At 67.4% G+C, this 109,256-nt stretch carries 116 protein-coding genes and 1 tRNA gene (1 of these 117 cut by a window edge); 67 read left to right on the top strand and 50 right to left on the bottom strand.

Going from position 1 to position 109,256, the window contains the following annotated elements:
* Window positions 1-53 precede the first annotated feature (53 nt).
* Genes LHP98_RS04570 through glmU form a run of 3 tightly spaced genes read right to left on the bottom strand, consistent with a single transcriptional unit; the run spans window position 54 to window position 3,914 of the window.
* Window positions 54-740: a DNA alkylation repair protein gene (locus tag LHP98_RS04570; RefSeq protein ID WP_227251288.1), complete on the bottom strand. Its 687-nt coding sequence runs from the start codon at window positions 738-740 to the stop codon at window positions 54-56.
* Entirely contained in the window at window positions 737-2,560 is a 1,824-nt protein-coding gene (gene glmS / locus LHP98_RS04565; protein WP_227251287.1) for a glutamine--fructose-6-phosphate transaminase (isomerizing), read from the bottom strand. The genes LHP98_RS04570 and glmS overlap by 4 nt, the downstream gene beginning before the upstream one ends.
* Window positions 2,561-2,564: 4 nt before the next feature.
* The gene (gene glmU, locus LHP98_RS04560) at window positions 2,565-3,914 is read right to left on the bottom strand and encodes a bifunctional UDP-N-acetylglucosamine diphosphorylase/glucosamine-1-phosphate N-acetyltransferase GlmU (protein ID WP_227251286.1); all 1,350 of its coding nucleotides are present in this window, start codon (window positions 3,912-3,914) and stop codon (window positions 2,565-2,567) included.
* A gap of 85 nt (window positions 3,915-3,999) precedes the next feature.
* Here glmU and LHP98_RS04555 point away from each other — a divergent pair, with 85 nt between their 5' ends.
* Entirely contained in the window at window positions 4,000-4,671 is a 672-nt protein-coding gene (locus LHP98_RS04555; RefSeq protein ID WP_227251285.1) for an HAD-IA family hydrolase, read from the top strand.
* A 45-nt stretch (window positions 4,672-4,716) separates the two neighbouring features.
* Here LHP98_RS04555 and LHP98_RS04550 read toward each other — a convergent pair whose 3' ends face one another.
* Together LHP98_RS04550 and LHP98_RS04545 are read right to left on the bottom strand one after the other, a co-directional pair.
* Complete coding sequence (locus LHP98_RS04550; protein ID WP_227251284.1) at window positions 4,717-5,079, bottom strand: hypothetical protein; 363 nt, start codon at window positions 5,077-5,079, stop codon at window positions 4,717-4,719.
* Window positions 5,080-5,109: 30 nt separating this feature from the next.
* Window positions 5,110-5,259: a hypothetical protein gene (locus LHP98_RS04545; protein WP_227251283.1), complete on the bottom strand. Its 150-nt coding sequence runs from the start codon at window positions 5,257-5,259 to the stop codon at window positions 5,110-5,112.
* A 185-nt stretch (window positions 5,260-5,444) separates the two neighbouring features.
* Between LHP98_RS04545 and LHP98_RS04540 the strand changes: the two genes are divergently transcribed.
* The 3 genes from LHP98_RS04540 (at window position 5,445) to LHP98_RS04530 (ending at window position 8,464) form a co-directional block, all read left to right on the top strand.
* Window positions 5,445-6,725 (top strand): TCR/Tet family MFS transporter, encoded by a 1,281-nt coding sequence (locus tag LHP98_RS04540; RefSeq protein WP_227251282.1) that lies wholly within the window; start codon window positions 5,445-5,447, stop codon window positions 6,723-6,725.
* Window positions 6,712-7,941, top strand: a complete 1,230-nt coding sequence (locus LHP98_RS04535; protein ID WP_227251281.1) for a DegT/DnrJ/EryC1/StrS family aminotransferase — start codon at window positions 6,712-6,714, stop codon at window positions 7,939-7,941. The genes LHP98_RS04540 and LHP98_RS04535 overlap by 14 nt, the downstream gene beginning before the upstream one ends.
* Before the next feature lie 94 nt (window positions 7,942-8,035).
* A complete protein-coding gene (locus LHP98_RS04530; RefSeq protein WP_227251280.1) occupies window positions 8,036-8,464 on the top strand; it encodes a thermonuclease family protein in 429 nt (142 codons plus the stop codon).
* Window positions 8,465-8,548: 84 nt separating this feature from the next.
* Here the strand turns inward: LHP98_RS04530 and LHP98_RS04525 are convergent, their stop codons facing one another.
* Window positions 8,549-8,965, bottom strand: a complete 417-nt coding sequence (locus LHP98_RS04525; protein WP_227251279.1) for a hypothetical protein — start codon at window positions 8,963-8,965, stop codon at window positions 8,549-8,551.
* A gap of 313 nt (window positions 8,966-9,278) precedes the next feature.
* On the opposite strand from LHP98_RS04525, the gene LHP98_RS04520 reads away from it, so the two are divergent.
* From LHP98_RS04520 to LHP98_RS04390, 27 genes are all read left to right on the top strand, one after another.
* On the top strand, window positions 9,279-9,644 hold the full coding sequence (locus LHP98_RS04520; protein ID WP_227251278.1) for an NADH-quinone oxidoreductase subunit A: 366 nt from the start codon (window positions 9,279-9,281) through the stop codon (window positions 9,642-9,644).
* Window positions 9,635-10,168 (top strand): NuoB/complex I 20 kDa subunit family protein, encoded by a 534-nt coding sequence (locus tag LHP98_RS04515; RefSeq protein ID WP_319638910.1) that lies wholly within the window; start codon window positions 9,635-9,637, stop codon window positions 10,166-10,168. The genes LHP98_RS04520 and LHP98_RS04515 overlap by 10 nt, the downstream gene beginning before the upstream one ends.
* Window positions 10,169-10,171: 3 nt before the next feature.
* Complete coding sequence (locus LHP98_RS04510; protein WP_227251277.1) at window positions 10,172-10,777, top strand: NADH-quinone oxidoreductase subunit C; 606 nt, start codon at window positions 10,172-10,174, stop codon at window positions 10,775-10,777.
* Window positions 10,774-12,018 (top strand): NADH-quinone oxidoreductase subunit D, encoded by a 1,245-nt coding sequence (locus LHP98_RS04505; protein ID WP_227251276.1) that lies wholly within the window; start codon window positions 10,774-10,776, stop codon window positions 12,016-12,018. The genes LHP98_RS04510 and LHP98_RS04505 overlap by 4 nt, the downstream gene beginning before the upstream one ends.
* A gap of 97 nt (window positions 12,019-12,115) precedes the next feature.
* On the top strand, window positions 12,116-13,177 hold the full coding sequence (gene nuoE / locus LHP98_RS04500; RefSeq protein WP_227251275.1) for an NADH-quinone oxidoreductase subunit NuoE: 1,062 nt from the start codon (window positions 12,116-12,118) through the stop codon (window positions 13,175-13,177).
* A 42-nt stretch (window positions 13,178-13,219) separates the two neighbouring features.
* The gene (locus LHP98_RS04495; RefSeq protein ID WP_227251274.1) at window positions 13,220-13,435 is read left to right on the top strand and encodes a hypothetical protein; all 216 of its coding nucleotides are present in this window, start codon (window positions 13,220-13,222) and stop codon (window positions 13,433-13,435) included.
* 46 nt (window positions 13,436-13,481) lie between these two features.
* Complete coding sequence (locus LHP98_RS04490; RefSeq protein WP_227251273.1) at window positions 13,482-14,174, top strand: hypothetical protein; 693 nt, start codon at window positions 13,482-13,484, stop codon at window positions 14,172-14,174.
* Between the two features lie 13 nt (window positions 14,175-14,187).
* A complete protein-coding gene (locus LHP98_RS04485; RefSeq protein WP_227251272.1) occupies window positions 14,188-14,418 on the top strand; it encodes a DUF5337 domain-containing protein in 231 nt (76 codons plus the stop codon).
* A 13-nt stretch (window positions 14,419-14,431) separates the two neighbouring features.
* Window positions 14,432-15,727, top strand: coding sequence for an NADH-quinone oxidoreductase subunit NuoF (nuoF, locus tag LHP98_RS04480; protein ID WP_227251271.1), 1,296 nt, complete (start codon window positions 14,432-14,434; stop codon window positions 15,725-15,727).
* The gene (locus LHP98_RS04475; protein ID WP_227251270.1) at window positions 15,724-16,116 is read left to right on the top strand and encodes a hypothetical protein; all 393 of its coding nucleotides are present in this window, start codon (window positions 15,724-15,726) and stop codon (window positions 16,114-16,116) included. Before nuoF ends, LHP98_RS04475 begins: the two co-directional genes overlap by 4 nt.
* Window positions 16,113-16,484: a hypothetical protein gene (locus LHP98_RS04470; RefSeq protein ID WP_227251269.1), complete on the top strand. Its 372-nt coding sequence runs from the start codon at window positions 16,113-16,115 to the stop codon at window positions 16,482-16,484. Before LHP98_RS04475 ends, LHP98_RS04470 begins: the two co-directional genes overlap by 4 nt.
* 149 nt (window positions 16,485-16,633) lie before the next feature.
* Complete coding sequence (locus LHP98_RS04465) at window positions 16,634-17,035, top strand: DUF5333 domain-containing protein (protein ID WP_227251268.1); 402 nt, start codon at window positions 16,634-16,636, stop codon at window positions 17,033-17,035.
* Between the two features lie 83 nt (window positions 17,036-17,118).
* The gene (locus LHP98_RS04460; RefSeq protein WP_227251267.1) at window positions 17,119-17,814 is read left to right on the top strand and encodes a class I SAM-dependent methyltransferase; all 696 of its coding nucleotides are present in this window, start codon (window positions 17,119-17,121) and stop codon (window positions 17,812-17,814) included.
* Entirely contained in the window at window positions 17,814-19,844 is a 2,031-nt protein-coding gene (nuoG, locus tag LHP98_RS04455) for an NADH-quinone oxidoreductase subunit NuoG (protein WP_227251266.1), read from the top strand. The genes LHP98_RS04460 and nuoG overlap by 1 nt, the downstream gene beginning before the upstream one ends.
* Complete coding sequence (locus LHP98_RS04450) at window positions 19,844-20,263, top strand: hypothetical protein (protein ID WP_413687483.1); 420 nt, start codon at window positions 19,844-19,846, stop codon at window positions 20,261-20,263. The genes nuoG and LHP98_RS04450 overlap by 1 nt, the downstream gene beginning before the upstream one ends.
* 10 nt (window positions 20,264-20,273) lie before the next feature.
* Complete coding sequence (gene nuoH, locus LHP98_RS04445; RefSeq protein ID WP_227251264.1) at window positions 20,274-21,311, top strand: NADH-quinone oxidoreductase subunit NuoH; 1,038 nt, start codon at window positions 20,274-20,276, stop codon at window positions 21,309-21,311.
* 4 nt (window positions 21,312-21,315) lie between these two features.
* On the top strand, window positions 21,316-21,810 hold the full coding sequence (gene nuoI / locus LHP98_RS04440) for an NADH-quinone oxidoreductase subunit NuoI (protein WP_227251263.1): 495 nt from the start codon (window positions 21,316-21,318) through the stop codon (window positions 21,808-21,810).
* A complete protein-coding gene (locus LHP98_RS04435) occupies window positions 21,807-22,217 on the top strand; it encodes a carboxymuconolactone decarboxylase family protein (protein ID WP_227251262.1) in 411 nt (136 codons plus the stop codon). The genes nuoI and LHP98_RS04435 overlap by 4 nt, the downstream gene beginning before the upstream one ends.
* On the top strand, window positions 22,214-22,822 hold the full coding sequence (locus tag LHP98_RS04430; protein WP_227251261.1) for an NADH-quinone oxidoreductase subunit J: 609 nt from the start codon (window positions 22,214-22,216) through the stop codon (window positions 22,820-22,822). The genes LHP98_RS04435 and LHP98_RS04430 overlap by 4 nt, the downstream gene beginning before the upstream one ends.
* A gap of 86 nt (window positions 22,823-22,908) precedes the next feature.
* A complete protein-coding gene (gene nuoK / locus LHP98_RS04425; RefSeq protein ID WP_227251260.1) occupies window positions 22,909-23,214 on the top strand; it encodes an NADH-quinone oxidoreductase subunit NuoK in 306 nt (101 codons plus the stop codon).
* A 4-nt stretch (window positions 23,215-23,218) separates the two neighbouring features.
* Window positions 23,219-23,392 (top strand): hypothetical protein, encoded by a 174-nt coding sequence (locus tag LHP98_RS04420; protein ID WP_227251259.1) that lies wholly within the window; start codon window positions 23,219-23,221, stop codon window positions 23,390-23,392.
* Window positions 23,393-23,394: 2 nt separating this feature from the next.
* Window positions 23,395-25,557 carry an NADH-quinone oxidoreductase subunit L gene (nuoL, locus tag LHP98_RS04415; protein ID WP_227251258.1) on the top strand — a complete coding sequence of 721 codons (2,163 nt, stop codon included), beginning with the start codon at window positions 23,395-23,397 and terminating at the stop codon, window positions 25,555-25,557.
* 13 nt (window positions 25,558-25,570) lie between these two features.
* Window positions 25,571-27,115, top strand: coding sequence for an NADH-quinone oxidoreductase subunit M (locus LHP98_RS04410; protein WP_227251257.1), 1,545 nt, complete (start codon window positions 25,571-25,573; stop codon window positions 27,113-27,115).
* A gap of 10 nt (window positions 27,116-27,125) precedes the next feature.
* Window positions 27,126-28,562 carry an NADH-quinone oxidoreductase subunit NuoN gene (gene nuoN, locus LHP98_RS04405; RefSeq protein ID WP_227251256.1) on the top strand — a complete coding sequence of 479 codons (1,437 nt, stop codon included), beginning with the start codon at window positions 27,126-27,128 and terminating at the stop codon, window positions 28,560-28,562.
* Window positions 28,552-29,286, top strand: a complete 735-nt coding sequence (locus tag LHP98_RS04400; RefSeq protein WP_227251255.1) for a biotin--[acetyl-CoA-carboxylase] ligase — start codon at window positions 28,552-28,554, stop codon at window positions 29,284-29,286. The genes nuoN and LHP98_RS04400 overlap by 11 nt, the downstream gene beginning before the upstream one ends.
* An 18-nt stretch (window positions 29,287-29,304) precedes the next feature.
* A complete protein-coding gene (locus LHP98_RS04395; RefSeq protein ID WP_227251254.1) occupies window positions 29,305-30,078 on the top strand; it encodes a type III pantothenate kinase in 774 nt (257 codons plus the stop codon).
* Window positions 30,075-31,754 (top strand): ribonuclease J, encoded by a 1,680-nt coding sequence (locus tag LHP98_RS04390; RefSeq protein WP_227251253.1) that lies wholly within the window; start codon window positions 30,075-30,077, stop codon window positions 31,752-31,754. Before LHP98_RS04395 ends, LHP98_RS04390 begins: the two co-directional genes overlap by 4 nt.
* A gap of 38 nt (window positions 31,755-31,792) precedes the next feature.
* Here LHP98_RS04390 and LHP98_RS04385 read toward each other — a convergent pair whose 3' ends face one another.
* On the bottom strand, window positions 31,793-33,364 hold the full coding sequence (locus LHP98_RS04385; RefSeq protein WP_227251252.1) for a DEAD/DEAH box helicase: 1,572 nt from the start codon (window positions 33,362-33,364) through the stop codon (window positions 31,793-31,795).
* Between the two features lie 221 nt (window positions 33,365-33,585).
* Here LHP98_RS04385 and LHP98_RS04380 point away from each other — a divergent pair, with 221 nt between their 5' ends.
* A complete protein-coding gene (locus LHP98_RS04380) occupies window positions 33,586-33,981 on the top strand; it encodes a hypothetical protein (protein WP_227251251.1) in 396 nt (131 codons plus the stop codon).
* A 3-nt stretch (window positions 33,982-33,984) separates the two neighbouring features.
* Here the strand turns inward: LHP98_RS04380 and LHP98_RS04375 are convergent, their stop codons facing one another.
* Both LHP98_RS04375 and LHP98_RS04370 read right to left on the bottom strand, forming a co-directional pair.
* Entirely contained in the window at window positions 33,985-34,785 is an 801-nt protein-coding gene (locus LHP98_RS04375; protein ID WP_227251250.1) for a hypothetical protein, read from the bottom strand.
* A 174-nt stretch (window positions 34,786-34,959) separates the two neighbouring features.
* Window positions 34,960-36,558, bottom strand: coding sequence for a peptide chain release factor 3 (locus tag LHP98_RS04370; RefSeq protein ID WP_227251558.1), 1,599 nt, complete (start codon window positions 36,556-36,558; stop codon window positions 34,960-34,962).
* A 238-nt stretch (window positions 36,559-36,796) separates the two neighbouring features.
* On the opposite strand from LHP98_RS04370, the gene LHP98_RS04365 reads away from it, so the two are divergent.
* Window positions 36,797-38,155, top strand: coding sequence for an Nramp family divalent metal transporter (locus tag LHP98_RS04365; protein WP_227251249.1), 1,359 nt, complete (start codon window positions 36,797-36,799; stop codon window positions 38,153-38,155).
* Between the two features lie 93 nt (window positions 38,156-38,248).
* Here the strand turns inward: LHP98_RS04365 and LHP98_RS04360 are convergent, their stop codons facing one another.
* A complete protein-coding gene (locus LHP98_RS04360) occupies window positions 38,249-39,283 on the bottom strand; it encodes a Hint domain-containing protein (RefSeq protein ID WP_227251248.1) in 1,035 nt (344 codons plus the stop codon).
* A gap of 179 nt (window positions 39,284-39,462) precedes the next feature.
* Here LHP98_RS04360 and LHP98_RS04355 point away from each other — a divergent pair, with 179 nt between their 5' ends.
* Together LHP98_RS04355 and LHP98_RS04350 are read left to right on the top strand one after the other, a co-directional pair.
* The gene (locus LHP98_RS04355; protein ID WP_227251247.1) at window positions 39,463-40,242 is read left to right on the top strand and encodes an SDR family oxidoreductase; all 780 of its coding nucleotides are present in this window, start codon (window positions 39,463-39,465) and stop codon (window positions 40,240-40,242) included.
* Window positions 40,243-40,306: 64 nt separating this feature from the next.
* Window positions 40,307-41,395 carry an ABC transporter ATP-binding protein gene (locus LHP98_RS04350; protein WP_227251246.1) on the top strand — a complete coding sequence of 363 codons (1,089 nt, stop codon included), beginning with the start codon at window positions 40,307-40,309 and terminating at the stop codon, window positions 41,393-41,395.
* Here the strand turns inward: LHP98_RS04350 and LHP98_RS04345 are convergent.
* From LHP98_RS04345 to edd, 3 genes are all read right to left on the bottom strand, one after another.
* Window positions 41,288-41,725: a VOC family protein gene (locus tag LHP98_RS04345; protein ID WP_227251245.1), complete on the bottom strand. Its 438-nt coding sequence runs from the start codon at window positions 41,723-41,725 to the stop codon at window positions 41,288-41,290. The genes LHP98_RS04350 and LHP98_RS04345 overlap by 108 nt on opposite strands.
* Before the next feature lie 64 nt (window positions 41,726-41,789).
* Complete coding sequence (locus LHP98_RS04340) at window positions 41,790-42,434, bottom strand: bifunctional 4-hydroxy-2-oxoglutarate aldolase/2-dehydro-3-deoxy-phosphogluconate aldolase (RefSeq protein WP_227251244.1); 645 nt, start codon at window positions 42,432-42,434, stop codon at window positions 41,790-41,792.
* Window positions 42,435-42,592: 158 nt separating this feature from the next.
* Window positions 42,593-44,398, bottom strand: a complete 1,806-nt coding sequence (edd, locus tag LHP98_RS04335; RefSeq protein ID WP_227251243.1) for a phosphogluconate dehydratase — start codon at window positions 44,396-44,398, stop codon at window positions 42,593-42,595.
* Between the two features lie 311 nt (window positions 44,399-44,709).
* On the opposite strand from edd, the gene LHP98_RS04330 reads away from it, so the two are divergent.
* The 3 genes from LHP98_RS04330 to LHP98_RS04320 are packed head-to-tail and all read left to right on the top strand — an operon-like array spanning window position 44,710 to window position 47,143.
* Entirely contained in the window at window positions 44,710-45,348 is a 639-nt protein-coding gene (locus tag LHP98_RS04330) for a DUF6778 family protein (protein WP_227251242.1), read from the top strand.
* A 38-nt stretch (window positions 45,349-45,386) separates the two neighbouring features.
* Window positions 45,387-46,604, top strand: a complete 1,218-nt coding sequence (locus tag LHP98_RS04325) for an RSP_2647 family RNA methyltransferase (protein WP_227251241.1) — start codon at window positions 45,387-45,389, stop codon at window positions 46,602-46,604.
* Window positions 46,601-47,143, top strand: a complete 543-nt coding sequence (locus LHP98_RS04320) for an RSP_2648 family PIN domain-containing protein (protein ID WP_227251240.1) — start codon at window positions 46,601-46,603, stop codon at window positions 47,141-47,143. Before LHP98_RS04325 ends, LHP98_RS04320 begins: the two co-directional genes overlap by 4 nt.
* A 62-nt stretch (window positions 47,144-47,205) precedes the next feature.
* Here the strand turns inward: LHP98_RS04320 and LHP98_RS04315 are convergent, their stop codons facing one another.
* From LHP98_RS04315 to LHP98_RS04285, 7 genes are all read right to left on the bottom strand, one after another.
* The gene (locus tag LHP98_RS04315) at window positions 47,206-47,889 is read right to left on the bottom strand and encodes a M48 family metallopeptidase (protein ID WP_227251239.1); all 684 of its coding nucleotides are present in this window, start codon (window positions 47,887-47,889) and stop codon (window positions 47,206-47,208) included.
* 41 nt (window positions 47,890-47,930) lie between these two features.
* Window positions 47,931-48,524 (bottom strand): DedA family protein, encoded by a 594-nt coding sequence (locus tag LHP98_RS04310; protein ID WP_227251238.1) that lies wholly within the window; start codon window positions 48,522-48,524, stop codon window positions 47,931-47,933.
* A complete protein-coding gene (locus tag LHP98_RS04305) occupies window positions 48,521-48,877 on the bottom strand; it encodes a hypothetical protein (protein WP_227251237.1) in 357 nt (118 codons plus the stop codon). The genes LHP98_RS04310 and LHP98_RS04305 overlap by 4 nt, the downstream gene beginning before the upstream one ends.
* Complete coding sequence (locus LHP98_RS04300; RefSeq protein WP_227251236.1) at window positions 48,874-50,055, bottom strand: vWA domain-containing protein; 1,182 nt, start codon at window positions 50,053-50,055, stop codon at window positions 48,874-48,876. The genes LHP98_RS04305 and LHP98_RS04300 overlap by 4 nt, the downstream gene beginning before the upstream one ends.
* 29 nt (window positions 50,056-50,084) lie before the next feature.
* Complete coding sequence (locus LHP98_RS04295; RefSeq protein WP_227251235.1) at window positions 50,085-50,249, bottom strand: hypothetical protein; 165 nt, start codon at window positions 50,247-50,249, stop codon at window positions 50,085-50,087.
* A gap of 72 nt (window positions 50,250-50,321) precedes the next feature.
* On the bottom strand, window positions 50,322-51,713 hold the full coding sequence (locus LHP98_RS04290) for a DUF2927 domain-containing protein (protein ID WP_227251234.1): 1,392 nt from the start codon (window positions 51,711-51,713) through the stop codon (window positions 50,322-50,324).
* Between the two features lie 602 nt (window positions 51,714-52,315).
* Window positions 52,316-53,155 carry an AAA family ATPase gene (locus LHP98_RS04285; protein ID WP_227251233.1) on the bottom strand — a complete coding sequence of 280 codons (840 nt, stop codon included), beginning with the start codon at window positions 53,153-53,155 and terminating at the stop codon, window positions 52,316-52,318.
* 171 nt (window positions 53,156-53,326) lie between these two features.
* Between LHP98_RS04285 and dksA the strand changes: the two genes are divergently transcribed.
* Together dksA and LHP98_RS04275 are read left to right on the top strand one after the other, a co-directional pair.
* Window positions 53,327-53,749 (top strand): RNA polymerase-binding protein DksA, encoded by a 423-nt coding sequence (dksA, locus tag LHP98_RS04280; RefSeq protein ID WP_227251557.1) that lies wholly within the window; start codon window positions 53,327-53,329, stop codon window positions 53,747-53,749.
* Window positions 53,750-53,850: 101 nt separating this feature from the next.
* Complete coding sequence (locus LHP98_RS04275) at window positions 53,851-55,047, top strand: FAD-dependent monooxygenase (RefSeq protein ID WP_227251232.1); 1,197 nt, start codon at window positions 53,851-53,853, stop codon at window positions 55,045-55,047.
* Between the two features lie 16 nt (window positions 55,048-55,063).
* Here the strand turns inward: LHP98_RS04275 and xth are convergent, their stop codons facing one another.
* From xth to LHP98_RS04260, 3 genes are all read right to left on the bottom strand, one after another.
* A complete protein-coding gene (gene xth / locus LHP98_RS04270; RefSeq protein WP_227251231.1) occupies window positions 55,064-55,843 on the bottom strand; it encodes an exodeoxyribonuclease III in 780 nt (259 codons plus the stop codon).
* Between the two features lie 25 nt (window positions 55,844-55,868).
* The gene (locus LHP98_RS04265) at window positions 55,869-56,597 is read right to left on the bottom strand and encodes a hypothetical protein (protein ID WP_227251230.1); all 729 of its coding nucleotides are present in this window, start codon (window positions 56,595-56,597) and stop codon (window positions 55,869-55,871) included.
* 102 nt (window positions 56,598-56,699) lie between these two features.
* Window positions 56,700-57,026, bottom strand: coding sequence for a HesB/IscA family protein (locus tag LHP98_RS04260; protein ID WP_227251556.1), 327 nt, complete (start codon window positions 57,024-57,026; stop codon window positions 56,700-56,702).
* A gap of 87 nt (window positions 57,027-57,113) precedes the next feature.
* Here LHP98_RS04260 and LHP98_RS04255 point away from each other — a divergent pair, with 87 nt between their 5' ends.
* The 7 genes from LHP98_RS04255 to LHP98_RS04225 all read left to right on the top strand — a co-directional run bounded on the left by LHP98_RS04255 (window position 57,114) and on the right by LHP98_RS04225 (window position 65,143).
* Complete coding sequence (locus LHP98_RS04255) at window positions 57,114-58,331, top strand: deoxyguanosinetriphosphate triphosphohydrolase (RefSeq protein WP_227251229.1); 1,218 nt, start codon at window positions 57,114-57,116, stop codon at window positions 58,329-58,331.
* A gap of 182 nt (window positions 58,332-58,513) precedes the next feature.
* Complete coding sequence (locus LHP98_RS04250; RefSeq protein ID WP_227251228.1) at window positions 58,514-58,840, top strand: hypothetical protein; 327 nt, start codon at window positions 58,514-58,516, stop codon at window positions 58,838-58,840.
* Window positions 58,749-61,223, top strand: coding sequence for a baseplate megatron protein TIM-barrel domain-containing protein (locus LHP98_RS04245; protein WP_227251227.1), 2,475 nt, complete (start codon window positions 58,749-58,751; stop codon window positions 61,221-61,223). Before LHP98_RS04250 ends, LHP98_RS04245 begins: the two co-directional genes overlap by 92 nt.
* A 490-nt stretch (window positions 61,224-61,713) precedes the next feature.
* Window positions 61,714-62,520 (top strand): serine O-acetyltransferase, encoded by an 807-nt coding sequence (gene cysE / locus LHP98_RS04240; protein ID WP_227251226.1) that lies wholly within the window; start codon window positions 61,714-61,716, stop codon window positions 62,518-62,520.
* 37 nt (window positions 62,521-62,557) lie between these two features.
* Window positions 62,558-63,193 carry a lysophospholipid acyltransferase family protein gene (locus LHP98_RS04235; RefSeq protein ID WP_227251225.1) on the top strand — a complete coding sequence of 212 codons (636 nt, stop codon included), beginning with the start codon at window positions 62,558-62,560 and terminating at the stop codon, window positions 63,191-63,193.
* Entirely contained in the window at window positions 63,190-64,143 is a 954-nt protein-coding gene (locus LHP98_RS04230; protein WP_227251224.1) for a phosphatidate cytidylyltransferase, read from the top strand. The genes LHP98_RS04235 and LHP98_RS04230 overlap by 4 nt, the downstream gene beginning before the upstream one ends.
* 370 nt (window positions 64,144-64,513) lie before the next feature.
* The gene (locus LHP98_RS04225; RefSeq protein WP_227251223.1) at window positions 64,514-65,143 is read left to right on the top strand and encodes a CDP-alcohol phosphatidyltransferase family protein; all 630 of its coding nucleotides are present in this window, start codon (window positions 64,514-64,516) and stop codon (window positions 65,141-65,143) included.
* An 87-nt stretch (window positions 65,144-65,230) separates the two neighbouring features.
* Here LHP98_RS04225 and LHP98_RS04220 read toward each other — a convergent pair whose 3' ends face one another.
* From LHP98_RS04220 to LHP98_RS04195, 6 genes are all read right to left on the bottom strand, one after another.
* Window positions 65,231-66,511 carry a 2-oxo acid dehydrogenase subunit E2 gene (locus tag LHP98_RS04220; protein WP_227251222.1) on the bottom strand — a complete coding sequence of 427 codons (1,281 nt, stop codon included), beginning with the start codon at window positions 66,509-66,511 and terminating at the stop codon, window positions 65,231-65,233.
* A gap of 11 nt (window positions 66,512-66,522) precedes the next feature.
* A complete protein-coding gene (locus LHP98_RS04215; RefSeq protein WP_227251221.1) occupies window positions 66,523-67,896 on the bottom strand; it encodes a pyruvate dehydrogenase complex E1 component subunit beta in 1,374 nt (457 codons plus the stop codon).
* Window positions 67,897-67,910: 14 nt separating this feature from the next.
* A complete protein-coding gene (gene pdhA / locus LHP98_RS04210; RefSeq protein ID WP_227251220.1) occupies window positions 67,911-68,897 on the bottom strand; it encodes a pyruvate dehydrogenase (acetyl-transferring) E1 component subunit alpha in 987 nt (328 codons plus the stop codon).
* A 189-nt stretch (window positions 68,898-69,086) separates the two neighbouring features.
* Complete coding sequence (locus LHP98_RS04205; protein ID WP_227251219.1) at window positions 69,087-69,389, bottom strand: FtsB family cell division protein; 303 nt, start codon at window positions 69,387-69,389, stop codon at window positions 69,087-69,089.
* Window positions 69,390-69,498: 109 nt separating this feature from the next.
* Window positions 69,499-70,392, bottom strand: coding sequence for a fructose bisphosphate aldolase (locus tag LHP98_RS04200; protein WP_227251218.1), 894 nt, complete (start codon window positions 70,390-70,392; stop codon window positions 69,499-69,501).
* 107 nt (window positions 70,393-70,499) lie between these two features.
* On the bottom strand, window positions 70,500-71,690 hold the full coding sequence (locus tag LHP98_RS04195; protein ID WP_227251217.1) for a phosphoglycerate kinase: 1,191 nt from the start codon (window positions 71,688-71,690) through the stop codon (window positions 70,500-70,502).
* 135 nt (window positions 71,691-71,825) lie between these two features.
* On the opposite strand from LHP98_RS04195, the gene LHP98_RS04190 reads away from it, so the two are divergent.
* The 4 genes from LHP98_RS04190 to LHP98_RS04175 are packed head-to-tail and all read left to right on the top strand — an operon-like array spanning window position 71,826 to window position 73,807.
* A complete protein-coding gene (locus LHP98_RS04190; protein WP_227251216.1) occupies window positions 71,826-72,335 on the top strand; it encodes a peptidylprolyl isomerase in 510 nt (169 codons plus the stop codon).
* On the top strand, window positions 72,325-72,897 hold the full coding sequence (locus LHP98_RS04185) for a peptidylprolyl isomerase (protein WP_227251215.1): 573 nt from the start codon (window positions 72,325-72,327) through the stop codon (window positions 72,895-72,897). The genes LHP98_RS04190 and LHP98_RS04185 overlap by 11 nt, the downstream gene beginning before the upstream one ends.
* A 56-nt stretch (window positions 72,898-72,953) precedes the next feature.
* Window positions 72,954-73,310 (top strand): antitoxin Xre/MbcA/ParS toxin-binding domain-containing protein, encoded by a 357-nt coding sequence (locus LHP98_RS04180; RefSeq protein ID WP_227251214.1) that lies wholly within the window; start codon window positions 72,954-72,956, stop codon window positions 73,308-73,310.
* A complete protein-coding gene (locus LHP98_RS04175) occupies window positions 73,310-73,807 on the top strand; it encodes an RES family NAD+ phosphorylase (protein ID WP_227251213.1) in 498 nt (165 codons plus the stop codon). The genes LHP98_RS04180 and LHP98_RS04175 overlap by 1 nt, the downstream gene beginning before the upstream one ends.
* Before the next feature lie 77 nt (window positions 73,808-73,884).
* Here LHP98_RS04175 and tyrS read toward each other — a convergent pair whose 3' ends face one another.
* Window positions 73,885-75,135, bottom strand: a complete 1,251-nt coding sequence (tyrS, locus tag LHP98_RS04170) for a tyrosine--tRNA ligase (RefSeq protein WP_227251212.1) — start codon at window positions 75,133-75,135, stop codon at window positions 73,885-73,887.
* 57 nt (window positions 75,136-75,192) lie between these two features.
* On the opposite strand from tyrS, the gene LHP98_RS04165 reads away from it, so the two are divergent.
* From LHP98_RS04165 to LHP98_RS04150, 4 genes are all read left to right on the top strand, one after another.
* Window positions 75,193-76,311, top strand: coding sequence for an anhydro-N-acetylmuramic acid kinase (locus LHP98_RS04165; RefSeq protein WP_227251211.1), 1,119 nt, complete (start codon window positions 75,193-75,195; stop codon window positions 76,309-76,311).
* A 259-nt stretch (window positions 76,312-76,570) separates the two neighbouring features.
* Window positions 76,571-77,089, top strand: coding sequence for a hypothetical protein (locus LHP98_RS04160; RefSeq protein ID WP_227251210.1), 519 nt, complete (start codon window positions 76,571-76,573; stop codon window positions 77,087-77,089).
* A complete protein-coding gene (locus LHP98_RS04155) occupies window positions 77,082-77,456 on the top strand; it encodes a cell division protein ZapA (RefSeq protein ID WP_227251209.1) in 375 nt (124 codons plus the stop codon). Before LHP98_RS04160 ends, LHP98_RS04155 begins: the two co-directional genes overlap by 8 nt.
* Window positions 77,453-77,794 (top strand): MliC family protein, encoded by a 342-nt coding sequence (locus LHP98_RS04150; RefSeq protein WP_227251208.1) that lies wholly within the window; start codon window positions 77,453-77,455, stop codon window positions 77,792-77,794. The genes LHP98_RS04155 and LHP98_RS04150 overlap by 4 nt, the downstream gene beginning before the upstream one ends.
* 106 nt (window positions 77,795-77,900) lie before the next feature.
* Here LHP98_RS04150 and grxD read toward each other — a convergent pair whose 3' ends face one another.
* The 6 genes from grxD to LHP98_RS04120 all read right to left on the bottom strand — a co-directional run bounded on the left by grxD (window position 77,901) and on the right by LHP98_RS04120 (window position 82,957).
* Entirely contained in the window at window positions 77,901-78,260 is a 360-nt protein-coding gene (grxD, locus tag LHP98_RS04145; protein WP_227251207.1) for a Grx4 family monothiol glutaredoxin, read from the bottom strand.
* 12 nt (window positions 78,261-78,272) lie between these two features.
* The gene (locus LHP98_RS04140; RefSeq protein WP_227251206.1) at window positions 78,273-78,515 is read right to left on the bottom strand and encodes a BolA/IbaG family iron-sulfur metabolism protein; all 243 of its coding nucleotides are present in this window, start codon (window positions 78,513-78,515) and stop codon (window positions 78,273-78,275) included.
* A gap of 64 nt (window positions 78,516-78,579) precedes the next feature.
* A complete protein-coding gene (locus LHP98_RS04135; RefSeq protein WP_227251205.1) occupies window positions 78,580-79,020 on the bottom strand; it encodes a hypothetical protein in 441 nt (146 codons plus the stop codon).
* A 76-nt stretch (window positions 79,021-79,096) separates the two neighbouring features.
* Window positions 79,097-79,591, bottom strand: coding sequence for a GNAT family N-acetyltransferase (locus LHP98_RS04130; protein ID WP_227251204.1), 495 nt, complete (start codon window positions 79,589-79,591; stop codon window positions 79,097-79,099).
* Window positions 79,591-81,753 carry a phosphoribosylformylglycinamidine synthase subunit PurL gene (gene purL, locus LHP98_RS04125; RefSeq protein ID WP_227251203.1) on the bottom strand — a complete coding sequence of 721 codons (2,163 nt, stop codon included), beginning with the start codon at window positions 81,751-81,753 and terminating at the stop codon, window positions 79,591-79,593. The genes LHP98_RS04130 and purL overlap by 1 nt, the downstream gene beginning before the upstream one ends.
* A 310-nt stretch (window positions 81,754-82,063) precedes the next feature.
* Entirely contained in the window at window positions 82,064-82,957 is an 894-nt protein-coding gene (locus LHP98_RS04120; protein WP_227251202.1) for a LysR family transcriptional regulator, read from the bottom strand.
* A gap of 202 nt (window positions 82,958-83,159) precedes the next feature.
* Here LHP98_RS04120 and LHP98_RS04115 point away from each other — a divergent pair, with 202 nt between their 5' ends.
* The 5 genes from LHP98_RS04115 to pgi all read left to right on the top strand — a co-directional run bounded on the left by LHP98_RS04115 (window position 83,160) and on the right by pgi (window position 88,681).
* Window positions 83,160-83,972: a glutamate racemase gene (locus LHP98_RS04115; RefSeq protein WP_227251201.1), complete on the top strand. Its 813-nt coding sequence runs from the start codon at window positions 83,160-83,162 to the stop codon at window positions 83,970-83,972.
* Window positions 83,973-84,081: 109 nt separating this feature from the next.
* A complete protein-coding gene (locus tag LHP98_RS04110) occupies window positions 84,082-84,834 on the top strand; it encodes a DUF1684 domain-containing protein (protein WP_227251200.1) in 753 nt (250 codons plus the stop codon).
* Window positions 84,835-84,946: 112 nt separating this feature from the next.
* The gene (gene zwf, locus LHP98_RS04105) at window positions 84,947-86,398 is read left to right on the top strand and encodes a glucose-6-phosphate dehydrogenase (RefSeq protein WP_227251199.1); all 1,452 of its coding nucleotides are present in this window, start codon (window positions 84,947-84,949) and stop codon (window positions 86,396-86,398) included.
* Window positions 86,398-87,072 (top strand): 6-phosphogluconolactonase, encoded by a 675-nt coding sequence (gene pgl, locus LHP98_RS04100; RefSeq protein WP_227251198.1) that lies wholly within the window; start codon window positions 86,398-86,400, stop codon window positions 87,070-87,072. Before zwf ends, pgl begins: the two co-directional genes overlap by 1 nt.
* Window positions 87,073-87,076: 4 nt before the next feature.
* The gene (gene pgi / locus LHP98_RS04095) at window positions 87,077-88,681 is read left to right on the top strand and encodes a glucose-6-phosphate isomerase (RefSeq protein ID WP_227251197.1); all 1,605 of its coding nucleotides are present in this window, start codon (window positions 87,077-87,079) and stop codon (window positions 88,679-88,681) included.
* Window positions 88,682-88,687: 6 nt separating this feature from the next.
* Here the strand turns inward: pgi and LHP98_RS04090 are convergent, their stop codons facing one another.
* From LHP98_RS04090 to LHP98_RS04050, 9 genes are all read right to left on the bottom strand, one after another.
* Entirely contained in the window at window positions 88,688-89,041 is a 354-nt protein-coding gene (locus tag LHP98_RS04090) for a RidA family protein (RefSeq protein WP_227251196.1), read from the bottom strand.
* A 64-nt stretch (window positions 89,042-89,105) separates the two neighbouring features.
* Window positions 89,106-89,309 carry a hypothetical protein gene (locus LHP98_RS04085; protein ID WP_227251195.1) on the bottom strand — a complete coding sequence of 68 codons (204 nt, stop codon included), beginning with the start codon at window positions 89,307-89,309 and terminating at the stop codon, window positions 89,106-89,108.
* Window positions 89,310-89,423: 114 nt separating this feature from the next.
* Window positions 89,424-89,497: transfer RNA gene (locus tag LHP98_RS04080), tRNA-Gly, on the bottom strand.
* A gap of 58 nt (window positions 89,498-89,555) precedes the next feature.
* Complete coding sequence (locus tag LHP98_RS04075; protein WP_227251194.1) at window positions 89,556-91,205, bottom strand: vWA domain-containing protein; 1,650 nt, start codon at window positions 91,203-91,205, stop codon at window positions 89,556-89,558.
* 80 nt (window positions 91,206-91,285) lie between these two features.
* Window positions 91,286-93,322 (bottom strand): ASKHA domain-containing protein, encoded by a 2,037-nt coding sequence (locus tag LHP98_RS04070; protein ID WP_227251193.1) that lies wholly within the window; start codon window positions 93,320-93,322, stop codon window positions 91,286-91,288.
* Complete coding sequence (locus tag LHP98_RS04065; protein ID WP_227251192.1) at window positions 93,319-93,717, bottom strand: cupin domain-containing protein; 399 nt, start codon at window positions 93,715-93,717, stop codon at window positions 93,319-93,321. The genes LHP98_RS04070 and LHP98_RS04065 overlap by 4 nt, the downstream gene beginning before the upstream one ends.
* Before the next feature lie 75 nt (window positions 93,718-93,792).
* Window positions 93,793-94,950 carry a CaiB/BaiF CoA transferase family protein gene (locus LHP98_RS04060; RefSeq protein WP_227251191.1) on the bottom strand — a complete coding sequence of 386 codons (1,158 nt, stop codon included), beginning with the start codon at window positions 94,948-94,950 and terminating at the stop codon, window positions 93,793-93,795.
* A 66-nt stretch (window positions 94,951-95,016) separates the two neighbouring features.
* A complete protein-coding gene (mazG, locus tag LHP98_RS04055; RefSeq protein ID WP_227251190.1) occupies window positions 95,017-95,880 on the bottom strand; it encodes a nucleoside triphosphate pyrophosphohydrolase in 864 nt (287 codons plus the stop codon).
* A gap of 66 nt (window positions 95,881-95,946) precedes the next feature.
* Window positions 95,947-96,567 carry an outer membrane protein gene (locus LHP98_RS04050; RefSeq protein WP_227251189.1) on the bottom strand — a complete coding sequence of 207 codons (621 nt, stop codon included), beginning with the start codon at window positions 96,565-96,567 and terminating at the stop codon, window positions 95,947-95,949.
* Window positions 96,568-96,774: 207 nt separating this feature from the next.
* Here LHP98_RS04050 and LHP98_RS04045 point away from each other — a divergent pair, with 207 nt between their 5' ends.
* From LHP98_RS04045 to LHP98_RS04015, 7 genes are all read left to right on the top strand, one after another.
* Window positions 96,775-97,944 (top strand): M20 aminoacylase family protein, encoded by a 1,170-nt coding sequence (locus tag LHP98_RS04045; protein WP_227251188.1) that lies wholly within the window; start codon window positions 96,775-96,777, stop codon window positions 97,942-97,944.
* A gap of 69 nt (window positions 97,945-98,013) precedes the next feature.
* Window positions 98,014-98,430, top strand: a complete 417-nt coding sequence (locus LHP98_RS04040) for a DUF6636 domain-containing protein (protein ID WP_227251187.1) — start codon at window positions 98,014-98,016, stop codon at window positions 98,428-98,430.
* Between the two features lie 446 nt (window positions 98,431-98,876).
* On the top strand, window positions 98,877-99,842 hold the full coding sequence (speB, locus tag LHP98_RS04035; protein ID WP_227251186.1) for an agmatinase: 966 nt from the start codon (window positions 98,877-98,879) through the stop codon (window positions 99,840-99,842).
* Window positions 99,839-100,282, top strand: coding sequence for a DUF1499 domain-containing protein (locus LHP98_RS04030; protein WP_227251185.1), 444 nt, complete (start codon window positions 99,839-99,841; stop codon window positions 100,280-100,282). The genes speB and LHP98_RS04030 overlap by 4 nt, the downstream gene beginning before the upstream one ends.
* Window positions 100,283-100,383: 101 nt before the next feature.
* Window positions 100,384-101,439, top strand: coding sequence for a peptide chain release factor 1 (gene prfA / locus LHP98_RS04025; RefSeq protein WP_227251184.1), 1,056 nt, complete (start codon window positions 100,384-100,386; stop codon window positions 101,437-101,439).
* Window positions 101,436-102,269, top strand: coding sequence for a peptide chain release factor N(5)-glutamine methyltransferase (gene prmC / locus LHP98_RS04020; protein WP_227251183.1), 834 nt, complete (start codon window positions 101,436-101,438; stop codon window positions 102,267-102,269). The genes prfA and prmC overlap by 4 nt, the downstream gene beginning before the upstream one ends.
* A gap of 238 nt (window positions 102,270-102,507) precedes the next feature.
* Window positions 102,508-103,356 carry a DUF4167 domain-containing protein gene (locus LHP98_RS04015; protein WP_227251182.1) on the top strand — a complete coding sequence of 283 codons (849 nt, stop codon included), beginning with the start codon at window positions 102,508-102,510 and terminating at the stop codon, window positions 103,354-103,356.
* Between the two features lie 28 nt (window positions 103,357-103,384).
* On the opposite strand, the gene rsmA is transcribed toward LHP98_RS04015, so the two are convergent.
* The 5 genes in view from rsmA to lptG are tightly spaced (at most 59 nt apart) and all read right to left on the bottom strand, a layout consistent with a single transcriptional unit that may run on beyond the window.
* On the bottom strand, window positions 103,385-104,221 hold the full coding sequence (rsmA, locus tag LHP98_RS04010; protein ID WP_227251181.1) for a 16S rRNA (adenine(1518)-N(6)/adenine(1519)-N(6))-dimethyltransferase RsmA: 837 nt from the start codon (window positions 104,219-104,221) through the stop codon (window positions 103,385-103,387).
* A 54-nt stretch (window positions 104,222-104,275) separates the two neighbouring features.
* Window positions 104,276-105,265 (bottom strand): 4-hydroxythreonine-4-phosphate dehydrogenase PdxA, encoded by a 990-nt coding sequence (gene pdxA, locus LHP98_RS04005; protein WP_227251180.1) that lies wholly within the window; start codon window positions 105,263-105,265, stop codon window positions 104,276-104,278.
* Window positions 105,262-106,515: a peptidylprolyl isomerase gene (locus LHP98_RS04000; protein ID WP_227251179.1), complete on the bottom strand. Its 1,254-nt coding sequence runs from the start codon at window positions 106,513-106,515 to the stop codon at window positions 105,262-105,264. Before LHP98_RS04000 ends, pdxA begins: the two co-directional genes overlap by 4 nt.
* 59 nt (window positions 106,516-106,574) lie before the next feature.
* Window positions 106,575-108,731 carry an LPS-assembly protein LptD gene (locus LHP98_RS03995; protein WP_227251178.1) on the bottom strand — a complete coding sequence of 719 codons (2,157 nt, stop codon included), beginning with the start codon at window positions 108,729-108,731 and terminating at the stop codon, window positions 106,575-106,577.
* Between the two features lie 3 nt (window positions 108,732-108,734).
* Window positions 108,735-109,256, bottom strand: partial view of an LPS export ABC transporter permease LptG gene (gene lptG / locus LHP98_RS03990; RefSeq protein ID WP_227251177.1) — the end only. The gene runs 573 nt beyond the window's last position; only the last 522 of its 1,095 coding nucleotides appear in the window; its start codon lies off the right edge, out of view; the stop codon is at window positions 108,735-108,737.

Raw genomic sequence — 109,256 nt, 5'->3', positions numbered from 1 at the left:
GAGACAAAGGGCGTGCGGCCGCGCTTGCGGCCGCTCCGTTGGATCACTGCCGGTCAGCCCAGATACTTGCCGGCTTCCTTGCGGGCAAAGGGTTTCATCGCTTCGCCATGCTGCGCCAGAAAGCTTCGGGTGGCCTGGGGGGCGTGTTTCGACAGGTCGCGCAGCCACCAGGCCACTGCCTTCTGGATGAACCAGTCGCGGTCGGGCACGTAAGCCGCCGCCCAGCCCAGGATGCGGTCGCGCGCGGCCTGTTCGGCGGGGCTGGGGAAGTTCAGCTTGGCCCAGGGCAGCGTCATCACCAGTGCGGCGCGGCGGGTCCAGAGGTGGGGCGAGGTGGTCCAGGTCTCGACATGGTCCAGCCGCGTGGGGTCGGCCACCAGTCGGCGGGCGCCGGCGTCGGACGCGTGGTCGGCGATGGCCCAGCCGTCGAACTGCGGCACCCAGGAGGCGATCAGGTCCCAGACCGCCTGGTCGGGGCGCAGCCGCGCCTGGGTCAGCAGCTTGGCCGCGGCCACGCGGGCATCGTGGATGTCTGTCCGCCACAGGCCGTCGGCCAGCGCGACGCGGTCCTCGACCGACAGCCCTTCGCGCCAGGCCGTCGCCAGTTCGGTGATCCGCGGCACCCGCAGGCCCAGGACGCGGCGGGTGGTCTTCAGGTAGGCGGCTTCGCCTGCGGCGCGTTCGGGGTCGGCCTCGGCTTCCAGCGCCGCCAGGGCCTGGGCCAGGGTGATGCCGGTCATTCCACCGTCACCGACTTCGCCAGGTTGCGCGGCTGATCGACGTCCGTCCCCTTGGCGATGGCGGTGTGATAGGCCAGCAGTTGCGCCGGGATGGCGTAGAGGATGGGCGCCCAGAGCGGTTCCACCTCGGGCAGGGTCAGGGTCTTCCAGGTGCCATGGCCGGCGTGCTCGATCCCGGCGGTGTCAGACAGCAGAAGCACCTTGCCGTTGCGGGCCATCACCTCTTGCATGTTCGAGACGGTCTTGTCGAAGAGCGCGTCCTTCGGCGCCAGCACGATCACCGGCACGGCGGCGTCAATCAGCGCGATGGGGCCGTGCTTGAGTTCGCCTGACGCGTAACCTTCGGCGTGGATGTAGCTGATTTCCTTCAGCTTCAGCGCGCCTTCCATCGCCAGGGGGAACATCGGGCCGCGGCCGAGGAAGAGGATGTCCTGGGCGCGGGCCAGGTCCTTGGCGATGCGGGCGATGGGGTCGGAAAGTGCCAGGGCGGCGTTCATCAGGCCCGGCAGGGCGCGCAGGGTGGCCAGCCGGTCGGCCAGGGTGGCGGCGTCGATGCGGCCGCGGTCCTGCGCGGCCTTCAGCGCCATCAGGGCCAGCACGGTCAGCTGGCAGGTGAAGGCCTTGGTCGAGGCGACGCCGACCTCGATGCCGGCCAGGATGGGCAGGGCCAGGTCGGATTCGCGCGCGATCGAGGAGGTGGGGACGTTGATCACCGAGACGACCTTGGCCACCTTGTCCTTGACGTGGCGCAGCGCGGCCAGGGTATCGGCCGTCTCACCCGACTGGCTGACGAAGATCGCCATCGAGGCCGGCGACAGCACCGGCTCGCGGTAGCGGAACTCGGAGGCGATATCGACGTCGGCGGGCAGGCCGGCGATCTGCTCGAACCAGTATTTCGCCACCTGGCAGGCGTAGTTGGCGGTGCCGCAGGCGACCAGGGTCACGCGGTCGATGGCCTGGAAATTCAGGTTTTCGGGCAGCCGCAGGGCGGGTTTCACCCCGCCGTTCGCATAGTGCTTCAGCGCGTCGGCCAGCACGATGGGCTGTTCGGCGATCTCTTTCGCCATGAAATGCTTGTAGCCGGCCTTCTCGATCCGGGCCGCGTCCATCTGGATGCGGGTCTCGGGGCGGTTGGCCAGCCGGCCGGCGGCGTCGAAGATCTGAGCGCCAGCGCGGGTGATGACGGCCCAGTCGCCTTCGTCGAGATAGGTGATGCGGTCGGTCATCGGCGCCAGCGCGATGGCGTCGCTGCCGACGAACATCTCGCCATCGCCATGGCCGATGGCCAGCGGGCTGCCTTTGCGGGCGGCGATCATCAGGTCGTCCTGACCGTCGAACAGGAAGCAGAGCGCGAAGGCACCCTGCAGCCGGGCCAGGGTGTCGCGGGCGGCCTCGACGGGCGACAGGCCGCGGTCAAGCGCGCGGCGGGCCAGCAGGACGACGGTTTCGGTGTCGGTCTCGGTTTCCGGCAGGTAGCCGTCGGCGGCGAGGTCGGCGCGCAACTCGCGGAAATTCTCGATGATGCCGTTGTGCACCACGGCCACGCCGCCGGCGCGATGGGGGTGGGCATTGACGACGGTCGCCGCGCCGTGGGTCGCCCAGCGGGTGTGGCCGATGCCGGCCTTGCCGGCCAGCGGGTCGTGGACCAGAAGGTCGGACAGGTTCACCAGCTTGCCGACGGCGCGTCGGCGGTCCAGCCGGCCGGCGTTGACGGTGGCGATGCCGGCCGAGTCATAGCCGCGATATTCGAGGCGCTTCAGCGCCTCGACCAGAAGCGGGGCCACTTCGTGATGGCCCAGGACGCCGACAATGCCGCACATGAAATCAGTCCTTCGCTTTCGCCGCCTTGATGGCACGGAGTTTTTCAAAGAGCTTGGTCGCAAGGCCCGGTCGGTTGGTCTGCCGGGCGCGGGCCAGCGCCACGGCTTCGGCCGGCACGTCTTCGGTGATCACGCTGCCCGAGCCGGTCAGGGCCCCGTCGCCGATGGTCACCGGGGCCACCAGCATGGTGTCGCTGCCGATGAAGACCCGTTTGCCGATGGTGGTGCGGTGCTTCATCACCCCGTCGTAGTTGCAGGTGACGGTGCCGGCGCCGATGTTGGTATGCTCGCCCACGTCGGCGTCACCGAGGTAGGTGAGGTGACCGACCTTGACGCCCTGATCGAGGATCGCATTCTTGATCTCGACGAAGTTGCCGACGTGGACATCCTCGGCCAGTTCGGCGCCGGGGCGCAGGCGGGCGAAGGGGCCGACATCGGCGCCGCGCGACACGTGGCAGCCTTCCAGGTGGCAGAAGCCCTTGATCTCGGCCCCGGATTCGATGGTGACGCCAGGCCCGAAGATGACATTCGGGCCGATGACGGCATCGCGGCCGATGTGAGTGTCGAGCGCGAAGAACACCGTCTCGGGCGCGGTCAGGGTGACGCCGTTTTCAAGGGCCTCGGCCCGGGCGCGGGCCTGGAAGGCGGCTTCGGCGGCAGCAAGTTCTGCGCGGGTGTTGATGCCCAGCGTCTGGGATTCGTCGCAGATCACCACGCCGGCAGACAGGCCTTGGGCGCGGGCGAGTTCGACGATGTCGGTCAGGTAGTATTCGCCGGCGGCATTGGCGTTGCCGACCTGCGAGACGAGGCGGAACAGGGTGCGCGCCTCGGCGCAGATCACGCCGGAATTGCACAGGGTCAGGCTGCGTTCTTCGGGCGAAGCATCCTTGAATTCGCGGATCGCAAGCAGGTCGTCGCCGCGGGTCAGAAGGCGGCCGTAGCGGCCGGGGTCGGCGGCGTGGAAGCCCAGCACCACGACAGCATGGCGGTCGCGGGCGTCGAGCATCGCCTGCAGGGTTTCGGGCCGGATGAAGGGGGTGTCGCCATACAGCACGAGGGCCTGGCCGGGGGCATCGGCCAGCAGCGGCGCAGCCTGGGCGACGGCGTGCGCGGTGCCGTTCTGTTCGTCCTGCACCACCACCTCGGCGGTCTCGTCGCAGTCCTGCGCCGCGCGGGCGACCTGATCGCCGCCATGGCCGACGACGACCACGGTGCGGGCGGGGTCAAGCGCCCGGCCCGCGGCCATGGCGTGATGCAGAAGCGGGGCCGCCGCCAGCTTGTGCAGCACCTTGGGGGTGTCGGAATTCATGCGCGTTCCCTGGCCGGCGGCCAGGATGATGAGCGAGACCTGCATTCTGCCTCTTCCTTTTCGTTGGCTCCGGTTTTACGGCGAAGGGGCCGAAACGCCAAGGGGGCGGGGTCTCACAGAGGGTTGCGGGATGTTGCAGGGCCGCAAGTGCACGGTTTTCGATCTGGACGGAACGCTGGCGGATACCTCTGGCGACCTGCTGGCGGCGGCAAACGCCTGTTTCCGGGCGATGGGCGAGGGCGATCTGCTGGGCCAGGGCGACGTGCTGACGGCGTTTCATGGCGGCAAGGCCATGCTGCGGCTGGGGTTTTCGCGGTTGGGACGGGGCGGGGAGGCCGAGGTCGAGACCTGGTATCCACGGCTGTTGTCGGCCTATGCCGAGGCCATCGACGTGCACACGCGGCTGTATCCCGGCGCGGTCGCGGCGGTCGAGGCGCTGCGGGCGGCGGGCCATGCGGTGGCGATCTGCACCAACAAGCCCGAGGGCCTGGCCGAAGAGCTGGTTCGCCGGCTGGGCATTCGCGATCTGTTCGGCGCGCTGGTGGGCGCCGACACGCTGCCGGTGCGCAAGCCCGACCCGGCGCCTTACCGGCTGGCGGTGGACCGGGCCGGGGGCGCGGTCGGGCGGTCGGTGCTGGTGGGCGACACCGAGACCGATCTGAAAACGGCGCGGGCCGCGGGCGTGCCCTGTGCGCTGGTCACCTTTGGCCCCGAGGGGCAGGGCATCGCCCGGCTGGCCCCCGAGGCGCTGCTGCACGGCTATGGCGACCTGCCGGCGCTGGTGGAGCAGATGCTGGGCTGAACGGTCGGGCCGCGGGTCGGCGGGCTGCGATCAGGGCGCCGCGGGTCAGAGAAATGTCTTCTGGCACCAGGGCGCGGTCTTGTCGAACTCCTCCATCAGCTCGGGCAGGCTGCGGGTGCGGAAGATCCGGTCGAAGCGCTGGCCCATGGCCTGCACCTTCTGATCGTCGGTGCCCGGCACATGGTCGAGCATCACCACGGCGGCGGACTGCGCCGCGTCGCGGTCGGACCGATCGATGTAGCCGGCTTCGAACAGCATGTCGGAAACCAGGTAAAGCAGCGCCGAGCATTGCAGCGCCTGCGCTGCCCGGCCTTCGATCACCAGATCGGCGCGGGCGGGAAGGGCGGCTGCCAGGGTCAGGGTCAGGGTGGTGGCAAGGGCGGCAAGGGCAGGACGGCGGGGGGGCATGGCGGGCTCCGGTCGCGGAAGGTGTCGGCGTCAGAGGTCGGGAAGTCCGGTCGTTGCGGGGCGGGCGCCGGTCGTGCCGACGGCATCAAGGGCAGAGTGGTGCGCCGCCTTGACCGGCAGGCCGAAGCCAAGCGAAAGCGCCAGGGCTGTTGCCGCGAGGATCTGGACATGGAGGCGCATGGTCTTGACCTTTCGGGCGGCGGCGCGGATGGCCGGGGTTGTGCGGCCCGGGTTATGCGGCCCGGTGGCGGTGCGGGCCAGTGACAAATCCCGTCATCCCCCGTCATCCCCCGTCATCTCCCCGTCATCCCCGGTCATCGCGCCGTGGTTTGACAGCCGGGCCGCGAATGCCTAAGCCCGGACGAATGTCCGACGCGCCCAAGTCAGTCGCCGGTTCCCGGCCCGCTTCGCGCCCCGTTTCGCGCCCTGTCTCGCGCCACGCCGCGACCTTTGTCCTGCTCACCGTGTTCCTCGACATGGTGGGGTTCGGACTGATCATGCCGGTCATCCCGGCGCTGATCAAGGAAGTGGGGGGCCTTGGCATCGACCGCGCGGCCCTGGTGGGCGGCTGGATGTTCGCCGCCTACAGCCTGGCGCAGTTCGTCTGCGCGCCGCTGATGGGCAACCTGGCCGACCGTTTCGGCCGGCGGCCGATGCTGCTTTTGGCGGTGTTCGGGCTGGGGCTGGATTTCGCCTTTTCGGCGGTGGCGCCGACGCTGTTCTGGCTGTTCGTCGGCCGGGTGCTGGCCGGGGTCTGCGGTGCCAGCTGGGTGATCGCCAACGCCTATATTGCCGATGTCACCCCGCCCGAGGGCCGTGCCCGCGCCTTCGCGCTGATGAGTGCGGCGCTGAGCATCGGCTTCGTGATCGGCCCGGCCATCGGCGGCCTTCTGGGCGAGTTCGGGCCGCGGGTTCCGTTCTGGGTGGCCGCGGCGATTTCGCTGCTGAATGTCGTCTATGGCTGGTTCGTGCTGCCCGAGACGCTGGCGCCGGAAAACCGCCGTCCGTTCCGCTGGTCGCGCGCCAACCCGTTCGGGGCGTTCCGCGTGTTTGCCAGCTATCCGGGCGTGCTGCCGATGTGCCTGCTGATGGGCCTGTATTTCTTTTCGACCTCGGTCTATCCGGCGATCTGGGCCTTCTGGGGCATTGCCAAGTTCGGCTGGAGCGAGGGCATGGTGGGCCTGTCGCTTGCGATCTTCGGGCTGGTGACGGGCGCCTTCCAGGCCGGGCTGACCGGGCCGGCGGTGGCACGGTTCGGCGAGGCGCGGACGGCGCTGTTCGGATTGGCCTGTTCGATGCTGGCGGTGCTGGGCTATGGCATGGCCGGTAGCGTGGCCGTGGTCTTCGCGCTGATGATCCTGCACGGGCCGGAGGGCTTTGCCCATCCGGTGCTGACCGCGATGATGTCGCGCAAGGTGCCCGAGAACGCGCAGGGCGAGTTGCAAGGTGGCATTTCCGCCATCACCAATGTCGCGATGCTGGCCGGGACGGTGTTCTACGCCTGGGTCTTCGGCCATTTCATGGCCGAGGGGCGGGCCTGGCGGTCGCCCGACGTGGCCTACTGGGTGGCGGCGGGGTTCATGGCCCTGACGCTGGTCCTGTTCGTGATGCTGAAGCGCCGGGAGGGGCAAGATGGAGCGGTTTGAGGGCAGCTTTACCCAGCAGGAGCCGATCTCGGAAGACGGGATCGCGGCGGCGCTGGCGGTGCTGCGGCACGGGCGGCTGCACCGCTACAACACCGCTGGCGACGAGGTGGCCGAGGCCGCGTTGCTGGAAGAGGAATTCGCTGCCTTCACCGGGGCCCGGTATTGCGTCGCCGTCGCCTCGGGCGGCTATGCGCTGGGCTGCGCGCTGCGGGCCGTGGGGCTGGACCGGGACGAGCCGGTGCTGTCGAACGCCTTTACCCTGGCGCCGGTGCCGGGGGCGATTGCCGCGGCCGGGGGCCGGCCGGTGTTTGTCGAGATCACCGAAGACCTGGTGCTGGATCTTGCCGACCTTGAGGCCAAGGCGAAGGCGACCGGGGCGCGGCTCTTGCTGCTGAGCCACATGCGCGGCCATGTCTGCGACATGGACGCGCTGATGGCGCTGTGCGGACGGCTGGGCGTGACGGTGATCGAGGATTGCGCCCATACCATGGGGGCCGAGTGGCGCGGCGTGGCCTCGGGGCGGCACGGGGTGGTGGGTTGCTTTTCGACGCAGACCTACAAGCATATGAATTCGGGCGAGGGCGGGTTCTGCATCACCGATGACGAAGAGGTGGCGGCGCGGATGGTTCTGCTGTCGGGGTCCTACATGTTGTATGGCCGGCACCGCGCGGCGCCGGGGCCGGAAGTGTTTCAGCGCATCCGGCTGGAGGTGCCCAACGTCTCGGGACGGATGGACAACCTGCGCGCGGCGGTGCTGCGGCCGCAGATCGGCCTGCTGGCGGATCGGCGCGACCGCTGGGCGGCGCTGTACCGCGGCATGGAGGCGGGGCTGGCCGGGGTGCCGGGGCTGCGGCTGATCCCGCGGCCCGCGGAAGAGCGGTTCGTGGGATCGTCGTTCCAGTTCCTGCTCCCGCAGTGGGAGGAGGCGCGGATCGTCGCCTTCCTGGCGGCCTGTGTGGCGCGCGGGGTGGAATTGAAGTGGTTCGGCGCGGGTGACCCGGTGGCGTTCACCAGCCGTTATGTGCATTGGCGCTATGCCGGGGCGCAGTCCTGCCCGCAGACCGACCGGGTGTTGCGGGGCCTGGTGGACATGCGGCTTCCGCTGACCTTTGCGCCGGCCGACGTGGCGCAGATCGCCCGCATCATCCGGGCCGAGGCGCTGCGGATCGGCCAGGCCGAGGCGGTCGAGGCGGTCGCCGCGCCGCAGGTGCAATAACCGGCCGGGAAAGGCCCCCGGCAGACGGCGCCCACCCGCCCACCCCGCCGTCTGCCGGGGGCCCTGGCGGCGGGGGCGGCAGGGACAGGACCGGATGCGGCTGGACGCCACGCTTTTCGCCTATGTCGTGCTGACCGGCCTTGTGCTGGTCCGGCTGTGGGAATGGGCCGATCCGACGCCCCTGCCGGGGGGCGACTGCCGGGTGGGCCATGTCTATGACGGCGACACCGTGGAACTGGTCTGCCCCGGCCAGACCGAGGCCGCGCGGCTGATCGGGATCGACACGCCGGAACTCGACGGCGCCTGTGCGGCCGAACGGGCTGCGGCGCAGGCGGCGAAGGCGGCGCTGGCCGCTCTGGTCAAGGCGGCGCGCGAGGTGACGGTGGGGGTCGAGGGGCAGGACCGCTATGGCCGGCCGCTGGTCCACCTGCGCCTGGACGGCATCGATGCGGCCCTGGCGATGCTGAAGGCGGGCCATGGTCGGCCTTACGACGGGGGCCGGCGCGCCGGCTGGTGCGGCTAAGCGCGGAAGCGGAGGGGCGCGGGTGCGGCGGGGCGCGGAATTCGTGTCGAATTCCGGCTTCGATTTCCGGCTTCGGAAATCGGCTTACCTGGCGTAGGGCGAAGTGCCGCCGAGGCTGTCGTCGGTATGCGCGACCAGCACGTCGCACAGGCAGGCGATGTCGCGGCAGGCGTCGCGGCGGGCCACAAAGGCCGCGTCGCGCGGCGGATCGACCTGGTCCACCTGCTGCCCGGTGGCGTTTTCGACCGCATGCACCCAGGCCAGATCATCCAGCCGCGCCATGCGCCAGAGCGTCGGGTCCGCGGCCTCGGCCGCATCGCACAGGATCACATGCGCGGGCAGCGCCGGCGCCTCGCAGCCGATGTCGGACAGGACCAGGGGGTAGGCGGCCTCGAGACCGGCAATCCGCGCCTCGACGGCCGCCGGATCGACGGCGCAGGCCGGCGCCGCGGCCAGCGGCAGGGGCGCCAGCAGGGCGCTGAGGACAGCCAGCAAACGCATCGAAGACCTTTCGCGAGACGGAACCCGGTTCGGGCCCAGACAATCCGCGCCGACCGATCCGGTCAAGGTGGGGAATCGCTGTCCGCCCCGATCTCTGGCGCGACGCTGGGGGGGCGGTCTGCGCCGGATGGACGCAGCCGCTGGAGAAATACCGCACACCATTGCATACATTCGGTCGATTCATGCACCGCAGGGACGGGTTTTCCTGCCCCCATGCGTTGACCCGGGGCAGGGTGCAGAGTAAACGAAGCGCAAGAGTTCAAGCGGGCGCCCACGACCCGTCGCGCGCTTTTGCCAGCTGGAGGAGGCTCACTTGGATGTGCTTTTGCGGGACTACCTGCCCATCCTTGTTCTGCTTGGGGTTGCGGTCGGCCTGGGTCTCGTGCTGATCCTCGCCGCCGCGGTGATCGCCATCCGCAAGCCCGACCCGGAAAAGGTCTCGACCTACGAATGCGGCTTCAACGCCTTTGACGACGCCCGGATGAAGTTCGACGTGCGCTTCTATCTGGTGTCGATCCTGTTCATCATCTTCGACCTGGAAGTGGCCTTCCTGTTTCCCTGGGCTGTGGCATTTGGCGACATCAGCATGACCGCCTTCTGGTCCATGATGGTCTTTCTGGCCGTGCTGACCATCGGCTTCGCCTATGAGTGGAAGAAGGGGGCGCTGGAATGGGAGTGAGCACCGGACCGAACAGCGCCGGCGGCGATCAGGAGGTCATGGTCCAGGCCCTGAACCATGAGCTTCTGGACAAGGGGTTCCTGCTCAGTTCGACCGAGGACATCATCAACTGGGCGCGCATCGGCAGCTTGCACTGGATGACCTTCGGTCTGGCCTGCTGTGCCGTCGAGATGATGCACACCTCGATGCCGCGCTATGACCTGGAACGCTTCGGCACCGCGCCGCGCGCCTCGCCCCGGCAGTCCGACCTGATGATCGTCGCGGGCACGCTGACCAACAAGATGGCCCCGGCGCTGCGCAAGGTCTATGACCAGATGCCCGAGCCGCGCTATGTGATCAGCATGGGCAGTTGCGCCAATGGCGGCGGCTATTACCACTACAGCTATTCGGTGGTGCGCGGCTGTGACCGGGTGGTGCCGGTGGACATCTACGTGCCGGGCTGCCCGCCCACGGCCGAGGCGCTGCTTTACGGCATCCTGCAGTTGCAGCGGAAGATCCGCCGCACCGGAACCCTGGTAAGGTAGGCCATGCCCGACACCGCCCTTCATGACCTGGCCGCCGCCATCGAGGTGAAGAACGTCGATGCCGTGCTGGCCGTTTCCGTGGCCTTCGGCGAGTTGACGCTGACCGCCTCGCTGGCGCATCTGGAAAGCCTGGTCGAATTCCTGCGCGACGACCCGTCCTGCCGGTTCACCTCGCTGGTCGACATCACGGCGGTGGACCACCCCGACCGCCCGGTGCGGTTCGACATGGTCTACCATTTCCTGTCGATGTACCGGAACCAGCGCATCCGGCTGAAGGTCGCGGTGCGCGAAGACGAGATGGTGCCGTCGATTCACGCCATCCACGCATCGGCCAACTGGTTCGAGCGCGAGGTGTTCGACATGTTCGGCATCCTGTTCAGTGGCCATCCCGACCTGCGCCGGCTGCTGACCGACTACGGCTTCCGCGGCCATCCCTTGCGCAAGGATTTCCCGACCACCGGCTATGTCGAGGTGCGCTACGACGAGGCGCAGAAGCGGGTGGTCTATGAGCCGGTGAAGCTGGTGCAGGAATACCGCCAGTTCGACTTCATGTCCCCCTGGGAAGGCGCCCAATACATGCTTCCCGGCGACCAGAAGGCAGCGAAATGATGGACGGCGATCCGCACAAGCACCTTTACGACGACGGCTCGACCGACGCGGTGACGCCGGAGCAGAGGATCCGCAACTTCAACATCAACTTCGGCCCGCAACACCCCGCCGCGCATGGCGTTCTGCGGCTGGTGCTGGAGCTGGACGGGGAAATCGTCGAACGCTGCGACCCGCATATCGGCCTGTTGCACCGCGGCACCGAGAAGCTGATGGAAAGCCGCACCTACCTGCAGAACCTGCCGTATTTCGACCGCCTCGACTATGTCGCGCCGATGAACCAGGAACATGCCTGGTGCCTGGCGATCGAGAAGCTGTGCGGGGTCACGGTGCCGCGCCGCGCCAGCCTGATCCGGGTGCTTTACAGCGAGATCGGCCGCATCCTGAACCACCTTCTCAACGTCACCACGCAGGCCATGGACGTCGGCGCCTTGACACCGCCGCTCTGGGGCTTCGAGGAACGCGAGAAGCTGATGGTGTTCTACGAGCGGGCCTGCGGGGCGCGTCTGCATGCGGCCTATTTCCGGCCCGGTGGCGTGCATGTGGACCTGCCGCCCCAGTTGATCGACGACATCGAGACCTGGGCGCAGGCCTTTCCCAAGATGGTGGACGACATCGACGGCCTGTTGACGGAAAACCGCATCTTCAAGCAGCGCAACGCCGATATCGGCGTGGTCAGCGAGAAGGACATCCAGGACTGGGGATTCTCCGGCGTGATGGTGCGCGGCTCGGGCCTGGCCTGGGACCTGCGCCGCAGCCAGCCCTATGAGTGCTATGACGAGTTCGACTTCAAGATCCCCGTCGGCAAGAACGGCGACTGTTATGACCGCTACCTGTGCCGGATGGCCGAGATGCGGGAATCGACCCGCATCATCCTGCAGGCCTGCGCCAAGCTGCGCGAACCGGCAGCGCAGACCGACGTGATGGCGCGCGGCAAGCTGTCGCCGCCGAAACGGGCCGAGATGAAGACCTCGATGGAGGCGCTCATCCATCACTTCAAGCTGTACACCGAGGGCTTCCATGTGCCCGCGGGCGAGGTCTATGCCGCGGTCGAGGCGCCGAAGGGCGAGTTCGGCGTCTATCTGGTGGCCGATGGCACCAACAGGCCCTACCGGGCGAAGATCCGGGCGCCTGGGTTCCTGCACCTGCAGGCCATCGACTACATCGCCAAGGGCCACCTGCTGGCCGACGTCGCCGCCATCATCGGCACCATGGACGTGGTCTTCGGGGAGATCGACCGGTGATCAACAATCTTGGCCTTCCGGGACTGATTTTCGTTGTCTTCATGTTGACCATCTGGGGACCTCCGGTCCTTCCGCTCATACTTGCCGGGGTCGAGTAATGCTTCGCCGCCTGCACCATACCCAGCCTGACAGCTTTGCCTTCACGGCGGCCAACCTGGATTGGGCCAAGGGCCAGATCAGCAAGTATCCGGCCGGCCGGCAGGCCAGTGCGGTGATCCCGCTCTTGTGGCGCGCGCAAGAGCAGGAGGGCTGGCTGAGCCGTGCCGCCATCGAACACGTCGCCGACATGCTGGGAATGGCCTACATCCGGGTGCTGGAAGTGGCCACCTTCTACTTCATGTTCCAGCTGCAACCCGTTGGCCGGATTGCCCATGTGCAGATCTGCGGCACCACCAGCTGCATGATCTGCGGCGCCGAGGACCTGATCGCCGTCTGCAAGGACCTGATCGCGCCGACCCCCCACACGCTGAGCGCCGACGGCAAGTTCAGCTGGGAAGAGGTCGAGTGCATGGGCGCCTGCACCAATGCGCCCATGGCCCAGATCGGCAAGGACTATTACGAGGACCTGACGGCCGAGGGCCTGCGGGCGCTGATCGGGCGGTTCTCAGCCGGTGAGGTGCCGGTGCCGGGGCCGCAGAACGGGCGCTATGCGGCCGAACCGAAGACCGGCTTGACCTCGCTCAAGGACTTCGACTCGGGGCGGACGCAATACAATGCCACTGTGCAACACGCGGTCGACATCGGCGACACGGTGAAGCGGATCGACGGCACCGAAGTGCCGCTTTCGACGCCTTGGCTTGGCCGGCCTGCGGCGACCAGGGGCGCGGTCCTGCCAGTGATGTCGAAGCCGGAGCCGGCCGCCGCTGGGGCGGGCCGGAAGCCCGAGGCTCTGGCGGCTGCGCGGGCGGGCAAGGCGGACGACCTGAAGCTGATCTGGGGCATCGGCCCGAAGCTCGAGGCCCTGTGCCATCGCCTTGGCTTTTTCCATTTCGACCAGATTGCCGGCTGGACCGCGGCCGAGGTGGCCTGGGTCGATGACAATCTGGAAGGCTTCAAGGGCCGGGTCACGCGCGACCGCTGGGTGGCGCAGGCAAAGGTTCTGGCTGCGGGCGGCTCGGCCGAGGATGCCGAGCGGATCGGTCGCGGCGACACGGGTTAACCAAGGCCCCGGGCGCGGGGCCGCAACTGAGGAGTGACGACGATGGCGGATGTCAAGTTTGAACGGGCTCCCTCGATGGGTGGATGGGTGATCGGCCTTGCCTTGGGCGTGGTGACCTTCGGCGCGCTGGTCGTGGCCGGCGGCTTCAATCTGTTCCCGGCCGCCTATCTGGCTGGCGTGGTGGGCGTGCTGATGGGGGCGATCATCGGTTGGCCGCTGCCTGCGGGTCCGGCCCTGCCGTCGAACGACAAGGCCTGAGGCCGCAATGGGCCCGCTTGGGGGCCGCAACAGGGAGGGACTGAGGATGGCAGACGTCAGGTTCGAGAAGGCCCCTTGGCTGGGGGGCTGGATCATTGGTTGCGCCCTGGGCCTTGTGGCCTTTGCCGCGCTGAAGGTCGTCGGCGGATTCAACTACTTTCCGGCGGCCTACCTGGGCGGGGTGGTGGCGGTCCTGGCCGGTCTGGCCATGGAACTGCTTGCCGGCGGCAACCTGCCGGGGCCTGTCTCGGCCAACCGGTCGGCCCTGGTCCCGGTCGCGGCCCCAGTCCCGGTCGCGGCCCCGGCCGCGCCGGTTGCCGCCGCTGCCCCCGTTGTGGCCGCGGCCCCTGCTGCGGCTGCCGTTCCGGCGGCGGCCGCTGCGCCGGTGCGGGTCGCGGCGACCTCGACCCCGGTAGCGGCCCCGGCTGCCCTGATGTCGGCGCCGGTCAAGGCCGGCCCCGGCCCGGTGCGCTATGACGCGCCGCGCGGCGGCAAGGCCGACAACCTGCAGGAAATCGAGGGCATCGGCCCGACGATGGAGAAGCTGGTGAACAGTCTGGGCTTCTGGCACTTTGACCAGATCGCCAACTGGACCGACGCCGACGTGTCCTGGGTCAACGACAACCTGACCAACTTCAAGGGCCGGGTGACCCGCGACAAATGGGTGAACCAGGCCAAGATCATCGTGACCGAAGGGCTTGACCGCTTCCGTGAGCGGGCCAAGCGAAACGACTACTGAGGGCGCAGGAACGATGCGCGCGCCGCAGGGACGCGGTCCGGAATCGGACCGCCGGACGGGGAAGGTTCGTCTGGTGGCCGTGGTGATCGCGGCCACCATGATCCTGTGGATGGGCGCGCAATGGCTGGGAGGAGAGATGGGGTGGCCTGTCCGCTATGTCTTTCTGTTCGACCTGGCCGCCCTGGCCGCGTTCTTCTGGGCGCTGGTCGTGACGTATCAGATCTGGCGGGAACGCCAGGGGTAAGGAGCCGAGACGGATGCTGAAGGATCAGGACCGCATCTTCACCAACCTTTACGGCATGCATGACCGCAGCCTGAAGGGGGCGATGAAGCGCGGGCATTGGAACGGCACCGCCGGTCTGCTGGCGCTGGGCCGGGACAAGATCGTCGACATCGTCAAGGCCAGCGGCTTGCGCGGCCGGGGCGGAGCGGGCTTTCCGACCGGGTTGAAGTGGTCGTTCATGCCCAAGCAAAGCGACGGGCGGCCGTGCTATCTGGTGATCAACGCCGACGAATCCGAACCCGGCACCTGCAAGGACCGGGAGATCATGCGCCACGATCCGCATACGCTGATCGAGGGCGCGCTGATCGCGTCTTTCGCCATGGCGGCGAATGCCTGCTACATCTACATCCGCGGCGAATACCTTCGCGAGCGCGAGGTGCTGCAGGCCGCGATCGACGAATGCTATGACGCCGGCCTCTTGGGCAAGAACGCCTGCAAGTCCGGCTTCGACTGCGACGTCTACCTGCACCACGGCGCCGGGGCCTATATCTGCGGCGAGGAAACCGCGCTCTTGGAAAGCCTTGAGGGCAAGAAGGGCATGCCACGGATGAAGCCGCCGTTCCCGGCCGGATCGGGCCTTTACGGCTGCCCGACCACGGTGAACAACGTCGAATCCATCGCCGTGGTGCCCACCATCCTGCGCCGCGGCGCGGAATGGTTCGCCTCGTTCGGGCGGCCGAACAACACCGGGACCAAGCTGTTCGGCATCTCGGGCCATGTGAACAATCCCTGCGTGGTGGAAGACGCGATGTCGATCCCGCTGCGCGAACTGCTGGACGAGCATTGCGGCGGCGTGCGCGGCGGCTGGAAGAACCTGAAGGCGGTGATCCCCGGCGGGTCTTCGGTGCCGCTGTTGACGGCGGCGCAGTGCGAGGACGCCATCATGGATTTCGACTGGCTGCGCGAGCAGCGGTCGGGCCTGGGCACGGCGGCGGTGATCGTGATGGATCAGTCGACGGACGTCATCAAGGCGATCTGGCGCCTCAGCAAGTTCTACAAGCATGAGAGCTGCGGCCAGTGCACGCCTTGCCGCGAAGGCACCGGCTGGATGATGCGGGTGATGGACCGGCTGGTCCGCGGCGAGGCCGAGATCGAGGAAATCGACATGCTGCTGAGCGTGACGAAGCAGGTCGAGGGCCACACCATCTGCGCCCTGGGCGACGCCGCGGCCTGGCCGATCCAGGGCCTGATCCGCGCCTTCCGCGACGAGATCGAGGACCGCATCAAGGCCCGCAAGACCGGCCGCACGACCGCGGTGGCAGCCGAGTGAGCATGCGCGCCGCCCATGTCGTGATCCTGGCGCCGCTCGTTCTGGCGACCCTGGCGGTTGCGGGCCTGCCCGTCCGGGCCGAGACGGCCAAGCCGCCGGCAGAAGAGGCCGGTGAGGCCGCGCCGACGCCCGAGGAACTGGGCTATATCCCGGTGGCGCTGAACGTGGCGGGGGTGGACTACGCCGCCGAGGTGACGCCGGCCGAATTCGACGGCCCGTCCGACCTGCGACTGCGCCGGCTGGACGGGGCGACGATGGCCGACCAGACCTACCTGTTGGCGGAACTGGGTGCCGAGGCCTGCCACCAGGCCGGATACGAGTTCGACCCCGGCGTGCCGCCGATGCTGGGCACTGACGGCTCCTGGACGATCACGGGGGGCTGCCGGTGAAGCGCGCAGCGGGGTCCATGCTGGGTCTGGCGGCCCTGTCGGCCTGTGTCGCGGCGGGCGGGATGCCGACCGGCGCGGCGTCGGCCCGGCCGGGCATCCAGGCGGTCAGCGTCGAGGGCCTGGGCTTTCAGGCCGAGATCGCGCCGGCCGGACCGGGGATGATGCTGACGGCCGATGGTGCGCGGGCCGTGCAGGGTCTGGGCGTGCGGGTGCGCCGCAGCGGGGTCGCGCTGGCGATGGACGAAGGCGCGCTGGCCAAGCGGGCCGCCCGGGCCGGCTGCCGGGCCGCTGGCGGGCGGTTCCAGGAGGTTGCCATCGGCGGATATGACCGGTCCGGGGCCTGGGTCTTTCCGGGGGCCTGCGCATGATCACGGACCGTTTCAGCTTTGGCAGATCACGGCTGCAGCACGAAGGCGTGCTTTGGGCCGCCGAAGCCGCAGTGGCAGGATGCCCGTGCCCGGGCGCACGGGGGGAAGCCCCGGTGTCTGCGGGCAGAGCAGCCGTTGGAGGTTCCCCCATGAAAGCCCTCAAGACCCTTGCGCTGTGTCTTGCGCTTGCCACGCCGGCCTTTGCGCTGGAGCCGCTGGCCGAAGAGCCGTTCATCAACGACAGCCTGCGGGCCGGCCGCATTGGCGACGTCATCCGCAAGACCTGCCCGACCATCGAGGCACGCATGTTCACCGTCTGGTCGAAACTGGAAGAACTGAAGCGCTATGCCCGCGCCAAGGGATACTCGGAGGCCGAGGTGAAGGCCTTTCTGAAGGACCCCGGGCAGAAGGCGCGGCTGAAGGCCGAGGCGGCCGCCTACCTGACCGAAGCCGGCGCGGTTGACGGCGATGCGGAAAGCTACTGCAAGGTTGGCCGGGACGAGATTGCCAAGGGCAGCCTGATCGGCAGCCTGCTGAGGGATCGAGGATGAGCCATAAACTCGACAAGTTCCGGGCGCCTGCCGACCTGGACCTTCGCGCCGAACTTCAGGCGAAATACCCTCATCTGGGGGATATGCTTGAGCTTTTCGTGGCCAACGAGGGGCCGGCGATCAACAAGTGGCACCACTATCTGCCACTTTACGAACGGTATTTCGGCCAATGGCGGGGCAAGCCGGTCCGGTTTCTTGAGATCGGCGTTGCGCAGGGGGGCAGCCTTGCGGTCTGGCGCAAGTTCTTTGGGCCGCAGGCAGTTCTGTTCGGCATCGATATCCTTGAAGACTGTGCCCGTCTGAACGGCATCGACGGGCAGGTGCGGATCGGATCGCAGGACGACCCGGCGTTTCTGCGATCGGTCGTCGCCGAGATGGGGGGCGTGGACGTTGTCCTGGACGACGGCTCGCACATGATGGCGCATATCGAAGCATCGCTCGATGCGCTGTTTCCGCTGCTTGAAGCGGGCGGAACCTACATGATCGAGGACCTGCACACGTCCTACTGGCGGCGGTGGGGCGGCGGGCTGAAGGGAAAGCCCAACTTCTTCAACAGTGTGAGAGCGATCATCGACGACATGCACCATTGGTACCACGATGGTGAAATCCAGCGGCCCGCCCTTCAGGACTTTGTGGTGGGCCTGCATGTGCATGACTCGATCGTCGTGATCGACAAGGACGTTGCCCATCGGCCGATGAACTCTTCGGTCGGCATCCGGGATTCGCGCCAGGCTGCGGCCCGGAGGCAGGCGAAGTCAAACAGAGCTGGAGAGCGCTGATGGCTGACCTCAGGAAAATCAGCATCGACGGCATCGAGGTCGAGGTCGATGGCGCGATGACGATCATTCAGGCCGCCGAGGTTGCCGGGGTGGAAATCCCGCGGTTCTGCTATCACGAGCGGCTGTCCATCGCTGGCAACTGCCGGATGTGCCTGGTCGAGGTGATGGGCGGCCCGCCGAAACCCGCGGCGAGTTGCGCCATGCAGGTGCGCGACCTGCGACCGGGGCCGAACGGCGAGGCGCCGGTGGTCAAGACGCGCTCGCCGATGGTGAAGAAGGCGCGCGAGGGGGTGATGGAGTTCCTGCTCATCAACCATCCGCTCGACTGCCCGATCTGCGACCAGGGCGGCGAATGCGATCTGCAGGACCAGGCCATGGCCTATGGCGTGGATTTCAGCCGCTACCGCGAGCCGAAGCGGGCGAGCGAGGACCTGAACCTGGGCCCGCTGGTCGAGACGAAGATGACCCGCTGCATTTCCTGCACCCGCTGCGTGCGCTTCACCACGGAAGTCGCGGGCATCACCCAGATGGGCCAGACCGGGCGTGGGGAAGACAGCGAGATCACGTCGTATCTCAACTTGACGCTGGATTCGAACCTGCAGGGCAACATCATCGACCTGTGCCCGGTGGGGGCGCTGACATCGAAGCCCTATGCCTTTACCGCCCGGCCGTGGGAGCTGACCAAGACCGAATCCATCGACGTGATGGATGCGCTGGGGTCGTCGATCCGCATCGACACCAAGGGCCGCGAAGTGATGCGCATCCTGCCGCGCAACCATGACGGCGTGAACGAGGAATGGATCAGCGACAAGACCCGCTTCATCTGGGACGGTCTGCGCCGGCAGCGGCTGGACGTGCCTTACGTCCGCGATGGGGGCAAGTTGCGCAAGGCGACCTGGGCCGAGGCGCTGGCGCGGGCCGCGCAGGCGCTGAAGGGCGCCAAGGTTGCCGGGCTGGTGGGCGATCTGGTGCCGGTCGAGGCGGCCTGGTCGCTGAAGCTGCTGGTCGAAGCTCTGGGCGGGCATGTGGAATGCCGCACCGACGGGGCGCGGCTGCCGGCAGGCAACCGCAGCGGCTATGTCGGCACCGCGCGGATCGAGGACATCGACGGCGCGAAGCAGATCCTGCTGATCGGCACCAATCCCCGCCTAGAGGCACCGGTCCTGAATGCGCGCATCCGCAAGGCCTGGACCAATGGCGCCAACATCGGGCTGATCGGCGCGGCGGCGGACCTGACCTATGACCTGACCCACATGGGCGATGACCGCGACGCGCTGGTGCGGGTGGCCAGTTCCGACCTGACGCGGTTCCGCGGGCAGGGCGGCATCGTCATCGTCGGGCAGGGCGCGATCAGTGAGGCGGATGGCGAGGCGGTTCTGGCGCTGGCGATGAAGATCGCCGAAGCCTCGGAGTCGAAGCTTCTGGTGCTGCACACGGCGGCGTCGCGCGTGGGGGCGATGGACGTAGGCGCCTGCACCGAGGGCGGGCTGGCGGCGGCGACCGAGGGCGCCGAGGTGGTCTTCAACCTGGGCGCCGACGAGGTGGAGATCGCCCGCGGGCCGGAGGGCGGCCCGTTCGTGATCTACCAGGGCAGCCACGGCGACCGGGGCGCCGCGCGCGCCGATGTGATCCTGCCGGGCGCGGCCTGGACCGAGGAAAACGGGCTGTTCGTCAACACCGAGGGCCGGCCGCAACTGGCCTTCCGGGCAGGATTTGCCCCCGGCGAGGCCAAGGAGAACTGGGCGATCCTGCGCGCGCTGTCGGCCGAGGTGGGGCAGGCGCTGCCCTGGGACAGCCTTGCGCAGTTGCGCGCGGCGCTGGTCAAGGCGCATCCGCACCTGGGCCGGGTGGACCAGGTGGCCGACAACCTCTGGACGCCGCTGCCGGTGCGGGCGCCGGCAGCGGCGACCTTCCGCAACGCCATCGGGGATTTCTACCTGACCAACCCGATCGCGCGGGCATCCGCCGTGATGGCCGAGGTGTCGGCCCTGGCCAAGGCCCGGGCCACCCTGCCGCTGGCCGCCGAATGATGCCGCTGCGTCACCCCTTGCACGGTGCCTGCGTGATCGCCGCCTCGGCGGCGCTTGGCGCTTGCGTGCCCGAGGCAGGGGTGGCAACCGCACCGGCAACCGCATTGGCCAAGGCCGATTACCTGGGGATCGAGACGATCCTTCTGGACGGAGACATGGTAAACTTCCGCGTGGCGATGACCGGCGCGCGGGCGCCGGCGGATGTCGAGGCCTATGGCCGCTGCGCCGCCGCGCAATATGCGCTGATCCGCGGCTATGGATTTGCGCGCCACGTGCGCACGCAGGTGGCGAAGGCAGGCGAGACATGGCGGGGGGATGCGGTCTATCTCATCTCGGCCGCCTTGCCCCGGGGCACGCGGACGATCGACGCCGAAGTGACGGTGGGCGATTGCGGCGAACAGGGCATACCGACGGTGTAAGGGACGGATGATGGACGGATTTCTGAACACGGGCCTGGGGACGGCGGTGCTTATCCTGGCGCAGAGCCTGGGGGTCATCGCCTTCGTGATGCTCAGCCTGCTGTTCCTGGTCTATGCGGACCGCAAGATCTGGGCCGCGGTGCAGCTGCGCCGGGGGCCGAACGTGGTGGGCCCCTGGGGCCTGCTGCAGACGGTTGCCGACGCCCTGAAATACGTGGTCAAGGAAATCGTCATCCCGGCCGGCGTGGACCGGCCGGTGTTCTTCCTGGCGCCGATGCTGTCCTTTGTGCTGGCGGTGCTGGCCTGGGCGGTGATCCCGTTCCACCCCGGCTGGGTGCTGGCCGACATCAACGTGGCCATCCTGTTCGTCTTTGCCGTCTCCAGCCTTGAGGTCTACGGCGTGATCATGGGCGGCTGGGCCTCGAACTCGAAATACGCCTTCCTGGGGTCGTTGCGGTCGGCGGCGCAGATGATTTCCTACGAAGTCTCGCTGGGCCTGATCATCATCGGCATCATCATCTCGACCGGGTCGATGAATTTCTCGGCCATCGTGGCCGCGCAGGACGGCAACTGGGGCCTGTTCAACTGGTACTGGCTGCCGCATCTGCCGATGGTGGTGCTGTTCTTCGTCAGCGCGCTGGCCGAGACCAACCGCCCGCCCTTCGACCTGCCGGAAGCGGAATCCGAACTGGTTGCCGGGTTCATGGTGGAATACTCGTCCACGCCCTACCTCTTGTTCATGGCCGGCGAATACATCGCCATCTTCCTGATGTGCGCGCTGCTGAGCCTCTTGTTCTTCGGCGGCTGGCTGTCGCCCATCCCCGGCCTGCCCGACGGCTGGTGGTGGATGGTGGCGAAGATGTGGGTGTTCTTCTTCCTGTTCGCCATGGTCAAGGCCATCGTCCCCCGCTACCGCTATGACCAGCTGATGCGGATCGGCTGGAAGGTGTTCCTGCCGCTGTCGCTGGCCTGGGTGGTGATCGTCGCCTTCCTGGCCAAGTTCGAAATCCTGGGCGCCTTCTGGGCCCGCTTCACGCTGGGAGGCTGAGGTCATGGCGAACATCGACTGGGGCCGCGCGACCCGCTATTTCCTGCTGACGGACTTCCTCAAGGGCTTTGCCCTGGGGATGAAGTACTTCTTCGCGCCGAAGACCACGCTGAACTATCCGCATGAAAAGGGGCCTCTCAGCCCGCGCTTCCGCGGCGAACATGCGTTGCGCCGCTATCCGAACGGCGAGGAGCGCTGCATCGCCTGCAAGCTGTGCGAGGCGATCTGTCCGGCGCAGGCGATCACCATCGACGCCGAACCGCGCGAGGACGGCAGCCGCCGCACCACGCGCTATGACATCGACATGACCAAGTGCATCTACTGCGGCTTCTGTCAGGAAGCCTGCCCGGTGGATGCCATCGTCGAAGGCCCGAACTTCGAATTCTCGACCGAGACCCGCGAAGAGCTGTTCTACACCAAGGAGAGACTCCTGGCGAACGGCGCGCGGTGGGAAGCCGAGATTGCCCGCAACCTGGAACTGGACGCGCCCTACAGATGACCGACGCTTACGCAAAGATGTTCCAGCAGATGATGGAAAGCGGGCAGGAGATGCTGCGCGCCTTCAACCCGTCGCTGGACGGAATGAAGGTGGCGGGCTTCGACAAGATGTTCCCGACCATGCCGGCCGACATCATGGAGATGTGGTTCGGCAAGACCTTCAACCGCGAGGGGCTGGACGCCAAGACCCGGCTGCTGGTCACGCTGGCCGGCCTGACGGTGCTGGGCGCGCAGGGCGAGGCGCAGGTGCGCATGACCGTGCGGCACGCGCTGGAGGCGGGGGCGACGGAACGCGAGATCGCCGAGGTGATCTGGCAGATGAGCATGTTCGGCGGGTTGCCCGCCATGCAAAAGGCGCTGGAGGCCGCGCAGGCGGTCTTTGCCGAACGGAAGGAAGCTTCGCCATGACGGTGGCCGATGTTGCATTCTATGCCTTCGCCCTGGTGACGGTGGCTTCGGGCCTGATGGTCACGCTGTCGCGCAACCCGGTGCATGCGGTGCTGTGGCTGATCCTGGCGTTCATCGGAGCGTCCGGGCTGATGGTGCTGATGGGGGCCGAGTTCGTGGCCATGCTGCTGCTGATCGTCTATGTCGGCGCGGTGGCGGTGCTGTTCCTGTTCGTGGTGATGATGCTGGACATCGACTTTGCCGCGCTGAAGGGGCAGATTACCCATGCCATGCCGCTGGCGCTGCTGGTGGGGGTGGTGCTGCTGTTGGAGCTGGGCCTTGGCATCGGCGCCTGGGTCGAGGCTGACGGCGCGATGTCCTTGCGCGACGCGCCGGCGCCGCATGGCATGGACAACGCCCGGGCGCTGGGGCTGATCCTTTACGACAAGTACATCTACCTGTTCCAGGCGGCGGGCCTGATCCTGCTGGTGGCGATGATCGGGGCGATCGTCTTGACGCTGCGCCACCGCAAGGACGTGAAGCGCCAGAACGTGCTGCAACAGATGTGGCGCGACCCGGCCAAGGCGATGGAATTGAAGGACGTCAAGCCGGGGCAGGGGTTGTAAGGCCGGCGGGTGAACCCCGCCATAAGGATGGTTCGGCCGCATGGCCGCAAGGACAACGGGCCGCGAGAGCCCTGAGGGAACGGAAGATGGTCGGACTTGAACATTACCTGACGGTCGCTGCGGCGCTGTTCGTCATCGGGATCTTCGGCATCTTCCTGAACCGGAAGAACGTCATCATCATCCTGATGTCGATCGAGTTGATGCTCTTGGCGGTGAACCTGAACCTGGTCGCCTTCTCGCAACACCTAGGCGACATGGTGGGGCAGGTCTTCACCCTGTTCGTGCTGACCGTCGCCGCCGCCGAGGCCGCCATCGGCCTGGCGATCCTCGTCGTGTTCAACCGCAACCGCGGGACGATCGACGTGGAAGACGTGAACGTGATGAAGGGCTGAGCCGGTGGGCAGTTTCAAGGAACGAACCACGGCACTTAGCATAAGGGTGATCGGCGAGATGCAGAACATGGTCGAGCTGCGCTGTGTCACCTGCGACCTCAGATTCATCGCGCCGAAAGGCGAGGAAGACAGCATTACCTGCAAGGCCCCCGGGTGCCTTGAGAAACGGCGGGCGTGACCATGGCAACGATCATCCTCTTCGCCCCCCTGATCGGGGCCATCCTGTGCGGTTTCGGCTGGCGGATCATCGGCGAGAAGGCGGGGCAGGTGCTGACCACAGCGCTGGTCTTTCTTGGCGCCTTCCTCAGCTGGTACATCTTCCTGACCTTCGACGGCGAGACCCGGCACATCCCGCTGATGCGCTGGATCGAAAGCGGCAGCCTGATGGCGGAATGGTCGATCCGGCTGGACCGGCTGACCGCGATCATGCTGGTGGTGGTCAACACCGTCTCGGCGCTGGTCCACCTCTACAGCTTCGGCTACATGGCGCATGACGAGAACTGGCACGAGGGCGAGCATTACAAGGCCCGCTTCTTTGCCTATCTGTCGTTCTTCACCTTCGCCATGCTGGCGCTGGTGACGGCCGACAACCTGGTGCAGATGTTCTTCGGCTGGGAAGGGGTGGGTGTGGCCTCCTACCTGCTGATCGGCTTCTACTACCGCAAGGCCAGTGCCAATGCCGCGGCCATCAAGGCCTTCGTGGTGAACCGGGTGGGCGATTTCGGCTTTGCCCTGGGCATCTTCGCGCTGTTCTACCTGACCGATTCGATCCGCTTCGACGATGTCTTTGCCGCCGCGCCGGGACTGGCCGAGACCAACCTTTCGTTCCTGTGGAGCGACTGGAACGCGGCGAACCTGATCGGGGTGCTGCTGTTCATCGGCGCCATGGGCAAGTCGGCGCAACTGTTCCTGCACACCTGGCTGCCCGATGCGATGGAAGGCCCGACGCCGGTTTCCGCGCTGATCCACGCGGCAACGATGGTGACAGCGGGGGTGTTCCTGGTCTGCCGGATGTCGCCCCTGTATGAGGTCGCGCCCGAGGCCAAGACGATGATTGTCGTCGTCGGTGCCTCGACCGCGTTCTTTGCGGCCACGGTGGGGCTGGTGCAGAACGACATCAAGCGGGTGATCGCCTATTCGACCTGCTCGCAGCTGGGCTACATGTTCGTCGCCGCCGGGGTGGGGGTCTATTCGGTGGCGATGTTCCACCTGTTCACCCATGCCTTCTTCAAGGCGATGCTGTTCCTGGGCGCCGGCTCGGTGATCACGGCGACCCACCACGAGCAGGACATGCGCTATTACGGCGGGTTGCGGAAACAGATCCCGCTGACCTTTGCGGCGATGCTGATCGGGACGCTCGCCATCACCGGCGTCGGCATTCCGCTGACGCATTGGGGCTTTGCCGGCTTCCTGTCGAAGGACGCGGTGATCGAAAGCGCCTGGGGCGGCGGCAGCCAGTATGCCTTCTGGCTCTTGGTGGTGGCGGCCTGCTTCACCAGCTTCTACAGCTGGCGGCTGATGTTCATGACCTTCTTCGGGGAAAGCCGGGCGCATGCCAGGACCGCGCATGGCCAGGGTCACGGTCACGGCGCGCAGGGGCATGACGACCACGCCCACACGCCGCACGAAAGCCCGATGACGATGCTGATCCCGCTGGGGGTGCTGGGTCTGGGCGCGGTGTTCTCGGGCATGGTCTGGTACGGCGTCTTTTTCGGCGACGAGGCGAAGATGCGCGCCTGGTACGGCATGGAGACCGCGGCGGCCGAGGGCGCCGGGCACGGCGGCGAACCCGCGGCCGAGGGCGAGCATGGCGCCGCCCCGGCCGAGGGCATGGCCGCGATGGAGGGCGCCGATGCCGGGCACGAGGCACCGGCGGCAGGAGGCACCGCGCCGAAAGGGGCGATTGCCATCGGGCCGGACAACCATGTGATCCATGCCGCGCACGAGGCGCCGGTCTGGGTCAAGGTCTCGCCCTTTGTCGCCATGCTGCTGGGACTGGTCACCGCCTGGCTGTTCTACATCGTCAGCCCGGTGCTGCCGGCCGCGCTGGCCCGGATGTTCCGGCCGCTGTACCTGTTCCTGCTGAACAAATGGTACTTCGACGAGCTCTATGAGCGGCTGTTCGTGGCGCCGGCCCGCGGCATCGGGAGTTTCCTGTGGCGGCGCGGTGACGGCAATCTGATCGACGGCACGATCAACGGCGTGGCGATGGGGATCATCCCGTTCTTCACCCGCCTCGCGGGGCGGGCGCAGTCGGGCTACATCTTCCACTACGCCTTTGCGATGGTGCTGGGGATCGTGATCCTTGTCACCTGGATGACCCTTTACGGCGGCGCCAGGTAAGGGCGCGGGACCAATGGCACAGCAACTTCTCTCGTTCATCACCTTCCTGCCGCTGGTGGCGGCCGCCATCATGGCGATGTTCATGCGCGGCAACGATGCCGCCGCGCAGATGGGCGCCAAGCGCCTGGCGCTGTTCGCCACGCTGGCGACCTTCCTTGCCTCGATCCTTCTGCTGCTGGAGTTCGACCCCGCCGACACCGGCTTTCAGTTCGTGGTCGAGCGGCCCTGGATCCTGGGCCTGACCTACAAGATGGGGGTGGACGGCATCTCGATCCTGTTCGTGATGCTGACCACCTTCCTGATGCCCCTGGTGATCTGGTCGGCCTGGGGCGTGGAGAAGCGCGTCAAGGAATACATGATCGCCTTCCTGGTGCTGGAAACCCTGATGCTGGGGGTGTTCTGCGCGCTGGATCTGGTGCTGTTCTACCTGTTCTTCGAGGCCGGGTTGATTCCGATGTTCCTGATCATCGGCATCTGGGGCGGCAAGGAACGCATCTATGCCGCGTTCAAGTTCTTCCTCTACACCTTCCTCGGCTCGGTCCTGATGCTGGTCGCGATGATCGCGATGTACATGGATGCGGGGACCACCGACATCGTCAGGCTGATGGACCACAGCTTCTCCTCCGAGACCATGCCGCTGTTGGGCTTCCAGATCGTCGGCGGGTTGCAGACTCTGCTGTGGCTGGCCTTCTTCGCCAGCTTCGCGGTGAAGATGCCGATGTGGCCGGTGCACACCTGGCTGCCCGATGCCCACGTGCAGGCGCCGACGGCGGGGTCGGTCATCCTGGCGGCAGTGCTCTTGAAGATGGGCGGCTATGGCTTCCTGCGGTTCAGCCTGCCGATGTTCCCGGTGGCCAGTGACCTGCTGGCCCCGCTGGTGTTCTGGATGAGCGCGATTGCCATCGTCTACACCTCGCTGGTCGCGCTGGCGCAGACCGACATGAAGAAGCTGATCGCCTATTCGTCGGTGGCGCACATGGGCTATGTCACCCTGGGCATCTTTGCCGCCAACCAGCAGGGGATCGACGGCGCGATCTTCCAGATGCTGTCGCACGGCTTCATCTCGGGCGCCTTGTTCCTGTGTGTGGGCGTGATCTATGACCGGATGCACACCCGCGAGATCGATGCCTATGGCGGCCTTGTCAACCGGATGCCGGTCTATGCGCTGGTGTTCATGTTCTTCACCATGGCCAACGTCGGCCTGCCCGGAACATCGGGCTTTGTCGGAGAATTCCTGACGCTTGCCGGCATCTTCCAGGTCAACACCTGGGTTGCGGCGGTGGCCACCACGGGGGTGATCCTGTCGGCGGCCTATGCGCTGTGGCTGTATCGCCGTGTCGTCTTCGGCGACCTGATCAAGGAAGCGCTGAAGTCGATCTCTGACATGACCGGGCGCGAAAAGGCGATCTTCGCGCCGCTGATTGCCATGACCCTGATCCTGGGTGTCTACCCGGCGGCGGTGACCGATGTCATCGGCCCCTCGGTCAAGGCCCTGGTGACGGACTACCACGACGCCGTTGCGGCCGCGGCCGCGGCGGGCGACGTGGCATCGAACTGAGGACCCGAGCATGACCGCAAGCGATTTCCAAACCGTCCTGCCCGAGGTGATCCTGGCCGTCTGGGCGATGGTCGCCCTGATGGTGGCGGTCTATACCGGCAAGGACCGGCTGGCGGTGCCGCTGGTCTGGGCCACGGCGGGGCTGTTCCTGGCGCTGGCGCTGTGGATCAGTGCCACCGGGCAGGGCGCGCGCACGGCCTTCGAGGGGATGTTCATCGACGACCCGTTTGCCCGCTTTGCCAAGGTGACCATCCTGCTGTCGGCCGCCGCGGTGATCGTGATGGCGCAGGACTACATGAGCCGCACCAACCTGTTGCGCTTCGAAGTGCCGATCCTGGTGGCGCTGGCAGTGCTGGGGATGTTGATGATGGTCAGCGCGGGCGACCTGATGTCGCTGTACATGGCGCTGGAGCTGCAATCGCTGTCGCTTTACGTGCTGGCCGCGCTGCGCCGCGACAGCCTGAAATCCACCGAGGCCGGCCTGAAATACTTTGCCCTGGGCGCGCTGAGTTCGGGGATTCTGCTTTATGGCGCCTCGCTGACCTATGGCTTCGCGGGCACCACCGATTTCGCCGGCATCCTGAGCACGCTGCAAGGCGAGGTGCCGCTGGGGCTGCTGTTCGGGCTGGTGTTCCTGCTTGCGGGCCTGGCGTTCAAGGTTTCGGCCGCGCCCTTCCACATGTGGACGCCCGACGTCTATGAGGGCGCGCCGACGCCGATCACCGCCTTTCTGGCCACCGCGCCCAAGGTCGCTGCCATGGCGCTGATCGCGCGGCTGGTGCATGACGCCTTCGGCGCCGTGCCGGGCGACTGGGGGCAGGTGCTGGCGGGGCTGGCGGTCGCCTCGATGTTCCTTGGCGCCATCGCGGCGATCGGGCAGAAGGACATCAAGCGGCTGATGGCCTATTCCTCGATCGCGCACATGGGATACGCGCTGATCGGCCTGGCTGCCGGCACCGCCTATGGCGTGCAGGCCATGCTGATCTACATGGCGATCTATGTCACCATGAACATCGGCACCTTCGCCTTCATCCTGTCGATGGAGCGCGACGGGCGGCCGGTCAGCGACATCGCCAGCCTCAACATGTTCTCGCGGAAGGAACCGCTGAAGGCCCTCGCCATGCTGATCCTGCTGTTCAGCCTGGCCGGCGTGCCGCCGATGGTGGGGTTCTTCGGCAAGTTCTACGTGCTGAAGGCGGCGGTCGATGCCGGCATGGTCTGGCTGGCGGTGGCGGGGGCCGTGGCATCGGTCATCGGCGCCTTCTACTACCTGCGCATCGTCTATTTCATGTATTTCGGCGCCGAGCAGGAGCCGGCCGACAGCCGCATGGCGCCGGTGCAATGGGCCCTGATGGTGACTGTTGCGGTCATCATGCTGGCCGGCATCGTCAACCTGTTCGGCATCGAGCCGGTGGCCCGGGTCGCGGCCGAAGCGCTTGTCCGCTGACGCCGGCCCCGGCGCCCGGCTGGTGCTGGAAACGGTCGATTCCACCAATGCCGAGGGCTTTCGCCGGGCCGCTTCCGCGCCGGGGCCGTTGTGGATCGTGGCGCACGAACAGACCGCGGGCCGCGGCCGCAGGGCGCGGCCCTGGGCCAGCCCGAAGGGCAACTTCTATGGCACGCTGGTGCTTCGCCACGCCGACCCGCCGGCCCGCGCCGCCCTGCGCAGCTTTGCCGCCGCGCTGGCCTTGCGCGACGCCTTTGTCGCGCTGACCGGGCTGTCGGGGTCTTTCGCGCTGAAATGGCCGAACGACGTGCTCTTGAACGGCGGCAAGGCGGCGGGGATCTTGCTGGAATCCTCAGGCCCTGTCCTGTGCATCGGCATCGGTGTGAACCTGATCGCGGCGCCTGCGCCCGAGGCGGTCGAGCCGGGCGCCGTTGCGCCGGTTTCCCTGCTGGCCGAGACCGGGCTTCGGGTCACGCCCGAGGCATTCCTGGACGTCCTGGCCCCGGCCTATGCGGGTTGGGAGGCGCGGTTCCGCGCCGAGGGCTTTGCGCCCCTGCGCGCCGAATGGCTGGCCCATGCGGCGCGGCTGGGGCAGCCCATTCGCACCCGCACCGGAACCGAGACGCGCGACGGCATCTTCGAGACCATCGACGAGGGCGGAAGCCTGATCCTGCGGATGGCCGCAGGGCCGGTTGCCATTCCGGCAGCCGACGTGTTCTTCTGACGGCGCAAGGGGGACCACATGCTTCTGGCCATCGACTGCGGCAATACCAACACCGTCTTTTCGATCTGGGACGGCACGAAATTCCTGGCGACCTGGCGCCTTGCCACCGACCACAAGCGCACGGCGGACGAATACTTCGTCTGGCTGTCGTCGCTGATGATGCTGACGAAGCTTGAGGCGAAGATCACCGAGGCGATCATCAGCAGCACCGTGCCGCGGGTGGTGTTCAACCTGCGCGTGTTGTGCAACCGCTATTTCGACTGCCGCCCGCTGGTGGTGGGCAAGCCGGAGTGCCGCCTGCCGGTGGCGCCGCGGGTGGACCAGGGCACCACGGTCGGCCCCGACCGGCTGGTCAACACCGTCAGCGGCTTTGACCGCCACGGTGGCGACCTGATCCTGGTCGATTTCGGCACCGCCACCACCTTTGACGTGGTCGACCACGACGGCGCCTATGTCGGCGGCGTCATCGCGCCGGGCGTCAACCTGTCGCTTGAGGCGCTGCACATGGCGGCCGCCGCATTGCCGCATATCGACGTGGCGCGGCCGGCCCATGTCATCGGCACGAATACGGTGGCCTGCATGCAATCGGGCGTGTATTGGGGCTATATCGGCCTTGTCGAGGGCATTGTGCGCGAGGTCCGCAAGGAACGCCCGCGCCCGTCCAAGGTCATTGCCACCGGGGGGCTTGCCTCGCTTTTTGCGCAGGGCACCGACCTCTTTCATTCCATCGAGGACGACCTGACGATGCATGGTCTTGTCCTGATCAACGATTTCAACAAGGACGCGGCATGAGCAAGGACCGGCTGATCTATCTTCCCCTTGGGGGTGCCGGCGAGATCGGCATGAATTCCTACGTGTTCGGCTATGGCCCGCCCGGCAAGGAGCGGCTGATCCTGGTCGACATGGGCGTGACCTTCCCCGACATGGACGGCGCGCCGGGGGTCGAGGTCATCATGCCCGACATCCAGTGGCTGGTCGACCGGGCCGACCGGCTGGAGGCGGTGTTCATCACCCATGCGCACGAAGACCACATCGGTGCGCTGCCCCTGATGTGGCCGCAACTGGGCAAGAAGAAGGTCTATGCCCGCCGCTTCACCGCCACCATCGGGCGGCTGAAGATGGAGGAATCCGGGTTGCCGGTCGATGCCATCGTCACCGTCGAGCCGCGGCCCGCGGTCATCACCGCCGGGCCGTTCAAGGTGCAGTTCGTGCCGGTCAGCCATTCGATCCCGGAAAGTGCCGGTCTGATCATCGACACGCCGGCGGGGCGGATCATTCATTCGGGCGATTTCAAGATCGACCGCAGCCCGGTGGTGGGCGAGGCCTGGGACGACGCGATGTGGGAGGCGATTGCGGCCGAGGCGCCGGTGAAGGCGCTGACCTGCGATTCGACCAATGTCTTCTCGACCCATCCCGGCCGGTCCGAGACCACGCTGGCCGAACCGCTGGCCAAGCTGATTTCCGAAGCGCCGGGGATGTTCGTCGCCACCACCTTCGGGTCGAACGTGGCGCGGCTGAAGACCCTGGCCGAGGCCGGGCGCGCCGCGAACCGCCAGATCTGCGTGCTGGGGCGGTCGATGAAGCGGATGCTGGCGGCCTCGGAAGAGGCCGGCGTGCTGAACGGCTTTCCCCGCACCCTGAGCCCCGACGAGGCGCTGGAAGTGCCGCGCCGCAACCTGATGCTCTTGGTCACCGGCAGCCAGGGCGAGCGTCGGGCAGCCAGCGCCGCGCTGAGCCGGGGCAAGTATCTGGGCTTCGAGATGAAGGACGGCGACAGCTTCCTGTTTTCCAGCCGCACCATCCCGGGCAACGAGCGCCCGGTGATCCGCATCTGGAACGCGTTTTCGGAAATGGGCGTGACCGTGCATGACGACGAGGGCGGGCTATACCACGTCTCGGGCCACGCCAACCGGCCCGACCTGGAGCATGTCCACCGCACCTTGCTGCCCGACATGCTGATCCCGGTGCATGGCGAGCATCGCCATCTGTCCGAGCATGTCCGCATTGCCACCGAAGCCGGCATCGCCTCGATCGTCGCGGTGAACGGCACGATGCTGAACCTGACCGGCGATGTGCCGGTGGTGGCCGACCATATCGAGACCGGGCGCGTCTATCTGGACGGCACCATGCTGATCGGCGCCATGGACGGGGTGATCCGCGACCGCATCCGCATGGCGCTGAACGGGCATGTGCTGGTGACGGTGATCCTGGACGAGAACAACCAGCCGATGGGCGAGCCCTGGGTCGAACTGATGGGCCTGACCGACCGGGGCCTGGGCAACCGCCTGCTGAACGAGACGATGGAGGCCGACCTGGCCGACTGGATGGGCCGGGCGGGCCGCAAGGTGCTGAGGGATGACGACAAGATGGACGAGGAGATCCGCAAGATCGTGCGGCAGGTCGCCATGGAGGAGATCGGCAAGAAGCCCGAGGTGACGGTGGTGGTCAGCCGGCTGGTGGCGGAATAGGATGGCAAAGGGGGCCGCGAGGCCCCCTTTTTCACGTCTCAGCCCTCGGCGCCCTCGGCCGGGGCTTCATCCTCGGCCAGATCCCGGGACGGCGCGGCGATCTTGAAGCTGCGCAGGATGAAATCGGGCACATGGTCGCCCATTCCGGTCACCGAGGAGCCGTCTTCGCGGCGGTCGCGACGGTCGTCCCGGCGGTCTTCGCGGCGCTCGCGCGGTTCGCGACGGTCACGCGGGGCAGCAGCGGCGGCGCGGGGTTCGTCCCGGCGCTCTTCGCGGAGGGGGGCCTCGGGCTGCTGCGCGGGTTCGGCGACAAACGGCGCGGTGGGGGCGATCTCGGCGTGCGGCTTGCGCTCGCGTTCGCGCCCGCGGCCGCCCCGTTCACGATCACGATCCCGGTCGCGGCCACCGCGGGCGGGGCGTTCCTCGCGCGGGCGGTCGCTGCCGGCCTCGGCCAGGTCCAGCCCTTCGGGCAGCGCGCCGCGCGGGATTTCCCGCTTCACCAGGCTTTCGATGGCCTTGAGATACTTGTCGTCCATCGGCACGGCGATGGTGAAGGCCTTGCCGGCCCGTCCGGCCCGGCCGGTGCGGCCGATGCGGTGGATGTAGTCCTCGGGGTGGCTGGGCACGTCGAAGTTGAAGACGTGGCTGACCGCCGGAATGTCGAGGCCGCGCGCGGCCACGTCCGAGGCGACAAGGATGTGCAACTCGCCTTCGCGGAAGGCGTCCAGGGTCCGGGTGCGCTGGCTTTGGTCCAGATCGCCGTGGATCGGGGCGGCGTTGAAGCCGTGCGCCTTGAGCGACTTGGCCACCACGTCCACGTCCATCTTGCGGTTGCAAAAGACGATGCCGTTGGTGCAGCCTTCGCCCTCGGCCCGGATCAGCGCCCGCAGGACGGCGCGCTTTTCGGCAAAGCTGCGGTCCTTGCGGGTGGGGGTGAAGCTGATCAGCGCCTGCTCGATGGTCTCGGAGGCGGTGGCCTGGCGGGCCACCTCGATGCGGGCGGGGTTGGTCAGGAAGGTGTTGGTGATCCGCTCGATCTCGGGCGCCATGGTGGCGCTGTAGAACATCGTCTGGCGGGTGAAGGGGGTCAGTTGGAAGATGCGCTCGATATCGGGGATGAAGCCCATGTCGAGCATGCGGTCGGCCTCATCCACCACCATGATCTGCACGCCGGTCAGCAACAGCTTGCCGCGTTCGAAATGGTCCAGCAGGCGGCCGGGGGTGGCGATCAGCACGTCGACGCCGCGGTCGATCAGCTTGTCCTGCTCGCCGAAGGCGACGCCGCCGATCAGAAGGGCCTTGGTCAGCTTGGTGTGCCTGGCGTAGGTCTCGAAGCTTTCGGCCACCTGGGCGGCCAGTTCGCGGGTCGGCGCCAGTACCAGACTGCGCGGCATCCGGGCGCGGGCGCGGCCCTGGCCCAGAAGCGTGATCATCGGCAGCGTGAAGCTGGCGGTCTTGCCGGTGCCGGTCTGGGCGATGCCCAGCACGTCACGGCCATTCAGCGCGTGCGGAATGGCCTGGGCCTGGATCGGGGTTGGGATTTCGTAACCGGATTCGGAGACGGCTTGCAGCACGCGCGGGTCAAGCGCGAGGTCGGAGAATTTGGTCATCAGCGTCCTGTCAGATGCGGGGAATGCCCCGCACGGGGGTAATGGGACGCAATTTCCGGGCGCCCCGCGGATTTCGGCCGGAATGGGCCTGTGCGGGCGATACAGGAAAGCCGGGAACCGGTCAAGTTGCGCGCGGCTCACGCCGTTTTCACGGCCGGGATTCGCTGCTCATGGTAACATTGATGTGTTGCAGACCCTTCTTTTTCAGCAGGAATTTTCCGATGCGACGCTTCGTTTCCTGTCTTGCCTGCCTGCTGGTCGGCGGCCTTGGTGCAGCCACGCGGTCGGCAGCGGAAGACCTTGTCTTCACGTCCTATTCCGAAGCCCGTGCCTATGGTCTGGTGCTGACGGCACCGGCCTCGGGTTGCCCTGCCTTGCGCTACAAGCTGGTCGGGGCCCTGGGGGCGGTTCTGGGCCGCTCGCCTTTGCTGTCGCCGGGCGAGATTGCCGTGGTGCGCATCGGGCGCGGGTTTCCCGAAGGCGCGAACAGCCTGAAGATCGTGACACAGGGCTGCGCCGCCTCGCCAAGGGCCGCGCTGGTGCCGCTGGCGGTCCGGAGGATCGCGGTCGGCAAGGCATCGCCGGACCATGGCTGGCGGGGCGGGGCGCTGCAATGACGCCTATGGCCCGGCCGCGGCCCGTGCGGCCTTGGCCGTGCGGTGGTCATCCAGACTGTGCCGCATCAGGGCAATCCGCCGGAACAGCGTGCCGGGGTCTTCGTTCAGCATGTCCAAGAGCTTGCAGGCGATGCGTCCGGCCACGGGTTCGTCCTTTGCCAGCGACCAGATCTGCGCCAGCAGGTTGACGTCAAGCCCGCCGGACAACAGCGAGAACCCCGGCATGCCCAGGGGCAGCGGCACCCGCGCGACACGCCGGGCCGAGAACATCTGATCGGGGCGCTGGCCCGAGTGGAGACGCTCGAATTCATACAGTTTCATCAGCGAGAAGAAGACGTTCATCGCCAGGCCGATGCGCCGCTGGTCCTCGGTCTCGCCATGGTCGCCGAAGGTGATCACCGAGGAGATCAGCCAGCGCGGCGGCAGTTCGGCAAGAAGCGCATCGGCCTTGTGCTGCCAGATGCGCCGGAACAGATGCGGCGCGCGGCGCGGAAACCGGGCCTTGCGCAGATGCGCGATGAGCAGGCCGTTCAGCGCCGCCAGTTCGCTGTGCCCGGCCAGTTCGCGGCGGATGTCGAACCGTTTGCGCGCGTGCGGCGACATGCGCGGCGGCGGGTCCTCGGACGGGGGCACCGGAGTACCGGCAAGCGCGTCGAGATCGACATCGAGGCCCGGCAGAGCCTCGCCCCGGCCCGCCGACAGGGCGCGGCGACGGAGATTCCAGGTTTCGATCAGGAAATCGGGGACGTCGGGATAGGTTGGGACGCGGTCACCAGTGTCGTCGGTTGTGTCGGTGTCGGCCATGGCATCTTTCCGCGACGCAGGCGCTCGGCGGCCCGTGGCGATGTGCAAGGCTATGAGGCCATTGCAGGCCGGTCAAGCGGCGGTCGCCGGGGTGCCCCCGGCATTCCCCCGCCCGCCCCCCCGGTCAGGGCTGCGGCCGGCGCGGTGCTTTCGGCGGGCAGGGCGGCAGGCCGTTCAGACCATCATCTCCTTGGTCGCGGTCAGCTTGACCCCCGGATAGTCACGCAGGACGCGGTCGATGTCCCATTGCAGGCGGGTCAGGAACACCAGGTCGCCATCGCTGTCGGTGGCGATATGCTGCTTGTTGACGTTGACCAGTTTCTCGATGGCCGCCTTGTCGCCGGAAATCCAGCGGGCCGAGGTGAAGTTCGAGCCTTCGAAGCGGACGGGCAGGGCGTATTCCTGCTCGATCCGGCTGGCCAGCACCTCGAACTGCAGCGCGCCGACGACGCCGACGATGTAGCCTGAACTGACCATCGGCTTGAACACCTTGGCGGCACCTTCCTCGGCAAACTGGGTGAGGGCCTTTTCCAGGTGCTTGGCCTTCATCGGGTCAAGCGCGCGGATGGATTGCAGCAGTTCCGGCGCAAAGGAGGGGATGCCGGTGAAGCGAAGGCTTTCGCCTTCGGTCAGCGCGTCGCCGATGCGCAACTGGCCGTGGTTCGGGATGCCGATGATGTCGCCGGCCCAGGCTTCCTCGGCCAGTTCGCGGTCGGCGGCCAGGAAGAGGACCGGGTTGGTGACGGTCATCGGCTTTTTCGAGCGGACGTGAAACATCTTCATGCCGCGTTCGAAGTGGCCCGAGGCGAGGCGGACGAAGGCGACGCGGTCGCGATGTTTCGGGTCCATGTTGGCCTGGACCTTGAAGACAAAGCCGGTGACCGGGGTTTCTTCGGCAGCGATCTGGCGTTCGGCGGCCTTCTGCGGCTGCGGCTCGGGGCCGTATTCGCCGATGCCGTCCATCAGTTCCTTGACCCCGAACGAGTTGATGGCGCTGCCGAACCAGATCGGCGTCATGGCGCCGTGCAGGAACTGCTCACGGTCGAAGGCGGGCAGCAGTTCGCGCGCCATTTCGAGGTCTTCGCGCAGCTTGGCCAGCAGGTCGGCGGGGACGTGGTCGGCCAGGCGCGGGTCGTCCAGACCGCTGATCTGGATCGATTCCGCCACCCGGTTGCGGTCGGCACGGTCCATGATCTCCAGCCGGTCGTGCAGGATGTCATAGGCGCCGATGAAATCGCGACCCTGGCCGATGGGCCAGGAGGCCGGCGTCACGTCGATGGCCAGGTTTTCCTGGATCTCGTCGATGATGGCAAAGACGTCGCGGCTTTCGCGGTCCATCTTGTTGCAGAAGGTCAGGATCGGCAGGTCGCGCAGGCGGCAGACCTCGAACAGCTTGCGGGTCTGGGATTCGACGCCCTTGGCGCCGTCGATGACCATGATCGCGGCATCGACGGCGGTCAGGGTGCGGTAGGTGTCTTCGGAAAAATCGCTGTGGCCGGGGGTGTCGACCAGGTTGAAGCGATACTGGCGGAAATCGAAGGACATGGCCGAGGCCGAGACCGAAATGCCGCGATCGGCCTCGATCTTCATGTAGTCGGACCGGGTGCGCCGCGCGTCGCCCTTGGCCCGCACCTGGCCGGCCATCTGGATCGCGCCGCCGAAGAGGAGGAACTTTTCGGTCAGCGTGGTCTTGCCGGCGTCGGGGTGCGAGATGATCGCAAAGGTCCGGCGGCGGGCGATTTCAGGCGGGAGGGGCGCGGCATTCGTCAGCATGGCCGGGCAATAGCGGAAAAGGGCGCTGGCGTCCACGGGGCGGGTGTCCCCCGGCACTCCCCCGACTGTCTCGCGACGGGGCAGGTTGCGGCACAAGCGATTCCAAGGGCTTGCGGGTTCAATTCCGGATCGTGCTGGCGCCTGCCTGCGGATGGGCCGGAAGGTGGCCCAGCGACGCCCTTGACCACACTGCGCGTCCGCTCTATTGATAATGCAAATCATTCGCAACTAGGCCCGCATGTCCGCCCCAGACGCCTTGACCCCCGACCTGGTTTCCCCGCCCGCGGCCTGGCGCCATGAGCGCAGGGCGCCGTCGCTGTCGGAGGTGTTCCGCTCGGTCGCGGTGCCGCAGGGCGCGTCGCGGTTCCGGCGGTTCCTGGCTTTTGTCGGCCCGGGCTATCTGGTCGCGGTCGGCTACATGGACCCGGGCAACTGGGCCACCTCGCTGGCCGGGGGTGCCAAGTTCGGCTATACGCTGCTGTTCGTCGCCCTGCTGTCCAACATCATGGCGATCCTGCTGCAGTCGTTGTGTGCCCGCCTGGCCATCGGCACCGGGCGCGACCTGGCGCAGGCCTGCCGGGATGCCTATCCGCGCAGGGTCTCGGTCCCGCTGTGGCTGTTTGCCGAGGGCGCCATCATCGCCACCGACCTGGCCGAGGTGATCGGCACCGCCATCGGCCTGAACCTGCTGTTCGGCATTCCGCTGGAGATCGGCATCTTCATCACCGCGGCCGACGTGTTCCTGATCCTGTGGCTGCAGAACCGGGGGTTCCGCAAGGTCGAGGCCTTCGTGATCGCGCTTCTGGGGGTGATCGCGGCCAGTTTCCTGGTGCAGATCGCCATGGCCGACCCGGACTGGGGCGCGGTGATCAAGGGCTTTGCGCCGTCGACCGAGATCCTGCGCAACCCCGACATGCTGTATATCGCGCTGGGGATCATCGGCGCCACGGTCATGCCGCACAACCTGTACCTGCATTCGGGCATCGTGCAGACCCGGGCCTGGGGCACCGATCCGGCCGGACGGCACGAGGCGCTGCGGCTGGCGACCTGGGACAGCACCATCGCGCTAATGTTCGCGCTGACCATCAACGCCTCGATCCTGATCCTGGCCGCCGCCACCTTCCACGCCAGCGGCAACACCGAGATCGTCGAGATCGACCAGGCGCATGCGCTGCTGTCGCCGCTGTTGGGCGGGTCGCTGGCGCCGATGCTGTTCGGGGTGGCGCTGCTGGCCTGCGGGCTGAACGCCACGGTGACGGCGACCATGGCGGGGCAGATCGTGATGGAGGGTTTCATCGCGTTCCGCCTGAGCCCGGTGATGCGGCGGCTGGTGACGCGGCTGCTGGCGATCGCGCCGGCGCTGGCAGTGATCCTGATCTATGGCAGCGAAGAGACCGGGCAGTTGCTGATCCTGAGCCAGGTGGTGCTGTCGTTCCAGCTGCCCTTTGCCATTGTGCCCCTGGTGATGTTCACCGGCAGCCGGGCCAAGATGGGCGACATGCTGGCGCCGCGCTGGCTGACGGCGGTGACGGCGCTGATCGCGGTGGTCATCATCGCGCTGAACGTGAACCTGCTGTCGACGGTGATCCTGGGCTGAGGCGGCGGCGGGAAGGGCGCTTGGCCTGCGGCAGGGGGGATTCGAATTTTCGACGAAAATTCGGGCCCGGCTGGAAGGCGGGGGGCGACGGGGCTAGGGCTTGCGGTCGGCGCGGCCGCGAGTCCGCACGGCAGATGCCGGCTGATACAGGGCTGCGGGGCCGATCGATTCCAGGAACTGCCGGCCGGCCTCGGTGCCGAAGTGTTGCACCTGCGCCAAGCCGGGGAACTGTCGTTCCACTTCGGCGGCGATCTCGGGCGGCAGGCGGCTGACGGTGGCGTCATTCACCATCAGGCTTTCGGCGGGAATCCCCTCGGCATAGATGATCTCGTGCCGGTCGAAGACCAGACTGAACCAGTCCACGAAGCCGCCTTCGCGGATGAAGACGGTTTCGTGATCGACCAGGTAGCGGGCCTGCACCAGAAGCTCGGCCGAGGGCAGGCCGGGCAGCCGCCGGCGCTGATACAGGAACATGCGGTGCTGCTGGCTGACGATCAGCGTGCCGGAATTGCCCAGCACGCCCGGCGGGATGACTGCCGGCGCGAAAGCCCCCGTCGCCCGCAGCGTGGCACGGCCGATGAAGCGCAGGGGTTGTGCGCCGTGGTCGCGGGTGAGCACCTTGTCGCCGGGCCGCAACTCCTCGATCGGGACCTGCAGGCCGGTGGCCAGGGTGATCCGCGTGCCGCGGGCGAAGCTGAGCGCCATCAGGTCGATGAGACGCGCCCGTTCCGGTGCGGTCTCGATCCGCAGGAGCGTGTAGTCGGTTCGGCCGCTGACCGGTGACAGCGGCAGGGCACAGAGCCGGCCCGAGACCGACAGAACCATCAGCTCGACCGGGTCGCCGTCGGGGGACATCAGGGTATAGGCGGCGATCAGGCCGACGCGATCCCCGGCCTGGCCGATGCCGGAGCCTTCGGCCACGGTGGGGTTGTTGCTGGGCGCTGTGCGGCTGAGGACAAGGCGGAGCGGCCGGGCGGCATCGTCCAGCGCATAGACATCGCCGGTTTCGGCGCTGTCCGGCAGGCCGAGCGCATCGCCGGCGTTGACGCCGGCCGTGACGAAGAAGTCCTCGGCGGCGAAGACCTGGCAGGCGTGGCCGGGAAGGGAGGCGCTGGATTCGGCGGTCATTGGCTTTGCGGGCGGCGGCGGCGAGTCGGCAAGCTGGAGCAGCTTCCCGAAGAACGGTTAACAAACCCTTCCAAGCCGGGTCAATTGCTGCTCCAGTTGACGCCGGGAAACGGACAGGGCATGGCGAAGAAGCGCCGGCCCGGCCCGTCCCGGGCGGCGGCAGCATGGCGGAGGGCAGGATGGATCTGGGAATTCGTGGCCGGAAGGGAATTGTCTGCGCGGCTTCGAAGGGGCTGGGGCGCGGCTGTGCCGAAGCGCTGGCCGAGGCAGGTGTGGATCTGGTGATCTGCGCCCGCGGCCGCGATGCGCTGGAGGCGACGGCCGATGTCCTGCGCAGCAAGGGGGTGCCGGTGACGGCGGTGGTGGCCGACATCACCACCGAGGACGGCCGGGCGGCGGTGCTGGCGGCGGCGGGGCCGCAGGTGGACATTCTGGTGACGAATGCCGGCGGTCCTCCTCCGGGCCTGTGGAGCGACTGGGCGCGCGGTGATTTCCTGCAGGCGATCGACGCCAACATGCTGACGCCGATCGCGCTGATGCAGGCGGTTCTGCCGGGGATGATGGCGCGCGGCTGGGGGCGGGTGGTGAACATCACATCGGTCAGCGTGAAGGCGCCGGTCGCGGTGCTGGGCCTGTCGAATGCCGCGCGGGCGGGGCTGACCGGGTTCGTGGCGGGCACGGCGCGGCAGGTGGCCGGCCAGGGGGTGACGATCAACAACCTGCTGCCGGGCATGCATGCGACCGACCGGGCGGTGGCGCTGGATCAGGGCGCGGCGCGGGCGCAGAACATCTCGGAGGACGAGGCGCGGGCGCAGCGCTGGGCCACGATCCCGGTGGGGCGCTATGGCACGCCGGCGGAGTTCGGCGCAGCCTGTGCTTTCCTCTGTTCGATGCATGCCGGCTTCATTGTTGGGCAGAACATCCTGCTGGACGGTGGCGCGACCAACCTGTCGATGTGACGCGGCTTGCGGGGGCGGAGCCGGGCTGGTATCGCCGGTTCCTGAGTGTTTCTGAAGGGAAATCATGCCGGACAGCCGCCCGCCCCGCCTTGAGGTTCAGGGCCTGAGCCGTGCCTTCGGCGGCCGTCCGGTGGTGGACGGGGTCAGCTTCGAGGTGGCGCCGGGGCAGGTGACCTGCCTTCTGGGTCCGTCGGGTTGCGGCAAATCCACCACCTTGCGGATGATCGCGGGGGTCGAGCGTCTGGACGCTGGTGCGATCCGGATCGACGGCACGGCAATGGCCGGGCCGGGGCTGCACCTGCCGCCCGAGAAGCGCGGGGTCGGGTTGATGTTCCAGGATTTCGCGCTGTTTCCACACCTGACGGTTGCGGGCAACGTGGCTTTCGGCCTGGCCGGGGACAAGTCGGCCAAGGCGCGGCGGGTGGGCGAGTTGCTGGAGCGGGTGAACCTGCCGGGGTTCGGGGCGAAGCATCCGCACGAGTTGTCCGGGGGCGAGCAGCAGCGGGTGGCGCTGGCCCGCGCCCTGGCGCCGCGGCCGCGGGTGATGCTGATGGACGAGCCGTTCAGCGGCCTGGACAACCGGTTGCGCGACGGCATCCGCGACGTGACGCTGGACATCCTCAAGGAGGAAGGCGCAGGCGTCGTGCTGGTCACCCACGAGCCGGACGAGGCGATGCGGATGGCCGACGAGATCGCGCTGATGCGGGGCGGCCACGTTGTGCAGAAGGGCGCGCCCTACAACGTCTACAACGCGCCGGTGGACAAGGCGGCGGCGGCGTTCTTCAGCGATGTCAACGTGATCCGGGGGATCTCGAAGGGCGCGCTGACGGAAACGCCGTTCGGGGCCTTCCTGACGCCCGGCCATGCGGACGGCGCGGCGGTGGAGATCGTGATCCGGCCGCAGCACCTGAAGATCGACTTCGACCGGGCGGGGCGCGGACCGAACCCGACCCCGCAGGACGGCATGGCGGCGCGTGGCCAGGTGATCCGCGCGCGCTATCTGGGACGCGAAAGCCTGGTGGAATTCCGGATGGATTTCGACGGGTCAAAGCTGACCGCCAGCGTGCCGGGCGTCTTTCTTCCCGAGGCTGGCACGCCGTTCTGGCTGATGATCCGCCGCGACCGCTGCTTCGTCTTCGAAGCCGGCAGATAGGCCCAGGGCCCCGGGGGGCTGTCCCCCGCTTGCGGCGGTTTCCAGGGTGGAGCCGTCGAGTTTCACCATCTGCATCATGGCCGTGGTCACACGCCGGGCCTCGACCTTGATCGAGGCGGCGGGGGCCAGGCTGTCATGCGGCCCGCCGTCGAGAAAGCTGGTGCGCTGGCCGGCGGAGGAGAGATGGACCAGGAAGGCCCTGGCCGGATCGGCGCGGTCGGGAAGGATCTGAAGGATCTGCGCGCCTGGAATCAGCGCGGAGCATGGCCGGGCGGCCTTTTCGGCGCGGGTGTCGACCCACAGGCAGGTCTGAACGGTGAGTGCGGGCATGGCGGGCTCAGGCGGCGGGTGGCGCGGTCAAGCCTGCACCCGGGGCGCGGGGACCTGCGCCAGATCAGCCGCGCGGCAGGCGGGCGGCCTCGGCGGCAAGGCGCGTGACCTGTGCCCAGTCGCGGCGGGCGAGCGCGTCCTTCGGCGCCACCCAGCTGCCGCCGATGCAAAGGATGTTCGGCAGCGACAGGTAGTCGGCCGCGTTCTTCAGCGAGATGCCGCCGGTGGGGCAGAAGCGCACCTGCGGGATCGGCGCACCGATGGATTTCAGGAAGGCCGCGCCGCCCGACTGTTCGGCCGGAAAGAACTTTTGCACGGTATAGCCGCGGTCGAGCAGCGCCATGATTTCCGAGGCGGTGGCGCCCCCCGGCAACAGCGGCAGGCCCTCGTCCGCGCAGGCGGCAATCAGCCGGTCGGTCGCCCCGGGCGAGACTCCGAAGCAGGCGCCGGCGGCCTTGGCCGCCTTGACGTCGGCCGGGGTCAGCAGCGTGCCGGCCCCGACCACGCCGCCCGGCACCTGAGCCATGGCGCGGATCGCGTCGAGCGCGCAAGGCGTGCGCAGCGTCACCTCAAGCGCCGGCAGCCCGCCCGCCACCAGCGCCTCGGCCAGCGGGCGAGCCTGGGCCAGGTCTTCGATCACCAGCACGGGAACCACGGGGGCAAGGCGACAGATCTCGGCGGCCTTGAGCGACTGTTCGGCGGGGGTCATGGGCGCGTCCTTCGGGCGGTCATCGCGGGTTGAGATCGGGGCCTCCGGCGGGAGTATTTGGCAAAGGGCAAATGCGGGGCGCAAGGCTTTCCTGATTTGCCCTTTGCCAAATACTCCCGCCGGAGGCGAAGGCCGGGGCGGGGTGCCGCGGTCGGGCGTCAGACCACCACGGCGGCGCCGGTTTCGGCCGGGCCGACGGTCCGGCGGAAGGCTTCGAACAGCTCTCGTCCGATGCCGTGGGCGTTGTCGGACAGATCGGCGATCACCGGGGCGCGGCTGTCGAAGTCGGCGGCAAGGCAGGTCAGCGTGCCGGCCGGTGCATCAAGGCGGACGATATCGCCGTCGCGCAGGCGGGCGAGGGGGCCGCCGCAGGCCGCCTCGGGCGAAACGTGGATCGCGGCGGGCACCTTGCCGGAGGCGCCGGACATGCGGCCATCGGTGACCAGGGCCACCTGCAGGCCGCGGTCCAGCAGCACCGACAGCGTGGGGGTCAGCGAATGCAGTTCCGGCATGCCGTTCGCCCGCGGGCCTTGGAAGCGGACGACGACGACGGTGTCGGCGGTAAACGCGCCGGCCTTGAACGCGGCGCGCACGGCGTCCTGGCTGTGGAAGATGCGCACCGGGGCCTGGATCACATGCCGCTCGGGTGCCACGGCCGAGACCTTGATGACACCGCGGCCAAGGTTGCCGTGCAACTGCCGCAGGCCCCCCGTCGGCTGGAAGGGGGTTGCGGCGGGGCGCAGGATGCGGTCGTTGAGCGTTTCGGCCGGGCCATCGGTCCAGCTCAGCCGGCCCTCGGTCAGGCGCGGTTCCTGGCGGTAGGGCGCCAGGCCTTCGCCGGTGATGGTCTTGGCGTCGGGGTGCAGAAGACCTGCATCCAGCAGCTGGCCGATCAGGAACGGCAGCCCGCCGGCGGCGTGGAAGGCGTTCACGTCGGCCATCCCGTTGGGATAGACCTTGGCCATCAGCGGCACCGCCTGCGACAGGTCGTCGAAGTCTTCAAGGTCAAGCAGCACCCCGGAGGCGCGGGCCATGGCGGGCAGGTGCAGCACCAGGTTGGTCGAGCCGCCCGTCGCCATCAGCCCGACGATGCCGTTTACGTAGGCGCGTTCGTCGAGGATCTCGCCCACCGGGCGGAAGTCGTTGCCCAGCGCGGTGATCTGGGTGGCGCGGGTCACCGCGGCCTCGGTCAGGGCCTCGCGCAGAGGCGTGCCGGGGTTGATGAAGCTGGCGCCGGGCAGGTGCAGGCCCATCACCTCCATCAGCATCTGGTTGGTGTTGGCGGTGCCATAGAAGGTGCAGGTGCCCGGGCCGTGGTAGCTGGCCATCTCGGCAGCCATCAGTTCGGCGCGGGTGGCCTTGCCTTCGGCATGGGCGTTGCGGACACGGGCCTTCTCCTCGTTCGGCAGGCCCGAGGTCATCGGGCCGGCGGGGACGAAGACCGCAGGGATATGGCCGAAGGTGGCGGCGGCGATGATCAGGCCGGGGACGATCTTGTCGCAGACGCCCAGGAAAAGGGCGGCATCGTAGCAGTTGTGGCTGAGCGCAACCCCGGCCGCGAGGGCGATCACATCGCGGGAGAACAGGGAAAGCTCCATTCCCGGCTCGCCCTGGGTGACGCCGTCGCACATGGCGGGCACGCCGCCGGCGACCTGGGCCGTGGCACCGGCACGGCGGGCGGCGGCGCGGATCAGCGCGGGGTAGCCTTCGTAGGGCTGGTGGGCGGACAGCATGTCGTTGTAGGCGGTGACCAGCCCGAGGTTCGGGGCGCGGCCTTCGGCCAGGGATGGCTTGTCGCGATCCATGGCCGCATAGGCATGGGCCTGGTTGCCGCAGCCAAGGTGCGCGCGCGCTGGGCCGGCGGCGGCGGCTTTCGCGACACGATCAAGGTAGTCGCCGCGGCTTCGTTCGGACCGGGCGCGGATGCGGTCGGTGACGTGGGCGATGGCAGGGTGGAGGGTCATGGGACATGCTCGCGGGTGTTGCGGTCGAGCCTATTCTAGCAGTCGGCGTTAGCGCTAACAAGGCCTTCGGCGGTCTTGGCGCGGGCGGCGGTCTAAGCGCGGGCGGCGGTTCCAGCGCGGGCGGCGGGCTTGGCGCCGGCGGGGTCTTGGCGCGCGCGGGGCTGGCCTGACCGCCGGGACACAGGGCCGGGAAATCTGGACGGCGCCTTGCGGATTTCGCCAGCTTGCCGCGACGGCTGCGCAAATCTGCCGTAATCATCTGGAAAGCGGCAGGCAAGGCCAGAAGGCCGGCACGGGACGGAGCACGGAAGATGCGGTGGAGCAGGGCGTTCGCGGGGATTGGGCTGGCGTTGGCGCTGGCGGGATGCGGTGCGGTCGACGGCAGCATCCGGACGGCCGCGGCTCCGGCGGATGAGGTTGCGGCGGAGGCGCTGGTCGAGGTGCCGCTGGCGGTGCAGGACGTGACCGTGACGGTGCCGCGCAGCCTGAAGGTTTCCGAGGCCGAGGTGTTCTACCCGGTGGCCGACATTGTCTGGCGCGGCGAGCCGCGCGGCGACCGCTATGCTCAGATCGAGGCGATCTACGAGGCGGCGGTGACGGCAGCGGTGGTGCCCTTGACCGCTGGGCTGCCGGTGGTGGCCGAGATCGAGGTGACCCGGTTCCACGCCGTGACAGACAAGACGCGCTATACCGTCGGTGGGGTGCATTCGCTGAAATTCCTGCTGACGATCCGCGATGCGGCGACGGGCAAGGTCCTGTCGGGGCCGCGTCTGGTCAATGCCGATGTGCGCGCGGTGGGCGGTCAGCGGGCGGTTCGCAACGACTATGTCGGGATCTCGCAGAAGGAGATCGTGACCAACCGCCTGGCGACGGTGATCCGCGCGGAACTGGCGTCGCTGAAGGTTGCCCCGGCGCTGGCCGCGACGCTGACGGCGGTCCCGGCCGAGTAGGACTTTCCGCCCGGGCCGCAAGACGCTAAGGGAAGGCGATGGAGCCCGTGCTTTCCCCCCCGCCGCCCCGTCCCGTCGTCCGCCTGCGGCCCAAGGCCGAGGCGCGGGCGATCCGCCATGGTTTCCCCTGGGTCTATGCCGATGAACTGGTGCTGGACCGGCGCACCGCCGGCCTGGCGCCGGGCGCGCTGGCGGTGCTGGAGGATGCCGAGCGGCGGCCGTTGGGGCTGGTGACGGTGAACCCGGTCTCTAAGATCGTGGCGCGGATGCTGGACCGCGACCCCGAGGCGGGGGTCGACGAGGCCTGGTTCGCGGCGCGGCTGGCGCGGGCGCTGGCGATGCGCGCCCGGCTGTATGCGGCGCCGTTCTACCGGCTGGTGCATGCCGAGGCGGACGGGCTGCCGGGCGTCGTGATCGATCGTTTCGGTGAGGTGGCGGTGGTGCAGCCGAACGCGGCCTGGGCCGAGGCGCATCTTGGGGCGCTGGTGGCGGCGCTGGCGGCGGTCACCGGGGTGACCACGGTCATCAAGAACGGCGCGGGCCGGGCGCGGGGCCTTGAGGGCCTGCCCGAAGAGATGGCGGTGGTGCTGGGGGCGGCGCCTGCCGGGCCGCTGCCGGTGCCGATGAACGGCGCCACCTACATGGCCGACCTGATGGGCGGGCAGAAGACCGGGCTGTTCTACGACCAGCGCGAGAACCACGCCTTTGCCGCAAGGCTGGCGCGCGGGGCGAAGGTGCTGGACGTCTTCACCCATGTCGGCGGCTTTGCCCTGGCGGCGCTGGCGGGGGGCGCGGCAAGCGCCCTGGCGGTGGATTCCAGTGCGGGGGCGCTGGCGCTGGCCGAGGCGGGCGCGCGCGCCTCGGGCCATGCCGAGCGGTTCGAGACCCGGTCGGGCGATGCCTTCGCAGTGCTTGAGGCGCTGGGGACCGAGGGCGCGCGGTTCGATCTGGTGATCTGCGACCCGCCGGCCTTTGCGCCCGCGAAACCGGCGCTGGAGGCGGGCCTGCGCGCCTATGAACGGCTGGCGCGGCTGGCGGCACCGCTGGTCAGCCCGGGCGGCTATCTGGTGCTGTGTTCCTGCTCGCACGCGGCCGATCTGAGTGCGTTCCGCAACGCCTCGGCGCGCGGCATCGGGCGCGGCGGGCGGCGGGGGCAGGTGATCTGGACCGGCTTTGCCGGGCCGGACCACCCGGTGCTGCCGCAACTTGCGGAATCAAGCTATCTCAAGGCGCTGGCGTTCCGGCTGGACGGATGAAGGCGGTTCTCGACGCCTGCGTGCTGTATCCCACGGTGCTGCGGGAAATCCTGCAGGGTGCGGCGGCGGCGGGGCTGTACCAGCCGCTCTGGTCCGAGCGCATCCTGGGCGAATGGACCCGGGCCACGGCCAAGCTGGGGCCGGTCGCGCAGGCCCAGGCCGAGGGTGAGGCGGTGATGCTGAAGGCCACCTTCCCGCGCGCCTTGGTGCGGCCGCAGCCGGGAATCGAGGCGCGGCTGCTGCTGCCCGATCCGGATGATACCCATGTGCTGGCGGTGGCCATCGCGGCCGGCGCCGATGCCATCGTGACCTTCAACGCCGCCGATTTCCCCGGCCATGTGCTGGCCGCCGAGGGCCTTGCCCGGCGCGACCCGGATGGGTTCCTGTGGGAATTGCAGTCGCGCCACCCGGCCGAGATGGCGCGGATCGTGGAAGCGGTGCGCGCCAAGGCCGAGCGGCTGTCGGGCGCCCCGGTGGCGCTGAAGCCGCTGCTCAAGCGCGCCAGGCTGTTCCGGCTGGCCAAGACGCTGGACGCCTGACGGAGGCGCCGGAATTCGAAGTCGAATTCCGTCCACGATTTCCGAAGTCGGAAATCGTTTTCTCACCCCAGCCAGCGCGCCTCGTTCGCCTCGATGGCGGCGATGCGTTCGGCTGTCTTCGGGTGGCTCAGAAGCCAGGCCGGCACGCCTTCGGCGCGGTTCTCGGTCAGCGCGTCCAGCTTGCGGAACAGGCTTTTCTGCGGCGCGGTCCCGATCCCGGCCTTGATCAGCAGCGCGCTGGCATAGGCGTCCGCCTCGAATTCGTCGCGCCGCGACAGCCGGGCCAGCAGCGCCACCGAGATCGCATTGGCGATCCAGACGCCGATGAAGGGCAGAAAGCGGTTCAGCACCGCGGCCAGCATCATGAACACCGCGTTCTGGCCGGTGAAATCGATCATCCGCCGGCGCATGTGCCCCAGCGCCACATGCCCCATCTCATGCGCCACCACGCTGGCCAGTTCCTCGGACGTGACCTGGCCCTGCATCTTTTTCGCGACAAAGCCGCGGGTCAGGTAGATGCGGCCATCCGGCCCGGCCAGGCCGTTCACCGGGTCGGCGTCCAGCACGAAGACCTGGATCGACGGGATGTCCAGCGCCTGCGCCATGCGTTCGGTCAGCCGGGTCAGGGCCGGGTCGGTCAGCGGGCGCGACTTTGCCTCAAGCGTCTTCTTCGTCTGCCAGACGGAGAAGCGCATCATCAGAAAGGCGTAGAGGACCGCCAGAAGAAGGGGAAGGAACTTGGTCATTGCGGGCAATATGGGGGCGGGCGAGCCGGGGGGAAAGCCCCTCAATGCCCGCTGCGTGCAAGCGACAGCAGCCAGAACCCCAGACCGAAGGCCACCGTGCCGGCGGCGAGAAAGCCGATGATCGAGCCGGCGAATTGGGTCGCGGCCTGCAGGTTGCCGCCGAAGGCGAAGCCCGCGCCGGTGTAGACCCCGACCCAGACGGCCTCTCCGGCAGCCGCCGCAAGGGTGAAGGGCAGCCAGCCAAAGCCTGTGGCCCCGGTGACGAGGTTGGCATAGGGGCCAAGCGGCGACAGCAGCCAGCGGGTCAGAAAGACCGCGACAACGCCCTTTGCGGCCAACAGGGTGCGGGCCTTCTCGACCACTGGCGCGCGGGCGTCGCCTTTGGCGATGCGGGCAAGCAGGGTCGGGCCACCAGCGCGGGCGGCCCAGTAGCCGGTCTGGTCGCCCACCACCGCCCCGGCCAGAGCGCCGCCCGCCACCTGCCAAAGCCCGAGGTCTCCGGCAGCGGCGAACCCTCCGGCGGCGAGCATCAGGATCGAGGCCGGCACGGGAAGGGCGAGGCAGGACAGGAAGGTGACCATCGCCACCAGCCAGGGCCCGTAGGTCGGGACGGCGGACAGCAGCCAGTCGGTCATGGCGGCGCGGGTGCGCCGGCGGCTTCGCGGGCCTTGAGGCCCTGGATGGCGGTCTCGACCGTCGCCATCACCTCGGCCACCGGCACGCCGCGCCGGTCGGCGATCTGCTGCAGCGTCAGCGGGTGGCCGTCCGGGCGCGGCAGGCCGGCGGCAGCGTCCACCGCCCGCGGGTCAAGCCCCCAGCTGCGGCCGATGTAGCCCACCGTCATCCAGGGCTGGAGCTGCTGGTTGCGATGTTCGGGGTTCATCCAGTAGATCGTGCGGACCACGAACTGGCCGGCGAAGAACAGCGCCAGGACCGTGGCCAGCACGAAGGCCGCAGACAGGACCGGGTGGCGGCGGACCACGCTCATCGCAGCGCTTTCAGGCCCAGGGCGATGCCTTCGGGCGTCATCGGCACCATGCGGCCGCCGAAGATGGCGCGGACCATCGCCGTGGACGCGGTATGGCCCCAATGCTCGGCACGCTCGGGGTTGATCCACAGGTGGTGCGGCCAGTGTTCGACGGCTCGGGTCAGCCAGACCTGACCGGCCTCGGGGTTCCAGTGTTCGTTGGCGCCGCCGGGGTGGGTGATCTCGTAGGGGCTCATCGCGGCATCGCCGACGAAGACGGCGCGCCAGTCGGGGCCATGGGTGCGCAAGACATCCCAGGTGGGGGTCTGGGCCGACCAGCGCCGCGCATTGTCGCGCCAGAGGCCTTCGTAGAGGCAGTTGTGGAAGTAGAAGCTTTCGAGGTGGTGGAATTCCGACCTGGCGGCCGAGAACAGGTCTTCCATCACCCGGATGTGCGGGTCCATGCTGCCGCCGACGTCGAGGAACAGGAGCACCTTCACCGCGTTGCGGCGTTCCGGCCTGGTCCGCACGTCAAGCCAGCCTTGCTGCGCGGTGGCGTGGATGGTGCCATCGAGGTCCAGTTCCTGCATGGCCCCCTCGCGTGCCCAGCGGCGCAAGCTGCGCAGCGCCAGCTTGAGGGTGCGGCTGGTGATCTCGGCGCGGTCGTCGAGATTGCGGAATTCGCGCTTGTCCCAGACCTTGACGGCGCGGCGATGCCGGCTTGCGTCCTGGCCGATCCGCACCCCTTCGGGGTTGTAGCCATGCGCGCCGAACGGCGAGGTGCCGGCGGTGCCGATCCATTTCGAGCCGCCCTGGTGGCGGCCCTGCTGTTCGGCCAGCCTCTGCCGCAGGGTTTCCATCAGCTTGTCAAAGCCGCCAAGCGCCTGAATCTGGGCCTTTTCTTCGTCGGTGAGGACCTTCTCGGCCAGTTTCGCCAGCCAGTCGGCGGGAAGGTCCAGCGCCTGCAGGACCGCTTCGGGGGTCAGGCTGTCCAGCCCGTTGAAGGCGGCGGCGAAGGCGCGGTCGAACCGGTCGTAGTGGCGTTCGTCCTTGACCAGCGCGGCGCGGGCGAGGTGATAGAAGGCCTCGACGTCGGCGGTGACCAGGCCGGTCGCGAGCGCGCGCAGGAAATCGAGGTATTCGCGGATCGAGACCGGAACGCCTTCGCGGCGCAGGCTTGCAAGGAAGGGCTGGAACATCGGCCTGGCATCCCTGTTGGGGTTGGGCGTCAGACCAGGCGCGCCAGCGCGATGGTCAGGAACAGGCCCAGAAGGGCGAAGGCGATGCCGTAGCCGACGGCATATTGCGCCATGTCGGCCCGCTTGCCACCCTGGCGGCTGGCCGCGATCGCCCCCAGGACTGCACCCAGAAGAAAGCCGCCGATGACGATCATTCGCCTGCCCCCCCCTGCCCACCGGCCCGCTATTGCCGGCCCGCCGCGTCGCATTGCCCGATGGGCCGGGTGTCAGCCCCGCGACCCTTGCGCGCCAAGGGCGGCGATCTCGCGCGTGCGCTGCCGGATCACCGCCTCGGAGCCGAAGCCATAGCGTGCGGCGTCCTGGCTGTCGAGGCGCAGCCGCGTGGCGGCCTGGGGCTGGCCAAGGTCGTCCAGCGCCTCGGCCTTGAGAAGGGTGAGCGTGGCGAGCAGCGCCGCGTTCTCGGTGGCCCGCACCACCGGGATCGAGCGGTCGGCAAAGCCGATCGCCTGGTCGGGCCGGCCGGACGCCAGCGCGATGGCGGCCAGTTGCATGTCGATGTGGGCGATCTGCACCGCGCCGCCGGGCAGCCGGGCGTAGAGCGCGGCGGCCTTGGAGAATTCGGCCACCGCGCGGCTGCGGTCCGCGCCGACATAGAGCCGTGCCACGGCGAAGTGGCTGAAGGCGAGGCGGCCGTCCTGCCAGCCCTGGGCGCGGGCCAGCGCCAGCGCCCGGTCGGCGGCGTTGCGCCGTGCGGGCAGCGCGGTGCCGGAGCCAAGGGCGGTCTCGATGGCCTGGGTCCAGGCCTTGGGCGTTGCCGACAGGTCCACCCCACCGAGACCGCCGCCGTCGGGGTTGAGCCGGGCGAAGATGCCGCCGATCCGCGCCGCCACTTCGCCCCGAGACATGCCCGGGGCCAGTTCGGGGGCATAGGTCGCGCGCAACATCAGCATGTCGAAGGGGGTCAGCACGGCGTGGAAGTTGTCGTCGTTGAACACGCTGTCAGGCAGCCGATACAGGTCGTTCAGCGGCCCGATGGCCTGTGCCAGTTCTTCGTGCAGGCAGTCGCGCACCTCTTGCGGGCTGGTGTCCGAGGGCACGAAGATGGCCGCCCTGGTCCGCAGGGTCACCGCGGCCCAGTCCACGGTCCGGGTGCCGCGGGCAGCGCGGAATTCGGCCAGCGAGCCGACGTTCGGCACCACGAAGCAGGCCGCCGTGGGGGCAAGCCGGCGCAACTGGGCCTTGGGACGGAACTCGATGGTGATGGACGCCGGTTCGCCGGGTGCGGCGCTGCGGATGTCGAGACCGGCTTCGGATTGCAGCCGCGCCACGACGCGCGCCAGGTCGCCGGCTGCAAGGGGGGGCACCTGGCCCGTCAGGGCGACCGTGATCGGCCCGTCGAAACGGCTGAAGCCGGGCAGAGTCCGCCCGCTTTCCATCTGGAACGTCAGATCGAGAAAGGTCGCCGCCAGTTCGGCGGTGCCATGTCCGCCCGGCCCGGGAAGGCTGGGCGCGCCACCGGCGGCGGCAAAGGCCGGCGCGGCGAAGACGGCGTCTTGCGGCCCCGCCGGCGCGGCACGGTTCTTGGTCACCTGCGCGTCGGGAGCCGGCGCGCAGGACGCCAGGACCATCAGGACCGCCAGGAACGTGACTTTGCGCATGATCTGGCAGCCGATCCATGCCTGAGCGGGAGAGCGGTCCCGCGGTTGCGGTTTGCCGGCGCCCGAAGCGGCCGCGATGCCCCCGCATCGCAGCCCGCCCCAGTCTCCGATGGTCCTGAAACGGCTGGCCAGGGGGGTGGGACTGGAGGCGCGTCCGGGGGGCGAGCAGACCTGGTGCCCCCGGAGTCGCCTTGTTCAGCCTTGTCCAGCCTTGTCCAGCCTTGGCCCGCGGACCAGCCGGGCCGATGTGCAGAAATTCAACGACAGCGAAGTGTCGGCATCAGGGCGCGGCGGAGTCAATTGCAGGGAAAGCCGTCAAGATGCCGGCTACTGCCGCTTGCGTCGGGTGCGGGGCGGGGAACCAGATTTGCCACGGCTGTATCACGGAATATTTCATACTGTGTCAGATTTTGGTCGTTCCGACCGCAAATCACTTTAAGTCCGCGACTGAACCGACCGAAATCGAACCGATTCGCTGCTGCATCGCAAAAGGTAAATCGCGCTGCCAAGTGGCGGTTTCCGCGCCGGTATCGCGACCGGCAGTCACACGATTGACGGCGTCTTCGAAGGCCGCGGCCCTGGTGGGTTGGCAAGCTGGCGGGCTAGCGCTGCCCGCGGGCAAGGAAGGCCAGCCGTTCGAACAGCTGCACGTCCTGTTCGTTCTTCAACAGCGCTCCGTGCAGCTTGGGCAAGAGCTGGCGGCTGTCGCGTTTCAGGTCCTCGGGCGACAGGTCCTCGGCCAGGATCAGCTTGAGCCAGTCGAGCATCTCGGAGGTCGAGGGTTTCTTCTTCAGGCCCGGGGTTTCGCGAATCTCGAAGAATTCGGCCAGGGCGGTGGCCAGCAGGCGGTCCTTGATGCCGGGCAGGTGGACGCGGACGATGGCGGCCAGCGTTTCGGCGTCGGGAAAGCGGATGTAGTGAAAGAAGCAGCGGCGCAGAAAGGCGTCGGGCAGGTCCTTCTCGTTGTTCGAGGTGATGATGACGACGGGGCGTTGCGCGGCGCGAATCGTCTCGCCGGTCTCGTAGACGTGGAACTCCATCCGGTCGAGTTCCTGCAGAAGATCGTTGGGAAACTCGATGTCGGCCTTGTCAACCTCGTCGATCAGCAGAACCACGCGGGCCGGCGCGGTGAAGGCCTGCCACAGCTTGCCGGGGCGGATGTAGTTCTTGACGTCATGGACGCGGGCATCGCCCAGCTGGCTGTCGCGCAACCGGCTGACGGCGTCGTATTCATACAGGCCCTGATGCGCCCTGGTGGTGGATTTGACGTGCCATTCGATCAACGGCATGCCCAGGCTGGCGGCCACCTGGCGGGCCAGTTCGGTCTTGCCGGTGCCGGGTTCGCCCTTGACCAGCAGCGGCCGTTCCAGCGCCACGGCGGCATTCACCGCGATGGCCAGTTCGGGGGCGGCGACGTAGCCGGGGGTAGAAGAGAATTTCATCGCCGCATCCGGGGGCTGATCACAACTGGAGGCGGACCCTAGCGGGAGGCACAAAATGCCGCAACCGCTAGTGACAAGGCAAAGGACTTAAGCTACATGCCCGCCCAACAGGAGCGCGCCATGACTGATGCCTGCCTGCCGGCGCGTGCCGACAAGATGGAGAGTGCTGCTATGAAGCCGGAAGTGTTCCTGCCGGACGATTACCGTCCCGCCGAAGACGAACCATTCATGAACGACCGGCAGCTTGAGTACTTTCGCAGGAAGCTGGTGGTCTGGAAGCAGGAGTTGCTGAGCCAGTCAGCCGAAACCCTGGACAACCTAACCGAAAGCGCGCGCAACGTGCCCGACCTGGCCGACCGCGCCAGCGAAGAGACCGACCGCGCGCTGGAGCTGCGCACCCGCGACCGCCAGCGCAAGCTGATCGCCAAGATCGACGCGGCACTGCGGCGGATCGAGAGCGGCGAGTATGGCTATTGCGAGATGACCGGCGAGCCGATCAGCCTGAAGCGGCTGGATGCCCGCCCGATTGCCACCATGACGCTGGAAGCGCAGGAAAGGCATGAGCGTCGGGAAAAGGTGCATCGCGAGGACTGAATTTATCGTCGCAGGCGCGGGGGGTTGCGGCCTGGCGCGGATGACGGGAAAGTGACGCCGGGTGCTCTCGCCCGGCGTTTGCATTTCGGGAGGTCTGACCGATGACCCTGTCTGGCCAGTCCGTCACCATCCTTGGCGCAGGCGTCGCCGGCCTTGCCGTGGCGCGCGCGCTGGCGCTGAAGGGTGCGCAGGTCACCGTGCTGGAGCAGGCCGATGCCATCCGCGAGGTGGGCGCCGGGCTGCAGATCAGTCCGAATGGCGCGGTGGTGCTGAAGGCTTTGGGGCTGGGCGCTGCGCTGGAGGCGGTGTCGATCCGAGCGGACGCGGTCGAGTTGCGCGACGGGCTGGACGGCAGTCTGGTCACCCGGCTGGACCTGGCGCAGTTGCGACCGGGGCAGGGCTACCACTTCCTGCACCGGGCCGATCTGATCGAATTGCTCTGCCAGGGCGCGCGCGACGCCGGTGTCGAGTTGCGTCTGTTGCAGAAGGTAGAGCGGGTGGATCTGAGCGGCGCACGGGCGCGGCTGGTGTTCGCGACCGGGGCCGAGCAAGAGACCGGTCTTCTGATCGGTGCCGACGGGCTGCACTCACCGACGCGGGCGGCGCTGAACGGCCAGCAGGCGCCGTTCTTCACCCATCAGGTGGCCTGGCGCACTCTGGTGCCCTGCGAGCGGGGCGCACGGCCGGTGGCCGAGGTTCACATGGGTCCGGGGCGGCATCTGGTCAGCTATCCGCTGCGCGGCGGCACCTTGCGCAACATCGTGGCGGTCGAGGAGCGGCGGCGCTGGGTCGAGGAAGGCTGGTCGCTGAAGGACGACCCGATGGAGTTGCGAGTGGCCTTCGAGAGCTTTGGCAGCCGGGTGCAGGGCTGGCTGGAAAAGGCGCAGGACGTGTTTCTCTGGGGCCTGTTCCGGCATCCGGTGGCGCCGGTCTGGCAAAGGGCGCTGCCCGAGGGCGGCGTGGCGATTCTGGGCGACGCGGCGCATCCGACGCTGCCCTTCCTGGCGCAGGGCGCCAGCATGGGGCTGGAGGATGCCTGGGTGCTGGCCGACAGTCTGGCCGACAGTCTGGCGGCCGGAGGTCTGGCCGAAGGGCTGGCGGCCTATCAGGCGCGGCGCGCGGCGCGGGCGGCGCGGATCGTGGATGCGGCGACCCGCAATGCGAAGGCCTATCACTTGGCGGGGCCGCTGCGGTCTTTGGCCCATCTGGGGTTGCGCATCGGCGGCGCCGTCGCCCCGAGCGCGGCGCTGGGGCGATTCGACTGGCTGTATGGCCATGATGTGACGCAGCCGGAGTAGGTGGGATTCGCCCTGGTCAGGCGGCGAGATCGACCCAGACCGGCACATGGTCGGACGGCTTGTCGCCGGCGCGGGTGTCCTTGTCGATGCCGGCGTCCTGCATCAGATCGGCGGCCTGCGGCGTGAGCATCAGGTGGTCGATGCGGATGCCGTTGCCGCGTTCCCAGGCATTCGCCTGGTAGTCCCAGAAGGTGTAGAGGCCCGGGCGCGGGTCGCGCACCCGGATCGCGTCGGTCAGGCCAAGGTGGACGATCCGGCGCAAGGCGGCGCGGCTTTCGGGCAGGAAGAGGGCGTCGGTCGTCCAGGCTTCCGGTTTCGCCGCGTCGATGGGCTGGGGGATGACGTTGAAGTCGCCCAAAAAGACGGTGGGGTCTTCGGTGGCCAGCAGGGTGCGGACGCGGGCCTCCATCCGGGCCATCCAGGCCAGCTTGTAGTCATACTTCGGCCCCGGTGCAGGGTTGCCGTTGGGCAGATACAGGCCGCAGACCCGCACTGCGCGGGTGCCGATCACCGTGGCCTCGATCCAGCGGGCCTGTTCGTCGGCGGCATCGCCGGGCAGGCCACGGGTGACGTCGTCCAGCGGCAGTTTCGACAGGATCGCCACGCCGTTGAACGACTTCTGCCCGTGGGTTTCGACGCGGTAGCCAAGGTCTTCGAACACCTCGCGCGGGAAGGATTCGTCCTGGCTCTTGATCTCCTGCAGGCAGACGACATCGGGGCGGGCGGCGTCCAGCCAGCGCGGCAGGGCCTCGATCCGGGCCTTGATGCCGTTGATGTTGAAGCTGGCAATCTTCATTGGCGCGTCTCCGGTTTCGCCCGTTCTAGGGGCGCGCGGCCCGGCGCACAAGCGCGGGGCGGGCTGCGGCCAGCCAGAGGGCGTCGAGGCGATCGATCTCTTGCGCGTCGAACCGGTGGGATTCTTCCCAATACCGCCCCGAAGGAACGCGGTAGTCGAGCGCCTGTTCCATTTCCAGCGCGCGGGCCGCGAGGCGTTCGTCGACGGGCGCCGGGTGCGCGCGCGGTGCCAGCGGGCGGGGCAGCCGGGGGAAGACCAGCCGCGACGGGCCTTGCGAGAGGTTCACCATCGCCGTGCCGCGCCGGGCGGCCAGAACCATCAGCCGCGCCGACTTGGCCTCGAGCGACCGCAGGGTGACATCGGGGCGCAGCGGGTCGGCGGCGCCCTGGCCGTAGAAATGGGTGGGGCCGGTGGCCGGATAGTGCATGTCGCAGCCGAAAACGGCGATGACACGGGGCGAAAGGGCGTGGAGCGCCCAGTAGATCGCCGTGAAGGCCATGGTGCCGCCGGCGTAGACGAAGCCTCCCAAGGCATTCTGGGCCGGCACGAAGTCTTCTTGCGTCACGATCTGCTGGCCGGGGCCGGGGGCGGGGCGGCGTTCGGTCGGGAAATCCCAGGGATGGATGTGGAAATCCCAGTCCGGCCGGATCGCGTGGGCGTTGTTGATCGCCACGATCCGGTCGAAGGGCGCCCGCGGCCAGCGCGCGGCCTCGGCCGCCATCGGCGCGGAGCCGAGGATGAGGACGGTCGTCATCGCTGTCTCCCAAACTAGCCGTCCCAAAGGAGATAGGGTGACCGGGCGCTGGGTCACGTGACAGTCTGATGAAAAGGCGGATCGGCGCCGGTGCGCCGGGCGTCAGACCGAGAAGCTGGTGCCGCAGCCGCAGGAACTGCTGGCGTTGGGGTTTTCGATCACGAAGCGGGCGCCGATCAGCTCATCGGAAAAGTCGATCACGGCGTTCTGCAGGAAGGGCAGGGAGACCGGGTCGACCAGGACCTTGAACCCGTCCTTTTCCAGGACAAGGTCATCCGATGCCGGATCGTCCAGCCGGATGTCATACTGGAACCCCGAGCAGCCGCCACCCGAGACGCCCACCCGCAGGGGGCGCGGCGCGCCGGTCATGTCGGCGATCTCGGCCAGGCGGGCGAAGGCGCGGTCGGTCACGCGGGGGGGAAGCGTCAGTTCCATGGCTGTTCCCGTATCCTTGCGGCGAGGGCTTACATATATGGAAGCCTGACGCCCCGAACAAGCCAAGGATACCCCGGCGCGATGCTTGCCCCCTTTGCCTGCCAGCCCGACGCCTCGCGCGGGAGATTGCACCCCGAAGGGATGAGTTCGTTCCGCAGCCCGTTCCAGCGTGACCGCGACCGGATCATCCATTCCTCGGCCTTCCGGCGGCTGAAGCACAAGACGCAGGTCTTTGTCGAACATGAGGGCGATTATTACCGAACCCGGCTGACGCATACGATCGAGGTGGCGCAGGTGGCGCGCACCATCGCCGGCGTGCTGGGGCTGAACACCGATCTGGCCGAGGCCATCGCGCTGGCGCATGACCTGGGCCACACGCCGTTCGGCCATACCGGAGAGGATGCGCTGGCGCGGCTGATGGCGCCCTATGGCGGGTTCGACCACAACGCGCAGGCGCTGCGGATCGTCACAAGGCTGGAGCGGCACTACGCCGATTTCGACGGGCTGAACCTGACGTGGGAGACGCTGGAAGGCATTGCCAAACATAATGGGCCAGTGACCGGCCCCAACGCCGACCCCAAGCATGCCGGCCCGTTGCCCTATGCCCTGGTCGAGGTGAACGCGGCGTGGGATCTGGAACTGCACACCCATGCCAGCGCCGAGGCGCAGGTGGCGGCGATTGCCGACGACGTGGCCTATTCGCACCATGACCTGCATGACGGGTTGCGGTCTGGCCTGTTCACCGAGGACGACCTGATGGACCTGCCGGTGGCCGGCCCGGCCTTTGCCGAGGTGGACCGGCTGTATCCGGGGTTGGAGCGGATGCGCCGGCGGCATGAGGCCTTGCGGCGGGTGTTCGGCCGCATGGTCGAGGACGTGATCGCAGTGGCGCAGAACCGGCTGGCGGGGGCGCAGCCGAAATCGGTGGACGACATCCGCCACATGGGCACGACGATCATCCGGTTCTCGAAGCCGCTGTATCAGGAGTTGAAGGCGGTGCGGGGCTTCCTGTTCCACCGGATGTACCGCGCGCCGTCGGTGATGGCGGTGCGGACGAAGGTGACCCGGGTCATCGACGATTTGTTTCCGCTGTTCCTGAGCAATCCCGGGCTTTTGCCGCAGGAGTGGTGGCTGGACATCGAGCGGGCGAAGGATGAAACCGGGCTGGCGCGGATCGTGGCGGACTATGTCGCCGGCATGACCGACCGCTTCGCCATCCAGGAACATGCGCGCCTGACGGCAGGTGAGCCGGTTGTCCAGGCCGAAGAGCCGGGGCTGCAGGGGTTAACGAAAGGTTAACCGCGCGTTCTCACAACCGTCTGAAATCGCTTGATTTTTATCTTGACCTTGCGAGCGGTCTGAGGTAGGACTTCAGGCATGCTAGAAGAAGTGTCGAGAGCGGCCAGGGGGTGACCCCCGGGGCCGCTTTTTCATTTCGCTCGGGCCGGGGGGCGGCATGAGAAAGGCGGACAGGACATTCCATGACGATCAGGTTCAGCGAAGGCGAGGCAGAGCCGGATGAGGCCCTTCACCTGACGGAAGAGTTGTTCCGGATCGCGGTGGGCGATCTGAACGCGGAGCTGGCGGCGATCCGGGAGGGGCAGTTCGAGCAGGCAAAGGCGGGCCGGGTGGCGGTTCGCGATCTGGTGGAATTCAGCAAGCAGGTCCTGGAGGGACGCAAGAATGTCGAGAAACTTCGCAAGCAGGTTGCCGGGGATGTCGGAGCCCGCGGCGAGCTGGACCTCGACGCCGCGCGCGATGAAATCGGGCGCCGTCTGGCTTGCCTCCGCGACGCAAGAGGAGATTGACGGGTTCCTGTCGGACCTGAGCGAGAACGCGCTGCTGGCGCTGCCCTGGGTGTTCGAGTTCTGGGCGCTGCCGCATCAGTTGCCGCCGGAGGGGGCCTGGAAGACCTGGGTCATCATGGGCGGGCGCGGCGCGGGCAAGACGCGGGCCGGGTCGGAATGGGTGCGCGGCATGGTCGAGGGCGGCACGCCGCTGGCGCCGGGCCGGGCGAAGCGGGTGGCGCTGGTGGCCGAGACGGTGGACCAGGCGCGCGAGGTGATGGTGCTGGGCGACAGCGGCATCCTGGCGTGCTCGCCCCCCGACCGCCGGCCGGAGTGGGTGGCGGGGCGCCGCACGCTGGTCTGGCCGAACGGGGCGGAGGCGCAGGTGTTCTCGGCGCATGACCCGGAAAGCCTGCGGGGGCCGCAGTTCGATGCGGCCTGGGCGGATGAATATGGATGCGCAGCGATCGACAAGGCAACCAACCAGCCGAACCGCTTTCTTGACGTCCTTTCGTCCGAGTCAGTGCTGCCCCGGGCCTCGCTGGGTCACCGCGACGATGTGATTCAGATGCAGTATTACCGCGCAATGGCAGAGTTCTGGGGTGAGCCTGCAAACAATCCGATCTCTCTGGCCTATCCCGGGCGTATGGTCGATCTGACACGCAGCCATGCCTGGGCCTGGGACAGTCGGCCGTTTCCGGCTTTCCCCGGGCGCATCGACCTGTGGAGCGATGGTCCGTCCTACGCTCGTGGCCACTGGCTGAACGGGCGCGCCACCAATCAGCCGCTATCGGCCGTGGTGCAAGAAATCTGCTCCAGTGGTGGCGCGGAGGCGGTTGTTACCACGTCCTTGTTTGGTGTGGTGCGGGGGTTTGCTTCCGACCAGGTCCAGGCCGCCCGCGCGAGCCTTCAACCCTTGTCCATGGCGTTCGGCTTCGATGCTGTCGAACGTGAAGGTGCCTTGCGCTTTCTGCCGCGCAGGCCAGGCATTGACCACGTTGTCGCGGTCGATGCCCTGGCGATCTCGGACGATCTCGACGGGCAGATCGAACTCGCCCGCGCATCCGAGCCCGAACTCAGTGGCCTGGTTCGGCTTGGTCACATTGAAAGCGAGGGTGACTACGAGGTCCGGACCGCAGAAGCCCGAGTGCCGGACGAGGTTCAGACCACCGTTTCGGCAACCGAATTGCAGCTGGTCCTGACGCCTGGCGAGGCCTCGGAGATCGTGCTGCGCTGGTTGTCGGAATCGCGCATTGCCCGCGACACGATCCGGCTGGCCATGCCGCCGTCTTCCAGGCCTGTCGGCGCCGGGGACCGGTTGCGCCTGGAGGATGGCAGCACCTATCGCGTTGATCGTGTCGAGCATGCAGATGCCCGACTGGTCGAAGCCGTTCGCGTCGAGGGCAGCCTCTATGAGCGCCGCCCCGGATCGGAGGACCCAGCCGTGATACGTCCCTTTGTCGCGCCCGTTCCCGTGCTTCCCGTCTTCCTGGATCTTCCCTTGATCACGGGAGATGAGCGGCCGCACGCTCCTCATGTTGCGGTCTCGGCCGAGCCCTGGCCCGGCAGCGTGGCGGTCTGGTCGTCGATCAGCGAAAGCGGGTTCGAACTGAACCGCCTGGTCGCCGCCCCGTCGATCATCGGTGTGACCGAATCCGAACTGGCCGCCTGCTCGCCCGGGATCTGGGATCGAGGAGCATCGCTTCGGGTCAAGGTCGTCGGCGGCAGCTTGTCCAGCGTGCCGGTGATCGACGTTCTGAACGGGGCGAATGCCATGGCTATCGGCGATGGCAGCGCGGGCAACTGGGAGGTATTCCAGTTCGCCAACGCAACGCTTGTTGCCGAAGACAGCTATGACCTGAGCCTTCGGCTTCGCGGTCAGCTGGGCACCGGCGAGACGATGTTGCCGGTCTGGCCAGTTGGCAGCACGGTCGTGCTTCTGGATCGCAGCCTGTCGCAGATTGATCTGCCTGTCAGCGCGCGTGGCCTTGTCCGCCACTACCGGATCGGCACTTCGCTGCGGGGCTTTGATGACCCCAGCGTCGTGGCCCGCACGCTGGCATTCGACGGCATCGGCCTTCGGCCCTATTCGGTAGTCCACCTGAAGGTCTTCGGAAGCTTGGGGACTTCGGTTTTCGCCACCTGGATACGCCGCACGCGCATCGACGGCGACAGCTGGATCGCGACCGAGGTGCCGCTTGGCGAAGACGAAGAGCGTTACATGGTGCGCGTGCTGGTCGGAGAATCCGTCCGCGCCGAATACACCGTGGACACGACGGTTTTCGACTATCCAGCTCTGGCCCAGGCGGCCGACGGTCTGTCCTCTTCTTTCAGCCTGGCGGTTGCGCAGATATCGTCGCGCTTCGGACCTGGCCCCTTCCGCGTGGTTCCCGTGCCAGCTTGACCAGGCGAGGGGGGCGTTTGAGTCGCCTGCGCCCATGAAACTGGCTGGGGCGTGACTGGGGGGGCAGGGTGATGTCTCTGGCCCGATGCGAAGGGTGTCGCTGGCGTGGCTGGCTGTTCCGGATTGGCCCGGCGACGGCATGCGATCGCTTGACCAAATGGAGCCTTCGTGGCCCGGGGGACACGCGTCTTTGCTCCTCTGTAGGCGCCGGGGCCGATCCGCCTTGCCAAGACCGCCCGCGACGGCCGTTGCCCGGGACAGCGGGCGCCTCGCGATTCCAGCCGACAAGCCCACGATCGGCGGAAAGTGCGCCGATGCAATCGCGGGCGTCTTCCTCAGGCGTCCCGGTCGCGCCTGAAGCGCCGGGTCGTGCCGGTTTTGCCGATTGCCGCGCCGCGGGACATGACCCATACTCTGCGCCACCACCAAATCCGACCGGACAGCGCCGAGGCCTGACAGCGGGAGGGTTGAGTGGCGGAAGGAGCGGGTCATGGCAGAAACCAAGCAGCGCGTCGCAACCGTCGATCCGGTCTGGACAAGGATTTGCGACGAGGCGGAAGAGGCCATCCGCTCCGAGCCCCTGCTTGGGGCACTGATCCATTCCGGCCTTCTTCACCATGCCACCTTCGAGCGGGCGCTTGCCTACCGCTTCTCGCTGAAACTCGCCTCGGGCGAGATGAGCGAGCAGATCCTGCGCGAGATCGCCGATGAAGCCTATGGCGATGACCCAACCCTTGGGGCCGCCGCACGGGCCGACCTGATGGCGGTCTATGAGCGCGACCCGGCCTGCCACCGCTTCCTGCAGCCGATCCTCTTCTTCAAGGGCTACCAGGCCGTCGAGGCCTATCGTATCGGCCACTGGCTTTGGCAGCGTGGCCGGCGAGACATGGCCTATTTCGTGCAGATGCGGGTCAGCGAGGCCTTCGGCGTGGACATCCACCCCGCCGCAGCCATCGGCCGCGGCATCATGATCGACCACGCCCATTCCATCGTCATCGGCGAAACCGCCGTGGTCGGTGACAACGTCTCGATGCTGCATTCAGTCACCCTCGGCGGCACCGGCAAGGAAGACGGTGATCGCCACCCCAAGATCGGCAACGGCGTGCTGATCGGCGCCGGCGCCAAGGTCCTGGGCAACATCCACGTCGGCCATTGCTCGCGTATCGCTGCGGGTTCGGTCGTGCTGGAGGACGTTCCTCCCAACACCACTGTCGCCGGCGTGCCCGCCCGCGTGGTTGGCAAGGCCGGCTGCGAGCAACCCGCGCTGACCATGGACCAGTTGCTCCAGCACGAGTGACCGCAGCCGCATGTCCCTTCTCTTCCGGGCGAAACGCATGGCCTACACGGCCGTCACCAAGGTGGCGGGGGATGCCGTGTCGCTTTTCGTGCGCATCGTCACCGCCCCGCGTGCCATCTGGGCAGGGTCACTGCCGATCGCGGGTCCCCGGGTCTATTTCGCCAACCACACCTCGAATGCAGACTTCGTCCTGATCTGGACGCTGCTCCCCCCTGTCCTGCGCCGGCGCACCCGCCCCGTTGCTGCGCTGGACTACTGGCTGACCTCGCCGCTACGCGCCTTTTTCGGCCGCGACGTTTTCCGCGCCGTCCTCATCGACCGCCGCCCGGAGGCGCGCAGCGAGGACCCCGTCGCCCAGATGATTGCCACGCTCGACGCGGGCTCGGCGTTGATCATGTTCCCTGAGGGCAAGCGCAACACCTCGGATGCGCCGCTATTGCCGTTCAAGTCCGGCCTATACCACCTGGCCCGCCAACGCCCCGAGATCGACCTCATTCCGGTCTGGATCTCGAACCTCAACCGCGTCATGCCCAAGGGCGAGATCGTGCCGGTGCCGCTGATCTGCACCGTCACCTATGGTGCGGCCGTTCGGATCAATCCGGACGAGCCGAAAGAGAACTTCCTCGCCCGCGCTTCGGCCGCGCTTGGCGCCCTGCATGAGCCACGGCCGTGACCTCCGCCGCAGCACCTGCCCTCACCCTGCTGCTTCTCGGCGTCGGCGCTCTGCTGATCCTCGCCACCGCCATCGGCCAGGTCTTGCGTGAGACGCTCGCGCCCGACGGCTCGAACCCGGTGGTCGAGAACCTGAACGCCCGAATCGCAGCCTGGTGGGCTATGGTGGCACTGCTGGCGATCGCCTTCCTTGCCGGCCGCATCGGCGTGGTGGTGCTGTTCGGCATCCTCTCCTTCTCGGCGCTGCGCGAATTCCTCACTCTGACCACCAAGAGCGTGGCCGACCATTGGTCGCTGGCCGCTGCCTTCTTCGTGATCCTGCCGTTCCAGTATTTCCTGGTCGGCATCGACTGGTACGGCTTCTACGCGATCTTCGTGCCGGTCTATGTCTTCCTCCTCCTGCCGGTGATCTCGGCCCTGCGCGGCCGCCCCGATCGCTACCTTGATCGGGTGGCGGAAACGCAATGGGCGCTGATGATCTGCATCTACTGCATCAGCCACGTCCCCGCGCTGCTCTACCTGCAATTCCCCGGCTTCGACGGCCGCAACGTCCTTCTGATCGCCTACCTAATCTTCGTGGTGCAGTTCTCGGACGTAATGCAATACGTCTGGGGCAAGACGCTAGGCCGCCACCTGATCGCCCCCGCGCTGTCGCCCTCGAAGACCTGGGAGGGCGCCATCGGCGGCATCGCCTCAGCGGTTCTGGCCGGGGCAGGGCTGTGGTGGCTCACCCCGTTCACGCCGCTGCAGTCGGCCGCGATGAGCCTGGTCATCTGTCTTATGGGCTTTTTCGGCGGCCTCGTCATGTCTGCGATCAAGCGCGACAAGGGGGTCAAGGATTGGGGCCACCTCATCGCTGGGCACGGCGGCTTCATCGACCGGCTCGACAGCGTGATCTTCGCCGCGCCGATCTTCTTTCATCTCACCCGCTACTTCTGGTCCACCACATGACCCAAGGTCGCACCGCGCACCAACTCGTCGGCAAGGGAACGCCCGCTGCGGCCCCCAGGCCCCGCCGCCAGGTTCCGGGCGCAGACGGCGCAGGCGACCGCCTTGCCGCGTGCCGCCCGCGCCGTCTTGTTCCGGGTGCGGCCTCACACCGCCGCGACTGTCGTGCCCTCACGCCCGGCCACCGGTCTTCCGCCCCTCCGGCTCAGGTTTCCTGCCCACCTGCCTGGGGCAGGCTTACCGAGATCAACCCTGCTGCCTTCCACACGGAGAAATACCCCACGGGGGTGCGGGGGTGTGAAACCCCCGCCTCTGACGCCGGGCCCGTGCGCAAGGCAGCCCTGCTCTGCCCCACAGCGCAGGGCGCGCCGCGATGACCGGCCCGGCTTCGCGCCGCCCGCTGGACACCCGCAGCGCACCCTGGGCGCGCGCCCTCGCCGCCCGCCTGGTCGCTGCCGGCATCTCGCCCAACCGCATCTCGGCCGCCTCGGTCGGCTTCGCGCTGCTCGGCTTTCTCTGCTACTGGACCGCCGCCACCAGCGGCCGCCTGGCCGAGGCGCTGCTGCTCCTGCTCGCCGCCGCCGCCATCCAGGCCCGGCTCCTGTGCAACCTGATGGATGGCATGGTCGCCATCGAGGGCGGCCGCGCCTCACGCAGCGGCGCCTTCTGGAACGAAGCCCCCGACCGTGCCGCGGACATCCTGCTCTTGTGGGGGGCGGGTCTTGCCGCGCATCACCCCGCCCTCGGCCTTGGCGCCGCCAGCCTCGCCGTCGCCACCGCCTACCTGCGCGAACTCGGCCGGGCCGAGGGCCTGGCCCCCGATTTCTCCGGCCCGATGGCGAAACCCCATCGCATGGCTGCGCTGACGCTGGGCAGCCTGATTGCTGCCCTCTACGCGCCGGCCTGGACGCTCGCGGTCACGCTCTGGATCATCCTCGCCGGCACCGCCATCACGATCCTGCGCCGTTCGGTCCGGCTGCGCGCCGCGCTCGGCGGCCGGTGAACAAAAGGGCGCATCGACGCCCCCTTTCATCTGTCCGGAAAATATCCCACGGGGGTGCGGGGGTGTGAAACCCCCGCCTGCCCGGCGTCAGGCCAAGAGCGAGATCGGGTTCTCCAGCCCCTCGACGATCGCCTTCATCACCGTGGCCCCCAACGCCCCGTCGATCACCCGGTGATCGACCGACAGCGTCAGCGACATCACCGTCGCCACGCCCACCGATCCATCGGCCAGCACCACCGGCCGTTTCACCCCTGCGCCGACGGCCAAGATCGCCCCATGCGGCGGGTTGATGACCGCATCGAAGTTCTCGATCCCCATCATCCCCAGATTCGAGACGGCAAAGCTGCCTCCCATGTACTCCTGCGGTGCCAGTCGCTTGGCCTTGGCCCGCGCCGCCAGGTCCTTCATCTCGGCCGACAGCACGCTCATGCTCTTGGCCTCGGCGTCGCGGATCACCGGCGTGAACAGCCCGCCCTCGACCGCCACGGCGACGGCCACGTCCGAAGGCCTCAGCTTCAGAATCCGGTCCCCCGCCCAGACCGCATTGGCATCTGGCACCGCCTGCAGGGCCACCGCACAAGCCTTGATGATGAAGTCGTTGACGGATAGCTTCACCCCCCGCGCCTCAAGCCCGCGGTTCATCTGCTCGCGCAAGGCCAGCAATGCATCCAGCCGAACCTCGCGGCGCAGGTAGAAATGCGGGATGGTCTGCTTGGCCTCGGTCAACCGCGCGGCGATGGTGCGGCGCATGCCATCCAGCGGCATCTCGGTATAGGCGCGGTCGGCGTACATTTTCATCACGGTCTCGGCCGCCATGCCCGTGGGCATCGCCACCTTGGCCGGGGCAGGGGTCTCGGCCGCCGCCACCGGGGCAGCCGCCACGGGCGCAACGCCGGGCTTGGCCCCTTCGACATCCTCCTTCACGATCCGGCCATGCGGGCCCGAACCCTTGAGAGCGCCCAGATCGACGCCCTTCTCGCGCGCGATCCGCCGCGCCAGCGGCGAGGCAAAGACCCGCGGCCCCGAAGCGGCGGCCGCGACGGGGGCAGGCGCCGCAAATGGCACCGAAACGGGGGCGGTATCCGGGGCTGGAGCCGCCTCCGCAGGCGCGGCAGAGGCGTCCTCGCCGTCCTCCAGCAGCACCGCGATGGGCGTGTTCACCTTCACCCCCGCCGTTCCCTCGGCCACCAGCAGCTTACCGACAACCCCCTCATCGGTCGCTTCGAATTCCATCGTCGCCTTGTCGGTCTCGATCTCGGCCAGCACCTGGCCTGCCTTGACCGCATCGCCTTCCTTGACCAGCCACTTCGACAGCGTCCCCTCCTCCATTGTGGGGGACAACGCGGGCATCAGGATCTCGACAGCCATGCTCCCCTCCCTCAGCGGTAGCAGACGGATTTGACCGCGGCGACCACCTCGGCCGGCGTGATCAGCGCCAGCCGCTCCAGGTTCGCGGCATAGGGCATAGGAACATCCTTGCCGGTGCAGGTCACCACCGGCGCATCCAGATAATCGAAGGCCCGCTGCATGATCGTGCTGGCCAGATGGTCGCCGATCGACCCCACCGGAAAGCCCTCTTCCACCGTCACGCAGCGGTTGGTCTTCTGAACCGATGCCAGGATGGTGTCATAGTCGATCGGCCGCAGGGTGCGCAGATTGATCACCTCGGCGCTGATGTCGTCCTTCGCCAGTTGCTCGGCCGCGGCCAGCGCATGCGCCATGCCTATTCCAAAGCTGACCAGCGTCACATCCGAGCCCTCGCGCCAGATGCTGGCCTTGCCGAAGGGCACGGTGAAATCGCCCTCGGCTGGCACCTCGAAGACGCGGCCATAGAGGATCTCGTTCTCCAGGAAGACCACCGGGTTCGGGTCGCGGATCGCGGTCTTCAAGAGCCCCTTCGCGTCTGCCGCCGAATAGGGCATGCAGACCTTCAGCCCCGGAATCGCCGCATACCAGGCCGCGAAGTCCTGACTGTGCTGCGCGCCGACCCGCGCCGCCGCCCCGTTCGGGCCGCGGAACACCATCGGGCTGCCCATCTGCCCACCCGACATGTACAGCGTCTTGGCGGCCGAGTTGATGATATGGTCGATCGCCTGCAAGGCGAAGTTGAAGGTCATGAACTCGACGATCGGCTTCAGGCCGGCCCAGCTGGCCCCGGTGGCGATGCCGGCAAAGCCCATCTCGGTGATCGGCGTATCCACCACCCGGCGGGCGCCGAATTCGTCCAGCAAGCCTTGCGAAATCTTGTAGGCGCCCTGGTATTCGCCCACCTCCTCGCCCATCAGGAAGACCGTGGGGTCGGCGCGCATCTCCTCGGCCATCGCCTCGCGCAGGGCCTCACGCACCGTCATAGTCTTGGTCGGCACATTCTCGGGCAGATCGGAGTGTGGCCAGCCCCTTGCGGCTGCCACCGGGGCAAGGGCAGGGGCCGCAACCGCCGCAACCGCAACCGGAGCCGCGGCCGCAACAGCCGTGACCGGAGCCGGCGTCTCCCCTGCCGGCACGGTCTCGCCCGCCTCGACCAGCACCGCGATAGGCGTGTTCACTTTCACTCCGGCGGTTCCCTCGGCCACCAAGAGCTTGCCCACTGTTCCCTCGTCCGAGGCCTCGAATTCCATCGTCGCCTTGTCGGTCTCGATCTCGGCGATCACCTGGCCGGCCTTTACCGCCTGACCTTCCTTGACCAGCCACTTCGCCAGCGTGCCCTCTTCCATGGTCGGAGAAAGCGCGGGCATCAGAACCTGCGTAGCCATCCTCGATGCCCCCCTTATGCCCAGATATCCGTCCAGAGTTCGCTCAGCGGCGGCTCCGGGCTTTCCTTCGAGAACTCGGCCGCTTCGTTCACCAGCGCCTTGATCTCCTTGTCGATGGCCTTCAGGTCGTCGTCCGAGGACAGCCCGCCCTGGGTCAGCAGATCGCGGACATGCTCGATGCAGTCCTTCTCGGTCTTGATCTTCTCGACCTCCTCGCGGGTGCGGTACTTGGCCGGGTCGCTCATCGAGTGGCCGCGGTAGCGATAAGTCATCATCTCCAGGATATATGGCCCCTTGCCGGCGCGGCAGTGCGCCACCGCCTTCTCGCCCGCGGCCTTGACCGCCATCACGTCCATCCCGTCGACGGCCTCGCCCGGAAGACCGTATGCCACGCCGCGGCCATGCAGCGTGATCGACCGCGTCGCCCGCTTGACCGACGTGCCCATCGCATACTGGTTGTTCTCGATGACAAATACCGCCGGCAGCTTCCACAGCTCGGCCATGTTGTAAGTCTCATAGACCTGGCCCTGGTTGGCCGCACCGTCGCCGAAATAGACAAAACTCACGTTGTCGTTGCCCAGGTACTTGTCGGCAAAGGCCAAGCCTGCGCCCAAGGGCACCTGCGCGCCCACGATTCCGTGCCCGCCGTAGAAGTGGCGCTCTTTCGAGAACATGTGCATGCTCCCGCCCTTGCCCTTGGAATAGCCGCCGATCCGCCCCGTCAGTTCTGCCATCACGCCCTTTGGGTCCATCCCGCAGGCCAGCATGTGGCCGTGGTCGCGATAGCTGGTGATGCGCTTGTCACCGGGTTTGGCCGCCGCCTCCAGGCCCACGACCACCGCCTCTTGCCCGATGTAGAGGTGGCAGAAGCCACCGATCAGCCCCATCCCGTACAGCTGGCCCGCCTTTTCCTCGAACCGGCGGATCAAGAGCATGTCGCGGTAATAGCGCAGCAATTCGTCCTTCTGGACATTGTGCCGGGTTTCGGCTGTCTTCGCCATGCGGCGCCCCCTCCAGTCAAAGGAATGGTTCAACGTTAAACCATTTCTACCGCATCGAAGAATGCGGGGCAAAGGGAAATTCAGCGGCAGTCTTCAGCCGGCAAGGTGTGGCGCAAGGCCATACACAAGCCATAAGTCTTGCAGACGTGCAGCAATCGCCGCGAGCGTGCGCCCCAATCGGCGGTTCGGTCAGCGAATGGTGATCTCGTCGGATCGCATGTAGCCAAGCACATCGCGGGCCTGCTGGTCCAGAAGGTCAAGATCCAGGAACTCGTCCGAGATGCGATGCGTCAGGTTCTGCATCTGTGCCAGATCCACCATCAGTCGGTCGCGCTCGGCGCGCAGGCTGTCGGCCTCGGCGCTGATCTCAACCCGGCGCAGCACGCCAAAATCGCCCTGCACCGCAGCGAAGGTGAAATAGACGCCCAGGGTGAAGGCCGCCGCGAAGTAGATAAGCCCGCCGATGTTCTGCCGCGCGCCTGCCTGGGTCATGACGATCCGCCTCGATTTGCCCCTCTTCCATGGGGGCATCCAACAAATCATTGCACAAGCAAGGCGCGAAGGGAATCCCCCAAAGCGCGGGATTCCCTGAATTATCGCCTCAACCGGCGATTGAAGCCGCATGAATCGACTCGATGGCGCCTTGCAGCGTCCGGTCGAACTCGGCCTCAGTCTGCTGCGCGCTCAGGCCTTCGGTCAGGGCGCGGCTGAAGCTGGCGATCACGCCGCGGTTCCGCGCCAGAAGGGCATTCGCCGTCTCGCGGCTGTGCCCCCCCGACAGCGCGACGACCTTCAGCACCTTCGGATGATCCACCAACGGGGCATAGAGGTTGTCCACCGTCGGCAAGCTGAGTTTCAGCATCACCTGCCGGGCCTCGGGAAGGTTCTCAAGACCTGCCAGCAAGGCTCTGAGCAGCAATGATTCCGCTTCGGCCTTGTCGGTGATCGAGATGGTCACCTCCGGCTCCAGGATCGGCATCAGCCCATGCGCCGCGACCTGCGCACCCACAGCAAACTGCTGGTCCACCACGGCCTGAATGCCCGTGGCATTGGCCGCCGAAATGACACTGCGTTCCTTGGTCCCGAAGATGCCCGCCTTCGCTGCCCGGTCCAGCAGGGCGTCCAGGTCCGGCATCGGCTTCATCAGTTGACAGCCGTCAACTTCTGCCTGCAACCCTTTGTCGATCTTCAGGAAAGGCACAACGCGGCGCTTGTCCCACAGGTAAGTGGCAGTGGGCATGCCGTCGATGCTGCGGTCCATGGTCTGTTCGAACAGGATCGCGCCGACAACTTTGCGTCCGTCAAAGGCGGGAGACTTGACGATCCGCGTCCGCATGGCGTGTATCAGGTCGTACATCCCGGCCTCGTCGGCCCAGGCGCTTTCATCCAGGCCATACAGTTTCAGGGCCTTGGGGGTTGACCCGCCGCTCTGGTCCAGCGCTGCGATGAAACCCAGTCCGGCGCGGATTTGCGCCGTCATCTCTGCCTTGTTCATGTGCCCGGTTCCCTTCTCGCGGTGTTTTCTACCGCATAACGAACCAGCCCGCGCCCCGCAATCACGGTCGCGCTAACAATCGCCTTGGAATCGGTCGCGCCGCCGGATCAGACGTTCAGCGCCGCCACACCGGGCAGGACCTTGCCTTCCATCCATTCCAGGAAGGCGCCGCCCGCGGTCGAAATGAAGGTGAAGTCGTCCGCCGCGCCGGCCTGGTTCAGCGCCGCCACCGTGTCGCCGCCCCCGGCGACCGAGATCAGGTGCCCCGCCGCCGTCAACCGTGCGGCCTCCTTGGCGGTGGCATTGGTCGCCGCGTCGAACGGCGTCAGTTCGAAGGCGCCAAGCGGGCCATTCCAGATCAGCGTCGCGCATTGAGACATCGCGGCCTTGATCCGCGCCACGGTCTCCGAGCCGGCATCCAGGATCATCCCGTCGGCCGGGCAGGCGGTCACCACCATGATGCTGCTGGGCGCATTGGCCTTGAACTCGTGCGCCACCACCACGTCCACTGGCAGGTGGATCTTGCAGCCCGCTTCCTTGGCCTTGGCCAGAATCTCGCGCGCGGTGTCGGCCATGTCGCGCTCGGCCAGCGACTTGCCGACCTCGATGCCCTGGGCCACCAGGAAGGTGTTCGCCATGCCGCCGCCGATCACCAGATGCTCAACCTTCGAGACAAGGTTGCCCAGCAGTTCCAGCTTGGTCGACACCTTGGCGCCGCCGACGACCGCCATCACCGGCCGCGCCGGATTGCCAAGTGCGGCGTCCAGCGCCTTCAGTTCCGCCTCCATCAGCCGCCCCGCCGCCTTGGGCAACAGCCGCGCCAGCGCCTCGGTCGAGGCATGTGCCCGGTGCGCGGCTGAAAAGGCGTCGTTCACATAGACATCGCCCAAGCGCGCCATGTCCGCCGCCAGAGCGGGGTCGTTCTTCTCTTCGCCGGCGTGAAAGCGGGTGTTCTCCAGCAAGACCACCTCGCCCGGGCCGGACGCCGCAATCGCCGTCTGCGCCGCCGCACCCACGCAATCGGTCCCGAACACCACCTTGCGCTTCAGCACCGCCTCGACCGCAGGAACGATCCGGCTCAGGCTCATCTCCGGCACCACCTTGCCCTTCGGCCGGTCAAAGTGGGCCAGCAGCACCACTTTGCCGCCGCGCGCGATGATGTCCTCGACCGTCGGCACGATCTTCTCGATCCGCGTCGCGTCGGTTACCTTGCCGTCTTCCATCGGAACATTGATGTCCACGCGAGTCAGTACGACCTTGCCGGCCAGCGCGACGTCATCGAGCGAATTCCAAGCCATCGGACTTCTCCTGTTCGGGTTTCGACCCTCTTGCCGCGCATTCGCCCCTGCCGTCAACCGATCACGCCCTTTTGTTCTTTCCCTTGCGGCGACCGGTCGCTACCTTCCGGCGACCCCAAAACCCGGAGACGACGGATGGCCGAGATCAAGGACCCCGAAAACACCATCATCCTGACGCTGAAGGACGGCGAAGTGGTGATCGAGCTGCTCAAGGACGTGGCACCCAAGCACAGCGAACGGATGAAACAGCTGGCCCGCGACAAGGCCTATGACAATGTCGCCTTCCACCGCGTGATCCAGGGCTTCATGGCGCAGACCGGCGACGTGGCGAATGCCAACATGGAAAGCGGCTACAATCCCGGCCGCGCCGGCACCGGCGGATCGAAATACCCCGACCTGCCGGCAGAGTTCTCCAAGCTGCCGCATGACCGCGGCACCATCGGTGCGGCGCGGTCGCAGAACCCGAACTCGGCCAACAGCCAGTTCTTCATCAACTTCAACGACAACCACTTTCTGAACGGGCAATACACCGTCTATGGCCGGGTGATTTCCGGCATGGACCACGTCGACAAGATCGCCCGGGGCGAGCCGCCGGCCAACCCCGACCGCATGATCACCGTCCGGGTGGCCGCCGATGTCGCGTAAGCTGGCGCTCGCCGCGGTCCTGCTGGCCGCCCCCGCCTTCGCCGAAGACGTGCCCGACCTGCCCGGCCCCAACCTGGTGATCGAAGTGGCGGGGCAGGCCAACGGCACCGTCGTCATCGACCTGCTGCCCGACGTGGCGCCCAAGCACGTCGCGCAGATCACCGCGCTGGCGGGGCAGGGCGCCTATGACAACGTGGTCTTCCACCGCGTCATCGACGGCTTCATGGCCCAGACCGGCGACGTGCAGAACGGCAAGGCTGGCGGCGACCTCGGCTCTGCCGGCACCGGCGGCTCGTCGTTGCCGGACATCCCGGCCGAATTCTCGAACCTGTCCTTCCAGCGCGGCATCGTCGGCATGGCCCGTGCGCAAGACCCGGATTCGGCCAACAGCCAGTTCTTCATCATGTTCGCCCCGGGCGATTTCCTCGACGGCCAGTATACCGTTGTCGGCCGGGTGATTTCTGGGATGGAAGTCGTCGACGCGATCAAGCGTGGCGACGGCGCGAACGGCGAGGTCTCGTCGGACCCCGACGTGATGGCCAAGGTCACCGTCCAGCCCTGACCCTTGTCTTCCACAGGGATTGACGCTATATTCCGTCAATCCCTGTGGAGGCTTCCATGTCCCTTGCCCTGGCCCGCGCCGCCGAAGGCCCCGGCTTCTCGCCCCGGCTGATCGCCGAACAGCTTCTGACCACGGTCGAGGATGTCGCCCGCTCCACCGGCCTGGGCCGCGATGCGCTGTCGCGCAAGGACCGCATCGGCACGCCCAAGACCCAGACCCGCCTGCGCGAGATGATGGAAATCCTTACCCGCGTCGCGCCGCGCTTCGGCTCTGACCTCATCGCCTATGCCTGGTACCGGTCCGAGCCGCTGTCCGGCTACGGCGGCCTGACCGCGATGCACCTTGTCCAGCAAGGCCGGGCGGCGGAAGTGGTGGACTACATCGACGCCATCGACGCCGGTCTTTACGCCTGATGCGGCTGCAGGCCGTTGTATACCGCGCGCTGAACCCGGTCTGGGTGGCTGATCCCCTGTCCGGCGAAGGCGCCCGCCGCCACGGCGGCCGCTTCAACCCCAAGGGCATGGCAGCCCTTTACTGCACGCTGGACCCGGTCACCGCCATCCGCGAAGTCAGCCAGATCGGCCAGCCCCTGCAACCGACGATCCTGGTCAGCTTCCAGGCCGACATCGAACCCATCTTCGACGCCACCAACCCGCAGGCGCTGCAGGCCCGGGGCCTGACCGCCGCCAGCCTTGCCGCCAACGACTGGCGCGCCCAAATGGCCGCCGGTGGTGAGGCCCCGACCCAGACCCTGGCCCGCACCCTGGCCGCCGAAGGCTACGCCGGCCTTCTTGCCCCCAGCTACGCCCGCCTCGCCCCGCCACAGGCCCGCAACCTGGTCCTCTGGCGCTGGACAGCCGAAACCCTGCGCCTGATCGACGACGAAGCCCGGCTCAGCCCTAAGGACTGACCCGCTTTTCATCTGTCCGAGAATATCCCGGGGGTCCGGGGGCAGCGCCCCCGGCGGCCTGCCAATCAGCGCAAGCCTCAGTCCAGCACCACCAGAGCGTGCCGCTTGCGCCCGGCGGTCAGCTTCACCGGCTCGACCAGATCGCCCGCCTTCAGCCGCAGCCCGGCATCGGTGATGATCTCGTCGTTCACCTTGGCGCCGCCCTCGAGGATCAGCCGCTTGGCGTCCTTGCCGCTGGCCGCCAGACCCGCCCGCACGAACAGCTGCACGATGCCGACGCCGTCCGCCATCTCCTCGGGCACCACCCGCACCGTCGGCAGGTCATCGCCCACGCCGCCTTTCTCGAACACCTCGCGCGCGGTGGATTCCGCCGCCACAGCCGCCGCCTCGCCATGCAGCAGCGCCGTCACCGCATTCGCCAGCACGATCTTGGCGCCGTTGATCTCGGCCCCGCCCAGGGCGCCCAGCCGGTCGCATTCGGCCACCGGCAGTTCGGTGTACAGCTTCAGGAACCGTCCCACGTCGGCATCCGTGGTATTGCGCCAGAACTGCCAGAATTCATACGCGCTCAGCATCTCGGCATTCAGCCAGACGGCGCCATTCAGGCTCTTGCCCATCTTGCGGCCGTCGCTGGTGGTCAGCAGCGGAGAGGTCAGGCCAAAGACCTCACCCTCGATGACCCGGCGCGTCAGGTCCACGCCATTGACGATGTTGCCCCACTGGTCGCTGCCGCCCATCTGCAACAGGCAGCCATACCGGCGGTAAAGCTCAAGGAAATCATAAGCCTGAAGGATCATGTAGTTGAATTCCAGGAATGACAGACTTTGTTCCCGGTCCAGCCGCGACTTGACGCTTTCGAAGGACAGCATCCGGTTGACGCTGAAATGCCGGCCGATGTCGCGCAGGAAACCGATGTAGTTCAGCGCGTCCAGCCATTCGGCGTTGTTCACCATCACCGCGTCGGTCGCGCCGTCGCCGAAGGCCACATAGGACGAGAACGCCCGCCTGATCCCGGCGATGTTGCTGTCGATCTGGGCATCCGTCAGCAAGGGCCGCTCTTCCGCCCGGAACGACGGATCGCCGATCTTGGTGGTGCCGCCGCCCATCAGCACGATCGGCTTGCCGCCGCATTTCTGCAGCCAGCGCAGCATCATGATCTGGATCAGGCTGCCGACGTGCAGGCTGGTCGCCGTCGCGTCAAAGCCGATATAGCCCGGCACAACACCCGCCCGGAACGCTTCGTCCAGCGCCTGATAGTCCGTGCAGTCGGCCACAAAGCCGCGCTCGGTCATCACGCGCAGGAAGTCGGATTTCGGATGGTAGGTCATGGGGCACCCGTGCTTAAAGGTGGCAGCGGTATAGCGGGGCAGGGGACGAAGGGAAAGATGGCGAAGGGCAGGGCGGATCAGGGCCCGATCTGGGTGCTAGGGGCCATGTCGGGCACCTCTCTGGACGGGGTCGACGCCGCGATGATCCTGACCGACGGGCACCGCGTTCTGGACTTCGGCCCCACCGCCTATCGCCCCTATACGCCCGCCGAACAGGCCACCCTGCGCGCCGCCCTAGGCCGCTGGCCCGGAGGGTCCGGCGTGGCCGAGGCGGCGGAGGTGGTGGAAACCGCCCATGCCGAACTGCTGTCGCGCTTTGACGGCGCCGCGCTGGTCGGCTTCCACGGCCAGACTCTGGCACATGATCCGCGCGGGCGGGGCACGCATCAGGCCGGCAACGGGGCGCTTCTGGCGCAGGTTCTGGGCCTGCCGGTGGTCTGGGACTTCCGCACCGCCGATGTGATGTTGGGCGGTCAGGGCGCGCCACTGGCGCCGTTCTACCACTTCGCGCTGGCGCGCCGGATCGGAGCGACCGCACCCATCGCCTTTCTCAACCTTGGCGGCGTCGGCAACCTGACCTGGGTCGACCCCGCCCAACCCGCGCCCGAGGTTCCCGGTGCGCTGCTGGCCTTCGACACCGGCCCCGCCAACGCCCCGATCAACGACCTGATGCGCAGACGTCTCAAGCGCGAACGCGACGAAGGCGGTGCCTTGGCCGCCGCGGGCCGGGTGAAACGGCAAGTGATCATGGACTTCCTGGGCCACCCCTTCTTCTTCAGGATGCCGCCCAAGTCTCTGGATAGAAATGATTTCCACGGCCTTCTTGACGCTGTCAGAAAGCTGGACGACGCCGATGCCGCCGCCACTCTGACCGCCGCCGTTGCCGCCGCCGTGGTGCGCGGGGCCGAGCACTTTCCATCCCCGATCACCCGTCTGCTGGTCACCGGTGGCGGTCGCCACAACGCCACGCTCATGCTCCATCTGTCTCGGCAGTTCTCCTGCCCGGTCGAACCGGTCGAGGCTGCGGGCCTTGATGGCGATATGTTGGAGGCCCAGGCTTTCGCCTTCCTTGCCGTGCGCGTGGCGCGCGGAATGCCGTCTTCCTGCCCCGCCACGACAGGGGTCCCGGCGGCGGTCGGCGGGGGGCAGATCAGCCGCCCCGACCGGGAGGGCTGACAAGATCCGCCGTGGAATTCGCCTGTGCTCAGCGCAAGGCATGGGTTCTGTCAAGGCTGAGCGATGTAGCCTTGCCTGCACTTGGCCGCGCTCGTCGGCAGGATCAAGCACGCACGCCAAGGCCTTGGTAAGAAAGGCTGGCTGCTTTGTGGTGGTTTCGCGATAAGATCGCGTCGTCCGACCCGCCAGACGATTCGCGGAAGGATGCGCAATGGCCGGAACAGGCCTCGCAGGGGACGGCACCGAAGAGGGGCAGGGGATGCAAGAGATCACAGACCTGGAACGTCGCATCACGGCCGCGCTGGACCGCATCGGCCGCGGCATAGATGCGCTGGACATCGCCGTTGTCGAGCCGCCCGCCGCAATCGATCTCGCCCCGGTGCCGGCCGCGACTGAGGGCGATGCCGCCACGTTGCGTGCCGAACTGGAAACCGAGCGCGCGGCGACCGCACAGCTGCGCGAACGCCTTCGCGCGGTGCGTGACCGCGAGACGCTGACGCGCTCGCAGCTGGAAGAGAAAGCCGAGAAGATGACCCGCCAGCTGGACGTGCAGGGGCTGGAACTGCAACGGATGCGCAAGACCGCAGTGCTGTTGCGCGAAGAGCTGCGCCGCCTGCGCGAGGCGCAGGAGGCGGGCACTGTCGATGCGGCGCAGATCAACCGCGCCATGCTGGCAGAGCTTGACGCGCTGCGTGCCACGCGGCTGTCGGAACTGGCCGAACTGGACGAGATTTCCGCGGCTCTGGACGAACACATCACGGAGGCGGAAAATGCCTGAGCTTGAGATCACCGTAGGCGGCCGACCCTTCCTGGTGTCCTGCCAGCCGGGGGAAGAGCATTTCCTGCGCGCTGCGGCGCAGCTTCTGGACAACGAGGCACAGCCGCTTCTCGCCTCGATGGGCCGGGTGCCCGAGGCGAAGATGCTGCTGATGGCCGGGTTGATGCTGGCCGACAAGGTGGCGGCAACGGACGACGAGTTGCGCCAGCTGCGCACCCGTGTCGCCGAGCTTGAGGGTCGCCCGGCGCCCGAGGCGCAGCGGGTCGAGGTGCCGGTGATCCCGCCGCAGGTGCCCGAGACCCTGGCCGAGATCGCCGCCTGGGCCGAGTCCCTTGCCGATCGTCTGGACGAGCGCCGCCGCGCATGATGCGCGCTGCTGCCGCCCTGCTGCCGGCCCTCGCCTTGCCTGCCGCGGCAGAGTTGCAGGTGGCGCCGGTCGACTACATCTGTGATGCCGGCGCGATGATCTCGACCGCCTATGTCAACGACGGCGAGACCTGGGCCGTGCTTGTGATGATCGAAGACCGCATGGCTCCGCTCTGGCAAGAGATGTCAGCCTCGGGCGCGCGCTATGGTGACCCAGCGGGCGGGCCTTCCTACGTCTGGTGGACCAAGGGGACCGAGGCCACGCTGTATTGGAAGGACGCCGCAGGGCAAGAGAGCGTAGTCCTACAGACCTGCGTCGAACAGGGTGTTGGCGAATAGCACCCGGGCAGAATACCCTTCGCGTGAAGAGGTCGCAAGAATTCCGGCTTGCTTTGGAAAAGCCGCTGCCAGCAATTGGCCCGGGCCTGGGCCGGTCAACATAACATCAGGCGTTGGCTTCGCGGATCTTGTTCGCGGCTTCCTTGTTGTAGGAAACCCCCTTGGCTTCGAACAACGTGTCCAACTCGCCCGACAGCGTCATCTCGGTGACGATGTCGCAGCCGCCCACGAACTCGCCCTTGACGTAAAGCTGCGGGATCGTCGGCCAGTCGCTGAAATCCTTGATGCCCTGGCGTACATCGGGGTTCTCCAGAACGTTCACGTCGACGAAATCGACGCCCATGTAGTTCAGCACTCCGGCCACGCGGCTGGAAAAGCCGCATTGCGGCATCATCTTGGTGCCCTTCATGTAAAGCACCACGTCGTTCTTTGTGATCGTCTCGCGGATCTGGTCCTGCGCGCCCATGCCTTGTCCCTTTCAGTCCGGAGCTTTTGTCGTCAGCGCCAGCGCGTGCAACTCGCCATGCGCGCCGTCCATCTTGCCCTTCAGGCTGGCATAGACCGCGCGCTGCTGCTGCACCCGGTTCATGCCGCGGAAGGACTCGTCGATCACTTCCGCCGCCCAGTGGTTGCCGTCGCCCGCAGTGTCGATCACGGTGATCTTGGCCTGCGGGAATGAGGTGCGTATCAGCGCCTCGATGTCTTCGGCTTCCATCGCCATCGGCGGCCTCGCTGCTTGCCTTTTCCCCGATGTAGAACGACGGGACAGAACCCGCAAGTGTGGTTCAGGTTTCGAAGGCCAGAAGATAGACGTCGCGCCGGTTCTTGTCCGCGGCGGGGCCGAAGGCGATGAAGGCGAAGGCGAAGTGGCCGAACTTTGCCTCGCCGATGGCAATGTCGGAACGGGCGGGCAGGTCCCACCAGGGGGCCTTGGAGATTTCCAGCTGAAAATCCTGCGGCTTGCCGGTTGAGTCGGCCTTCAAGGCCTTGGTCAGAAGGTCCAGGCCCTCACCGCTCATCTCCAGCCGGATTTGCACGAAGCGATCCTGAAACCCGCCTTGCAGCGCGCCGATCACTTCGGTGTCCCTGGGTAGCGGCTGGCCGGTCTCTGCTTCGATCAAGGCAATGGCGTCCAGGTCGCAAGTGCCGCGCAGGCAATCCGCACGGGCGGGCGCGCAATGCAGGACGGCCAATGCCAGAAGCAGAGAACGGCGGCGCAGCGTCATGGCGAACCTCATGTGACCTGGGGCGGGGCCATCCTGCCTGACCCCCACCCGCGCACCAGTAGGGAAACCCCTCGTCTCAGGTCGGCAGGCGCCGGGCTTGCCATTCTGCCCGCGACATGGCGAACATGTGCAGATCCACCGACCGGCCCAGGCAGGGCCGCCACCAGTGTTGCCGCAACACGCCCTCGCGCTGGCAGCCGGCGCGCCTATAGACCTTGATCGCCCGGGCGTTTTCAGCCGAGGCATCCAGCCAGACCCGCGCCGCGCCCAGGTCACGGAATGCGTAATCCAGCAGCGCCGCGAAGAAGGCGTCGCCCCGTCCGGCCCCCGCCCTGTCCAGCGCGATGCGGAACAGTTCCACCCGGCCCGAGGGGTCACCGATCTCGCGAAAGATGGCAAAGCCTTCCGGGCCGCCGCCGTCGTCAAGGATCAGCACCCGTGCGGCAGGGCTGTCCAGCCAGCGCTGCAACTGCGCCTCGTCATCGTCGCCGATGAACGGCGCATAGTCCGGATTGCCGGTCAGGCTGCGGATGAAGCCGAAGTCCGCCGCGGTTGCGGCACGCAGGCGCATCAGACCCCCAAAGCCGTCGCGAAAGCGGTGCGATACAGGCGCGACAGGTCCGCCATCGGCTCCGCCTCTGTGCCAAGGGCGAAATCATCGCCGCCGAACTGGCCTACCAGTGTCACCTTCACGCCCGCCGCCTGGCCGGCTGCTTTCAGGCCGTCCATCGTCTCGGGCGGAACCGCCAGCAGGTAACGCGCCTGATCTTCGCCGAAGTAGAACCGGATTTCAGCGGGGTAGAGCCACAGGCCCATGCCCGCCCCATCGGCCATCTCGAAGGCCGCCAAGGCCAGCCCGCCATCGGACAGGTCGGCGCAGGCGCGGAACGCCTTGCGGTTGGCGCGGATGAAGTTGCCAGTGCGCTTCTCGACCGCCAGATCCACCTGGGGGGCGTCGCCCGCCTCGATGCCGAAGGCTTCGGCCAGCAGGGCCGATTGCCCGAGGTGGCCGGTCGTCTCGCCGATCATCACTGCCAGGTCGCCGGTCTGCGGCCGCCCGGCGATCAACTCGTCCATGGTCTGCAGCAAGCCCACTGCGCCGATGGTCGGCGTTGGCAGGATGCCCGACCCATCGGTCTCGTTGTAAAGCGAGACGTTGCCCGACACGATGGGCATGTCCAGCGCAATGCAGGCCTCGCCAATGCCCTTCAGCGCGCCGACGAACTGGCCCATGATCTCGGGCTTTTCGGGGTTGCCGAAGTTCAGGTTGTCGGTGGTGGCCAGCGGCAGGGCGCCCACGGCGGTCAGGTTGCGATAGGCTTCTGCGACCGCCTGCCGGCCGCCCTGTACCGGGTTGGCCTTGACGTAGCGGGGCGTCACGTCGCTGGTGAAGGCCAGCGCCTTGCCGGTGCCATGCACCCGCACCACGCCCGCCGGCAGGCCCGGGGTGACCAGCGTGTCAGCGCCGACCTGGGCATCGTATTGCTCATAGACCCAGGCCTTGCTGGCATAGCTGGGCGAACCGATCAGCGCCTTGAGACCTTCAAGAGCGCCGATGGCCGGGACCTCGCCAAGGGGTGCCGGGGCAAGGGCCGCCACCCAGGGCCGGTCATACTCCGGTGCGCTTGAGGCCAATTTCGACAGGGGAAGGTCGGCCTTGATCTCATTGCCGTGCAGGATCAGGAAGCGGTCTTCCGGAATGGTCTCGCCGATGATGGCAAAGTCCAGGTCCCATTTGACGAAGATCGCCCGCGCCTCGGCCTCCATCTCGGGCTTCAGCACCATGAGCATCCGCTCCTGGCTTTCCGACAGCATCATCTCGTAGGCAGTCATCGCTGTTTCACGTTGCGGCACGTCATCCAGTTGCAGCCGGATGCCAAGGCCGCCCTTGTCGCCCATTTCCACCGCCGAACAGGTCAGGCCCGCAGCCCCCATGTCCTGAATGGAAATCACCGCGCCGCTGGCCATCAGTTCAAGGCAGGCTTCCAGCAGGCACTTTTCGGTGAAGGGGTCGCCCACCTGCACCGTGGGGCGTTTTTCCTCGATGGTCTCGTCAAATTCGGCCGATGCCATGGTGGCGCCGCCGACGCCGTCGCGGCCCGTCTTTGCGCCAAGGTAGACCACCGGCATCCCCACACCGCTGGCGGCCGAATAGAAGATGGCATCCGTCCGCGCGATGCCGGCGGCGAAGGCGTTGACCAGGCAATTGCCGTTGTAGCTGCGGTGGAAGCGGACCTCGCCGCCCACGGTCGGCACGCCAAAGGCATTGCCATATGCGCCGACTCCCTCGACCACGCCCTTGACCAGATGCGCGGTCTTGGGGTGCGACGGCAGGCCGAAGGACAGCGAATTCATCGCGGCAATGGGCCGCGCGCCCATGGTGAAGACGTCGCGCAGGATGCCGCCGACGCCGGTTGCTGCGCCTTGATGCGGCTCGATGTAGGATGGGTGATTGTGGCTCTCCATCTTGAAGATGACCGCATCGCCGTCACCGATGTCGACCACACCGGCGTTTTCGCCCGGGCCGCAGATGACCTGCGGGCCAGTGGTCGGCAGCTTGCGCAGGTGGATCTTCGACGACTTGTAGGAACAATGCTCGTTCCACATGGCCGAAAAGATGCCCAGTTCGGTGAACGAGGGCTCGCGGTTGATGATCTGCAGGATGCGGGCATATTCGTCGGGCTTCAGTCCGTGTGCCGCCACCAGTTCGGGGGTGATTTGGGGTTCGCTCATCACAGGGCCTCCGGTCGCGGCAAGGGATACGCGCGCGTCCTAGCCGATGCGGCACCAAGGCGAAAGGCCCCACAGCGTGGCCACCGGATGTGAATCGGTTCCAGTCCGCCGACGAGCGGGACTGAAAAAAGAGAGGCCGAGCAAAAGCTCGGCCCAAGTCCAACAGGGAGGTATGAGACGGGCAAGTTGCCTCGCAGAACGTCTCGACGCCTGATTTATGGGCTGCTCATGAATCGTGCAAGGCGCTGATTGCCGCAGGTGCAGCATTCCCGCCATGCATGTGTTGCATAACTGCCCGATGTCGGGACAATCAGGACTGCTGCCGCTTCCGGTATTCCTGGATCTCGTCCATCACAAAATCTCGGAAGGCAGCCACCCGCTTGGAATGCCGCAATTCCTCGGGGTAGGCCAGGAACACCGGCACCTCGCCGCTTTCCACGTCGTCCAGCACCCGCACCAGATGCGGGAAGCCCTCGGTCACGTAGTCGGGCAGCACGCCGATCCCGAGGTGATTCAGCACTGCCTGCAGCACGCCGAAGTAGTTGTTGACGTGCAGGGTCGAGGGGATTTCGTAGCTCATCAACTCGGCCACCAGCATGGCACCCGCCGCCACCTGCGGCGTGCCCGGGTGTTGGCAGATCAGCCGGTGCTGCGACATGTCCTCCATCAGTTCTGGCGTTCCATGCGCGGCCAGATATTCCGGCGTCGCGTAAAGCCGCATGCGGATCTGCATCAGCCGCTTGCGGATCAGGTCTGCCTGGCTGGGCTCTTTCATCCGGATCGCCACGTCCGCCTCGCGCATCGGCAAGTCGAGCACGCGCTCCTCCAGCATCAGGTCGATCTTCAGCGCCGGAAACTGCTCGTAAAGTCGCGCAAGGCGCGGCGCCAGCCAGAGCGTGCCGAAGCCGGTGGTCGTGGTCACCCGCAATTCGCCAAAGACCTCGTCCTCACTGTCGCGAATGCGTGCGGCGGCTGCGTCCAGCCGCTTTGCCATCTGCGTGGTGGCGTCGAACAGCAATTCGCCCTGTTCCGTCAGGATCAGCCCCCGCGCGTGGCGATGGAACAACGTCACGTTCAGGCTTTCCTCGAGTCCGCGGATCTGCCGGCTGACGGCCGACTGGCTCAGGTGCAAGACCTCGCCGGCATGCGTGAGGCTGCCCTTGTCGGCCACCGCATGGAAGATTCTCAGCTTGTCCCAGTCCATCCACGATCCCTTCGCGACCCACTCACCATAGCACGAGCCATGCGTATAGCGAAAACCTGTTCCATCAGGAATGCCATGACGGGGTGAATTTTTCCGCACATGCAGCACTGCGGCTGCCTCGGCCCTTCCGTGCCGGGTCGGTTCTGCCTATGATTGCAGTCAAAGCACGGGCCAAGAACCCGCGGGCAGGAAAGGGGCAGTCATGGCGGTCGGCATCTTCGATTCGGGGTTGGGGGGGCTGACGGTTCTCGACGCCGTCGCGCGGCGACTGCCGCAAGTGCCTTTCGTCTACTTCGGCGACAACGCCCATGCACCCTATGGCGTGCGAACCGCCGACGATATCTTCGCGCTGACCTGCGCCGCCACTGAACGGCTCTGGTCCGAAGGCTGCGATCTGGTGATCCTGGCCTGCAACACCGCCAGCGCCGCCGCCCTGCGCCGCATGCAGGAAACCTGGCTGCCGAAGGACAAGCGTGTCCTGGGCGTCTTCGTCCCCCTGATCGAGGCCCTGACCGAGCGGCAATGGGGCGACAACTCGCCCCCGCGCGAGGTGGCGGTCAAGCACGTCGCCCTGTTCGCCACCCCCGCAACCGTCGCCAGCCGCGCCTTCCAGCGCGAACTCGCGTTCCGAGCCATCGGGGTGGACGTCGAGGCGCAGCCTTGCGGCGGCGTGGTCGATGCCATCGAACAGGGTGACGAGATCCTGGCCGAGGCCCTGGTGCGCAGCCATGTCGAGGCGCTGAAGCGCAGGATGCCTGCCCCCGAGGCTGCGATTCTGGGATGCACCCACTATCCGCTGATGGAACACGTCTTCCAGGAGGCGCTGGGGCCCGAGGTGAGGGTCTATTCGCAGGCCAGGCTGGTGGCTGAAAGCCTGGCCGACTATCTGGTCCGCCGCCCCGAATTCCTTGGACCCGGAACGGCTTCGAAGTTCCTGACCACGGGCGACCCGGCCTCTGTGTCGAACAAGGCGACCCAGTTCCTGAGGCGGAAGATCGTGTTCGAAAAGGCCTGACCGCCGGACTGAAGGCAAGCCGAGCAAGGTCCGCCGCGATTCTCGCGCGAATGTCACAGCGTGGCCGCAGCCGCTTCCCTTGGCCGGTTCGGTTGCTTATTCTGGCCGGATGCTGTCCCTTGCCGATCACCGCGCTGCCCGCATTGCCGCCCTGTGCGCCCCCGATGGCTGGTTGAACCTTGTTGCCCGGATCGACCTTTCCCCTGGCACCCACTTGGTCGGCGCTGCGCAAGAGGTCCGTCTGCCTTCCGGTCCTGATCTTCTGGGCACCCTGACCGTCGCGCGCGGAAGCGCCAGTTTCGCCCGGCCTGGCGCCGCGCCGGAACCGTTCTGCCCGGTTCCCGACGCATTCCCGCAACTGCGCGTGGACCCGTTCCTGCTTGAACTTCACACCGTTGACGGAACGCCCGCGCTGCGGGTACGCGACCTGTCGCTGACGCCGAAGGCAGACCTGCGATATTTCCCCGAGGCCCCGGACTGGACCATCCGAGCCGCCTGGGAAGAAATCGTGCCAAGGGCCGGCACCGTCGACATGAAGGGCGGCACCTCGGTCGCGGTGACCCTGACCCACCGGGCGCGTTTCATCCACCAGGGTTGCACGGTCACCCTGACCCCCACCCACTGGAAGGGCGGCAAGCCGATGTTCGTCTTTCGCGATGCCACCGCGGGCGAAACCTACGGCGCAGGCCGGTTCCTGATTGGCGAAGCGGCGAGCAACGGCGAAATCACTCTGGATTTCAACCGTGCCTTCACGCCACCCTGCGCGTTCACCGCCTTTGCCATCTGCCCCCTGCCGCCCCCCGGCAACGTGCTGCCCTTTCGCATCGAAGCCGGGGAACTGGCTCCCAACGCCGTGTCCTGACCGGCAAGCTTCGTCGCCAAGGCGTTTTGACCCGGCGCTGCGGATGCTGGACAGGCCGTGGCCTTCCGGCTAGAACGACGTCGTTAGCGCTAACAAGCACGAGGACCGCCCGATGGTATCCCGCGTCATTCCGGTCGATCCCTTCGAACTGGTGATCTTTGGCGCCACCGGCGATCTGGCGCGGCGGAAGATCCTTCCCGGCCTCTACCGCCGCTTCCTGGCCGGCCAGATTCCGCCCGAAGCCCGCATCATTGGTGCCGCCCGGGCCGATCTTGCTCCGGATGCCTTCCGCGAACAAGTTGCCGAGGCGGTGACCGAATTCGTTCCTCACACCCTGCGCGACCCGAAGGTCCTTGCCGATTTCCTGAAGCACCTCGACTACATCGCCATCGACGCCAAGGGCGAGGGCGGCTGGGCGCAGCTGAAATCCACTCTGCGCCCCGGCGTGATCCAGGTCTTCTACTTTTCGGTCGCGCCCGGTCTTTTCGGAGACCTGGCCGAGCGCCTGAACTCACTGGGCATCGCCGGGCCAGATGCCCGAATCGTGGTGGAAAAACCCTTCGGCCGCGACCTCGCCAGCGCCCGCGCCCTGAACGCCACGCTTGCCCGCCATTTCGAGGAACGCCAGATCTACCGGATCGACCACTATCTGGGCAAGGAAACCGTCCAGAATCTGATGGCCGTACGGTTCGCCAACATCCTGTTCGAGCCGCTGTGGAAATCGGAATACGTCGATCATGTCCAGATCACCGTGGCCGAAACCGTGGGCGTGGAAGGCCGCGGCACTTATTACGACACCTCGGGCGCGATGCGGGACATGGTGCAGAACCACCTGATGCAGCTTCTGTGCCTGATCGCGATGGAGCCCCCCTATCACTTCGATCCCAACGCCGTGCGCGATGAGAAGCTGAAGGTGATCCGCGCACTGGACCCGGTCCACCCCGATGACATCGTCCGCGGCCAGTACCTGCCGGGCGGGGGCGAGGGCGGCTATACCGACCATGCTGAAAACCCGGCCTCCCGGACCGAAAGCTACGTCGCGCTCAGGGCGCACATTTCGAACTGGCGCTGGAAGGGCACGCCGTTCTACCTGCGCACGGGCAAGCGGCTGCGGGCGCGGGCCAGCGAAATCGCCATCACCTTCAAGGAACCGCCGCACTCGATCTTTGACGACGAAACCGGCTGGCGAGAGAACGTGCTGGTGATCCGGCTGCAACCGGACGAAGGCATGCACTTGATGGTGATGATCAAGGAACCGGGGCCGGGGGGAATGCGTTTGACCCAGGTGCCCCTCGACATGTCCTTTGCCGATGCGCTTGGCGCCGAACACGCGGAAACCCCCGATGCCTATGAACGCCTCATCATGGATGTGATCCGCGGCAACCAGACTCTGTTCATGCGCGGCGACGAGGTCGAGGCCGCCTGGGCCTGGACCGACCCGATCATTCAAGGCTGCGAAGCCCGCGGCGACCGTCCGCAGGCCTATGACCCCGGTTCCTCGGGGCCGGAGGACGCGCTGATGCTAATGCACCGCGACGGTCGGCGCTGGCGGGAAATCCGCTGATGCGCTGGCACGATTACCCCGACCGCGAGATGCTGCACCTGAGCCTGGCGAACACCATCGCCGGGCAACTGGCAGATTACCTGCGCCGCGAAGGCAGGGCGACCTTGAGCGTGCCCGGCGGCGCCACGCCGGGACCGGTTTTCGACATCCTCTCGGGCGTCGATCTTGACTGGCCGAATGTTGCCGTGGTGTTGAACGACGAACGCTGGGTGCCCGAGGACAGCCCGCGGTCGAACACCCGCCTGCTGCGGCAAAGGCTGCTCTGCGGCAAGGCCGCCACGGCGCGGCTGATCCCGCTGTATCAGCCCGGCGCCGCGCAGCCCGAAGACGTGCTGGACGCCCTGTCGCAGGGGCTGGCACCGCATCTGCCGATCTCGGTGCTGCTTCTGGGCATGGGCTTCGACATGCACACCGCCAGCCTGTTTCCCGGCGCCGACCGCCTGGCCGAGGCGCTGTCGCCCCAAGCCCCGCCGTTGCTGCCGATGCGGGCCGAAGCCGCAGGCGAGCCACGGGTGACGCTGACCGCACCGGTGCTGCGGGGCGCGATCAACATCCATGTCCTGATCACCGGCCCCGAGAAGCGCGCCGCGATCGAACGCGCGGCAAGTCTGCCGCTGGACCAGGCACCGATCCGGGTGATACTGGATCAGGCCGAGGTGCATTGGGCGGAGTAAGGCCATGACCGACAAGTGGAAATCGGTGCGCGAGCATCACGCGCGGGTGCAGGCTCGGCCGATCCTGTCGCTGTTTGGCGATCCCGGGCGGGCCGAATCCTTTTCGGTCACCGCCGATGGGATGCTGCTCGACTGGTCCAAGACCAACATCGACGCCGAGGGCCGCGCACTGCTGGTGATGCTGGCCGAGGTTTCGGGTGTGGAAGACAAGCGCGCCGCGATGTTCGCGGGCGACAGGATCAACGACACCGAGGGCCGCGCCGTTCTTCACACCGCGCTGCGGGCCGGCGATCAGGCCGTGATCTGCGTCGACGGGCAGGACGTCATGCCCGGTGTGCGTGCGGTAAAGGCACGGATGGCCGGGTTCGCGCGGGCCGTGCGCGAGGGTCGGTTCACCGGGCAGGGCGGGCGCATCACCGACGTGGTGAACATCGGCATCGGCGGATCGGACCTTGGCCCTGCCATGGCGACCCTTGCGCTGGCGCCCTATCACGACGGGCCGCGGCTGCACTACGTGTCCAATGTCGATGGCGCGCATGTGCATGACACGCTGCAGGGGCTGAACCCGGAAACGACGCTGGTGATCGTCGCATCGAAGACCTTCACCACGGTCGAGACGATGACCAACGCCGATACCGCGAAACGCTGGATGGCAACCCGCGTGTCCGTTCCCGGCGCGCAGTTTGCCGCCGTCTCGACCGCCGGCGAAAAGACCGCGGCCTTTGGCATCAATGCCGAACGGGTGTTCGGCTTCGAGGATTGGGTTGGTGGGCGCTATTCCGTCTGGGGCCCCATCGGCCTGGCCCTGATGATCGCCATCGGGCCGGAACGGTTCGAGGATCTTCTGGCCGGCGGCCGCGCCATGGACGCGCATTTCAAGACCGCGCCGCTGGCCCGAAACATGCCCGTCCTCCTGGCGCTGGTGGGCCTCTGGCACAACCAGGTTTGCGGCCATGCCACCCGGGCCGTGTTGCCCTATGACCAGCGCCTGGCTCGTCTGCCGGCCTATCTGCAACAGCTTGAGATGGAGAGCAACGGCAAGCGCGTGGCCCTGGATGGCAGCGACCTGCCCACCCATTCCGGCCCCGTGGTCTGGGGCGAACCCGGCACCAACGGCCAGCATGCGTTCTACCAGCTGATCCACCAGGGCACCCGCACCGTGCCCTGCGAATTCCTGGTCGCCCGCCACGGCCACGAACCCGACCTAGCCCACCAGCACACCCTGTTGGTCGCCAACTGCCTGGCGCAATCCGAGGCGCTGCTGCGCGGCCGCAGCCTGGACGAGGCCCGCGCGCTGATGGTCGCAAAGGGACTGACCGGCGTCGAACTCGACCGCCAGGCCCGCCACCGGGTCTTTCCCGGCAACCGCCCGTCAACCACGCTGGCCTACGACCGGCTGACCCCCTTCACGCTGGGTCAGATCATCGCGCTCTACGAACACCGGGTGTTTGTGGAGGGCGTGATCCTGGGGATCAATTCCTTCGACCAGTGGGGGGTCGAACTGGGCAAGGAACTGGCATTGGCACTGCAGCCGGTGCTTGAGGGCCGCGCAGTGTTATCCGGCAAGGATGGCTCCACCGCGAGTCTGGTGGCCTTTCTCAGGCCCTGACCGGGCTTAGCGCAGGGCGGCGGTGACGATGACCTCGACCTTGTAATCCGGCGTCGCCAGCTTGGCTTCGCCGGTGGCGCGGGCGGGGGTGTGGCCCTGCGGCACCCAGGCATCCCAGACGCCGTTCATCTCGGCAAAGGTCGAGATGTCGGCCAGCCAGATCTGCGCAGACAGGATGCGGGTCTTGTCGGTGCCCGCCGCGGCCAGGATGCGGTCGACCTCGGCCAGGCACTGCCGGGTCTGTTCGGCCACGCCGTCGCCCGGATTGCCGACCTGGCCGGCCACCCACAGGATGCCGTTGTAGGCCACGGCCTCGGACATGCGACGGCCGGTGCCGTAGCGGGTGATGTCGGTGTTCATGCTGCCCTCCTGTCGTGCATTTCCTCGAATGCCTAGCCCGAAGCCCGGCCGAAGGGAAGGCCGCTCAGGGCAGAGGCTGGCAGGTGAAACCATCGCCCGAGGCGGCCGAGAGCCAGTCCATCGTGCCATCGGGGTTCATTTCCAGGGCCAGTTGGTAATCGTCGGCGAAGGTCAGGATGTAGCTGTCGCCGTCGCGGAGCACGTCCAGAATCTCCATCTCTTCGCCGCCCGGGTCATAGGTCGTTGCGGTAAAGGTGAAGATACCCACCTCGCAGTCCCATTGCCCTTCGAATGGCCAGGTCTGCGCCCCAGCGGGCGCACCGCAACCCGCCAGCATCAGACATGCCACAGCCAGAGCAGGGCGAGGGGTGATCGACTGAGATGGAGCGGGTGAAGGGAATCGAACCCTCGTCGTAAGCTTGGGAAGCTTCTGCTCTGCCATTGAGCTACACCCGCCTTGCGTGTTCGGAGGTAAGCGAAGGCGGGCCGGAGGTCAAGCCGTTCCGGCCGCGCCTCACGGTCCGCCGAGGCTCAATTCGACCCGCTCGCCGGCCTTGACCGTGAACGGCGTCTCGGTCTTCGGATCGCTGCTTCCGACAAGCGCCACGTAGTCGCCGGCGGGCAAGGTGGTCTGCCAGTCCGGCCCGTAACTGTAGCCGAACGAGGCCCGGTTGCCGTTGATGTCCTTGGTGGGCGAGACGATCTCGATGAACTCGTCCCCCGGGGTGGCAAAGGCCGCAACGCCTGCGTTCAACACCACCTTGATGTCGCTGCGCTGGCCGGCTTTGATCGAGAAGGGCTGCTCAACCTTGGCCGCGCCCAGCGTGACCACGGCGACATAATCGCCCGGCGGCAGGTCGAAGGCCGCCCCAGCGCCATAGGTGTAGACGACCGAGATGCGGTTGCCGTCCAGGTCCTTCTCGGGCTTGAACACCTCGACGAAGTGTTCGCTGCCGTCCACCTTCATCGCGTCGGTGTACCAGGCGTCGATGGCGGCCACGCCGATGCCCATCACCACGCGCTTTTCGACGATCTGGCCGGCGTCGATCACCACCGTCTCGTTCAGTTCCGCAGCCCCCAGCGTCACCTTAAGGGCGTATTCGCCCGAAGGCACCACCCGCCGCCCCGTCGCATAGCTGTATTCGACAAAGCCCTCGGGGCCGCGCAGTTCCCAGTAGGCGCCGTTGTCCGGCTCGCCGCCCTCGGTCGCGGTGACCGCGATATCGAAGACGCCCGCCTCCAGCACAGCGACCGGGCTGACCGGCGCACCAGCCGGGACCTCGACCTGCTGTTCGTCGATGATCTGATGCATCACCGTCTTCATGACGTACTTGCCTGGCGGCAGCGTGCCTTTTGCCGTGCCGTAAAGCGTATTCGTCACTTCGGTCGCCACCGCGCCATCGGGGCCGACGGCGTAGAAGTCGGCATAGACGGTCTCGACCAGATCGGCCGGCAGTCCCGGCCCTCCCGGGGCCAGATAGGTGACCAGATCGACGTTGTTTTCCACCACGGCGGGCTGCGGCTCGGGCTGCGGTTCCGGCTCGGGTTCGGCCAGCACCACGGTGGTCTTCAGCGCCTCGACCAGCGCGCCGGCATCGGCGGCCTGGATGTACTTGCCCCCGGTGTTCTCGGCCAGGCAGGCCACCGCGCGGCCTTCCTCTTCGGTGAGGCCAAAGCCCACCACATGCGCGGTGAAATCGACACCGGAGTTCTCAAGCTCGGCCCCCAGCGCGCAGGGATCGGCATTGCAGGTCTCGATGCCGTCGGTGATCAGGATCACCGTCGCCTTGGCTTCGGTGGATTTCAGTTCGGCGGCGGCCTGGCGCACCGCTTCGGTCAGCGGTGTCTTGCCCAGGAACTTCATCGCGTTCGCGGCGTCGATGATCGCCTGTCCCGTGCCCGCTGCGGGCGGAACCACCAGTTCGATATCGCTGCAATCGCCCTTGGTCCGATGGCCATAGGCCATCAGGCCGATCTCGGTTTCGGCCGGCAGGCTGCCCAGCACCGAGGCCAGCGCCTCGCGCGCGATTTCCAGCTTGGCGCGGCCGTCGATCTGGCCCCACATCGACCCCGAGGCATCCAGCACGATGATGCTGCGCCCCTCGGCCAGGGCGACGGACGACAGCAGGGTGGACCCCAGCAGCAGGGCAGGCAACAGGCGCATGGCAAACCTCGGTCGGAAAGCGGTTTGGCGCAACCCTAGGCCGAAGCTGCCTTGCCGATCAAGCACCAGTCGGGCAAGCCCTAGCCGCGCCGCCGCCTGCGGTCGCCGCTGCCGCCTCCGCCGGTGTTGAAGCTGACGTTGGGCAGGGTGACGATCCTGGCCAGTTCGGGGAAGGGGTCGACCGCGTGCGGAATCGCGTTGGCGGCGACGAAATGCTCCTGAAAGCGCGGCTCGATGGCGGTTTCGACCTTGTGGATGTCGTGCACCGTGGCCTCGATCTGGTCGCGCGCCGCCCGGTTCAGCAGCGCGATGCGGGCGCCGGTGCCGGCGGCGTTGCCGGCGCTGGTGACGCGGTCCAAGGGCACATCGGGGATCATCCCCAGCACCATGGCGTGCTTGGGGCTGATATGGGCGCCAAAGGCCCCGGCCAGGGTGACGCGGTCGACCTTGTCCACCCCGAATTCGTCCATAAGCAGCCGCGCGCCGGCATAGAGCGCGGATTTGGCCAATTGGATCGCGCGGATGTCGCCTTGGGTGACCATGATCCTCGGTCCGCCCGCATCACGCCCGTCATGCAGCAGGTAGGAATGCGTCCGGCCATGGGGCAGGGCGCGGGCGGTGCCGGTCTGATCGGCCGATCCGATCAGCCCGCTGGCATCCACCAGCCCGGCCATCCGCATCTCGGCCACCGCCTCGATGATGCCTGACCCGCAGATGCCGGTGATGCCGGTCTGCGCGGTCGCCTCGGCAAAGCCCGGATCGGTGGACCACAGATCGCAGCCGATCACCTTGAAGCGGGGTTCCTTGGTGGCGGGGTCGATCTCGACCCGCTCGATCGCGCCCGGCGCGGCGCGCTGGCCGCTGCTGATCTGCGCGCCCTCGAAGGCCGGGCCGGTGGGCGACGAACAGGCCAGCACCCGCGTCTCGTTGCCTAGCAGGATTTCCGCGTTGGTGCCGACATCCACGATCAGCACCATGTCCCTGGATTTGCCGGGTTCTTCCGACAGCGCCACTGCCGCACAATCGGCCCCGACATGGCCCGCGATGCAGGGCAGCACATAGACCCGCGCCGCCGGGTTCAGCGCCCCCAGGTCCAGGTCCTGCGCATCCAGGGACAGCGACCCCGACAGCGCCAGCGCAAACGGCGCCTGGCCCAGTTCCACCGGGTCTATCCCCAGGAACAGGTGGTGCATCACCGGGTTGCAGACCAGCACCATCTCGTAGATCGAGCCTGGGTCCACCCCGGCCTCGGCCGCGATGCTGCGCGCCAGCGAATCGATCGCCTCGCGCACCGCGCGGGTCATCTCGACATCGCCGCCGGGGTTCATCATGGCATAGGAGACCCGGCTCATCAGGTCCTCGCCGAAGCGGATCTGCGGGTTCATCACCCCGCTGGAGGCCAGCACCCGGCCGTCCGACAGGTCGCACAGATGCGCCGCGATGGTGGTTGACCCTAGGTCCACCGCCAGCCCGTAAAGCGGGCCATCATGGAAGCCGGGGAAGATGTCCAGCACGCGCGGCCGGGCGTCGTGGTTGCCCTGATGCACCACCACCGTCACCGTCCAGCCGCCCTTGCGCAGCACCGGCTGCAGCCGCCGCAGCACCTCGGGCCCGGCTTCGATGCCCTCGATCTGCCATTGCGCCGCCAAGGCGCGAGAAAGCCGCTCGAAATCGCCCGAAGGCTCGTGCATGTCGGGCTCGTCCACCTCGACGTAGACGGCGCGGGTGGCGGCATCCATCGCGATCACCCGCTCGGTTGCCGACTTGCGGATCACCTGCTTGTGGACCTGGCTTTCCGGCGGCACGTCGATGACCACGTCGCCCATCACCTGCGCCTGGCAGCCCAGCCGCCGCCCCTTGGCCAGCCCGCGCACCCGGTCATAGCGCTCTTCGACCGCGTTCCATTCGCTCAGCGCATCCGCTGCAACCGTGACGCCATGCTTGGAGAACTCGCCGTAACCCGGCACGATCTGGCATTTGGAGCAGATGCCCCGTCCGCCGCAGACGCTGTCGAGGTCCACTCCCAAGGCCCGCGCGGCGGACAGCACCAGAGTCCCAAGGGCAAACCGCCCCCGCTTGCCCGAGGGCGTGAAGATCACCAGGGCGTCGTCGGTCATGTGCGGTCCTTTGCCTCGTGAACGAAGCGATAGCGGATGTCGTCGAAACGGTCGGCGGCAAAGGTGTAGAACCAGCGCAAGGGGGCGCTGGCCCTCGGCACGCCATGCACCGCGCCGCCGGGAATGAACAGGGCTACCCCCGGCGCCAATCGTTGCGGCACGCCATCGACCAGCACTTCGCCTTCGCCTTCAAGGCCGAAATAAACCTCGGCCTCGGGGTGGGAATGCAGCGCGAAGCTGTCGCCTTCCGACATGATCGCCAGGCCACAGACCAAACCAGCGGTTTCGGTTGCGGGGGCCGAGATCAGCGTCCGAAAGCGGATCGTGCCGCGCGCTGGGTCGTCCCAGCGCTCGTCCGGCAAGGCGTTTGCGTTCACAAGGGTCGTTCGGGGCACGCACTTCCTCCTCATCGTGCCCCAAATCTAGGCCGCGCGGCGTGCGCTGCAAACGCCGGAAACGGCACCTTGGGCTCAGCCCCCGTCACTTCCGGCGTCTAGCCAGGTCAGAATCGCCGCCCGGTCGCCATCCAGCGCAGGCGCCGGGTCGCGGCCTGCGATCTCGGGCAGGGTGGACATCTTGATCGGGTTCCCCGGCGCGACGAAGCCCGGCCCACCATTGCGCGCGGCAACCGGCAGCACCATGGCGCGCGCCAGAAGTTGCGGGTCCTTCAACACCTGCCCCATGTCCTGCACCCGCGCCGTCGGCAGGCTTGCCGCCTCCAGCCGTGCGGTCCAGTAGTCCACCGTCTCTCCCAGCGTGACCGCCTCGATCAGCCGCTTCAAGAGTGCCTGGTTCTCGCAGCGCGCGGCGTTGGTGGCAAACCTTGCATCCTCGGCCAAGGTCAGCGGCAAGGCCGCGCACAGCCGCCTGAACATGTCATCGTTTCCCGCCGCGATGACGAAGAACCCGTCGCTTGCCCGATAAGTGGAGAACGGAGTGATCGTGGGATGCCGTGCGCCCGTCCGCCCCGGCGGCACGCCGGTGGCGGCAGCAATCGCTATCGCATGCTCCTGGATCGCCAGTTGCGAATCGAGCATCGCTACGTCCACCTTCGCGCCCAGCCCTGTCCTTTCCCGCTCGTACAAGGCCGCCACCACACCCTGCGCCAGGAACATTCCCGCCACGATGTCGCCAATGCTGGCCCCCACCCGGACCGGAGGGCCGTTCTCCTCGCCGGTGATGCTCATCACCCCCCCGCGCGCCTGCACCACCATGTCATAGGCGGGCTTCTGCGCATCGGGTCCGGTATGGCCGAACCCGGAAACCGCACCATAGACCAGCCGCGGGTGCCGCGCGTGCAGCACCTCGAACCCATAGCCCAGCCGGTCCATCACCCCGGGACGATAGTTCTCCAAGAGCACATCCGCCCGCGCGATCAGCCGCGCAAAGACCGCCCGGTCGGCTTCGGCCTTCAGGTCCAGGGCAATTGACTGTTTGCCCGCGTTCAGCGTGGCGAAGTAGGCGCTTTGCCCGGCCACGAACGGCGGAAACGCCCGCGTGTCGTCGCCCACCACCGGGCGCTCGACCTTGATGACCCGGGCCCCAAGGTCCAGAAGCGTGTGGCTGCAATACGGCCCTGCCAGAACATGTGTCAGGTCCAGGACGGTGATGCCGGTCAGCGGAGCCATGTCGAAACCTCCCAGGTTGCCGTACCCGAACAACCGAGTAGGAGCGCAAAGCGCAACAGGCAAGTCTCAAGGTCGCCGCACCACCTCTTCGCCGCCGTCGGGGCGCCTCGCGGTGCCCCTTTCTTCTGTTTTGGCACGATTCCACAGCGCGTCCATTTCCGCCAGGTCAGACTGCGCCGGGCTGCGGCCGGCCTCGGACAGCCAGTCCTCGATGCGTGCAAAGCGGCGGGTGAACTTCTGGTTGGCGGCCCGCAGGGCCGCCTCGGGGTCGACCTTCAGATGGCGGGCCAGGTTGGCGACGACAAAGAGCAGATCGCCCATCTCTTCGGCAATTTCGTCCTGGCTCAGCCTGTCGCGCGCCTCGACGACCTCGCGCGCCTCTTCGGTCAGCTTTTCGAGAACCTCTGCGGTCGAGGGCCAGTCGAAGCCCACCCGAGCTGCGCGGTTTTGCAGTTTCACCGCGCGGGTCAGGGCGGGCAGGGCCAGCGCCACGCCGTCCAGCACACGCGCGCCCTCGCTTGCCGCGCCACGTTCGCGGGCTTTCAGCGCCTCCCAGTCGCGGGTCTGCTGCTCGGCTGACTTGTCGCGGCTTTCGGTGCCGAAGACATGCGGGTGCCGGGCCACCATCTTGTCGCTGATCGCGGCCACCACGTCGGAGAACGCAAAGAGCCCGGCCTCCGAAGCCATCTGGGCATGGAAGACCACCTGCAGCAGAAGATCGCCCAGCTCACCACGAAGCTCTTCCCAGGCCTGGCGCTGGATGGCGTCGGCCACCTCATGCGCCTCTTCCAGGGTATAGGGAGCGATGGACGTGAAAGTCTGCTCGATATCCCAAGGACATCCTGTCTGCGGGTCTCGCAGGCGGGCCATGATGTCGAGAAGACGTTCGATGCCGCTGTCGAGGGCATGGATCGGGGAATCTGCAATCATCAGTCTCGGGCCTTTGCTTCGGCCCGAGACTAGACGTTTCAGGGGCGATGTCACGCCCCTGAGGTCTTAGAACGCAAAGTTCAGCCGCAGCGAGATTGTGTCGAGACCAAAGTCCGCCGTCTGCCCCAATCCGTCCGGATTGTCGCCAGAGGTGTCGCGGGTCAGGTATTCGAGCCCGAGCGTGAACTGCTGCGACACCGCGAACTCGGCGCCCAGACCGTAGGCGATACCGTCGGCTTTCCAGTCGTCGTTGGGGGGCTCGACATAGTTCGATTTCGAATAGCCAAGCACGCCGTACACCAGCGACTTGTTCATCGCGTAGCCGAGGCGCGCTTTCAGGTCGACGGTGTATTCGATTTCGTCGTCGCCGCCGAAGCCGGCAATGAAAGTGTCCGACAGCTTGCCGTAGGCGAGTTCGCCACCGTAGACCAACGCCCCCCGCTGATACAGATAGCCCACCTGGATCGCCGCGATCGAGCCGTCCTCGAAATCGAACGACGGACCGGGGGAGAAAGTCACGTCTGCCGAAGTCTTGCCATAGCTGAGACCGACATAAGGACCCGACCAGTCGTGGACGGCCACGGGAGCGACGACGACGGGGTCGGCCGGAACAACCAAGGGCCCACCTGCCATCGCGAGCGAAGCACTTGCGGCCAGTGCGGCCATGGACACCATCAAGCGAACCATTTCAAATCTCCTGCAGGGACTACTCACTGTAACGTTATCATACTTGGGCAGGATGCTTGAGCGTCCTCTGATCGGAAGCGATTGAAAGCGGGAAGTTTTCCCGGCTTATGGCAAGGCGGCAACAGTCCGGATCGCCGATTGCGGCTGCTTCCGTTTTCGGATTTGATCAAAGTCTGTCTCGCCCTCCCCGCAAAGGATTCTTCCAAGATGCCCGTGCTGAACCGTATTGCCTCATACGCCGACGACATGAAGGCCTGGCGGCGGCATTTGCACCAATACCCTGAACTGGCCTTCGACTGCCAGGAAACGGCGGCCTGGATCGCGGCGCGGCTGCGCGAGATCGGGGTGGACGAGATTTTCGAGGGGATCGCCAGGACCGGCATCGTGGCGATGCTGAACGGGCGGGGCGACGGGCCGGTGATAGGACTGCGCGCCGACATGGACGCGCTGCCGATCGAAGAAACGACAGGGGCGGCCCATTCGAGCCGCGTGAAGGGGAGGATGCACGCCTGCGGTCACGACGGGCACGTCACGATGCTGCTGGGCGCAGCCAGATACCTGGCAGAGACGCGGAATTTCTCCGGCAAGGTGGCGTTGATCTTCCAACCGGCGGAAGAGGACGGCGGCGGCGGCCAGGTCATGGTGCAGGAGGGCATCATGGAACGTTTCGGCATTGCCCAGGTCTATGGCATCCACAACGCACCCAACGTGCCCTTCGGACAGTTCCACACCACGCCGGGGCCGTTGATGGCCTCGGTCGATACTGCCTTCGTGTATCTGACCGGCAAGGGCGGGCACGGCGCCACGCCGCATGAATGCGTCGATCCGGTGGTGGCGGTGGTGGGGATGGTGCAGGCGGTGCAGACCATCATCCCGCGCAACGTCTATGCTTTGGACGAGGCGGTGCTGTCGGTGACCCAGATCCACACCGGCACGGCCAGCAACATCATCCCCGAAGAGGCGATGTTCTGCGCCACCATCCGCTGCTTCAAGCCCGACGTGCGGGCGCTGTTGAAGAAGCGGTTTCACGAGATCGTCGAGGGCCACGCGGCCGCCTATGGCGTGACGGCGCGGATCGACTACGACTGGGGGTATCCGGCAACCATCAATCATGAGGACCAGGCTGAGTTCGCGGCAGAGGTCGCGCGCGAGGTTTCGGGCGACGAGGCGGTGGACGCCCGCGCGAACCGGGAAATGGGCAGCGAGGATTTCAGCTACATGCTCGAGGCCCGGCCAGGGGCCTACCTGTTCCTCGGCACCGGCCCGGGGGCGGGGCTGCATCACCCGGCCTATGACTTCAACGACGAGGCGGCGCCGATCGGGGCCAGCTTCTTCGCCCGGCTGGTGGAACGCGCCCAGCCCCTGGCTGCGGGGTAATGCGACATAGACTTGTCGGGGCGGGGCGGTCGTGGTTTGCTGCGGGCATTCAACCGAAAGGGTGCCTTGATGAAACTGCGCGTTCTGGGTCTTGCAGTTGCCTTGCTGGTTTCGGGATCGGCCGCTATGGCCGAGGAATACATCGCCTTCCAGTCTCCCACCGGGAATATCCATTGCAGCCTGTATCAATGGAACGGCACCACGACGGTGCGCTGTGACCTGCGGGAATACACGCCAAGCTACACCAAGGCCCCGCCGAACTGCGAGTATGACTGGGGCATGTCCTTTGCGGTCGACAGGCAGGGCAAGGGTTATCTGGCCTGTGTGTCGGATTCGATGGTGGACCGGGGCAATCCGGTGCTGCCTTACGGTGAGGCCGTTTCCCTGGGCGGAATTTCCTGCGTTTCGGCCAAGACCGGCATGACCTGCACCAATGCCGCGGGGCATGGCTTCTCGGTGGCCAAGGCCAGGCAGAAGCTGTTCTGACGGTGATCCGGCCGTGCGGCGCGAAATGCGCCGCACGGCCCTTGCCTCGTCGTCGCCTTGCAGGCTCCTCCTCGAAGGGGGGCGCTGCCCCCGTCTTCGCTGCCGCGAAGACTCCCCCGGGATATTTGAGGACAGATGAAACGATCTTCCGGCTTTCATCTGTCCTCAAATATCCCCGCCGGAGGCATCCGCGGTCTATGCCGGGAACCACACCACAAATGAAGCGTCGCGTGGATGTCGAGCGGCCGAGCCGGTTGCGGCGCAGCCGCAGAGGCGAGAGGACAGAAGTGCGGCCGCGCCTGCGGCCGCTTCGCTTGAAAACCGCCGATTGCGCCCCGGACCCGGGCTTGACCTTCCGCGGACCAGGCGGCAGCTTGACCCGCGCCCGGATCCGCGACGTCTCCGCTGCCGAAATGACGACGCCTGCCAGACCCGAGGTTGCCAGCATGGCCCTGGAAGATGCCAAGACGGAAGCCGACACTGCCTTCACCCGCAAGGGGTTGCGGGGATATGCCTTCGAGAACGCCTTCGGCGGCGCCACCAGCTTCCTGCGCCGCAATTATACCAAGGACCTGACCGGCGTCGACCTTGCGGTCACCGGCGTGCCCTTCGACCAGGCGGTCACCCATCGCAGCGGCACCCGCTTCGGCCCGCGGGCGATCCGCGAGGCCTCGGCCCTGCAGCCCTACGACCCGCCTTACGGCTGGCCGACCAACCCGCTGGAGGAATTGGCCATCGTCGACTATGGCGACCTTGCCTTCGACTATGCCAAGGTGGCTGACTTTCCCGACCGGTTGACCGACCACATCCGCACCGTTCTGGCCGCCGGCCCGGGGACGATCACCCTTGGCGGCGACCACTTCATCACCCTCCCGATCCTCAGGGCCTATGCCGAGAAGTTCGGCCCCCTGGGCGTGATCCAGTTCGATGCCCATTCGGACCTCTGGCCAGACGACGACCTGACCCGCATCGACCACGGCACCATGATGTACAAGGCGGTGAAGACCGGCCTCGTGGACCCCAGGCGCAGCGTCCAGATCGGTATCCGCACCACCACCGAGGACGATCTGGGCTTCACGGTGATCGATGCCCGCGAAGTGCATGAGAAGGGGGTCGCGCATGCCGTGGCTCTGGCCAAGGACATCGTCGGCGATGACCCTGCCTACCTGACCTTCGACATCGACGCGCTGGACCCCGCCTTCGCTCCCGGAACCGGAACCCCGGTCTGGGGCGGCCTTGCCTCCTGGCAGGCGGCGGCGATGCTGCGCGACCTGGCCGGCATCAACATGGTCGGCGGCGATGTGGTCGAGGTCTCGCCGCCCTATGACACCACCGGTGCCACCGCCATCGCCGGCGCGCATGTGGCGTATGAACTGATCTGCCTTTATCACTGGGCTAGGACACAAAGATGAAACGCGCCATGGGCCTCACCGTCACCCTGCTGATTCTCGCCTCGCTGGCCTTCGCGGCCTACGTCCGCCTGGCACCCAGCGATCCGGCCCGCTGGCACGTTCCGCTTGCGGCCGGGGCAGACACCGACCCCTGGGATCAGGTGGTGCCGATGGAAGGCGCCGCCGCGCTGCGCCTGTCGCCCGCCAAGGGCGCCCCCGCAGACCTGCTGACCAGGCTCGACACCATCGCGCTGGCCACCCCGCGCACCACCCGCCTCGCCGGCAGCCCGGAGGAAGGCCGCATCACCTGGGTCACCCGCAGCCGGCTTTGGGGCTTTCCCGACTACACCACCGCCGAAGCCCGCCCCGACGGCCTTTACATCCACGCCCGCCTGCGCTTTGGCAAATCCGACATGGGCGTCAACGCCGCCCGGCTGACCGACTGGCTTTCGCGTCTGTGATTTCGTCGGTCCAGCAAATTTCCCACGGGGGTCCAGGGGTGTGAAATCCCCTGGGCCTCCACCCTTGACCGGCCGGTCGGGAACAGCCAAACCCCCACCCCATGGTCCCGCTTGACAGACTTGCCCAGATCACCCAGCGGTTCGAGTTTCTCGAGGCCCGCCTCAACGCCGGTGCTGCCCCCGCGGACATCGCCCGGATCAGCCGCGAATACTCGGACCTCAAGCCCGTGGCCCTGGAAATCACCGCCTACCGCCTGGCGCTGACCGACCTTGCCGATGCAGAGGCCATGCTCTCCGATCCCGACCTCAAGGCCCTTGCCGAAGACGAAATCCCCGTGCTCCGCGCTCGGATCCCAGAGATGGAGGCGCGCCTCCGTCTCGCGCTGTTGCCGAAGGATTCCGCCGATGCCCGCCCCGCGATCCTGGAGATTCGCCCCGGCACCGGCGGTGAGGAAGCCAGCCTCTTCGCCAGCGACCTCGCCCGGATGTATCAGCGCTACGCCGAACGCATGGGCTGGCGCTTCGAAATCCTCGAACAGCAGGTCTCCGATCTGGGTGGCCTCAAAGAGTTCACCGCCCATATCCAGGGCGAGGGTGTCTACGCCCGGATGAAGTATGAATCCGGTGTCCACCGGGTGCAGCGCGTGCCGGAAACCGAAGCAGGCGGGCGCATCCACACCAGTGCGGCTACCGTCGCCGTGCTGCCCGAGGCGGAAGAGGTCGACATCGACGTCCCCGCCAGCGACATCCGCATCGACACCATGCGGTCCTCGGGCGCCGGGGGCCAGCACGTCAACACCACCGACTCGGCCGTGCGGATCACCCACCTGCCCACCGGCATCGTGGTGACATCCTCGGAAAAGTCCCAGCACCAGAACCGCGCCATCGCCATGCAGGTGCTGCGGGCGCGCCTTTTCGAGGCGGAACGCGAACGCCTGCACAGCGAACGCGCCGCCGACCGCAAGGCCCAGGTCGGTAGCGGCGATCGAAGCGAGCGCATCCGCACCTACAACTTCCCGCAAGGCCGGATGACCGACCATCGCATCAACCTGACGCTCTACGCCCTGCCGCAGATCATGGCCGGCGACCTGGACGAGGTCATCGACGCGCTGATCGCCCACGACCAGGCCGCCAAACTGGCGGAGATGGAAGGGTGACGGCTGAGGGTGCCTTGCGCGGCGCGATTCCCCGCCTGCGCTCGGCCGGCATTGAAGACGCTGCATCGGACGCCCGCCGCCTGCTGGCCCACGCCCTGGGCATTGCCCCAGATCGCCTGACGCTGGTGCTACCTGACGAGATGACGCCGCTGCAGGTGGCGGCCTATGAGAAGGCCCTCCAGGCCCGCGAAAGCCGCCGCCCGGTCGCCCAGATCACCGGCCAGCGACTGTTCTGGGGCCGCCCGTTCCGGGTCACTGCCGACACGCTGGACCCTCGCCCGGAAACCGAAACCCTGGTGGCCGAGGCTCTGCGCGCACCTTTCACCTCTGTCCTTGATCTCGGCACCGGTACCGGCGTGCTGCTCGTCACCCTCTTGGCCGAACGCCAGATGGCCAGCGGCGTTGGCACCGACCTGTCGCCTGCTGCCCTTGCGGTCGCCCGCGCCAATGCGGAAAGCCTTGGCGTCGTCCCGCGGGCGCGCTTTGCCATAGCCGACTGGCTTGACGGGATCGAGGGGCGGTTCGACCTGGTCGTCTCCAACCCGCCCTATATCGCGGCCAGCGAAATGCCCGGCCTTGCCCCCGAGGTGCGCGACCACGAACCCCGCCTTGCACTGACCGACGAGGCCGACGGCATGGCCGCCTATCGCGCGCTTGCCGCCGGGGTGCCATCCCACCTTGCCCCGGGCGGGCGGCTGCTCCTTGAGATCGGCCCGACGCAAGGTCGGGCGGTCGCCGCGATGCTCGCCGCAGTGGGGCTGACCGATATCCACATCCTGCCCGACCTCGATGGCCGCGACCGCGTGGTCGCCGCCCGGATGCCGGGCTGACCCTGGGCAAATCCGCCACAATCGCGCCAAACTGCACGAATTCACGGCATTCTTCCACGGCTTGCGGCAGAATCCCCTTGCCAGTGTTCACGCCGCGTGGTTATCCAACGTCATGCGAAGAAGGCTTGGGCCACGCTTGGTCCGCCCTTCGCATCAACCCGATCCTGCCGGATATTCCCCTGGGCCCCCTTGCGGTCCGTGACACGGGCCAAGGCAGACCACTGGATCAAAGGCAAAGATGCGCTCTTCGAAGAAACGCTCGCGTTCCAACCAGAACCGCCCGCGCACGCTTGGAAACATCATCAACCGTGTATTCGATTCGTCCGGGCCGGAAGGCAAGGTCCGCGGCACGCCGCAGCAGATCATCGAGAAATACCAGATGCTCGCCCGCGATGCGCAGCTCTCGAACGACCGCGTCGCCGCCGAGAACTTCCTGCAGCATGCTGAGCACTACACCCGGCTCTTGGCCGAGGCGCAGCGTGAAATGGCTGCCGAGCAAGAGGCACGGCAGTCCCAGTTCCAGCAAGGTGGCAACGGAAACACCACCAACAATGGCGGCGGCAACCGCGAACGCGAGTATCGCGACCGACCCGATTTCCGTGACCGCCCCGATTTCCGCGATCCCGGCGCCGAAGATCAGCCGGTGGTCGAGGTGCTGGATTTCAGCAGCGCCGATGAGGCTGGTCTGGTCGAAACCCCCGAGGCCGCCCGCCGCGACCGCCGCGATGACCGGCCGCGCGATGACAGGCCGCGCAGCGACAAGCCGCGCGAGGACAGGCCGCGCGAGGACAAGCCCCGTGAGGACCGTCCCCGCGAAGACCGCCCGCAAGGCGACCGCCTGCAGTCCGAACGGCGTGATCGCGATTTCCGCCGCGACCGCGACGACCGGCGCCGCGACACCCCGGTTGCCCCGGTCGAAACGGCACTGCCGGATTTCATCACCGGCGGTGCCTCTGCGCCCGCGCCGGCCCCGCAGGCGCCCGCGTCTGAGACCCCGGCCAAGCCCGAACCTGAGTCCAAGCCCCGCCGCGCGCGCAAGCCGCGCCCGGAGGCCGAGGTTCCCGGCAAGCCCGAAGCCGCCGAGTAGATCGCGCCCGGATCGCACTCTTTGCGGTTCAGCCAAAGCCCCGCGCCAGGGCGCAGAACGCCTCAAGCCCGATCTCCTCGGCCCGCGCGGTGGGTGGAATGCCGGCCGCCAGCAACCGCGCCTCGATGTCCGGCCCCAGCCCCTTGAGCGAAGACCGCAGCATCTTGCGGCGCTGGTTGAAGGCCATCGCGGTGATCCGCATCAGCAGCTTTTCGTCGGCCGCATAGCGTGGCGCGGGCAGGGCCACCAGATGCACCACCGCCGAATGCACCTTGGGCGCCGGGGTAAAGGCCTCGGGTGGCAGGGTCATCACGATCCGCGTCTCGCAGCGCCACTGCGCCAGCAGCGCCAGCCGGCCGTAGGCCTCGGTCCGCGGCTTCGCCACGATGCGCTCGGCCACTTCCTTCTGGAACATCAGCGTCAGCGATTGCCAGAACGGCGGCCAGACCGCGGGCGTCAGCCAGCGGATCAGCAACTCGGTCCCCACATTGTAGGGCAGGTTGGCCACCACCTTGACCGGCGGCGTCAGATGCGAGCCGAGGTCCATCCCCAGCGCGTCGCCGTGCAACACGGTCAACCGCCCGGGACAGGCCGCCGCGATCTCGGCCAGCGCGGGCAGGGCGCGGGCGTCCTTTTCCACCGCGACCACATGGCGCGCGCCTTCGGCCAGAAGGCCTCGCGTCAGCCCGCCGGGGCCGGGGCCCACCTCAAGCACGTCGAACGCCGCCAGATCGCCGGCACAGCGCGCGATCTTGGCGGTCAGGTTCAGGTCCAGCAGAAAGTTCTGCCCCAACTGCTTTTTCGCCACCAGATCATGCGCCGCGATCACCTCGCGCAGCGGCGGCAAGCCATCGATCGTCCCCAAGACCGCCTCTTCTTCATTTTCCGCCTGAAAATATCCGACGGGGGTCCGGGGGTGTCAAACCCCCGGGGCCTGCCGCCCGCGCCGCGCAGCCATGTCCTGCGCCATCCGCAAGGCCGCCACCAAGCTGGACGGGTCGGCCACTCCCCGCCCGGCAATGTCATAGGCCGTGCCATGGTCGGGCGAGGTGCGCACGAAGGGCAGGCCCAGCGTCACGTTCACCCCACCGGCAAAGTCGATGGTCTTGATCGGGATCAGCGCCTGGTCGTGATAGGCGCAGACCGCGACGTCATAGCCCGCCCGCGCCGCTGCATGAAACATGGTGTCGGCGGGCAGCGGGCCGCGGATCGCCATCCCTTCGGCCGCCAGCCGGGCGACCAGAGGGCGGATCATCCGCTCGTCCTCCCAGCCCATCGCCCCGCCTTCGCCGGCATGCGGGTTCAGCCCGGCCACCGCGATCCGAGGCTGCGCGATGCCGAAGTCGCCGATCAGCGCGGCATGGGTGATGCGGATGGTGTCTTCCAGCAGATCGGCCGTCAGTGCCGCGGGCACCTGCGACAGGGGAATGTGGATCGTCGTCGGCACCACCCGCAATTCCGGGCAGGCCAACATCATCACCACGCGGCCGACGCCCGCCAGATGTGCCAGATATTCGGTATGGCCCGGAAAGGCGAAGCCCGCGCCATCCTTCAGCGCCTTCTTGTGGATCGGCGCGGTGCAGACGGCCGAGGCCGCACCCGCCTGCACCAGCGCCACCGCGCGAGCGATCACCTCGATCACGCCCGCGGCATTGGCCGGGTCCGGCTGGCCCGGAACGGCCGGCGTGGCAAAGGCATAAGGCAGCACCGGCAGAAAGCCCGGCGGGACCGAAGCCGCCTGACGCGGCGCTGCGATTTCCTGCCACGGGGTCGCCCCCGGCAGATGCCGCGGGTCGCCCAGCCAGAAGAACGGAACCTCTGCCCCAAGCACGGCGCGGGCCTTCACGGCGATCTCGGGGCCAATCCCGGCTGGATCGCCCGATGTCAGGACGACGGGGGCGGGTGTCACGGCTCGCGGATGAAGGCCGCTGCGCGCAGCTCTTCCAGATAGCCGTTGGCCAGGCCTTCCAGTTTCAGGTTCAACACCTGCTCGCGCACCTGATCGCGGGTCGGCTCGGGCTCCATCACCTGTTTGCGGCCGCACAGCATGACCAGCCGGCGAAGGCCCGAACGCGAAAGTGTCGTGGAAATCTCGCCGGCATCAAGTCTCGCCAGCTCCAGTGCCACGTCCCGCGGCACTTCGGCCATGCTGGCGGTGGTGATGGTAAGGCGGTCCTCGGGCAGGCCCCGCGCGTCGTCGTAAAGGTCGAGGCACCGGCGATTGTCGGCCTGGATGCGGGCGATTTCGGCGGCATCGTCGGGCACCAGGAACTCGGCCCATTCGACCGAGACCTCCAGCGGCTCGGCGGTTTCGTCCCGGGCCACATCTCGCAACTGGAACAGCACCACAGCGCCGGGAACCACGACCGGCTTGGACACGTCGCCCGCGCCAAGCCCCAGGATCTCTCCGGCAATCGCCGGCGGCAGGTTCGACAGCGGCAGCCAGTCCAGCCGGCCGCCACGGCCGGCGGTCGGCGCGGCGGAATGGCGCCGCGCGGCGGCAGCGAATTCGGCCTCGCTGTCGATCTCGTCGCTCAGCCGATTGGCAAGCGCCATGGCGGCGTCCTCGTTGCCGGGCTGGGCCGGGATCACCAATTCCGACACCAGCACCCGCAGCGCGCGCGGCCGCGCGGTCGCCTCCAGCGCCTTGTCCACATCGGCCTCCGAGGCCGAAACCTGGCCGCGGAACCGCTCGCGCACGACCTTGCGCCAAAGCACGCCGGCGGTGACGAAGTCGCGGAAGGTTTCGGCGGCGATGCCGACCTTCTGCAGTTCGCCGACCAGCTGTTCGGCCGTCAGATTGGCGCGGCTGGCGAATTCGTTCATCCCGTCCAGGATTTCCTGCTCGGTCGCCTTGATGCCCAGACGCTTGGCCTCGGACAGCCGCAGCTTGTCTTCGGTCAGCGCCTTCACGGCCTCGGTCTCGGGGTCACCGGGTGCGCGCAGCAGCTGCATGAACATCGCGCGCTGCATGACCTCGTAGTCTGAAATGACCGCATCGTTGACGTAAAGCCGCGGCGCGAAAAGGTTCTGCGCCAACGCCGGAGCGGCGCCTCCAGGCACCTCGGGCAGGGTCAGGCCCAAACCCGCCCACCCGGCCAGCGCGGCGACCAATGCCACCCGTTTCGCCCGCATTCCCCGTGCCGCCTTGCGTTCCATGCCGCCCGCCCGCCCGCCGTCCTGTTCAGTTCGCCCGCCTATGGCACGGGTCTTTGCCCTTAGCGGCATCGCCGCGACGGACCCGCCGCCGTGCCGCTGCCAAAGCCGACAAGATCGACCGAAAGGCCGAAATCCGTCGTCGGCGTCACACTAGTCGAGGACGTGAACCGACGCGAGAGGGAAAGATTCACCGTCACGCATTCGTTGCGGAATTCCACACCCAGGCCTGCAAGGGTGCCGCGTTCAGCCTCGAAGTCATAGCTGCCCGACAGCATGGCCGAGAGCGAGGGGGCAACCTTCCAGAGTGCATCGAAGGTGAACTCGCGCGTCCGATCCGGCCGGTTTTCGCTGAGGTCCGCTTCGGCCCAAAGCGCCGAGGTCGCCAGCGCCAGCCGATCGCGGTTCAGACTCAGCCGCACCTCGCCCTTCGACAGGCTGAAGCTGTCGTCGAACACCAGCCGTCCAGTGGCGGCAAGGCCGGACTGCCAGTCGACGTTCGCCGCCACCAGCCAGTCGGAACTGCCGCCACCCAGGCCCGAGGCCGGGCCGAACTGGCCATAGTTGCGGTCGCGCAGCACGCGGCCCAGGGTCAGGCCCATCGACCAGCCGGCTGGATCATGCCGGGTCCAGGTCACACCCAGGTTCACACGCGCCCCTTCCTCGACCGCATCCGAGCCGGGAAAACGGTCAAGCGAGAAGAGGTTGCCCTCATCGAACTCGACCAGTGCGCTGTCTTCGTTCGGGATATCCGCGCCGTGCTGGCCGGCCCAGACCAGCTGGATCACCGGCTCGATGACATGCGTCGCGCCGCGACCCGTGGTCTTGACCCAGGGCCAGCGCAGTTCGACCCCGGCGGCGCTGTGGACGCGGCTGAACTCGCCGGCAAAGCTGGCGTCCTGGGCTATGGTAAAGGCTTCGGCCTGCGCCTCGCCCAGAATCGTGGCCTCGATCCCTGCCGGCAGGATGAAGCTGCGCCGCCAATCCACACGGGCCGAAATCCGGCTCATGTCGCGGCCGTCGGCGATGCTATCCAGGTCTGCTCCGTCCGCTGGGTTGGTCGAGGTGCGGACATGGCTGTGGGTCTGCAGGCGGAACCCGCCTTCGCCGCCCAACGCGCCCAATGAAAAGCGACGATGGAACGTCAGGTCGGTGACGAAGCCGGGAATGGTGGTGTTTTCCTCATCGTCGCGCAGGGTCTGGAGACTGATGATCCGACCCGCGAAATATCCGTTGCGGCGGGTCCGGGTCAACTCGATGCGGCTGTCCAGCCGGTCGGCATCGGAAATGCCATAATCCAGCAGATAGGCCGGGTCCGACGCCGTTATGCCCTTGAACGTCAGCTTGAAGCTGTTCGGCAAATCGAAGGCGCCCGTGGTTTCCAGGTAGCCACGGGTATCGCCAAGAACCAGTTCATCACGCGATACCGCGCCGGCGATCTCGATCATCCCGGTGGCAAAGGCCTGGCGATAGCGCAGTTCCAGCGTCCTGCCGGCCTTGGTGCTGAAATAGGGCGTCAATGTCAGGTCGCGGCTGGGGCCGAGGGCTATGAAATAGGGGATCTTGAGACCCGTGCCCAGGCCCGAGGTGGTGCGAAGCTGCGGCATCAGAAAGCCGGTGGCCCGGTCGAGTGTCGGGTCCGGCATCCGCAGGCGGGGAATGTAGAACACCGGCACGCCGGCGACGCGAAACTGCGCATGGTCGAAATAGAGCTGTCGTTCCATCTGATCGTGTACCACCCGGCGGGCGCGGATTTCCCACAGCGGGACCGGATGCTCGGCGCAGACCTGGCAGGACGAGGCGACCACGCGATCAAGCGCGGTGTAGCGGCCAGCGACCCGCATCATGCGGTTCGAGGCCAGTTGCAGTTGCTGGTTCAGCACCAGCCTGGCACTCTCGAGAACGCCCTCGGTCAGGTCGGCCGAAAGTTCGGCGGCCGAGGCAAGGATCAGCGCCTTGCCGGTGTCGTCGATCAGCGCGATGGGTCCGTCGATCAAGAGCCTGTCGCCGGCTTGGTCATAGACGATCCGGCTGGCGCGAAGTCGGGTGCCGCGGAAGAAGACTTCTACGTTGCCGCTGGCGATCAGGCGGCTGTCGTCGGCGATCTCAAGCCGGTCCGAGACCAGCGTGGCGCGGTCCTGGGCCTGGACCTGCGCCGGGGCTGCCAGCGCAAGCGCCAGCGCGGCCAGGCCCAGGCAGAGGAATCGGGGCAAGCGCATGGGCTAGCCATCCTCCAGATGCAAGAGCAAGCCAAGAGCCAGCATCACGGCGGCGACCGGCGGGCTCCAGGCTGCCAATGCCACCGGGATCTGCCCGGCTTCGCCCAGAGCCTGAGCGAAGTTGCGCAGAAAGAACAGCGCAAACCCCGCCAGCATGGCGTAGAGCACCATCTGTCCGGTTCCGCCAAAGCGGACGTGACGCATGGTGAAGCCTGCGGCTACCAGCACCATGGCGGTCAGCAGAAGCGGCTGCGCCAGTTCCATCTGGAACCACAGCCGGTAGGCCCGGGCCGAGAATCCGGCGCGTTCGAGGTCTCCGATGAAGGCCGGCAGCTGCCAGATCGGCACCGCCGAGGGGGTGCCAAAGCTGTCGCGGATGCGCTCGGGCGTCAGGTCCGAGGGCAGCCGGGTGCCATCCGGCCAGATCTCGGCGGCCACCTCGGGGTTCGGCGCGTCGAGGTTCCACAGCTTGGCTCCGTCCAGCCGCCAGGCCCCGGTCTCCAGCCGTGCCGCGGCGGCCTCGAT

The organism is Rhodobacter sp. Har01 (genome assembly GCF_020564565.1).
Taxonomy (GTDB): domain Bacteria; phylum Pseudomonadota; class Alphaproteobacteria; order Rhodobacterales; family Rhodobacteraceae; genus Pseudogemmobacter.
The sequence above is the reverse complement of the archived record's forward strand: the minus strand, read 5'-3'. Positions and strand labels throughout refer to the sequence as shown.

Excerpts from the sequence above, each read along its gene's own strand:
- LHP98_RS04435 (WP_227251262.1), top strand. The coding sequence starts at position 21,807 with ATGACCGACGCTTACGCAAAGATGTTCCAGCAGATGATGGAAAGCGGG.
- nuoH (WP_227251264.1), top strand. The coding sequence starts at position 20,274 with ATGGACGGATTTCTGAACACGGGCCTGGGGACGGCGGTGCTTATCCTG.
- LHP98_RS04525 (WP_227251279.1), bottom strand. The coding sequence starts at position 8,965 with ATGCGTTTGCTGGCTGTCCTCAGCGCCCTGCTGGCGCCCCTGCCGCTG.
- LHP98_RS04205 (WP_227251219.1), bottom strand. The coding sequence starts at position 69,389 with ATGACCCAGGCAGGCGCGCGGCAGAACATCGGCGGGCTTATCTACTTC.
- LHP98_RS04460 (WP_227251267.1), top strand. The coding sequence starts at position 17,119 with ATGCTTGAGCTTTTCGTGGCCAACGAGGGGCCGGCGATCAACAAGTGG.
- LHP98_RS04370 (WP_227251558.1), bottom strand. The coding sequence starts at position 36,558 with ATGCTGACGAATGCCGCGCCCCTCCCGCCTGAAATCGCCCGCCGCCGG.
- LHP98_RS04265 (WP_227251230.1), bottom strand. The coding sequence starts at position 56,597 with ATGACGACCGTCCTCATCCTCGGCTCCGCGCCGATGGCGGCCGAGGCC.
- LHP98_RS04290 (WP_227251234.1), bottom strand. The coding sequence starts at position 51,713 with ATGCGCAAAGTCACGTTCCTGGCGGTCCTGATGGTCCTGGCGTCCTGC.
- LHP98_RS04450 (WP_413687483.1), top strand. The coding sequence starts at position 19,844 with ATGCCGCTGCGTCACCCCTTGCACGGTGCCTGCGTGATCGCCGCCTCG.
- nuoG (WP_227251266.1), top strand. The coding sequence starts at position 17,814 with ATGGCTGACCTCAGGAAAATCAGCATCGACGGCATCGAGGTCGAGGTC.
- LHP98_RS04250 (WP_227251228.1), top strand. The coding sequence starts at position 58,514 with ATGACGATCAGGTTCAGCGAAGGCGAGGCAGAGCCGGATGAGGCCCTT.
- LHP98_RS04225 (WP_227251223.1), top strand. The coding sequence starts at position 64,514 with ATGACCGGCCCGGCTTCGCGCCGCCCGCTGGACACCCGCAGCGCACCC.
- LHP98_RS04165 (WP_227251211.1), top strand. The coding sequence starts at position 75,193 with ATGGCGAAGGGCAGGGCGGATCAGGGCCCGATCTGGGTGCTAGGGGCC.
- LHP98_RS04360 (WP_227251248.1), bottom strand. The coding sequence starts at position 39,283 with ATGACCGCCGAATCCAGCGCCTCCCTTCCCGGCCACGCCTGCCAGGTC.
- LHP98_RS04545 (WP_227251283.1), bottom strand. The coding sequence starts at position 5,259 with ATGCGCCTCCATGTCCAGATCCTCGCGGCAACAGCCCTGGCGCTTTCG.
- LHP98_RS04215 (WP_227251221.1), bottom strand. The coding sequence starts at position 67,896 with ATGGCTACGCAGGTTCTGATGCCCGCGCTTTCTCCGACCATGGAAGAG.
- LHP98_RS04310 (WP_227251238.1), bottom strand. The coding sequence starts at position 48,524 with ATGACCGACTGGCTGCTGTCCGCCGTCCCGACCTACGGGCCCTGGCTG.
- LHP98_RS04045 (WP_227251188.1), top strand. The coding sequence starts at position 96,775 with ATGCCCGTGCTGAACCGTATTGCCTCATACGCCGACGACATGAAGGCC.
- LHP98_RS04355 (WP_227251247.1), top strand. The coding sequence starts at position 39,463 with ATGGATCTGGGAATTCGTGGCCGGAAGGGAATTGTCTGCGCGGCTTCG.
- LHP98_RS04060 (WP_227251191.1), bottom strand. The coding sequence starts at position 94,950 with ATGGCTCCGCTGACCGGCATCACCGTCCTGGACCTGACACATGTTCTG.
- LHP98_RS04135 (WP_227251205.1), bottom strand. The coding sequence starts at position 79,020 with ATGACGCTGCGCCGCCGTTCTCTGCTTCTGGCATTGGCCGTCCTGCAT.
- pgl (WP_227251198.1), top strand. The coding sequence starts at position 86,398 with ATGCGCTGGCACGATTACCCCGACCGCGAGATGCTGCACCTGAGCCTG.
- prfA (WP_227251184.1), top strand. The coding sequence starts at position 100,384 with ATGGTCCCGCTTGACAGACTTGCCCAGATCACCCAGCGGTTCGAGTTT.
- LHP98_RS04195 (WP_227251217.1), bottom strand. The coding sequence starts at position 71,690 with ATGGCTTGGAATTCGCTCGATGACGTCGCGCTGGCCGGCAAGGTCGTA.
- LHP98_RS04245 (WP_227251227.1), top strand. The coding sequence starts at position 58,749 with ATGTCGGAGCCCGCGGCGAGCTGGACCTCGACGCCGCGCGCGATGAAA.
- LHP98_RS04115 (WP_227251201.1), top strand. The coding sequence starts at position 83,160 with ATGGCGGTCGGCATCTTCGATTCGGGGTTGGGGGGGCTGACGGTTCTC.
- LHP98_RS04070 (WP_227251193.1), bottom strand. The coding sequence starts at position 93,322 with ATGACCGACGACGCCCTGGTGATCTTCACGCCCTCGGGCAAGCGGGGG.
- glmS (WP_227251287.1), bottom strand. The coding sequence starts at position 2,560 with ATGTGCGGCATTGTCGGCGTCCTGGGCCATCACGAAGTGGCCCCGCTT.
- LHP98_RS04325 (WP_227251241.1), top strand. The coding sequence starts at position 45,387 with ATGGAGCCCGTGCTTTCCCCCCCGCCGCCCCGTCCCGTCGTCCGCCTG.
- zwf (WP_227251199.1), top strand. The coding sequence starts at position 84,947 with ATGGTATCCCGCGTCATTCCGGTCGATCCCTTCGAACTGGTGATCTTT.
- LHP98_RS04530 (WP_227251280.1), top strand. The coding sequence starts at position 8,036 with ATGCGGCTGGACGCCACGCTTTTCGCCTATGTCGTGCTGACCGGCCTT.
- LHP98_RS04150 (WP_227251208.1), top strand. The coding sequence starts at position 77,453 with ATGATGCGCGCTGCTGCCGCCCTGCTGCCGGCCCTCGCCTTGCCTGCC.
- LHP98_RS04255 (WP_227251229.1), top strand. The coding sequence starts at position 57,114 with ATGCTTGCCCCCTTTGCCTGCCAGCCCGACGCCTCGCGCGGGAGATTG.
- LHP98_RS04275 (WP_227251232.1), top strand. The coding sequence starts at position 53,851 with ATGACCCTGTCTGGCCAGTCCGTCACCATCCTTGGCGCAGGCGTCGCC.
- LHP98_RS04130 (WP_227251204.1), bottom strand. The coding sequence starts at position 79,591 with ATGCGCCTGCGTGCCGCAACCGCGGCGGACTTCGGCTTCATCCGCAGC.
- nuoN (WP_227251256.1), top strand. The coding sequence starts at position 27,126 with ATGACCGCAAGCGATTTCCAAACCGTCCTGCCCGAGGTGATCCTGGCC.
- grxD (WP_227251207.1), bottom strand. The coding sequence starts at position 78,260 with ATGGGCGCGCAGGACCAGATCCGCGAGACGATCACAAAGAACGACGTG.
- nuoL (WP_227251258.1), top strand. The coding sequence starts at position 23,395 with ATGGCAACGATCATCCTCTTCGCCCCCCTGATCGGGGCCATCCTGTGC.
- LHP98_RS03995 (WP_227251178.1), bottom strand. The coding sequence starts at position 108,731 with ATGCGCTTGCCCCGATTCCTCTGCCTGGGCCTGGCCGCGCTGGCGCTT.
- LHP98_RS04155 (WP_227251209.1), top strand. The coding sequence starts at position 77,082 with ATGCCTGAGCTTGAGATCACCGTAGGCGGCCGACCCTTCCTGGTGTCC.
- LHP98_RS04430 (WP_227251261.1), top strand. The coding sequence starts at position 22,214 with ATGACGGTGGCCGATGTTGCATTCTATGCCTTCGCCCTGGTGACGGTG.
- cysE (WP_227251226.1), top strand. The coding sequence starts at position 61,714 with ATGGCAGAAACCAAGCAGCGCGTCGCAACCGTCGATCCGGTCTGGACA.
- LHP98_RS04180 (WP_227251214.1), top strand. The coding sequence starts at position 72,954 with ATGTCCCTTGCCCTGGCCCGCGCCGCCGAAGGCCCCGGCTTCTCGCCC.
- LHP98_RS04395 (WP_227251254.1), top strand. The coding sequence starts at position 29,305 with ATGCTTCTGGCCATCGACTGCGGCAATACCAACACCGTCTTTTCGATC.
- LHP98_RS04375 (WP_227251250.1), bottom strand. The coding sequence starts at position 34,785 with ATGGCCGACACCGACACAACCGACGACACTGGTGACCGCGTCCCAACC.
- LHP98_RS04175 (WP_227251213.1), top strand. The coding sequence starts at position 73,310 with ATGCGGCTGCAGGCCGTTGTATACCGCGCGCTGAACCCGGTCTGGGTG.
- LHP98_RS04535 (WP_227251281.1), top strand. The coding sequence starts at position 6,712 with ATGGAGCGGTTTGAGGGCAGCTTTACCCAGCAGGAGCCGATCTCGGAA.
- LHP98_RS04110 (WP_227251200.1), top strand. The coding sequence starts at position 84,082 with ATGCTGTCCCTTGCCGATCACCGCGCTGCCCGCATTGCCGCCCTGTGC.
- LHP98_RS04120 (WP_227251202.1), bottom strand. The coding sequence starts at position 82,957 with ATGGACTGGGACAAGCTGAGAATCTTCCATGCGGTGGCCGACAAGGGC.
- LHP98_RS04315 (WP_227251239.1), bottom strand. The coding sequence starts at position 47,889 with ATGACCAAGTTCCTTCCCCTTCTTCTGGCGGTCCTCTACGCCTTTCTG.
- pgi (WP_227251197.1), top strand. The coding sequence starts at position 87,077 with ATGACCGACAAGTGGAAATCGGTGCGCGAGCATCACGCGCGGGTGCAG.
- edd (WP_227251243.1), bottom strand. The coding sequence starts at position 44,398 with ATGACCCTCCACCCTGCCATCGCCCACGTCACCGACCGCATCCGCGCC.
- LHP98_RS04075 (WP_227251194.1), bottom strand. The coding sequence starts at position 91,205 with ATGCGCCTGTTGCCTGCCCTGCTGCTGGGGTCCACCCTGCTGTCGTCC.
- LHP98_RS04385 (WP_227251252.1), bottom strand. The coding sequence starts at position 33,364 with ATGACCAAATTCTCCGACCTCGCGCTTGACCCGCGCGTGCTGCAAGCC.
- LHP98_RS04340 (WP_227251244.1), bottom strand. The coding sequence starts at position 42,434 with ATGACCCCCGCCGAACAGTCGCTCAAGGCCGCCGAGATCTGTCGCCTT.
- nuoF (WP_227251271.1), top strand. The coding sequence starts at position 14,432 with ATGCTGAAGGATCAGGACCGCATCTTCACCAACCTTTACGGCATGCAT.
- LHP98_RS04015 (WP_227251182.1), top strand. The coding sequence starts at position 102,508 with ATGCGCTCTTCGAAGAAACGCTCGCGTTCCAACCAGAACCGCCCGCGC.
- tyrS (WP_227251212.1), bottom strand. The coding sequence starts at position 75,135 with ATGACCTACCATCCGAAATCCGACTTCCTGCGCGTGATGACCGAGCGC.
- LHP98_RS04200 (WP_227251218.1), bottom strand. The coding sequence starts at position 70,392 with ATGAACAAGGCAGAGATGACGGCGCAAATCCGCGCCGGACTGGGTTTC.
- LHP98_RS04570 (WP_227251288.1), bottom strand. The coding sequence starts at position 740 with ATGACCGGCATCACCCTGGCCCAGGCCCTGGCGGCGCTGGAAGCCGAG.
- LHP98_RS04540 (WP_227251282.1), top strand. The coding sequence starts at position 5,445 with ATGTCCGACGCGCCCAAGTCAGTCGCCGGTTCCCGGCCCGCTTCGCGC.
- LHP98_RS04050 (WP_227251189.1), bottom strand. The coding sequence starts at position 96,567 with ATGGTTCGCTTGATGGTGTCCATGGCCGCACTGGCCGCAAGTGCTTCG.
- LHP98_RS04490 (WP_227251273.1), top strand. The coding sequence starts at position 13,482 with ATGGCAGACGTCAGGTTCGAGAAGGCCCCTTGGCTGGGGGGCTGGATC.
- nuoE (WP_227251275.1), top strand. The coding sequence starts at position 12,116 with ATGCTTCGCCGCCTGCACCATACCCAGCCTGACAGCTTTGCCTTCACG.
- LHP98_RS04390 (WP_227251253.1), top strand. The coding sequence starts at position 30,075 with ATGAGCAAGGACCGGCTGATCTATCTTCCCCTTGGGGGTGCCGGCGAG.
- LHP98_RS04555 (WP_227251285.1), top strand. The coding sequence starts at position 4,000 with ATGTTGCAGGGCCGCAAGTGCACGGTTTTCGATCTGGACGGAACGCTG.
- nuoI (WP_227251263.1), top strand. The coding sequence starts at position 21,316 with ATGGCGAACATCGACTGGGGCCGCGCGACCCGCTATTTCCTGCTGACG.
- speB (WP_227251186.1), top strand. The coding sequence starts at position 98,877 with ATGGCCCTGGAAGATGCCAAGACGGAAGCCGACACTGCCTTCACCCGC.
- LHP98_RS04365 (WP_227251249.1), top strand. The coding sequence starts at position 36,797 with ATGTCCGCCCCAGACGCCTTGACCCCCGACCTGGTTTCCCCGCCCGCG.
- LHP98_RS04320 (WP_227251240.1), top strand. The coding sequence starts at position 46,601 with ATGAAGGCGGTTCTCGACGCCTGCGTGCTGTATCCCACGGTGCTGCGG.
- LHP98_RS04515 (WP_319638910.1), top strand. The coding sequence starts at position 9,635 with ATGGGAGTGAGCACCGGACCGAACAGCGCCGGCGGCGATCAGGAGGTC.
- LHP98_RS04330 (WP_227251242.1), top strand. The coding sequence starts at position 44,710 with ATGCGGTGGAGCAGGGCGTTCGCGGGGATTGGGCTGGCGTTGGCGCTG.
- LHP98_RS04485 (WP_227251272.1), top strand. The coding sequence starts at position 14,188 with ATGCGCGCGCCGCAGGGACGCGGTCCGGAATCGGACCGCCGGACGGGG.
- LHP98_RS04380 (WP_227251251.1), top strand. The coding sequence starts at position 33,586 with ATGCGACGCTTCGTTTCCTGTCTTGCCTGCCTGCTGGTCGGCGGCCTT.
- LHP98_RS04350 (WP_227251246.1), top strand. The coding sequence starts at position 40,307 with ATGCCGGACAGCCGCCCGCCCCGCCTTGAGGTTCAGGGCCTGAGCCGT.
- purL (WP_227251203.1), bottom strand. The coding sequence starts at position 81,753 with ATGAGCGAACCCCAAATCACCCCCGAACTGGTGGCGGCACACGGACTG.
- LHP98_RS04235 (WP_227251225.1), top strand. The coding sequence starts at position 62,558 with ATGGCCTACACGGCCGTCACCAAGGTGGCGGGGGATGCCGTGTCGCTT.
- LHP98_RS04305 (WP_227251237.1), bottom strand. The coding sequence starts at position 48,877 with ATGAGCGTGGTCCGCCGCCACCCGGTCCTGTCTGCGGCCTTCGTGCTG.
- LHP98_RS04345 (WP_227251245.1), bottom strand. The coding sequence starts at position 41,725 with ATGCCCGCACTCACCGTTCAGACCTGCCTGTGGGTCGACACCCGCGCC.
- LHP98_RS04190 (WP_227251216.1), top strand. The coding sequence starts at position 71,826 with ATGGCCGAGATCAAGGACCCCGAAAACACCATCATCCTGACGCTGAAG.
- LHP98_RS04410 (WP_227251257.1), top strand. The coding sequence starts at position 25,571 with ATGGCACAGCAACTTCTCTCGTTCATCACCTTCCTGCCGCTGGTGGCG.
- LHP98_RS04140 (WP_227251206.1), bottom strand. The coding sequence starts at position 78,515 with ATGGCGATGGAAGCCGAAGACATCGAGGCGCTGATACGCACCTCATTC.
- pdhA (WP_227251220.1), bottom strand. The coding sequence starts at position 68,897 with ATGGCGAAGACAGCCGAAACCCGGCACAATGTCCAGAAGGACGAATTG.
- dksA (WP_227251557.1), top strand. The coding sequence starts at position 53,327 with ATGAAGCCGGAAGTGTTCCTGCCGGACGATTACCGTCCCGCCGAAGAC.
- LHP98_RS04285 (WP_227251233.1), bottom strand. The coding sequence starts at position 53,155 with ATGAAATTCTCTTCTACCCCCGGCTACGTCGCCGCCCCCGAACTGGCC.
- LHP98_RS04510 (WP_227251277.1), top strand. The coding sequence starts at position 10,172 with ATGCCCGACACCGCCCTTCATGACCTGGCCGCCGCCATCGAGGTGAAG.
- LHP98_RS04495 (WP_227251274.1), top strand. The coding sequence starts at position 13,220 with ATGGCGGATGTCAAGTTTGAACGGGCTCCCTCGATGGGTGGATGGGTG.
- LHP98_RS04295 (WP_227251235.1), bottom strand. The coding sequence starts at position 50,249 with ATGATCGTCATCGGCGGCTTTCTTCTGGGTGCAGTCCTGGGGGCGATC.
- mazG (WP_227251190.1), bottom strand. The coding sequence starts at position 95,880 with ATGATTGCAGATTCCCCGATCCATGCCCTCGACAGCGGCATCGAACGT.
- nuoK (WP_227251260.1), top strand. The coding sequence starts at position 22,909 with ATGGTCGGACTTGAACATTACCTGACGGTCGCTGCGGCGCTGTTCGTC.
- LHP98_RS04160 (WP_227251210.1), top strand. The coding sequence starts at position 76,571 with ATGCAAGAGATCACAGACCTGGAACGTCGCATCACGGCCGCGCTGGAC.
- LHP98_RS04550 (WP_227251284.1), bottom strand. The coding sequence starts at position 5,079 with ATGCCCCCCCGCCGTCCTGCCCTTGCCGCCCTTGCCACCACCCTGACC.
- LHP98_RS04185 (WP_227251215.1), top strand. The coding sequence starts at position 72,325 with ATGTCGCGTAAGCTGGCGCTCGCCGCGGTCCTGCTGGCCGCCCCCGCC.
- LHP98_RS04000 (WP_227251179.1), bottom strand. The coding sequence starts at position 106,515 with ATGGAACGCAAGGCGGCACGGGGAATGCGGGCGAAACGGGTGGCATTG.
- LHP98_RS04220 (WP_227251222.1), bottom strand. The coding sequence starts at position 66,511 with ATGGCTGTCGAGATCCTGATGCCCGCGTTGTCCCCCACAATGGAGGAG.
- LHP98_RS04030 (WP_227251185.1), top strand. The coding sequence starts at position 99,839 with ATGAAACGCGCCATGGGCCTCACCGTCACCCTGCTGATTCTCGCCTCG.
- LHP98_RS04300 (WP_227251236.1), bottom strand. The coding sequence starts at position 50,055 with ATGTTCCAGCCCTTCCTTGCAAGCCTGCGCCGCGAAGGCGTTCCGGTC.
- LHP98_RS04090 (WP_227251196.1), bottom strand. The coding sequence starts at position 89,041 with ATGAACACCGACATCACCCGCTACGGCACCGGCCGTCGCATGTCCGAG.
- glmU (WP_227251286.1), bottom strand. The coding sequence starts at position 3,914 with ATGCAGGTCTCGCTCATCATCCTGGCCGCCGGCCAGGGAACGCGCATG.
- LHP98_RS04505 (WP_227251276.1), top strand. The coding sequence starts at position 10,774 with ATGATGGACGGCGATCCGCACAAGCACCTTTACGACGACGGCTCGACC.
- xth (WP_227251231.1), bottom strand. The coding sequence starts at position 55,843 with ATGAAGATTGCCAGCTTCAACATCAACGGCATCAAGGCCCGGATCGAG.
- LHP98_RS04465 (WP_227251268.1), top strand. The coding sequence starts at position 16,634 with ATGAAAGCCCTCAAGACCCTTGCGCTGTGTCTTGCGCTTGCCACGCCG.
- LHP98_RS04040 (WP_227251187.1), top strand. The coding sequence starts at position 98,014 with ATGAAACTGCGCGTTCTGGGTCTTGCAGTTGCCTTGCTGGTTTCGGGA.